Raw genomic sequence first — 109377 nt, 5'->3', positions numbered from 1 at the left:
ACCCGAAGGTCTTGCCAGTGCCGGTCTTGGCCTGTCCGATGATGTCCTGCCCCGGAAGCCCGAGGGGGATCGTCTGCTCCTGGATGGGGAACGCGTCGACGATGCCCTTTGCAGAGAGTGCGTCGACGATGTCCTGATCGACGCCGAGATCGGCGAAGGTCGTCACGATGTGTGCCTGTCCGGCAGTGGGATGCTGCCTGGTTTCGTGCCCGGGCGCTGGAACCGGCCTTCTCGAGGCCGTCCGCGCGGGCGGAAGTGCGATCCACGCCCTTCTTTCCCACAGGCGCGGGCGCCCCGATCCGACGCCGGGGCCGAGACCACGATACCGGAGGACGCCCGGACGAGCACTTAGGCTTCGTACATGGTCAAGTGGTTCTGGCAGCGCCGCGGCGCGGAGCGCAAGCTCCAGCTGCGCTCGCGCGGCGACCTCGGCGGCGCCGACCGCGTCGACTTCGAGGAGCTCGCTCCCGACATCGACACGTTCCTCGGTCAGGCCGCGTACCTGCAGCTCGGCTACTTCGAGACCCTCACGGAGCTCATCCAGACCCTGCCGGAGCTCGCCGAGAAGGAGGCGGTGGCCCGGGCCGCCGGCGCGGCGCTGACCAAGCACGAGGCGCTCGTGGCCCTTATCCGCGAGCGCGGCGACGACCCGACCGAGCTGATGCGGCCGTTCCGCGAGCCGCTGGACGCGTTCCGCGTGGCGACCCACGGCGTGCGGCCGCAGGAGACGATGCTCTCGGTGCACATCACGGCGGGCATGCTGGACGACTTCTACCTCGCGCTGTCGGCCAGCTACGCCGAGACCGGGCGACGGGTCGCGCGCATCCTCCAGGCGGACTCGGACCGTCAGGCGATCGTCGAGATCCTCGCCGACACCATCGCGAGCGATCCGGAATGGAAGTCGCTGCTCGCGCTGTGGGGACGCCGCCTCGTCGGAGACACCCTCCTCATCGCACGCGCTGCGCTGCGCCCCATGACGGTGGGCTCCGCCGTCGAGGCGAAGGTCGAGCCCGTCTTCACCGAGCTGATGGCCGCGCACTCGCGCCGCATGGACGCCATGGCCCTGGCCGCCTGAGACGAAGAGATCCGGGATGCCGCGGCTCGCGGCATCCCGGATCTGTGTCGTTCGCGGGCGTCTCAGCCGATGCCGAGGCGCGCCTTCTCGCGGGCGTCATGGGCGACGCGCACGCGCGACGTGATGAGGATTGCCGGGTAGGTGACGACCGCGGGGACGATGAGGGCGGCCAGCCAGGGCCACGGCGTGTCGATGCCGACGCCGAGCCACGTGAGCAGCGTCCACGCGGCGCCGGCCGAGACGGCGCCGATCATGGGCGCCAGCGCGACGCCGCGTGTGAGCCGCTGGTGCAGCTGGAAGTGGATGCCGATGCCGACGACCGCGCCGACGATGAACGCGATGAGGATCTGCATGGCTGCGGATCAGGCGACGAAGCCGACGCGGCGCGACTCTTCGGAGCCGAGCTCGACGTACGCGAGGCCTGCGGTCGGGACGATGTACGAGTTGCCCTTGGCGTCGGCGAACGTCACGTGCGTGGCTCCGGCGTCGAGGGCGGCGGCGATGGACTTCTTGACGTCGGCAGCGGGCTCGTTCGTCTCGAAGTTGAGCTCGCGGCCGGTGTTCGCGATGCCGATGCGGATCTCCACGTGACTGACCTCCTGCGCGGGGCGATGGTTGCTCGGTGCGAGGCTGAGGCTCCCCGGACGCATGGCAACTCTACGACACCGCGGAGGGGCGGCCGCCCGTCGCCGGAACGCTCTGGGCGAACGGCCGATGTCGTCTGCTCGCGCTAGCTTCGAAGGGTGACCCCGGGGAGCCAGACCACCGTGCCGTTCGTGCCGGATCCGCACCAGCGTGCGGTGATCGCGCTGCCGGCCGACGCGTCGGGCGTCGTCGTCGGCGCTCCCGGCTCCGGCAAGACGGCGACCCTGGTCGCGCGCGTCGCCGCCCTCGTCGAGGCCGGGGCCGACGCCGACTCGGTGCTGGTGCTGACGCCGTCCCGCCAGACAGCCACCGTGCTGCGCGACCGCCTCGGACTCGCGGTGGGCGTCGCGACGGCGGGCCCGCTGGCCCGCTCGGTGGCCTCTTACGCGTTCCAGCTGGTGCGGGCGCACACGGTGGCGGTCGACGCCGACCCGCCGCAGCTGCTCACCGGCGGCGACGAGGATCAGATCATCCGCGACCTGCTCGACGGCGACGCCGAGGACGAGGCGCACGGTCCGTCGCGGTGGCCGGAGTGGCTCGGCCCCGCGATCCGCTCGACGGCGGGCTTCCGCACCGAGGTGCGCACCTTCCTCGCCGAGTGCACGACGCTGGGCATCGAACCCCCGCGCCTGCGCGAGCTCGGCGAACGACTCGGGCTGCCGGCCTGGACGTCGCTCGCCTCGTTCGCCGACGAGTACCTCCAGGTGCGTGCGGCGATGCGCGGCGCGCACCGCGACGCCGCGGGGCTCGTGCGCGAGGCCGTCGGGCTGCTGCGCGCGCGACCTGTCGCCGGGGTCCCCGCGATCGACCGCGTCCGGTTCGTGCTCGTCGACGACGCGCAGGAGCTGACGCTCGGTGGCGTCGAGCTGATCGAGGCGGTGCGGGGGCACGGCGCGGCGGTGCTGGCCTTCGGCGACCCCGACGTCGGATCGGGGTCGTTCCGCGGCGCGACGCCCGAGAACTTCGCCCGCCTGGCCGCGTCGCTGGGCACCGTGCACGTCCTGGCCGAGGGGCACCGCGGAACCGCGTGGCAGCGCGAGCTGGTCGGACGCGTGACGCAGCGGATCGGCGCGGTCGGTGTGGTCGCGCACCGCGCAGCCGCAGCGGGCGCCGAGCCGGACGACTCCGTGCGCGTGCTGACGCTGCGATCGCCGGCCGAGGAGTACGACGCTGTCGCCCGCGTCCTGCGCGAGCGGCACGTGCACGACGGGGTGCCCTGGCACGCGTGCGCCGTCATCGCCCACGACACACGGCAGGTCGCCGCGCTGGAGGCCGAGCTGTCGGCGCGCGAGGTGCCCGCACGGTCGAGCGGTCCGGGCCTCGCCCTCGGCACGCTGCGGCCCGTCGCCGACCTGCTGCGACTGGTCGAGCTCGCCTCGCGCGAGGACTGGACGTTCGACGACGTGCAGGCGGCGCTCGTGGGCACCTACGGCAGGCTCGACGTGATCGAGCTCCGCCGCCTGCGCTCGGCATTGCGGCACGCGGAGCTACGCCGCGCGCTCTCGGCTGCGGGCGACGACGGCGCGCCGGACGGCGAGGGGACGCGGATGCCGGGTGTCGAGCGGTCCGGGCGCGACCTCGTGCTGTCGGCCATGGCGCAGCCGCTCGAGTTCGACCTCGTCGACACGCGCGAGGCCCGGCGGGCGGGCGCGCTCGCGCGGACTCTCGCGGTGCTGCGCGACGACCTCGCGCGCGGCGCGACCGCGCACGAGCTGCTGTGGACGGCGTGGGAGCGCAGCGGTCTCGAACGGACCTGGTCCGAGCTCGCACGCGGCAACGGCCCTCTCGCCGAGCAGGCGAACCGCGACCTGGACGCGCTCGTGGCGCTGTTCCAGGCGGCCAAGCGGTTCGTCGAGCGCTCCCTCGACGCCGATCCTCGGGTGTTCGTGCGGTCGATCCTCGACAGCGGCGTCGCCGAGGACCGTCTGGACGCCCCGGCGCGCGACGACAGCGTGCGCGTGCTCACCCCCGCAGGTGCGCTGGGCCTGGAGTTCGACACCGTGGTGGTGGCCGGCATGCAGGACGCCGTGTGGCCCAACACCCGCCTGCGGGGCAGCCTGCTCGAGACCTGGCGACTCGCGGATGCCGCCACCCGGGCCGACGGCGAGTCCCTCGGTGCCTTCGACCGGCGCCGGGCCGCCATGCACGACGAGCTGCGGCTGCTCGCGCGCGCGCTGTCGCGCGCGACGACGCAGGTGGTCGTGACGGCCGTGGACGACGACGACACCGGCCCGAGCGTGTTCTTCGAGATGCTTCCCGATCCCGAGCCGTTCGAGCTCGACCACCCGGTCTCGCTGCGCGGACTGGTGGCGCGCCACCGCCGCACGCTGACCGCGACGGCGCCGCGCCCCGGCGCGGGCGAGCGGGACCTCTCACCGTCCGGTCGCACCGCCGCGCAGCAGCTCGTGTTGCTGGCGGAGGCGGGGGTGCCCGGAGCCGCTCCCGCCGAATGGTTCGGCATCGCAGCGCCCACCTCGACAGGGCCGCTGCGGGATCTGTCGAAGGAGGACGTGCGCGTCTCGCCGTCGCGGCTGCACGCGCTGGAGGAGTGCGAGCTCAACTGGGTCATCGGCGATCTCGGCGGTGATCCCGGCGGCACGACGGCGGGCCTCGGCACGATCATCCACGCCGCGCTCGAGCACGCCGCGGGCCACGACGAGGCGGCCCTGTGGGCGGAGGTCGAGTCCCGCTGGGGCGAGCTGACGTTCGAAGCCGACTGGCGCGACCGGGCCGAGCAGACCCGTGCGCGAGACCTGGTGCGCCGACTGCACCTGTACCTGCGGCGCTTCGACGACGCCGGCGGCAGGCTCATCGGCGCCGAACCCCACTTCGAGGTCGTCATCCCACTGGATGACCCGGCCGGCGGCGGCGAACCGGTGCCCAGCGGCGCAGACGGTCCCGGCGATGAGCACCGCGTGATCCTGTCGGGCTACATCGATCGCGTCGAGCTCGCGCCGGACGGCACCGTCGTCATCATGGACCTCAAGACGGGCAAGCGCGAGCCGCAGACCGACGCCAAGGTGCTCGACAATCCACAGCTCGCCGCCTACCAGCTGGCGTTCGAGGCGGGCGCGATCCCCGAGGCAGCCGGCTACGCGCCGGGCGGCGCGAAGCTCCTCGTGCTGCGGCCCACGGCCGCGCGCGCGGACTACGCGACGCCGTGGCAGCCACCGTTCGACGACGAGCGCCGCGCCGCCTTCGTCGGCCGCATCCGCACCGCCGTCTCGGTCATGCGGGGCACATCGTTCACCGCACCGTACGAGGAGCACTGCCGTGACGAGCATTCCTACGGCCTGTGCCGCATCCACACGATCGGCGCGGTGAGCGCCTCGTGACCATCGTCCAGAACACCGCCCGGGTGGAGGCGTCCCCGACGCCCCCGGTGCTGCCGGCGCGCGTCATCGCCGCCGCCCTCGGCCAGTTCCCGCCGACGGCCGAGCAGACCGAGGTCATCGAAGCACCGCTGTCGCCCGCCCTCGTCGTCGCCGGCGCGGGCAGCGGCAAGACCGAGACGATGTCGGCACGGGTGGTGTGGCTCGTGGCGAACGGCATCGTGCGCCGCGACGAGGTGCTCGGGCTCACCTTCACCCGCAAGGCGGCGGGAGAGCTGGCCGAGCGGATCCAGAAGCGGCTCGGCCGCCTGGCCGAGTTCGAGCGCCGGGGACTGCTGCCCGCGCTGCCCGCGCTCGCCGAGGCCGGGCGCCTCGACGTCTTCGGCGAGCTCGAGCGGTCCGGCGCCGACGGTGCGCGATCCACCGCCGAGCGCCACCGGCTGCTGGACGCGCTGGCGGCGGAGGTCGGCGCCGTCGCGCAGGAGTCCTCCGACGACGCGCTGCTGCACCGGCCGACGGTGTCCACGTACAACAGCTTCGCCGACCAGATCGTCCGCGAGCACGCGCTGCGGATCGGACGCGATGCCGAGGCCGCCGTGCTCTCGGAGTCCGCCGCATGGCTGCTCATGCGCCGCGTCGTGTTCGCCTCCGACGACCCCCGCCTCGAGACGCGGGGCGAGGCCGTGCGCAGCATCGTGGACGCCGCGCTGCGGATCGCGCGCGACGGCGTCGACAACCTCGTGGACTTCGACGCGCTCGCCGCGTTCCCGGAGCGGTTCCGCGCCGTGCGGGACCTCCCGTCGACGAACCGGCGCACGACCGTCTACGCCGAGGTGGCCGAGGCAGTCGACAAGGTCGACGCGCTCGCGATGCTGACGTCCCTCGCCCGCGAGTACGACGCCGAGAAGCGGCGGCTGGGCGTCATCGACTTCTCCGACCAGGTCGCCGGGGCCTTCGAGGTGGTCAGCAGCCATCGCGCCGTGGCCGACGAACTGCGCGACCGGTATCGCGTTGTGCTGCTCGACGAGTACCAGGACACCTCGGTCGTCCAGACCGACCTGCTGGCCACGCTGTTCGCGGGCACCGGCGTCATGGCGGTCGGCGACCCGCACCAGGCGATCTACGGCTGGCGCGGCGCCAGCGCGGGCAACCTCGGCGGGTTCGCCGACGCCTTCGCGCCCGACGGCGACTGCGCCCGATTCGCCCTGCTGACCTCGTGGCGCAACAGCGCCTCGGTCCTGACGGCGGCGAACGCCGTGCTCGCGCCTCTGGCGGAGTCCGCCGCGGTGCGTGTGCAGGAGCTGCGGGCCCGGCCGGGTGCCCCCGCCGGACTGGTCGAGCTCGGATTCGACAGCGACCTCGACACCGAGGCCGACCGGGTCGCGGAGTGGTTCGCGCGCGTGCGGGCCGAGCGCCGCGCCGAGGGACGCACCACGACCGGCGCGATCCTGTTCCGCAGCAAGAAGCACATGGTGCGCTTCGGCGACGCCCTCGGCCGGCGCGGCATCCCGCACCGCATCCTCGGGCTCGGCGGACTGCTGTCGACGCCGGAGGTGGTGGATGTCGTGTGCGCGCTGCGGGTCATCAGCGACCCGTCGGCCGGCTCAGCGCTCATCCGCCTGCTCGCCGGGCCGCGCTGGGCGATCGGGCTGCCGGATCTGCGCGAGCTCGCGGCACTGGCCCGCCGGCTCGCGCGACACGACGCCGCCCTCCAGCCGCTGGCTCCCGAGGTCGTCGAGCGGATCCGCGGCAGCGCCGGCGACGACGACGGCTCGCTCGTCGACGCGCTCGACTTCGTACTGCGCCAGAAGCCCGACCACGGCTGGCTCGAGGGGTTCACTCCGGCCGCGCGCGAACGGCTCCGCGAGGCGGCATCCGTGTTCGCGGGGCTCCGGCAGGCGAGCGGGATGCCGATCCCCGAGCTCGTGCGTCTGATCGAGCTCGAGCTGCGCCTCGACATCGAGCTCGCCGCCAACGAGTCGCGCGGCCCGGCACGCGTGGCGTCGGCGCAGCTGCGCGCGTTCGTGGACGAGGTGCACGCGTTCCTCGCCGCCGACGAGTCGGGTTCGCTGTCGAGCCTGCTCGCGTGGCTCGATCACGCCGAGCAGCTCGACGAGTTCGCTCCGCGCACCGAGCCGCCTGAGGACGACGTCGTGCAGCTGCTCACGATCCACGGCTCGAAGGGTCTCGAGTGGGACGCCGTCGCGGTCGTCCGCCTCGTCAAGGACGAACTGCCCAGTGCGCCGCGCGACACCAAGGCGTGGCTGGGCTTCGGCGTGCTGCCCTACGCGTTCCGCGGGGATTCGGCGTGGCTGCCCGCGCTCGCGTGGCAGTCCGCGCAGACGCAGCAGGAGCTCAAGGCGGCGCTCGATGCGTTCGTCGAGGCCAATCGGGCCCGGCAGCTGGAGGAGGACCGTCGCCTGGCGTACGTGGCCGTCACGCGCGCCCGCGATCACCTGCTGCTCACCGGCGCCTCGTGGTCGGGCACCAAGCGGCCCCGCAGCCGCAGCGTGTTCTACGCCGAGATCGCGGAAGCGCTCGGCGTGCCGCTTCCCGACGACGAGGCCGGCGATGACCCGTACCAGGGCGAGCGCCGCGTCCTGCAGTGGCCGATCGACCCGCTCGGTTCGCGGCGTACGGCCGTGCAGCATGCCGCGGCGGCCGTCGCATCGGCGGCCGCCGGGCCGCGCGGAGAACTCGACCCGCAGGCCGCGCTGCTGCTCGCCGAGCGCGACGCGCGCCGCACGCGGCCGGCGCACACGGCTCCGACCCGCATTCCGGCGTCGCGGTACAAGGAGTACGCGGCAGATCTCGAAGGCACACTCGCCCGCATCGCCCGCCCGCTGCCCGAGAAGCCGTTCCGGCAGACGCGCCTCGGCACCCTGTTCCACGCGTGGGTCGAGCAGCGATCGGGACGCGCGGGACTGGGCGGCTCGCTCGACGACTCGCTGTGGGAGCTCGACGACGACGCGTCCGGCACCGACGCCTCGGTCGAGGATGCCGCCGCGCTGGCAGTGCTGCGCGAGAAGTTCCTCGCGTCGGAGTGGGCGCAGCTGCAGCCGATCGAGGTCGAGACCGAGATCGACTTCACGACGACGGGGCCGGACGGCCTGCCGCACATCGTCATCTGCAAGCTCGACGCCGTGTACCGGCGCGAGGACCGTGGCGGGCGCATCGAGATCGTCGACTGGAAGACGGGCGCCGCTCCGCGCACCCCGGCCGAGAAGGACGAGCGCATGCTGCAGCTGGAGCTGTACCGCCAGGCGTACCACGCGAAGCACGGCGTCCCGCTCGACCAGATCGACGTCGCGCTGTACTACGTCGCCGCGGACCTCGTCCTGCGCAACTGACGTCGCCCCTCGCGGCTCGCTACGGACAGCTCAGTCGCTCAGCCAGCGGCGCAGCGCCGCCTCGGAGGCGCGTTCGGCCTCCGCTGCGGCATCCCCGCCGTCGTCGGGGCGTGCCGACGTCGCACCAGGAAGGGGGATCGGCGCCGTCGACAGGTCGTCGCCTGCGCGCGGTGCGGCCGGTGCAGGTTCGTCCTGAGGCAGGGACGACGCGAGCTCGGCGAGGTCGTCGGCCGACAGCTCCTGGGTGTCGCCGGGATCGGCCGCGCGCACCGCGCCCGACATGGCGCCGGTGTCACCCCGCGCGTCCTCCTCGGCGACCCAGCGCGCGAGCTCGTCGGGGTCGTAGGCGTCCGTGTGCATCGACGTGTCGATGACCGCGGATGCTCCGGCCGGGTCTGATCCGGGCATCCGCTCGAGCAGGGCGATGGCATCGTCGACGTCGAGCGGGTCGTCGGCGACGAGTGCGTCGCCGGTCACGCCGGCCGCGAGCGACTCCAGCAGCTCGACCGCGTCGGCGACGATGTCGTCGCGCGCCTCGTCGTGGCCGTGGATCAGCCACTTCGCGAACTCCAGCTCGGCGTACAGCCGTGCCCGTTCCCCCACACGCCCGTCGGGCGCGCGCCCGCTCTCGGCGAGGTACGCGGCGAACACGTCGGGGGCGGCGTCCGGCGCCGAGGCGAGCCATTGCAGATCGGTGGCGGGGTCTCCGATCGACAGGCCGTGCCAGTCCAGCAGGCCCGTGACGGTCGGCACGCCGTCGAGATCGTCGAAGACGAACGCCCCGGTGCCGATGCCGTCCAGCACCACGGCGGACTCGAACCGCCACAGCTCGTCGGCATCGACCGCGTGACGCCACCGGTCCTGCAGGGCCTTCGGCAGCCGGCGCGTGGCGGTCGCGCGATCGACGATGCGCGACACGTCGGTGCGCACCTGCGCAGGCGTACGCGCGGGGAGCCCCTCGGCCTTGACGACGGAATGCGGCAGCGCGTGCACGGCCGCGAGCGCGGCGCCGAGCGAGGTGGCCGCGCCCCGCCCCGCGGGCAGGTGGGCGGCATCCACGCGGTAGCCGGGGAGGAAGTCCACCACGACGGCACGGTCGTCGCCGATTCCCGTCTCGCCGAGCAGCTCGGGGGCGCGGAAGGGCAGCAGGCTGCGCACGCCGGGGGTGAGGGCGCGCAGCGCCCGCACTTCGGCGGCCAGGTCGGCGGCGGCATCCTCGTCTGCAGGGACGCGGACGACGACGCGACGGCCGTCGTCGAGATCCGCCACAGCGGAGTCGTAGCGGCCGTTCGCGCCCTCGGTCAGCACGCCGACCCCGACCACCCCTGTCCTCGGCAGAGCCGAGGTGACGGACGCGGCTAGAGTGAGGGGTGAGCGTGCCATGTGCCCAGGGTAGGTCGGGCACGCGCGACAGTCCCCGCGCCACGCCCGGCCCTATCGACGAAGCGGAGCATCCTCGATGACGGCCCTCGACAGCACCGCGGAACCGCCGCTGGCACGGACCGGCTTCGACCGGGCGGCTGAGGAGCGCGCGACCCCCGGGCTCATCGATGCGGCGCGGAGGGATGCCGCGACCCGCGTGCTCGTGGTCCACGGCGATGCCGCAGCGCTCGCCGAACCGGGCCGGCTTGCCTGGACGACCGCCGCCGATGTGCCGGAGGGAGCCGAGTGGGCGCTGCTCGGACGAGACGACGCCGGCGCGCTGCTGCTGACCGCCGTGTTCCCCTCCGGCGAGGACGAGCCGATGCCCGCCCCGGCGGGCTGGGCCGGCCTCCGCACCGTCGGAGGGACGCTCGACGCGTTCGACTCGGGCGCGTTCGTCGAGGCGTTGAGCCTGGGCCGCTGGCTGCTCGACTCGCGCTTCTGCCCGGCGTGCGGCTCGCTCACCGACCTCGTCGACGCCGGCTGGTCGCGTCGCTGCCCGTCGTGCGGGCGCCAGCACTTCCCGCGCACGGATCCGGCGGTCATCGTCGCGATCACGAGTGCAGCCGATCCTGACGTGCTGCTGCTCGGGTCGAACGCGCTGTGGGGCGCGGATCGCTTCTCGTGCTTCGCGGGGTTCGTCGAGGCGGGCGAATCGCTGGAGGCCGCGGTGCGGCGCGAGGTCGCCGAGGAGTCGGGCATCGAGGTCGGCGAGGTCTCGTACCGCGGCTCGCAGGCGTGGCCGTATCCGCGTTCCCTCATGCTCGGGTTCTTCGCCGAGGCCCGCGATGACGCCGCCGCGCGAGCCGACGGAGACGAGATCGCGGCGGTGCGCTGGTTCACGCGCGCCGAGATCGGCCGTGCCCTCGCGGGGGAGTCCGATGTCGTGCTGCCGGGGCGGGCGTCGATCGCGCACCGGCTGATCGCAGACTGGCATGGGGGGCGACCGTGAGCGGTGGAGCGCTCGCCGGGCTCGACGAGCATCAGCTCGAGGCCGTGCGCGCGCTGCGCGGCCCGGTCGTCGTGCTCGCCGGCGCGGGGACCGGAAAGACCCGCGTGATCACGCACCGCATCGCTCACGGCGTCGACACCGGCGCGTACTCGCCCGGCCGCGTCATGGCCGTCACGTTCACGGCGAAGGCCGCGGGCGAGATGCGCGGGCGGCTGCGCGCGCTCGGCGTCGGCGGGGTGTCGGCTCGCACCTTCCATGCGGCCGCGCTCGCGCAGCTCAACTTCTTCTGGCCGACGCTCGCCGGCGACTCGGCACCCGGCATCGTCGACAACAAGGTGAGGCTGCTCGCCCACGCCGCGGACGGCGTCGGCCTCGCTCCGGACGTCGCGACGCTCCGCGACGTCGCGTCCGAGATCGAGTGGCGCAAGGTCTCGATGCTGAGCATCGACGAGTACGCCCGCGTGCGACCGAACGGCGTCGGAAGGCTGGGACTCGACCGCGTCGTCGCGCTGCAGCACGCGTACGAGAAGCTCAAGGACGAGCGTCGGCAGCTCGACTTCGAAGACGTCCTGCTGGCGTGCGCGGGCATGCTCGAGGCCGAACCGCAGGTCGCGAAGGCGGTCCGCGAGCAGTACCGTCACTTCACCGTCGACGAGTTCCAGGACGTGTCGCCGTTGCAGAACCGTCTGCTGGAGCTGTGGCTCGGAGATCGTCGCGACCTCTGCGTCGTGGGCGACGCCAGCCAGACGATCTACTCGTTCGCCGGTGCCGACTCGCGTTTTCTGCTGGAGTTCGACAAGAGGTTCGAGGGCGCGCGCATGGTGCGCCTGGAGACGAACTACCGATCGGATGCCGGCGTCCTCGCTGTCGCGAACGAACTCATGCGGGGGCGCCCGGGCGCTCTGCACCTCTCGCCCGCGCCGTCCCGTGAGGCCGCGGCCGACGACAGTGTGCCGACTGTCACGGCCTTCGACGACGATCGCGATGAGGCGCGCACCGTCGCCGCCCGCATCGCAGCGCAGATCGCGGACGGCGTGGATCCGCGCCACATCGCGGTGCTCTACCGCGCGCACGCGCAGTCCGCCGAGATCGTCGCAGCCCTCTCGGACGCCGGGATCGCCACCACCGTTCTGGGCGGGCGCCGCTTCTTCGACATGCCCGAGGTGCGCCAGGCTGTCATGGAACTCCGCGCCGCCGCCGTCGCCCCGCTCGAGAGCGGCCTTGTCGACACCGTGCGCGACATCCTGCGCTCGCGTGGCCTGACCGACGATCCTCCCGAGGCCGGCGGCGCCCTGCGCGACGCGTGGGAGGCACGCGCGGCCCTGCTGCGGCTGGCCGAGGAAGCACCCGCGGGCACCACCCTCCGCTCGTTCACGGACGAGCTGACGGCGCGCGCGAAGGTGCACGACGAGCCGGCTCTGCGCACCGTCACCCTGGCGACGCTGCACGCGGCGAAGGGCCTGGAGTGGGACCACGTGCACCTGGTCGGCGTGGCCGAGGGGCTGCTGCCGATCTCGTATGCGACCACGTTCGAGCAGGTGGACGAGGAACGCCGGCTGGCGTACGTCGGCATCACGCGGGCCGGGCGAACGCTGTCGGTGACGTGGGCGCGAGGGGTACGGGAGCGGCAGCCGTCGCGCTTCCTGCGAGAGATCGGCAGCGGCACTCTGCGTGCGGTCGGTGCGTCCGGACGTCCCGGTGCAGCGACCCGGCGCGCAGCGCGACCGAGCGCGTCCGGTCGAGACGCCGCCGAGCACGCTCGTCGATGAGCCGGCCCGCCACCATCCCCGCCTCCCACAGCACGGCAGGTTCGACGTCGACGGCGCGCCCGATGAGCTGAGCGGCGACAGCGGGCCACGCGGGGTCCGCGTCGCGGCGATGCGCGGCGACGCACGCGAGGCACGCGGTGTCGCCCGGCTGCACGAACGGGCCGATGTCGGCGCCGGGGCCGGTGAGAACGACCGGCAGGTGGGGGATGTCGGACGCCATGAGCGCTGCCGCGGCTCCGGGTGGGACCACACGCGGCACGATGAACACGACGGCCGCGGCACCGCCTTCGGGCTGGTCGATCGGATCGAACGGATGCCGCACCACGGCGTCGAATCCGGCTGCGGCGAGGCCCCGCGCGACGAGATCGGCCTGGGCCTCGGTCACCGCCTCGTCGCGGTGGAGCGACACCACGCGGCGGCTCGCCGGACCCGTCGTGAGGGCGCGACGCAGGCGCGCCAGCAGACGTGTCGCCGCGTCGTCGGACGGCGCGCCGAAGGCGCGGGCGAACGGCACGAACGACGCGTCCGGCACGCCGCGCTCGAGCTCGCGCACCATGCGCAGCTGCCAGGGCTGCGGGTCGTCCAGCACCGCGACCGGTTCGGCGCCGAACTGCAGCGCCGACGCGGACCGCCAGACCGCCGGGAACGAAGGGTCGAGGCTCAGCATGCCCCGATCCTGCCCGAGCGGCGATCGGCGCGGGCGGTTATCCACAACAGGATGCCGCGCGGTCGCCGGGCGCCAGGGCTGGGGAGGAGCCCCGCCGGATCAGACCGGACGGTGGTCGTCGGGCGCGGCGCCGCCCTCGTCCTCGTCGGACTCCCCGGGCGCCTCCGCCGCGCCCGGCTCAGCCGGGTCGGGCTGGCCGCCCTCCGCGCCGGCCGCGGAGAACTCCCCGGCGAGCAGGCGCGCCAGCGCGTCGTCCAGTTCGTCCGGCGCCGGCTCCTCGCCGCGGGCGCGCGCCTCGAGGCGGGCGACGAGGGCTGCCGGATCGTCGATGTCGGCGGGGGCGGGCATCAGGTCGGGGTAGTCCCACAGCGCATCGCGCGCGGCCGGGCCGACGGCATCCGTCACCGCGCGCCACATGGCAGCGGCCTCCCGCATGCGACGGGGGCGGATCTCCAGGCCGACGAGCGACGCGAGCGCACGCTCGGCCGGTCCGCCCACGGCGCGGCGACGGCGGACCGCCTCGGCGATGCGGGGCGCGGAGGGGAGCCGCGACGTCGCGTCCTCGGTGACGACCTCGACCCATCCCTCGATCGTCGCGAGGAGGTTCTCCAGACGCGCGAGAGCGGCGTTCTGCGCGTCCGAGCGCGGCGGCAGCAGCGCTCCGCTCTCGAGGGCCGCACGCAGCTCCTCGGGCTGGGACGGATCGAACCGCGAAGCCATGTCCTCGAGCATCTCGGTGTCGACGTGGACGCCGCGTGCGAAGTCGGTGACCTGCGAGATGACGTGCAGGCGCAGCCAGCGGGCATGCCGGAACAGACGCGCGTGAGCGAGTTCGCGCGTCGCGATGTACAGCGCCAGCTGGTCCTCGGGCACCTCGAGGTCGCGGCCGAAATCGGCGAAGTTCTGCGGCAGGATGGCCGCCTGCCCGTCCGGCATGATCGGGATGCCGACGTCGCCGCCGCTCACGACCTCCTTCGACAGGCCCCCGATGACCTGGCCGAGCTGCGTTGCGAACAGCGAGCCGCCGATCGTGCGCATGAGGCGTCCGGCCCCCTGCACGAGCTCCTGCATGTCTTCGGGCGACTGCTCGCTGAGGGCCGTGGTGAGCGCGTCGGCGATGCTGGTCGCGACGGGCTCGGCCAGCTCCTGCCAGACCGGCAGCGTCGCCTCGACCCACGCGCCGCGCGTGATCGTGGTGGGCGGGGCCGACAGCTCCGAGATCCCGGTCGCCTCGCTCAGCCACAGCGTCGCGAGCGCGAACGCCTGGTCGAGGTCGGTGCGCTGGCCCGCCGTCACGCCCAGGCCGTCCTGGTTGGCGATGTGCAGCGCCTGGCGCTTGGCCATGTCCCACGACACGCCGCTGTCGCCGGCGTTCGCGAACACGCCCTGCAGCTGCCGCATGATCTGCTGCATCATCGCCGGGTCGATGTCCATGCCCGACATGCGCGAGAGCTGCTCGGGGTCGATGCCGCCCGCGCCGCCTCCGAAGAGCTGCCGCATGAGCTCCTGGAAGTCGTCCTCGGGACTGCGGTCGTCGTCTGCCACTTCAGCCGCCTTTCAGCCGGTCGATGACGTTGCGCTCTACGCTAGTCGCAGCATCCGTCGCACTCCCCGGCCGGGACCTTGAACCCTTACGCCGGTCGCGAACGACCAGGCACTCACACCCCCGGCACGGAAGAGAGGTCCCGCGTGGCCCTGTTCGACGAGAACACCACCATCGAGCCCGCGCCGCGACAGCGCATGTCGCGGCGCTCCGTCGCCGGCGTGTGGGCGCTCGCGGTCGCGATGGTGGTGCTGCTCGTCATCACGTTCCTTCCGACGTCGTACGTGATCCAACAGCCCGGACCCGTGTACAACACGCTGGGCTCGGCGACGAACGCCGACGGCGACGAGGTGCCGCTCATCTCCGTCGAAGGGGCGCAGACGTACCCGACGGACGGGTCGCTCGACCTGCTCACCGTCCAGGTGCAGGGCAACCGGGAGCACACACCGTCGTGGTTCGAGCTGGCGATGGCGTGGTTCGACCCGAGCAAGGCGGTCCTGCCCATCGATGCCGTCTTCCCTGCCGGGCAGACGACCGAGCAGCGCAACGAAGAGAGCGCGGCGATGATGGTCGACTCGCAGCACGAGGCGACGGCCGCCGCGCTCACCGAGGTCGGCTACGACGTGGGGGCGACGCTCTCGGTGCACTCGGTCGTCGAGGGCGGGGCCGCCGAGGGCACGCTCGAGGAGGGCGACCTCATCCTGACGGCCGACGGCGAGGCCGTCACCGACGCGACGGCCCTGCGCAAGGTCATCAACGACGGAGCCGGAGCACCGGTCGAGCTCGTCATCGAGCGCGACGGCGCCCAGCAGACGGTCTCGATCACCCCGAAGGAGTCGACCGCCGACGGCGAGACCGTGTGGTTCATCGGCGTGACGCTCATCACCGACTACGACTTCCCGATCGATGTGACGATCCAGCTCAACAACGTCGGCGGTCCCAGCGCCGGCATGATGTTCGCGCTCGGCATCATCGACACGCTCACCCCGGGCGAGCTCAACGGCGGCGAGCAGGTCGCCGGCACCGGCACGATCACCGCGGACGGCACGGTGGGCCCGATCGGCGGCATCCGTCAGAAGATGTGGGGAGCGGTGGACGCCGGAGCCGACTGGTTCCTCGCCCCCGACGCGAACTGCGACGAGGTGGTGGGCCACATCCCGGGCGGCCTGCGGGTGTTCTCGGTCAAGACGCTCGACGATTCGCTCAAGGTGCTGGACACCCTGGCCGACGGGGGAGACCTCGACGCCCTGCCTACCTGCAGCGCCCGCTGACGCCGCGCGCACCGCGGAATTCTGGGGGTTCGCCCAGCGCGGACAAAGCATCCGCCATGTGCGGCCCGCCTAGGATGGGACGGTGACCACGACCTCTGCGCCGACCCCGGCCACACCGTCCCGCATCCGACGCGTCATCGCCATCACCCTCGTGGTCATCGCCGCGCTCGTGGTGGCCTTCTTCGTGTTCGCGAGCCTGTACGCCGACTGGCTCTGGTTCGATCAGCTCGGCTTCCAGTCCGTGCTGACGACGCAGTGGATCGCGCGCGTCGTGATGTTCGTGGTCGGATTCCTCGGCATGGCCGTGCCGGTGTGGCTCTCGATCCAGCTCGCATACCGGCTGCGCCCCGTCTACGCGCGGCTGAGCTCGCAGCTGGACCGCTACCAGGAGGTCGTCGAGCCGCTGCGCCGCCTCGCGATGTGGGGCATCCCGGTATTCTTCGGCTTCTTCGCCGGCTTCGCGGCGTCCGCGCAGTGGGAGACCACGTGGCTGTGGTTCAACGGTGTCGCGACCGACACGACCGACCCGCAGTTCCACCTCGACACGGGCTTCTACATGTTCGCTCTGCCGTTCTGGAGCTCGCTGGTCGGCTTCGTCTCGGCGGTGCTGCTGGTGTGCCTGCTCGTGACCGCACTCGTCTCGTACCTGTACGGCTCGGTGAGGGTGGGCCAGCGCGAGCTGCGCATCTCGAAGTCCGCGCGCATCCAGCTCGCCGTGATCGCCGGCCTCTACCTGCTGGTGCAGGGCGCGAGCCTCTGGCTCGACCGGTACAAGACGCTGACCGAGCCCGGTGATCGCATCACCGGCCCGGGCTACACCGGGGTCAATGCGATCATCCCCGGTCAGACGATCCTCGCCTTCGCCGCCGTCATCGTGGCGATCCTGTTCTTCGTCACCGCCATCGTCGGCCGCTGGCGCTACCCGCTGGTGGCCACGGCTCTCCTCGTGGTCTCGGCCATCGTGCTGGGCGTCGGCTACCCGTGGGTCGTCACGACGTTCCAGGTGCAGCCGAACCGTCTCTCGCTGGAGCAGGAGTACTACCAGCGCAACGTCGACATGACGAAGACCGCGTACGGCATCGACGGGCTCGACAAGCAGGACTTCGAGGCCGTGACGGACGTCGAGGCGGGCCAGCTGCGCGAGGACGCGGGCACGACAGCGCAGATCCGCGTGATGGACCCCGCGATCGTGTCGCCGACGGTGCGCCAGCTCGAGCAGTACCGCTCGTACTACCAGTTCGCCGACCCGCTGGACGTCGACCGCTACGACATCGACGGCGTCTCGCAGGACACGGTGGTCTCGGTGCGAGAGCTCAACCTCGAGCAGCTGGGCAACGCGAACGACTGGCAGAACAGCGCCGTCGTCTACACCCACGGCTACGGCATCGTCGCGGCCAAGGGCAACGACCGCACCGTCGACGGCAACCCCGTGTTCCTCGAGCGGGGGATCCCGGCGGCGGGCTTCCTGTCCGACGAGGAGAACTTCCAGCCCCGCGTGTACTTCGGCGAGTACTCGCCGACCTACTCCATCGTGGGCGCTCCGGAGGACTCGGAGCCCATCGAGCTCGATTACCCGTCGGGAGAGGACGACTCGTCCAACGAGACGAAGACGACCTTCGAGGGCGACGGCGGCCCGAGCCTCGGCAATGTCTTCAACCGCCTCATCTACGCGCTGAAGTTCCAGGCCGAGCAGATCCTGTTCTCGGACTACGTCAACGAGGACTCGCAGATCCTGTACGACCGCGATCCTCGTGTCCGCGTCCAGAAGGTGGCGCCCTACCTGACGCTCGACAACGACCCCTACCCCTCGGTGGTCGACGGCCGCATCGTGTGGATCGTCGACGGCTACACCCTGAGCGCGAACTACCCGTACTCCTCGACGGTGAGCCTGACCTCGGCGATCTCGGACTCGAGCAACCCCGCTCCGCGGTTCGCGCTCGACGACATCAACTACATCCGCAACTCGGTCAAGGCCACCGTCGACGCGTACGACGGCAAGGTCACGCTGTACGCGTGGGACGACGAGGACCCGGTGCTGAAGTCGTGGCAGAAGGTCTACCCGTCGACCGTCAAGCCGATCAGCGAGATGTCGGGCGAGCTCATGAGCCACGTGCGCTACCCGACCGACCTCTTCAAGGTCCAGCGCACGATCCTCGGCGTCTACCACGTCGACGACGCGCGCTCGTTCTACCAGAGCGACAACCGCTGGAAGACGCCGAACGACCCGCAGGCCGACACCCAGCTGCAGCCGCCGTACTACCTGACGATGCAGATGCCCGGCCAGGACGCGCCGACCTACTCGATGTTCACGTCGTTCATCCCCTCCGGTGAGGGCAGGAACGTGCTGATGGGCTACCTCGCCGTCGACTCGAACGCGGGAAGCGAACCCGGCAAGAAGAGCGCCGACTACGGCAAGCTCAGGATGCTGGAGATCAGCGCCGACACCACCGTGCCCGGTCCCGGACAGGTGCAGAACAACTTCGACGCGCAGCCCGAGGTGTCGTCGTTCGTCAACCTGCTCAAGCAGGGCGACTCGGACGTCCTCAAGGGCAACCTGCTGACCCTGCCTGTCGGCGGCGGTCTGCTGTACGTGCAGCCGGTGTTCGTGCAGTCGTCCGGTGCGACGAGCTTCCCGTCGCTGCAGAAGGTGCTGGTCTCGTTCGGCAACGAGGTCGCGTTCGAAGACACGCTGAACGAGGCGCTCGACGTCCTGTTCGGCGGCGATTCGGGAGCGGATGCCGGTGATACCGACGTCCCGACCGATCCGAACACGCCGACGCCGGAGCCGTCGCCGGAGCCCACACCCGGTCCGACGCCGACGGAGCCGACCGACGACTACCAGCAGGCGCTGCAGGAGGCGCAGCAGGCGATGCTCGACCGCCAGGCGGCGCTGGAGAAGGGCGACTGGGCCGCGTACGGCGAGGCCGATGAGCGTCTGACCGCAGCCGTCGAGAAGCTCATCGAGCTCGGCGAGCAGTGACCCCGTAGACGCCAGAGGGCCGCTCGTCTTCGGACGGGCGGCCCTCCGCGTCGACGGGTCGCCGCGTCCTCAGGCGGTGAGCGCGGCGTACCAGATGAGCAGCAGGGTGACCGCGAACCCCGTGAACTGGTTGAGCCACAGGAACCGCCGCCACCCGGCCGTCGCCTCGGCGGCGTCGGCGTCGGCGAGGCGCCGATAAGGCCAGACCGTCACGACGTAGGGCAGCGCCAGCAGCGCGGCCAGCGGGCCCGGCCACGCCGTCAGGAGCATCGCGAGCCCCGCCGCCGCGTAGCAGCACAGCGCGAACCGCACGGTCCAGCGCGCGCCCCGGACCGTGGCGATCGACGCGATGCCGGCGTCACGGTCGGCGACGACGTCCTGCACGGCGCCGAAGGCGTGTGACGCGACGCCCCACAGCGCGAACGCGGCGACGAGTGCCGCGAGCGGCCACGTCCATGTCGCCTCCGCGAGCACCAGCCCGTACACGGCGGGTGAGAAGAAGTGGATGCTGCTGGTGATGGAGTCGAGGAACGGCCGCTCCTTGAGGCGCAGCGGGGGAGCACTGTAGAACACGACGAAGAAGAGGCTGGCGGCGAGCACCGCCCAGGATGCGGGTGACCCGACCACGGCGAGGAACACGACGAACGGCAGGCACAGCACGGCGGCCGCCGTGAGGGTCGCGCGGTGCAGTCGCCGGTCGAGGACGGCCCCGTGTGCGCCGCCCTTGCGCGGGTTGCGCAGATCGGACTCGTAGTCGAAGACGTCGTTGATCCCGTACATCGCGAGGTTGTACGGAATCAGGAAGAAGAGCGTGCCGACGATCAGCACGACATCGATCTGCCGCGTCGTCATGACGTACGCGGCCGCGAACGGGAAGGCGGTGTTGATCCAGCTGACCGGACGCGACGACACGAGCAGCCGCTGCGCGACGGCGCCCGCCCGCAGCGGTCCGGCGACGGTCACGCTCCCACCTCCGTGGGGTCTGTGCGCGCCGGTGCGAGCAGCGTGTGCACGGCGGGCACGAGGAACGCCGCGCACAGCGGGTATGCGAAGTCCTCGATCGGCGCGAGCCCGACGCGCACGCCCGAGATGAGCTCATCGGGGTAGCCGAAGAGTCCGATCGCGATCATGAGGTTGTCGAAGACCGCGGTGAGGAGGATCAGGATGCCGGCAGCCGCGCCCGACGCTGCCATCCGGCTCCCGAACCCGGCGCGGCGCGCCGTGAGCGCGACGACGGCCGCGGTCGCGAAGACGAACGGCGTGAGGACGAGCAGGTACGTCATCGGCGTGCCTCCTGCCGCGGCGTGACGGCATCCTTCCCCCCACGAGGGAGCAGACGCAGCGCGCCCGCCCACGACACGAGCGCGAGGTAGCAGAGGAACGCGAGGAACACCGGCTCTTCCACGGGCAGATGCGGCGCGAGGTCGACGCCGAGCAGCAGCGGGCTGTCGCCCTTCACGAAGACGCCGGCGGCGATGCCCACGAGGTCGCACGCGATGAAGAACGCCGTGCCGACTCCGGCGGCGGCCGCGCTGCGGCCGGGGCTCGCCCACATGGCCAGTCGCAGGCGCCGGTCCACGAGAGCGACCCCCGCGGCGCTCACGAGGATGGCGAGCAGGTACAGGCCCGGCATGTCACACCCTCACCGTCTCGGGCAGCGGGCCCGGCGTGCGGTCGCCGCGCAGGCGCTTGACGACGAGCTCCGCCGAGATGAGGCACATCGGCAGACCGATGCCGGGGAGGGTCGAGGCGCCGACGTAGGCGAGGCCCTCGACGCGGCGCGACGCGTTGCGCGGCCGGAACATGGCGCTCTGCCCGAGGGTGTGCGCGAGACCCAGCGCGTTTCCGCGCCAGGCACCCAGGTCCGCCGCGAAATCGCCCGGCGCGACGGTGCGGCGCACGACGATCCGGTCCGCCAGGTCGGCGATGCCGCACCACGCCGACAGCTGCGCGATCACGCGATCGGCCGCGGCCTCGACGGCGGCGTCGCCGCGGCCGTCGACCCCGCCGCGGCCGAGGCCCGGGTCGGCGGGCACCGGCACCAGGACGAACAGGTTCTCATGGCCGGGCGGCGCGACGCCGGCATCGGTGGCGCTGGGACGGCAGACATACAGCGAGGCGGGATCCGGGATGCGGCGATGCCGCCCGAAGATGTCGCGGAAGTTCCCGCGCCACTCGCGCGCGAAGAGCAGGGTGTGATGCGCCAGCTGCGGGAGGGCGCCCTCCACGCCCAGCATGAGCAGCAGGGCTCCGGGGCTGGGTGTGCGCGAGCGCCACCAGCTCTCGGGATACGTCTGCAGCTCGCGGGGGAGGAGGGTCGTCTCGGTGGCGTGCAGGTCGGCCCCCGAGACCACGAGGTCCGCGACGATGCGCCGCCCGCCGGCGAGCTCGACACCGGTCGCCCGGCCCGCCTCGGTGAGGATCCTCGTCACGCGTGAGCCGGTCTCGACGCGGACTCCGGATGCCTCGGCCAGACGCGCGACGGCGCGGACGACCTCGGTGAACCCGCCGCGCGGGTACAGTACGTGCTCGTCGAGGTCGAGGTGGCTCATCAGGTGGTACAGGCTGGGCACCCCGTAGGGCGATCCGCCGAGGAAGACCGCGGGGTACTCCAGGATCTGCCGCAGTCGCGGATCGGCGAATCTGCTCTCGACGTGCCGTGCGAGGCTGCGCGTCAGCAGCGGCGCCAGGCGCGGCACGCGCCGCAGCAGAGCCGGGTCGCGCAGTCCGGACGTCGTCTCGTACGTGTCGTAGAGGAACCGCGTGACCGCGAGGTCGTACGCGTCCGCGGCCGAGTCGAGGTACGAGCCGAGGCGCGCGCCCGCGCCGGGTTCGACGCTCTCGAACAGCGCCGCGGCGTTCGCACGCCCCGACCGCACGTCGAGCGGCGGCAGTCTGGTCGTGGGGTCGGAGTACACGCGGTAGGCCGGATCGAGCGGCACGAGCTCGAGCTCGCGGTCGGCCGTGGTGCCGAGCAGCCGGAAGAAGTGGTCGAAGACCTCGGGCATGAGGTACCAGCTCGGACCGGTGTCGAAGCGGAAGCCGTCGCGCTCCCACGACCCGGCGCGCCCGCCGAGCTCGTCCCGCGCCTCGAGCACCGTGACGTCCCACTCGTCGCGGGCGAGCAAGGCGGCTGTGGCGAGCCCGGCGATGCCCCCGCCGACGACGACCGCGCGGCGCGCGCTCACGCGCCGGCTCCGCGGGGCGCGAACCCGAGCATCGCCCGCACCGCCAGGCGCGCCTTGACCGGATCGGGGACGCGCACGCGCGCGTCGTCGTCGGGCGCTGCCCGCAGCCGCGCGGCGAGCTCGGCGAACAGGTCGTGCGCCGCGGTGACGGCGCGCCGGCAGTCGGCGGGCAGGTCGGGGATCACGCGTGCCGCAGCGGCCAGGTCGCGATCGACGCGGTCGAGCACGACGGCGCGAGCACCCGGCGAGGCGAGCTCCAGGTACTCGCGGCCGAGGCGCGCGCGGTCGTCCCGCAGATCGCGCAGGAAGTTCACGTCCTGGAACGCGGCGCCCAGCCGGCGGGCGCCCTCGGCGAGTCCGGGCGGAGGAGTGCCGGGATGCCGCCCCCCGGCGTTCACGAAGACCTGCAGGCACATCAGCCCGATGACCTCGGCCGACCCGTACACGTAGGCGTCGTGCGACGCCGTGTCGTGGCGACGCACGTCGAGATCGACGCGCATCGAGGCGAAGAAGGGCTCGACCAGGTCCGAGCCGATGCCGCACTCGCGCGCCGTGCGCGCGAAAGCGTGCAGGATGAGGTTGCCGCTGAACCCCCGCGCGACGGCGGCGAGGCATTCCTCTTCGAGCCGGTCGAGCACGTCCGCGGCCTCGGCGGCCGACAAGCCGGCCTCGGTGGCCGGGCCGTCGACGATCTCGTCCGCCACACGGGCCAGCGCGTAGATGTTGCGCACGTGCGGGCGCGGCCGGGGCCCGAGAAGGCGGCACGCGAGGCCGAACGAGGTCGAGTACCGCGCGATGACGGCGGCTGCGGCATCCACCGCCGTCCGGTCGTACAGGGCGAGGGCGGGAGCGCCCTGCGAGGTCGCGGTGTTCACGGAGTCCTTCGTTCGATCTCGTCGGCGAGTCCGCGCAGCAGTCGCCCGGCGCGAGGAGGGAGGGCGTCGTCGCGCGATCCGGAGCGGACGGCGTCGAGGGTCTCGGCGATCAGCCCGGCGAGCCGCTCCCGCGCCCCGCTCTCGGCCAGGACGACCTGCGCTTCGCGGACGGCGACGGGGCCGGTCGCGGCGCGGGCCAGCGCCGCGACGACACCTGCTGCGGCATCCGACTCGCGAGCCAGCGCGATGAGCGGCGTGCGCTTGGTCTCGCGCAGATCGGGGCCGCTGTCGCGACCCGTCTGCTCCGCGGTCCCGAACGTGCCGATGAGGTCGTCGACGAGCTGGAACGCCAGTCCCAGCCGGCCGCCGAGGTCGCCGAGCACGCGCAGTGCCGCGCCGTCCGCGCCGGCCAGCACCGCGCCGGCCCGCAGCGGTGCGCGGAACGAGTACACGGCGGTCTTGCGGAAGGCGGTGTCGAGCGTGGCCTCCCGCGACGGGAACTGCGCAGACACGGCGTTCTCGACGTCGGCGAGCTCGCCGGCCGCCGACACGACGATCGCGTCGTCCACCAGCGCGAGGAGCCGGTCGGTCGTGGCGGCATCGGTCGGAGCCATCGCGACGAGCCGGAACGCCTCGTGCAGGAGGAGGTCGCCCGCGAGGATGGCCGCCGCGTCGCCGAGCGAGGCAGCCCCCGCGGCATCCGCGCCGGCGCTTCGCGCCCGCGCCCGGAACTCGCCGCCGATGTTGGGCACGCCCCGGCGCTCGGTGTCGTGGTCGATGACGTCGTCGTGCACGACGAATGCGGTGTGGAGCAGCTCGAACGCCGCCGCGACCGACAGGACCGCCGGTCGCGACGAGGCGTCTCCGTCGAACGCCTCGAACGCGGCGGTCACGAGCGCCGGCCGGACGCGCTTGCCGCCGTGGGCGGCGCGTCCGATCGACGCGGCGAGTGCGCCGAAGCCGTCGCCCAGTCCCTCGGCTCTCTCGCGGATGCGGGCGAGCGAGCCGTCGATCGCGGTGGCGACGGCGGGATCGCCCGCGATCACGACGCCCACCTGCGCGGCGCGGCGCGGTCGAACAGGTGCAGGTGCTCGGCCTGCAGCACGAGCCAGGGTGAGAACGCCCAGGGGGTCGCGGCCAGCGCCGTGGCGAGATCATCCGGGTCTACCCAGCGCGCCTCGATGGCCTCGAGCGGATTCAGTCTGGGCTCATCGTCGGTGTACGCCGTGTAGACGGGGCACACCTCGTGCTCGACGATCCCCGCGCTGTCTGTCGCGCGGTAGCGGAACAGCGGAAGCGCGAGTTCCAGATCGGCCAAGGTGATGTTCAGCTCGGTGTCGGCATGGCGTCGCACCGCCGCCGCGACGGGCTCGGCCGGACGCGGATGGCCGCAGAAGGAGTTGGTCCACACACCGGGCCACGTCCGCTTTCCGAGCGCCCTGCGGGTCACGAGAACCTGTCCCTCGCGGTTGAGGACGTGGCACGAGAACGCGAGATGCAGCGCCGTGTCGGCGCCGTGCACGGTCGACTTCGGGGCGGTGCCGATGGCGTTCCCGTCGTCGTCGAGCAGCACCACGTGGTCGGTGTCGGTCATGTCGCTCGCTCCTCCCGATCGCTAGTTTATCTAGCGAATCATTTGTGCGATGCTACAACGGTTGGGAGGGAACGTCCACGATGTCCGACCGTTGGCTGCCGCAGAACGAGCACGAACATGCCGTGATGCGCGTGCTCCTGTCCATCCGCGCGATGGGCGATGCCATGGACCGCATGCACAGCGGCATGAAGGACGACATGGACATGAACGCGACGGACGTCGCGGCCCTGCGGCTGCTCATCATCCGCGAGCAGCGGGGTGTGCTCGTGAGCCCACGCGACATCGCGCAGCACCTGCGCATCTCGACCGCCTCGACCACGAAGCTGCTCGACCGGCTGGAGGCATCCGGGCACCTCGAACGCCGTGCGCATCCCAGCGACCGTCGCGGCCGCGTCGTCGTGCTGACCGACGACGCGCGGCGGGCGTTCTTCCGCAACTTCGGCGAGCGACTGCGGGCCATGCGCGAGATGGCGCTGCGCTATGACGACGACGAGCTGGTCGTCATCGCCCGGTTCCTCGACGATCTGGCAAGGGCGATGGACCCCGTGGACTGAGCCGGGCGCCGCGCATCACGCCAGGACGAAAGTCACGAACCCGAGGCTGCGCCGACGACCCCGCAGCCACGAGGTCCATGCGCGATCCAGCTCCGCGCGCGGCAACCGAGAGGGTGCAGCGGTGGCATGACGAAGGCCCCTGATCAGATTTCCCTGATCAGGGGCCTTCTCTTGTTGCGGGGACAGGATTTGAACCTGCGACCTCTGGGTTATGAGCCCAGCGAGCTACCGAGCTGCTCCACCCCGCGGCACAAGGAATAGCTTAGCACGCGTTCGGAGTGCTCCGCGCCACGGGGCAGGTGGGTTGCCTCCGCCGCGGCGTCCACGTCAGGATGAACGCATGCCGGACGACCCGCGTCACAACCCCGACGACGACCGTATGGACGGACGCGACGAGAGCCCGGCGGAACGTGCCGATCGCAACTGGAACGAAGTGCTGCAAGAGCTCCGCGTGCTCCAGACGGGCACCCAGATCCTCACCGGCTTCCTGCTCGCGCTGGCCTTCCAGCCGGCGTTCGCGGACCTGACGGACGCGCAGCGCACGGGATATCTGGCGCTGGTGGTGCTGGCGGCGCTGAGCTCGATCGTGGCCCTCGCGCCCGTGGCGCTGCACCGCGCGGTGTTCCAGCACGGCGTCAAACCTGCCGTCGTCCGCTACGGGCACGTGGCTCTGGTGACGGCGCTCGTCACCGTCGCGGTGCTCATCGTCGGCGTCGTCGCGTTCGTGTTCGATGTGGTCGTCGGCGATTCGGCCTTCTGGTGGTCGATCGTGATGCTGGCCGCGATCCTCGTCACCCTGTGGCTGGTGGTGCCGGGCGTCATCCGCGCACGCGCGCGGGAGAGGGGAGGCGGACAGTGACCGACACCTACGCGATCGCCGTCGCGCAGTTCGCGCCCACGGCGGATGCCGAGGCCAACGTCGACGCCATCGAGCAGCTGGTGGCCACGGCATCCGGTCGGGGCGCGCGACTGGTCGTGCTGCCCGAGTACTCGAGCTACTTCGTCGACCCCTTCGACGACACGCTCGCCGAGAACGCCGAGGACCTCGACGGCCCGTTTGTGCGACGGATGACCGGGATCGCGCGACGGCACGACGTCGTCGTCGTCGCCGGCCTGCTCGAGCGCGCACGCGACGGTCGTCGCGTGCGCAACACCGTCGTCGCGGTCGACGGCGAAGGACTGCGCGCGCACTACCGCAAGCTGCACCTCTACGACGCCTTCGGCCAGCGGGAGTCCGACTGGGTCGAGCCGGGCGAGGTGGCCGAACCGCACACGTTCGAGTCCGGCGGGCTGAGGTTCGGGCTCATGACGTGCTACGACCTGCGGTTCCCCGAGGTCGGCCGGGTGCTCGTCGACGCGGGGGCCGACGTCCTGCTGGTGCCGGCGGAATGGGTGCGGGGACCGCTGAAGGAGCACCACTGGCGGACGCTGCTGCACGCGCGGGCCATCGAGAACACGGTCTTCGTCGCGGCGGCGGACCACCCGCCGCCGCTCGGCGTCGGCAACTCGCTCATCGTCGATCCGCAGGGTGTCGAGCTCGCCGCCGTCGGGACGGCGACCGACGTGGCGGTGGCGCACCTCGACGTGGGCGCCATCGCGCGCGTCCGACGCGTCAACCCCGCGCTGACTCTGCGCCGCTATCGCGTCGAGCCGCTCTGATCGGGTGGCTCAGCCCATGGCCGAGAGACGGGATGCCGCCTCCTCGAGCACCTCGACGCGCTTGCAGGCCGCGAACCTGACCAGAGTGGCGTAGTCCCCGCGCCGCGCGGGCGTCGTGAACGCCGTGAGGGGGATGGCCACGACGCCGGCGCGCTCGGGCAGCGAGCGACAGAAATCGGCGGCATCCACCGCTCCGAGGCCGCGCGCGTCGGCGACCGTGAAGTACGACCCCGACGGTGCGGACACGTCGAAGCCCGCTGCGCGCAGGCCGGCGCCGAGCAGGTCGCGCTTGGCGCGCAGCGTGTCGGCGATGCCGGCGAAGAACGCGTCGGGCAGTCGCAGACCCGTCGCGATGGCGGGCTGGAAGGCGCTGCCGTTGACGTAGGTGAGGAACTGCTTGACGGCGAGCACGGCGTCGACGAGGTCGGCGGGCCCGCTGATCCACCCGATCTTCCAGCCCGTCGTCGAGAACGTCTTGCCGCCGGACGAGATCGTGAGGGTCCGCTCCCAGGCGCCGGGGAGCGTCGCGATGGGCACGTGGGGTGCCTCGAAGACGAGGTGCTCATACACCTCGTCGGTGACGATGACGGCGTCGTGCCGGTGGGCGAGCCGCACCACCTCGTCGCGCACCTCGCGCGAGAAGACCGCGCCGGTGGGGTTGTGCGGGTCGTTCACGAGGATCACGCGAGTGCGGTCGGTGACCGCGGCGCCCAACTCGTCGAGGTCGGGCTGGAAGTCCGGCCAGCGCAGCGGGACCGTCACCAGCCGCGCGCCCGCCAGTGCGACCACCGCCGCATACGAGTCGTAGTACGGCTCGAACACCACGACCTCGTCATCGGGCCCGTCGATGAGCGCCAGCAGCGCCGCCGCGAGCGCCTCGGTCGCGCCGGCGGTGATCAGCACGTCGCGGCCCGGTTCGAGGTGCAATCCGTAGAACCGCAGCTGGTGCTCGGCGACGGCCGACAGCAGATCCGGGATGCCGCGACCCGGCGGGTACTGGTTGACACCGTCCGCGATGGCCGAGCGGGCGGCTTCGAGCACCTCGCCGGGTCCGTCCTCGTCGGGGAAGCCCTGACCGAGATTGATCGCGCCCGTCTTCGCCGCGAGCGCCGACATCTCGGCGAAGATGGTGGGGCGGATCGCTCCGTCGGCGCCGACGAGGCCGGCACCGGCCGCGGTGCGGTGCCATGCTCCGGGGATCTGTCGCATGGCATCACCGTATCGGGCGGGCTCATCCCCGTTGCATAGGCGAGTCCCACTCTCGACATAAGAAACACACAGCATCGGTCGGCACAGTGGTGAGTGCTTGGCAGAAGGAGCAACCATGAGCGACAACCAGGGCGACCGCCCGGAAGACCAGACCCCCGCCGTCCCGGCCGTTCCTGCGGCCGAGCCCGTCTCGCCGCCGGCGCCCTCGCAGCCCGCCGCCGAGGTCGCGGCTCCGCAGGACGCACCCACCCCGGCCGCCGCCGAGACCCCGGCCGCCGAGCCGGTGCAGCCGGCCGCGCCGGCCGCGCCCGCCGCGCCGGCCGCGCACACGGCTGCTCCGGTGCAGCCCGCGGCCCCCACGACGCCCGTCGCGCCCGCGCAGTTCACGGCGCCGGGCCAGCCCGCGCCGGCTCAGCCTGTCGCGCCGGCTCAGCCTGCTCCTCCGGCCGGCTACCCCGCCGGGGCCCACGCCTACGCCCGCCCCCAGGGCTACGCCGGCCAGCCGGCGCCGTACCCGCAGTCCTACGCCGGGCAGGCGCCCGCCGGCACGCCGGGTGCCTCGTTCGGCGCCGCCGCAGCCGACGCGCAGCCGACGCTCCCGCTGGGCGGTGCGACGGGAGCCGCACCGACCACCACCGCCACCCCCGCGGCCAAGAAGCCGACCGGCGCCGGCAAGGTCGTCGGCCTCATCGTGGCCGCCGCGATCGTCGGCGGCGCAGCGGGACTCGGGGGCGCGTACGCCGGCGTCAACTGGTTCGCGCCGGCGACCTCGTCGACGGCGTCCGCCAGCCCGCAGACGGTCGTGGTCAACGACTCCGACAAGGTGAACTCGACGACGGGCATCGCCGCGAAGGTCGTCCCGAGCGTCGTGACGATCGAGGCGACGGGCTCCTCCGGCGCCGGCACCGGCTCGGGCGTCGTCCTCACGAAGGACGGCTACATCGCCACCAACACGCACGTCGTGACCCTCGACGGCGCGACCGCCGACGCCGCCATCCGCGTCACCACGTCGGACGGCAAGGTATACGACGCCGAGGTGGTCGGCACCGACCCCACGTACGACCTCGCGGTCATCAAGGTGAAGGACGCCTCGGATCTCACGCCGATCGAGTTCGGGGACTCGAGCAAGCTCAACGTCGGCGACACGACCGTCGCCGTCGGCGCACCGCTGGGGCTTGCGAACTCGGTCACCGAGGGCATCGTGAGCGCGCTGAACCGATCGATCTCGATCGCGTCGTCGGCCGCCCCCGACAGCGGCGACCAGGACGAGTCGCAGCAGGACGAGAACGGCCAGGAGGCGCCCTTCCAGTTCGACTTCGGCCAGGGCCAGCAGCAGCAGTCGGGCGAGACCATCTCGATCGCGGTCATCCAGACCGACGCGGCGATCAACCCCGGCAACTCCGGCGGTGCGCTCGTGGACGGCGACGGCAAGCTGATCGGCATCAACGTCGCGATCGCGACCGCCGGGGGCTCGTCGACCGAGGGTTCCGGCTCGATCGGCGTCGGGTTCTCGATCCCGTCCGACATCGTCAAGCGCATCACAGACGAGATCATCGAGAACGGCGAGGCCACGCACGGCCTGCTCGGCGCGAGCGTGCGGGCGGCGGCATCCGTCGAGGGCTCGACGACCACCGGTGCGTACATCGCCGAGGTGACCGACGGCGGCGCGGCCGCCGCCGCGGGCCTGCAGAAGGGCGACGTCGTCACCGCCTTCAACGGTGTGCCGGTGACCGACGCCACCGACCTCACGGCGCAGGTGCGCGCGGCAGCGGCCGGCAGCAAGGCCGAGGTCACGTACGTCCGCGACGGCAAGGCGCAGACCGTCGACGTCACGCTCGGGACGCTGGAGCAGTAATCCACACCCCTCAGGGCGCCATCGTGCGAGCAGGATAGGCTCGCACGATGGCGTCCTTCTCGTTCGGCGCGGGAAATGCCCGAAAGCTCGCGGCGATCCCCCTGTACGCCGCCGGCCGCCTGCTGACGTTGATGGTGCCGCGGTCCCGCGACGAGTGGGTGTTCGGCTGCGCGGTCGGCATCGGCGACGGTGCGCTGGCGCTGTGGGAGGCCGCCTCGACCGGTCCTCACCGGGCCGTCTGGCTGGTGGCGTCCGAGCGTGAGGCTCGGGATGCCGCGGCCCGCGGCATCCCGACGGTCCGGAAGAACTCGTGGCAGGGGCTGTGGCGCACGGCGCGGGCGCGCGTGGTGGTCGTCACCCACGGCTTCGGGGATGTGAACCGGTATGCGGTCACCGGCGCTTTCGTGGTGCAGCTGTGGCACGGCATCCCGCTCAAGCGGATCGGCGTGGACTCGCCCGAGACGCTGCGCGTGCCCCGTCTCGTCGCCCGCACGCCGCTGGCGGCCCCGCTGCGAGGGCTGCTGCGCACGATGTACCGCGCGGCCGCCCGGCGCATCCGGGTCCTGCCCGCGGCATCCCATCTCGTCCGCGGGCGTCTCGAGTCCGCCTTCGCGGTCCCTGACACCGCGGTGCCCGTCACCGGCGAGCCGCGCGTGGACGTCTTGTCGCAGGGCACGCCGGATGATCGCCGGGTGACCGCGCGCGCAGCGATCGGCCACGCCGTGCCGCGTGTCGATCCGTCCACGCGATATGTGCTGTACGCCCCCACGTGGCGCGACGGCGCGGCCGATCCGGCGGTGCCCACGGACGACGAGTGGACGCGCATCGTCGAGGTGCTCACGCGCCACGACGCGACCCTGCTCGTGCGGTCGCACCCGCTGGGTGCGGGCGAGTACGCGCCGCCCTTCGCGACGGATCGCGTGCAGATGCTCGGCAGCGACCTCGTCGCCGATGTGACGCCGCTGCTGCCGGGCGTCGACGCGCTCGTCACGGACTACTCGTCGCTCGCGTTCGATGCCGCGCTCGTGCCGCTTCCGACGCTGTTCCTGGCCCCCGACGTCGAGGACTACGGGCGGCGCCGCGGGTTTTACGGCACCTACAGCGCCGTCGCCGGCGACGACTGGGCCCGGGACTGGACGCAGACGGCCGCACAGCTGGACGTCCTGCTGGGCGACGCCGCCGAGCGTGAGCGGCGCATCGCCCGCGCCCGCGACCTGAGCGCCCGGGTCCACGCCCACCGCGACGGCCGCAACGCCGAGAGGGTGTACCGTGCCATTCTGGCCGGGACCGCCGCTGACCGCCCGAGAGAAGGAACCCGATGACCGAGGCGCGCTTCACGACCGATGAGGGCCCGGCGCTGGTGCTCTCGGGCGAGGGGGAGCGGCCGTCGTCGGTCGACCTCGTCGGCGCCCGGGCACGGGTCTCTGCGCGCATCACCGGCCGCGGCAAGACGTGGCGAGCGGTCCTGCCGCTGCGCGCCGCACGCTGGGGCGGTCCGGAACTGCCGCTCCCGTCGGGCTCGTACGACCTGCGGATCGTGGATGCCGGCGGCCGCGGCATCCACTCGTCCGAGGTGCTGCCCCTCACGCAGCTGGGGACGCTGCGCGCCGCGCTGGAGGGCGCGCGGCTCGAGGTCGGGCCGCCGATCGACCCGGCCTACGACTCGGGGGAAGGGCAGGACGCGCTGGAGCGCCGGTACGCCACGCGCCCGGCGTCCGGGTTCGAGAACGCGGTGTTCTTCGAGAGCTTCTACGGGCGCAACGCCAGCTGCAACCCGCTCGCGATCGATCGCGAGCTCGCGCGCCTCGCGCCGCAGGTCACCCGCTACTGGAGCGTCGTCGACCTGTCGGTGGCGGTCCCCGAGGGCGCGATCCCGGTCGTCGAGGGCAGCCCGGACTGGTGGCGTGCGCGCGGCGCCGCGCGGCTCCTCGTCGTGAACGACTGGCTGCGCCGGCGGTTCTCGCGCAGGCGCGGGCAGATCGTGCTGCAGACGTGGCACGGCACGCCCCTCAAGCGGCTCGCACTGCACCGGCCGGGATTCGATCCGCGCCGGATGGTCGCCGTCGTGCGCGAATCCCGGCGCTGGAACGTGCTGCTGGCGCAGAACCCGTACGCGGCCCGCATCCTCGGCAAGGCGTACGCGTTCCTCACGCGGCCGGTGTGGGTGGAGGGGTATCCGCGCAACGACGTCCTGACCACCGGCGACGGTGCCGCGACGCGCGAGGCGCTCGGGATCCGCCCCGACGAGCGCGTGCTGCTGTACGCGCCCACGTGGCGGGACGACCGGGACCAGATCGTGGACTTCGTCGACCCTGCCGCGCTCGCCGCGGCCTCCGACGCCGTGGTGCTCGTGCGCGGACACTCCCGCACCCTGCTGCCCGGGCGCGACGCCGAGGGCCCGCGCGTCGTCGACGTCACGGGATTCCCCGACACGTCGCTGCTGCTGCTGGCGGCGGACGCGCTCATCACCGACTACTCGTCGGTGATGTTCGACTTCTCGGTCACCGGAAAGCCGATGTACTTCCTGGTGCCCGACATGGAGCACTACCGCGGCGAGCTCCGCGGCTTCTACTTCGATCTCGCCGCGCACGCTCCCGGCGCCATGGTGCGCTCGCAGGACGAGCTCATCGCCGCGCTCGCCGCCGACGACGCGGCGGAGCACGCCGAGCGCTACCGCGCGTGGCAGGCCAAGTTCAACGCGCGCGACGACGGCCACGCGGCCGAGCGGGTGGTCGCACGCATTCTCGATCAGGGGTTCATCCGCGCCTGACGCCCCGTGCGCCGGGTCGCGCGCCGACGGCGACGGCCGCGCTCAGGGGAGCGGCGTGTTGCGGCTGCCGAGCCGCGACGTGTCGACGGTGTCGCGGGCTCCGACGATGACGCCGCCGAGGAACCCCCAGCCCCACGACAGGTGCATCGTCGGCAGCACGGCCGCCGACCACAGCTTGTCGCGCCATCCTCGCCCACCGCCGGAGCCGAGCGCGACGCCGGCGATCAGCACGACGTATGCGATCACGGGCAGGTAGACGAGGGATGCCGCGACCGACCACCAGCCGGTCAGCACGCCGGTCGCCTGCAGCACGCCCACCACGACCGCGAGGATGATCGTCAGCACCAGGGCGGGCGGTGCGAAGAACCGCAGCGAGTTGCCGCGCCCGAATCGACGCACGAGCTCGCCGCGCCACCGTCCCGTCGCGGCGAACTGACGCACGAGCCGCGTCCAGCTCTCGCGCGGCCAGTACGTCACCGACAGCGACGGGTCGAACCACACCCGATACCCGGCACGGCGGATCCGGAGGTTGAGCTCCCAGTCCTCGCCGCGGCGGATGCTCTCGTCGAACAGCCCGACCTCTTCGAGGACGTCGCGGCGCATCACGCCGAGATAGGCGGACTCGGCCTCGCCCTCCTGCGTGCCGCCGTGGTAGGCGCCGCCGCCGAGCCCGATGGTGGAGTTGTAGGCACGGGCGACCGCGCGCTGGAAGGGCGTGCGCCCGTCCGCCTGCATGACGCCGCCGACGTTGGCCGCCCGCACGCGGTCGAGCGTCTGCAGCGCGCGGCGGGCGTACGACGGGTCGAGCTCGGAGTGGGCGTCGACGCGCACGACCGTCGGGTAGCGGCCGGCGCGGATCGCGAGATTCAGCCCGACGGGGATGTCGGCGGCCGGGTTGTCGACGAGCACGACGCGCGCATCGGCACGTGCCAGTTCGTGCGCGAGCTCGGTGGTGCCGTCGTTGGACGGGCCCAGCGCGAGGATGAGCTCGGTCGGCGCGGCGATGTCCTGCGCCAGCACCGTCTCGACGGCGCGCCGCAGATAGGCGCGCTCGTTCAGCACCGGCATGACGAAGCTCACACCGGCGCCGGGAGGGGGGATGGGAGCGTCCCTGCGTCCGTGTTGCTCGTCCTGCACTGGTCGATCATGTCATGCGCACCGCTCGATAGGCTGGACGCGTGGGTCTGGTCTCGGATGTGAAGAAGGCGGTCGCGCTCGTCCGCAAGGCCGTGCGCAATCGCTCAGCCGTGATCGACGTCCGTCGCACGCTGGCGGCCGGGCCGCAGCATCCCCCGTTCCACTACCGCGTCGCCGTGTACTTCGCCGACGGCGCGGTCAACATGTACCAGATGCGGCAGTGGTACAAGCCGCTCGCGGGCCTCGCGAAGAAGTGGCCCGTCGTCGTGCTGAGCCGTGCCGCGACCGGTGCCGAGGCGCTGCTGGCCGACGGTGCCCTGCCCGTCGCGTTCGTGCCCACCGTGCGCGACCTGGAGCGCTTCATCGCGCAGCAGGACATCCGCGTGGTGCTGTACGTCAACCAGAACACCCGCAACTTCCAGATGTTCCGCTACGGCCGCCGCTGGCACGTGTTCATCAACCACGGCGAGTCCGACAAGATGTACATGACCACCAACCAGTACAAGGCGTACGACTACGCGATGATCGCCGGCGACGCCGCGCGTGAGCGGCTCGAGCGCGTGCTGTGGGACTACGACATCGAGCGCCGCACGATCGAGATCGGGCGCCCGCAGGCCGACCACTACTCGGGCGTCCTGCCGTACACGCCCGACGAGCGCACCGTCGTGCTGTACGCGCCGACGTGGGAGGGCGACCGCCCGTCGGCCCACTACGGATCGATCGTCACGCACGGCGAGGCCCTCGTCCCGGCGCTGCTCGCCACCGGTCGGCATCGCGTGCTCTACCGTCCGCACCCCCGCTCGGGCGTCGTGAACCCCGAGTACGGCGCGGCGAACAAGCGCATCATCGCTGCGATCGCGGCAGCGAACGCCGCCGACCCCTCCGCCCGCCACGTCTTCGACGACGGTCCGGAGCTCGGCTGGCAGCTGGCCGCGGCAGACGTCGCGATCGTCGACATCTCGGCGATGGTGTACGACCGGCTCGCCGCCGACAAGCCGCTGCTCATCACGCGACCCGTCGATCCGGCCGCGGCGATCGACACTCACGGGTACCTGTCGGCCTGCGAGTGGCTGGATGCCGCCTCGGCGCCCGAGATCGTCGCCGAGACCGAGCGGGTGCTCGGCGATGCCGATGCCGTCACGCGGCTGGAGCAGTGGGTGAGGCACTACTTCGGCGACACCACGCCGGGCGCGGCGACGGCGCGCTTCGAAGGCGCCATCCAGCGACTCATGGACGACTGGGAGCGGTGGTACGCGCGTTCGGTCGCCGATGAGGACGACGACGAGCCCGATGACGAGGCCGAGCTCGACGACGAGTCCTGAGACGCCGCGTCTCAGACGACGGGTGCCGGACGCTCGACCAGGCGTGCGATGGCGCTGAGGGGGATCGCGACCCACGTGGGCCGGTTGCGGGCCTCGTAGATCGCCTCGTACACGGCCTTGTCGAGCTCCAGCGCGGCGAGCAGGGGATGCCGCGGGTCGAGGTCGCTCCCGGACGTGGCGGCGTAGCCGTCGACGAACGAGGCGCGTGCCGCCGCCGCCCACTCGCGCACCGCCTCGGGGGAGCGATCGGGGTCGTCCAGCCGCAGCGAGCCCGCGACGTAGTCGAACGACCGGAGCATCCCGGCGACGTCGCGCAGCGCGAGATCGGGTTGCACGCGCTCGCTCATAGGCCGCAGCGGCTCGCCCTCGAAATCCACCAGCACCCAGCCGCGGCCCGGGGCGTGCAGCACCTGCCCCAGGTGGAAGTCTCCGTGGATGCGCTGCAGCGGGGGCCACGGCACGTCCAGCGCCCGTCGGTAGACGGATTCGATCGCCTCTCGCTGCGGACCGAGTTCGGGCACCTCCGCGATCGCGATCGCGAGCCTGCGCCCCCACGCCGCCGCCGTGTCGCTGCGGTCGGCGTCGCCCGCCGCGTGCGTCGGGAAGCAGGCGGCGAGGCCGCGGTGCACATCGGCGGTGGCCGCGCCGAGCTCGTACGCCGGTCTGCGGAAGTCCTCACCGCGCGCGGCCGCATGAAGGGCCACGCGCCATGCGTCCTCGACGCCCGGGAGGAACTCCTGCGCGAACGCGAGGGATCCGTGCACGACGCCGTGCGCGGTCGACAGGTCGGGCCACGCGCCCTCGATCCAGCCGATGGGGGTCGGGACGCGGCCGGACCCGGCGGCGGCGAGCGACTCCTGCAGTTCGATGTCGGGATTGAGGCCCGCGTGCAGCTGGCGGTAGACCTTGCAGATGACGGGGACGCCGTCGCCCTCGTAGATCAGCGACGTATTGGACTGCTCGCCGCTCACGACGCGGGCGACGCGCCGCTGCCCCGTCGGAGCGGCCGCGGGCGCGGGGCGCCCGGTGGCGGTCGTCTGCGGTCCCACGGCGAGGCCGCCCTCCTCGACGAGCGCCAGCAGCGCGTGCGCGTAGGCATCGTCGAACGGGCCGTCGATGAAGGTGCTGCCGGGCTCCGGGCTCCCGATGACGTGCTCGGGATCGGCATCCACCGTCTCGGTCGCGCGCTCGACGACGGGGATCTGGTACAGCACCACCGGGAGTGCGCCCTCATCCGCCACGAGGTAGGTCCGGACGCGCGCGCCGCCGGGGTCGGGGCCGGAGGCGGCCGGCGGGAGGTCCCACCACGACACGAGGCGCAGGCTCGGCGGTCGACCCTTCGCGGCGTACCACCGCTGTCGCGGCATCCAGGCCGCGAGGCACGCCAGGGTGCTGTCCATACGTGCGAGCGTATGCCCCACGCCCGAGCCCTGTCGAGATACGACCTGTAAGCGCTTGCATTTCTATGGCATCCACGCACGATCGCGGCGCCGCCCGCGTCGAGCGGAGCGGTTCGTCGCCCCGCCCGCCGCGCTGTCGTCGGTCAGCTCGCGAAGGTCCCGGTCCAGCAGCCGGTGCGGGACCATCACGGCGAGTGTGTCGGCCCGCCCGGAGCAAGACTCCGAACAGCGTTCGACGCAGGCGTCTACTCGTCCTCGCCCGACTCCTGCGGCTGTGCGATCTCGATCACCGGGGCCACGGGGATCACGATCGACTCGACCGCGCCGGCAGCGCCGGGGTCGGCCAGGCCCAAGCCGCCGAGGTCCGTCGTGGGCGCCGCAGCGAGTCGTTCGGCCGCGGACTCGGCTCGTGCGGGTTCGGAGGGGAGCCCCGCCCACTCGACGGGCTCTTCGGGGAGCTTGCTGAACAGACCCATGACGGTATTGTCGCTCCGCCGAACCGTCGTCGCGACTCACATCCCGAACTTCCACAGGTACTCCTCACCGTCGTCGGGACGGAACCACGCGATGGTGACCGTCGTGTCGTCGTCGGCGTCGCACAGACACAGCTCGGCCGTGTCGCCGGGAGGCATCTGCCCCCAGTGCTCGGTCGCCGTCCGAGCGCCGAGATCCACGAACGCCCGGACGAAGTCCAGGGCGGCCGGCCCGACGTTGGTCACGAGGGGATGCCGGTCGTAGAGGCGATCGACGCGCCACGGCACGCGATATGCGAAGGGCGGAAGAGGATCGTCGGGATCGATGGCTCGCAGCATGGCGCCACGGTAGGAGCGGCGTCGGACGCCACGACGCGTTCGCCCGGCGGAAACGTCCCCCTCTGTGCAAACGCCGACGACGACGCCGCCTGGGGAGGAGGGTCAGTCCTCCGGAGCCTCCAGCTCGGGCCGACGCCGCCGCACGATGCCGGCCACGACCGCCGAGCCTCGGGTGACGCCGCCGATGACGGCCTCACCGGCGCGGCGCACGCCGCGTCCGGCCACGCGCTCGATGCGGTCCGCCCCCGGGCGGGGCTCGAGCTCCGCGGGAAGGTCGATCGGCGGCATCCCGAACGCGCGCCGTGAGCCGGTGAGCACGCGACGCCCGAGGATGTTGTTGCCCGCCCCGCCGACGGCGGCGCCGATGCCGAACGGCAGCGCCTTGCCGATCCACGAGGCCCCGCCGCGAGCGGCGAATTGGCGGATGAACGCGGACTTGAGGCGGTCGACCATGGGGCCGACAGCGGCGCGCGGCAGCGTCTTGGTGACGAGTTCGCCCCAGTAGGTGGAGCGGTTCGGGCCGCGCCCGGCCGCCTGGCCGGCGAGCTGGGCGACGAGGTCGACGCCCTCCTTGCCGAGCATGAGGGTCAGCACCAGCGCACGCGCGCGGTCGGGATCGGCGACCGGGATGCCGTGAACCTCGGCGACTGACTGCGCGAAGAGGGTCGTGGCCTCGAGGAACGCCACGGTCTCGACACCGCTGAGCGCCAGGGTCACGCCGGTCCCGATGCCCGGGACGACGGCTGTCGCACCGACTGCGGCACCGCCGGTGGTGACGGCCGCGAGGTAGCGACGCTCGAGGATGCGCACGATCTCTGCCGGTGTGGCGTGGGGATGCCGCAGCCGGATGCTGCGCAGATGCGCCAGCACCGCGGGGCGCTGGATCGCGAGCACGCGGTCGAGGGCGCGGATCGTGAGCGGATGCTCCGGCGACCCTGCAGGCGGCAGGCCACCCCGCCACGGCGCGTCGTCGGGGAGGGAGTGGATGCGGTGAACCTTCTCGGCCATCGACGTCAGCCTAAGACGAACCGCTGGGCGAATGCCGCGAACGGCATCCGACCAGCGGTTCGGCGTCTGATCAGACGAACAGGTTCGCGCGCTCGAGGTCCTCGGCGAAGTCGACCTCGACGGCGTACAGGTCAGAGATGTCGAGCGGCGCGAGCAGCACGCCGTCCTCGGCGATCGCGAGCTCGAGGCCGCGCTCGAAGTAATCCTGGTCGTCGACGCGCGAGAGGTGGCGCATGAACGACTTCTTGTCGGCGCTGGAGATGTAGTTGATGCCCACGGCCTCGCCGATGCCGCCCTTGACGGTCTTCGACAGCTCCTTGATGAAGCCCTCCGGCGTGACGGTGTACTTGACCTCTTCGTCGCTCACCTTGGAGGTGTTGACGGTGACGAACGACTGGTCGCGCTCGATGAGCTCGATCGCACGGCCGAGCACGCGCGGGTCGAAGACGACGTCGCCGTTCATCCAGAGCACGCCACCCCTGCCCGTCTTGGCGAGGGCGCGCAGCAGGCTCTTCGACGTGTTGGTCTGGTCGTACCGGTCGTTGTAGACGTAGTCGACGTGGGGGAATGCCTCGACGATGGTCTCGGCGCGGTAGCCGACGACGGTCGTGATCTTGGCGTCGCCGCCGAACGCAGCGCGGATGTTGTCGTGCTGCTGCTGCATGATGCTGCGGCCGTCGCTGAGCTCGGTGAGCGGCTTCGGAAGGCTGCGTCCGAGACGCGAGCCCATTCCGGCTGCGAGGATGACGGTCTGAAGGGTCAAAATCTGCTCCTGAAGTGCGTGATTCACTGCCGGTTCACCGGCGCGACACCCCTTCGTGCCGGAACCAGGGTATCGAAGGCGACTGAAAAGGTGCAGAATGGGCGGCCGCCGTTGCCGTTTCGTGACATAACGCGTATTAAGAGACTCGGCGACAGGATCTGCCACGCGATCAGGCCCGCTTGATACGTTGGAGCGGTGACAGCCTCCCTCCCGGTGCCGAACGACATCGATCCGGAAGAGCCGGACCGGCCGTCGAGCGCGCGCGTCGTGCGGATCTCGGACACGGTGGCGCAGCCGTCCGAGAAGCCGCGTCGCCCGGCTCGGGCTCCGCGTCAGGGCGGCAAGTCCGCACCGCGCAAGAAGCGCGCGGCCGCCGCTCCGGCGGATCCGGGGCCGCCGCCGCCCCTGCCGAGCGACCTGGAGATCGCCGCATCCGTGGCGGCCGCGATCGTCGTGCCGCCCAAACCCCCGCTTCCCGCCGCAGCGCAGCCCTCGACGGCCGAGACGGAAGCTCCTGCCGTCGAATCGCCCGCCGCAGAAGCAGAGGCGCCTGTCGCGGAGGCTGCAGCCCCGACCGCCGAGTCAGAGGCTCCCACCGCCGCACCCGCGCCCGAGGCACCCGAGGCCGAGTCCACGCCCGCTCCCGCGCCTTCCGCTGCGGAGCCGATCGCCGCACCCGTGGAGCAAGAGACCGACGCCGAGCCCGCGGCTGCGGCATCCACTCACGCGCCCGTCGTCGTGCCGACCCTGGGGGCCGCCGCCGGTGAGGCGCTCGTGCTCCGAGGCGTCACCAAGCGCTTCGGCAGCACGCACGCCGTCGACGGCATCGACCTCACCGTGCCGGTGGGCACGTTCTACGGCCTGGTCGGTCCGAACGGGGCCGGCAAGACCACGACCCTGTCGATGATCGCCGGGCTCCTCGAGCCCGATCGGGGAACCATCGAGGTGGGGGGCGTGGATGCCGCAGCCCACCCGCTCGCGGCGAAGAAGCTCATGGGCGTGCTGCCTGATCGCCTGCGCACGTTCGACCGGCTGACCGGTCGCCAGCTGCTCTACTACTACGGCGTGCTGCGGGGGCTGCCGCCGGCCGTCGTCGAGAGCCGCACCGCCGATCTGGCGCGGGCGTTCGACCTTCAGGACGCGCTCGGACGCAGCGTGTCGGACTACTCCGCGGGCATGCTCAAGAAGGTCATGCTCGCCGGCGCCATGATCCACTCGCCGCGCGTGCTCGTGCTCGACGAGCCGTTCGAGGCGGTCGACCCGGTGTCGAGCGCGATCATCCTCGACATCCTGTCGGCCTACGTCGCGCACGGCGGCACGGTCATCCTCTCCAGTCACGGCATGGAGCTCGTCGAGCGCGTCTGCTCGCGCGTCGCGGTCATCGTCGCGGGGCAGGTGCTCGCCGAGGGCACGGTCGACGAGGTCCGCGGCGAGCTCACGCTCGAGCAGAGGTTCGTCGAGCTCGCGGGCGGCCTCAGCGACGTGGAGGGCCTCGAGTGGCTGCACACGTTCTCAGGCTGAGGCTCGCGCTGCTGTTCGGCGCTCTGCGCGGACACGCCGGTCACGTCGTGCGTGTCGTGCTCGGGCTCGTCATCCTCGCCGCCGCGACGGCGGGTGCCTGCTGGGCGCTGCTGACGATGAGGGATGCCGCGCCGGACGCCGTGCGGACGGTCACGGTGCTGGGCGGCTCCGCGGTGACGCTCGGGTTCGCGCTCGCCCCGCTCATCGGCGCGCTCGACGACCCGCTGGATCCGCGGCGGTTCGCGCTCTTCGGCCTCCCGCGCGGACGACTCGCGGGCATCCTCGTGGTCGCAGGGCTCATCAGCGTGCCGATCCTCGCGCTCATCGCCATCGCGGTGTGTGCGGCCATCGTCTGGGCCGACCACGGCGTTCCCGTCGCGATCGGGGTCGTGAGCGTCGTGCTCGGCGTGCTCACCTGCTCGCTGTTCGCGCGCGTGTGCGGCGCGCTCGCGTCGCTGTTCCTGCGCGAACGGCGCTCCCGCGAGCTGTCGGGCGTCTTCGTCCTCGTCGTGCTGGTGGTGGTCGTGCCGGTCGGTGTCTTCCTCGCCTCGCTCGAATGGCGCGGAGCGGTGCCGCAGCAGCTGCTGCGAGCCGTCGACGCACTGGCGCTGACGCCGTTCGGCGCGGCGTGGGCGATTCCGGGTGCGCTCGCGGCGGGTCAGTCGGTCTGGCCGGCCGTGCTGGTGGCCGTCGCGACGATCGTCGCGCTGGGCCTGCTGTGGCTGTGGGCGGTCCGCCGGCTGCTGACGACGACCGAGCGGCCCGGCACGGGCCGTGAGCGTGCGGGACTCGGCTGGTTCGGCGTCGCCCCGGGCACTCCCGGCGGCGCCATCGCCGCGCGCAGCCTCGTGTACTGGTTCGGCGACCGCCGGTACGTCGTCAACGCGCTCGTCATCCCCGTCGCCGCCGCCATCACGACGGTGCCGCTCCTGGTCGCGGGGGTCCCTCCCGAGATCGTCGCCCTCGTGCCGGTGCCCTTTGCGGCACTGTTCCTCGGCTGGCTGCCGCACGACGACGTCGCGTACGACTCCACGGCGGTGTGGATGCACATCTCGGGGGGCGTGCGCGGTGTGTCTGACCGTGTCGGGCGCCTCGTGCCCGTGTTGCTGGTGGGGGTGCCCCTGCTGGCCGTCGCGGTGCCCGTGGCCACCTCGCTGCACGGACGATGGGCGATCCTTCCGGCGCTGACCGGGGTGTGCGCGGTGCTCTTCCTTTCGGGGCTCGGCCTGTCGAGCATCTCGTCGGTGGTGGCGCCGTACGCGGTGTCGCGGCCGGGTGAGAGCCCGTTCCAGCAGCCGCAGCGGACGAGCGCCGGCGGAGCCGTCGCGCAGGGCGTCGTGATGCTCGGCGTCCTCGTGCTGTCGGCGCCCGTCGTGTGGTGCGGCTGGCTTGCCCTGCAGGGGGACACCACCGCGGCGACCACGGCGCTGTGGGGCGGCCTGGCGATCGGCCTGGGCGTCCTGGTCGTCGGCGTCGTGATCGGGTCCGTGGTCTTCGAGCGCCGGGGAGGCCGCCTGATGGAGTTCGCCGAGTCCACGTGACTCGGGGGAACCAGCCCCGGGTCGGCCGGTCGCGACTACACTGGCAGACCATGAGCACGCCCCCTTACGCCTCTGATCGGGACGGCAGCCCGGACCAGGGCGGTATCGCGACCCTCGATCGCGAGCTCGAAGAGCTCCTCAAAGAAGAGCAGATCGAACCGGGCGACCATGAGCGCTTCTCGCACTACGTGAAGAAGGACAAGATCCTCGAGTCCGCGATCACGGGCAAGCCGGTGCGCGCGCTGTGCGGCAAGAAGTGGACGCCGGGCCGCGATCCCGAGAAGTTCCCCGTCTGCCCCACCTGCAAAGAGATCTACGAGTCGCTGCAGGGCTGACGTTCACACCGCTGCGGCGGCCGGCGTCGCGTCGACGTAGACGGTCGGGATCGCCGGGTCGGAGCGACTGAGCGCGAGCGCCTTCACCGGAAGCTCCTCGCGAACGCGCAGGTGGTGGGCGCGTGCGCTCTCGACGCCCTTCGGGCCCTCGTGTGCGGCATCCACCTCTCCGTCGACGACCAGCGCGACCTGCAGCGGCCGCGCGTCGGGGTGCGCGGCGGCCTGCTCGAGCGCCTCGAAGCCGTCCGAGACGACGATGAGCTCGCTCGTGGCCGTGCCGCCGTCGAGCGTGCGGAACGCCGCCTTGCGTCCGCCCTTCGACCCCTTGTCGGTGGACGCCTTCGCGACGCCGACCCACCCGCCCGCCGCGTCCTGGCGCGCCACGAGCTTGTAGACCATGCCGGCGGTGGGGGTGCCGGACCCCGTGACGACCGACGTCCCCACGCCGTACGCGTCGACCGGGGATGCCGCGAGCGCCGCGATCGCGTGTTCGTCGAGGTCGCTCGTCACGGTGATGCGCGTCTTCGTCGCGCCGAGCGCGTCGAGCTGCTCGCGCACCTGCGCGGCCACGGTCGGCAGGTCGCCGGAGTCGATGCGGACGCCGCCCAGCCCGGTGCCGGCGACGCGGATGGCCGTCTCGACCCCGGTGCGGATGTCGTAGGTGTCGACCAGCAGCGTTGTGTCGATGCCGAGTGCCGCGATCTGAGCGCGGAACGCGTCCTCTTCGGTGTCGTGCAGAAGCGTCCACGAGTGCGCCGCTGTCCCCATGGTCGGGATGCCCCACCGCCTGCCCGCCTCGAGGTTCGAGGTGGCGCCGAACCCGGCGATGTACGCCGCACGCGCCGCGGCGACAGCGGAGGACTCGCCGGCCCGCCGCGAGCCCATCTCGGCCAACGGCCGGTCACCGGCGGCGACGCTCATGCGCGCAGCGGCCGTGGCGACGGCGGAGTCGTGGTTGAGGACGCTGAGCGCGAGCGTCTCGAGCACGACCGCCTCGGCGAACGTGCCCTCGATCGTCAGCAGTGGGGACCCGGGGAAGTACAGTTCGCCCTCGCGGTACCCCGTCACCGAGCCGGTGAACCGGTAGCCCTCGAGGAAGGTCAGGGTGGCGGCATCCACCACCCGCTCGTCGCGGAGGAAGCGCAGCTCGTCGTCGCCGAAGCGGAAGTCGCGCAGCAGTGACAGCAGGCGGCCGGTGCCGGCCACGACGCCGAAGCGGCGTCCGCCCGACAGACGCCGGCCGAACAGCTCGAACACGCAGCGACGATGGGCGGTGCCGTCCCGGAGCGCGGCGTCGAGCATCGTGAGCTCGTAGCGGTCCGTCAGCAGAGCGGTCGATGGGCTCATGCGGGCCAGCCTAGTGAGCGCCTGGCGTAGGCTGGGGCATCGTGAACGACGCGCCGATCGGAATCTTCGACTCCGGAGTCGGCGGGCTCACCGTCGCGAGAGCCGTCTCGGCCCTGCTGCCGCGCGAGTCGATCCTGTACATCGGCGACACCGCGCGCTCGCCCTACGGCCCCAAGCCGATCGCCGACGTCCGCCGCTACTCGCTCGAGGTGCTCGACGACCTCGTGGCGCAGGGCGTCAAGATGCTCGTGATCGCGTGCAACACGGCGTCCTCGGCGATGCTGCGCGATGCCCGCGAGCGCTACGACGTGCCCGTGGTCGAGGTGATCAATCCCGCCGTGCGCACGGCGATGTCGACGACCCGCAACGGCCGCGTCGGCGTCATCGGCACGGCGGGCACGATCGGCTCGGGTGCGTACCAGGACATGCTCGGCGTCAACGAGCGGCTCACGGTGTTCGCGCAGGCCTGCCCGCGCTTCGTCGAGTTCGTCGAGGCGGGCGTCACCGACTCGCCGGAGGTGCTCGCCGTCGCCGAGGAGTACCTCGCGCCGCTGCGGCACGCCGGCGTCGACACGCTCGTGCTCGGCTGCACGCACTACCCGTTCCTCGAAGGCGCCATCAGCTACGTCATGGGACCGGACGTCTCGCTCGTCTCCAGCGACACCGAGACGGCGAAGGACGTCTATCGCCAGCTCGTGTCGCGCGACCTCCTCGCGGGGGCGGATGCCGCACCCCACCACGTCTACGAGGCCACCGGCGCCTCGGCCGACGAGTTCCTGCGTCTGGCCCACCGCCTGATGGGCCGCGAGGTGACGAACGTGCGCCTGGTGCAGACGGGCGCCATCGACCTTCCCCGCTTCGACGATCCCGCACGCCTCGGCTGAGGCATCCATGTCCCACCGACGTCCCTTCATGTCCCGAGATCTGCTGTTGCGGGCCCCCGCCGGCGGCGGATTCTGGGACACGCCCGGCTACCCAGGAGAGAAATGACCGAGATCACCCGCGCCGACGGCCGCGCCGTCGACCAGCTCCGCCCCGTCACGATCGAGCGCGGCTGGAGCGCGCAGGCCGAAGGGTCGGCGCTCGTGTCGTTCGGCGGCACCAAGGTGCTGTGCACGGCGTCGTTCACCAACGGCGTGCCGCGGTGGCTCACCGGCAAGGGCAAGGGGTGGGTGACCGCCGAGTACGCGATGCTGCCGCGCGCGACCAACAGCCGCAACGACCGCGAGAGCGTCAAGGGCAAGATCGGCGGGCGCACGCACGAGATCTCGCGCCTGATCGGCCGCGCGCTCCGCGCCGTCGTCGACACGAAGGCGCTCGGCGAGAACACGATCGTCATCGACTGCGACGTGCTGCAGGCCGACGGCGGCACGCGCACGGCGGCCATCACGGGCGCCTACGTCGCGCTCGCCGACGCGATCGAGTGGGGGCGCGGCAAGAAGTTCATCGGCCAGAAGGCGCAGGTGCTGTTCGACTCGGTGTCGGCGGTCTCGGTCGGCATCATCGACGGCGAGCCCATGCTCGACCTCGCCTACGTCGAGGACGTGCGCGCCGAGACCGACATGAACGTCGTCGTCACCGGCCGAGGGCTGTTCGTCGAGGTGCAGGGCACCGCCGAGGGCGCGCCGTTCGACAAGCGCGAGCTCGACGCGCTGCTGGAGCTCGGCGTCAACGGCTGCGCATCGCTGCGCGACATCCAGGCCGCCGTGCTCGCCCCGGCGGGGGAGTGAAGGATGCAGCGCCGCATCGTCCTGGCCACCCACAACCCGCACAAGGTGGAGGAGTTCCAGGCGATCGTCGCCGCGACGCGCCCCGACATCGAGGTCGTGGGCTATGACGGCCCGGAGCCCGTCGAGGACGGCGTCACGTTCGCCGAGAACGCGCTGATCAAGGCGCGTGCCGCCGCCGCCCACACCGGGCTGCCGGCGCTCGCCGACGACTCCGGCGTGTGCGTCGACGTGCTCGGCGGCTCGCCGGGCGTGTTCTCGGCGTACTGGGCCGGACACGCGAAGGATGCGACGGCGAACCTGAACCTCCTGCTCGACCAGATCTCCGACATCGCCGACCCGCGCCGCACCGCCCAGTTCGTCTCGACGATCGCGCTCGTGGTGCCCTCCGACGACGGCACGCCCGTCGAGCATGTGGTCGAGGGCGTGTGGCCGGGGCGGATCGCGACCGCGCCGTCCGGCAGCGGCGGCTTCGGCTACGACCCGGTGTTCGTGCCGGACGGGCAGGAGCCCGGCGCCGAGCGCAGCGTCGGCGAGTGGACGGCCGAAGAGAAGAACGCGGCATCCCATCGCTCCCGTGCGTTCGTCGCACTCGCACCGCTGCTGTCGTCGTTGTGACGCCCACGTCGCGGGCGCTGCGCTGCGACTGAGAATCACGATCATTCCCGACTAGCGCGAAGCGGGTTCGGCGGCCTGGGCGCGGGCTTAGCCTGGGCTCATGCACGATCACGCGCCCACCGGGATCCGGGGATCCGGCAACCGCCGGCTGCTCGCGATCTCGCTCGGGATCACCTCCACCGTCATGGTGGTGCAGGTGGTCGGCGCCGTGCTGTCGGGATCGCTCGCGCTGCTGGCGGACGCCGCGCACATGTTCACCGACGCCGCAGCCCTGGTCGTGGCGCTCATCGCGAGCACGGTGGCCGCGCGGCCGGCCAACGACCGCCGCACGTTCGGCTACCAGCGCGCCGAGGTGTTCGGGGCGCTCGTCAACGCGATCATCCTGATCCTGCTGTCGGCGTGGGTCGCGTTCGAGGGCGTGTCGCGCCTGCTCCACCCCACGGAGGCCGAGGTGCAGGGCGGGCTCATGCTCGTGGTCGCGATCATCGGCCTCGTCGCGAACGGAGTCGCGATGTGGCTGCTGAGCTCGGCCCAGCGCCGCAGCATCAACGTGCGCGGCGCGTACATCGAGGTGATGGGCGACCTCATCGGATCGGCGGCGGTGATCGTCGCGGCGATCGTGGTCGTCACGACGGGGTGGGACCAGGCCGACGCCATCGCCTCGCTGTTCATCGCCGCGATGATCGTGCCCCGCGCGTTCAGCCTGCTGCGCGAGGTGATGTCGGTGCTCTCGGAGTCCGTGCCTCAGGGCACGCACGTGCAGGACATCCGCGCGCACATCCTCGGCACCCCCGGCGTCGTCGACGTCCACGACGTGCACGTCTGGCAGCTCACCCGCGGCGCACTGGTGTTCACCGCCCATGTCGTCGTCGACGACGACGCCCTCGCCGACGGCCGGGCCGCGGGCATCCTGAGCGGACTGCAGAACTGCCTGTCGGAGCACTTCGACGTCGAGCACTCCACGTTCCAGCTCGAACCCGCCGGCCACGTGGAGCACGACGCGCACGCGTAGCCGTGTCAGCCCTCGCGGCGCACCTCGGTCGGGGACTTGTCGGGGCGCAGGCCACGCCATCGCGGGTGCCGAAGGATGCCCGCCGGGGTGAACTCGCCGTACTCGACCTCGCCGACGAGCTCCGGGCGCACCCACAGGGCATCCCGAGCGTCGGCGGGCGGCACGCCCACGAGAGGGTTCTCGTCGGTGCGCAACGGCGTGAGCCGGCGCATAAGGGTGGCGAGCATCGAGTCGCTGAAGCCCGTGCCCACGCGGCCCGCGTAGTGCAGGCCGTCCTCGGCGGGGATCCCCAGCAGCAGCGACCCGAAGGTGCCTGAGCGTGCCCCCTTGCCGGGGCGGATGCCGGCGATCACGACCTCCTGCGTGCTCGTGTGCTTGACCTTCAGCCACGCCTCGGACCGGCGTCCGCGCAGGTACGGCGAGCGCGGGTCCTTCACGACGATGCCCTCCAGCCGCAACTGGGCGCTGGTGTCGAGCGCGGCGTCGACGTCGTCGAACACCGGCGGGACGGCGATCGGATCGAGGGATGCCGCAGCCACCGCCTCGAGCACGTCGCGGCGTTCGCGCAGCGGCAGGTCGGCCAGGTCGTCGCCGTCATGGGAGAGGATGTCGAACAGGTAGTACCGCACCGGCGTGCGGCGCGCTTCGCGCGCGATGTCGCCGGCGCGTTCGAGGTTCATGCGTGTCTGCAGCAGCGGAAAGCTCGGTCTGCCGTCAGGCTCGAGTGCGACGAGTTCGCCGTCCACGACGCACGGCTGCGCGCCGAGTCCGGCGTCGACGTCGGTGAGCTCGGGGTAGCGGTGCGTGATGTCGTTGCCGCTGCGGGCGTACAGCCGCAGCCGTCGGCCGTCCCACGCGCCGACCGCGCGGATGCCGTCCCACTTCATCTCGACCCAGGCCGGATCGCCCCAGCGGCCGGCGGCGGTCCGCGCCTGATCCGGCGTCGCCGACGTCGCGAGCATGGGCGTCAGGTCGGCGGGCACCGGGGGAGCGGGGTCGGTCTTCCGGCTGTGGTCGCGGGCGCGCGGCCGTGCCGGGCGCGGCTCGTCGGCCTGGGGGCTCGGTTCGACGACGGCGCCGTCGGGCTGCAGCCGCCCGTCGGCGTCCGTCTTCATGCGGTGCAGCAGCCAGCTGGACTTCTCGCCCACACCTTCCGTCCGGATGAGGGCGAGGCGCACGCGCCCGAGCGGCCCTCCCGGACGGCCCTCCAGCGTGGCGATGATCTCGTCGTCGCGCCACTTCTCCAGCTCGTATCGTCCCTCGTCCCAGATCGTGACGGTCCCCCCGCCGTACTCGCCCGCAGGGATCGTGCCCTCGAACGTGGCGTACTCCATCGGATGATCCTCGGTCATCACCGCCAGGTTGTTGCGGCGGTACGAGTGCGGAACGCCGCGCGGCACCGCCCAGCTCACGAGGACGCCGTCGTGCTCGAGGCGGAAGTCCCAGTGGAGCCGCGTGGCATGGTGCTCCTGGATGACGAAGCGCGGCTTCTCGTCGGTCGGCGTCGCGCCGAGAGGATTGGCCGGCACGGGTTCGGGGGTCCGCTCGGCACTGCGTTTGGAGATGTACGTCGACAACGGCCCGGACTCCGCCTCGCGCCCCCCGGAGTGGAAGCCCAGCGGCGCCATCGGGTCGCCGATGGCGTCCATGCGCTCGAGCACCTCGGTGAAGTCGAGATGCCGCAGCTCCGGGTCGTCGAGCTCGTCCCACGTGCGCGGGGCGGCTACCGTCGGGTGCAGGCGACCGCGCAGCGAGTACGGCGCGATGGTGGTCTTCGAGCCGTTGTTCTGGCTCCAGTCGATGAGCACCTTGCCGTGGCGCTCGGTCTTCTTCATGCTGCTGACGACGAGGTCGGGGTGATCGGCCTCGATCGCCCGCGCGAGCTCGTTCGCGAGCGCCGACGCCTGCTCGGTCGACTGGCCGGGCGGCAGCGCGGTGTACAGATGGATGCCCTTGCTGCCGCTCGTGACCGGGTAGGGCTCCAGGCCCATGCCGAGCAGGATCGTGCGTGCCCAGCCCGCGACGACGGCGCACTCGGCCAGTCCGACGCCCGGTCCGGGATCGAGGTCCAGCACGAGCCGATCGGCGGGTCCACGGCCGCCGTCCGGAGCGAACCGCCACTGCGGCACGTGCAGCTCGAGGCTCGCCACCTGCGCCAGGTAGACCAGCGTCGGCACGTCGGCGACGAGCGGGTACTCCTTCGTGCCCGTCGAATGCGGGATCGGCATGCGGCGGACCCACGACGGCGCGCCCCGCTCCAGGTCCTTCGCGAAGAAGACCATGCCGGGGTCGTCCTCGGTGCCCACCCCGTCGGGCCACCGCTTGCGGGTGACCGGCCGACCCACGACGTGCGGGATGAGGAGGGGGGCGATGCGCGTGTAGTAGTCGATCACCTCGCCCTTGGTGGTGCCCGTCTCGGGGTACAGCACCTTCCCGAGGTTCGTCAGGCGCAGCCGACGGCCGTCGATCCGCACCAGCTGCTCGTCGCCCGCCATGGGGTCAGAGTATCGGCGGCCGGCGGCGCAAGGGGGTGGCTCGCTGTCGGCGCCCTGGTGTTCACTGGTGGGGTGAGAGCGATCTGGAAGGGTGCCCTGACGTTCGGCCTCGTGAACGTCCCGGTGAAGGTGTATGCCGCGACCGAGGACCACGACGTGTCGTTGCACCAGGTGCACAACAAGGACGGCGGCCGCATCCGCTATCAGCGCGTCTGCGAGATCGACGGCGAGGTCGTGCCGTACTCCGACATCGACAAGGCCTACGACGACGGCGAGAAGACGGTCATCCTGACGAAGGAGGACCTCGAGTCGCTGCCCGCCGAGCGCAGCCGCGAGATCGACGTCGTCGAGTTCGTCCCGAGCGAGCAGATCGACCTGCTCACGCTCGACCGCGCGTACTACCTCGAGCCCGACTCGAGCTCTCCCAAGGCCTACGTGCTGCTGCGCAAGACGCTGGAGCAGACCGACCGCACCGCCGTCGTCCGCTTCTCGCTGCGGCAGAAGACGCGGCTGGCCGCGCTCCGCGTCCGCGGCGACGTCCTGGTGCTGCAGACGCTCCTGTGGGCCGACGAGGTGCGCGAAGCGGCGTTCCCTGCGCTGGATGAGAGCGTCCGGATCTCGGCGAAGGAGCTCGAGCTGTCGGCGTCCCTCGTCGAGAGCTTCTCCAGCGACTTCGACCCGGAGGAGTTCACGGACGAGTACCAGGCCGAGTTGCGCACCCTCATCGAGGCGAAGCTCGAGAAGGGCGACGCGGTCGACACCTCCGAGACCTTCGGCGAGCAGGAGGAGCAGGAGGCCGGCGGCGAGGTCATCGACCTCATGGCTGCGCTCCGCGCGAGCGTAGAGAAGTCGCGTGCGGCTCGCGAGGGCGGCGGGGCTAAGGCAGACAAGTCAGACAAGTCAGACAAGAAGGATGCCTCGTCCCCTGCGAAGAGCAAGGGCGAGGCATCCACCAAGAAGCCGGCTGCGAAGAAGACGGCGAAGAAGAAGGCGTCCTGACGGCTGACCGTCAGGCCCGCGGCGCCTCGCCGTGCTCGGGTCCGCGCTCGAACACCTCGGGATCGAGGACGAGCGCCTCGGCCTCGGCCCGGTCGGTGACGACGTCCTTGCCGGCGGCGGCCTCCTTCTTGGCCTTGCTGCGCTCGCGCAGGTAGTGCCAGAGCGTCACGATCGCGGTGCCCCCGACGGCGGCGAGCAGGATGAGGTCGATGTAGTTCTCGACGAAGGTGGCCACGGGCGGGATGAACCCGATGAGGTAGCCGAACATGGTGAGCCCGAAGCCCCACAGCACCGCGCCGATGAAGTTGTAGAGCGTGTACATCCACTTGTTCATGTGGCCGATGCCGGCGGCGACCGGCGCGAACGTGCGGACGATGGGCACGAAGCGGGCGAGGATGACCGTGATGCCGCCGAAGCGCTCGAAGAACGCGTTGGTACGCTCGACGTTCTTGACGCTGAAGAGGCCGGACTCCTTGCGTTCGAAGACCGCCGGCCCGCCCTTGTGCCCGATGTAGTAGCCGACTTCGCCGCCGATGAAGGCCGCGAGGCCGATGAGCAGGGCGACCCACCAGACGCTGAGTCCGAAGATGCCGTGCGGCGCCTGCGGGGTCGCGTGCGACAGCAGGCCGGCGATCACCAGCAGCGTGTCGCCGGGCAGGAGGAAGCCGATGAGGAGGCCGGTCTCGGCGAAGACGATGAAGCACACGACGGCGAGGGCCCAGGGCCCTGCCCAGTCGATGATGGCGGCCGGATCCAGCCAGGGGATCAGGGCGGTGGGAACAGCGTGCACGGTTTATCCCGTCGTAGGTCGGCGGAGGATGCGAGAGCTCGCGTGCGGAAGGTGGGACTTGAACCCACACGCCCGAAGGCACAGGAACCTAAATCCTGCGTGTCTGCCGATTTCACCACTCCCGCGAGTGGGTCTCAGTCTACTGAGGCGCCTGACGATCGGCTGTGGGGCTGACCCCCGTATCACCGGCGGGCCGGCTCCGTTGCGTCAGCGACGGATGCCGAACAGGAAGTAGCTCGCGGGACCGATCCAGTTGACGAGGATCGCGGGGATCCAGGCGGCTTTCGGACCGCGGACCGCGTCCGCGTCGCGGTGCGCGAGATCCCAGAAGGCGAGGAACGCGAACGCCACCTGCACGATGCCGGCGAGGCCGAGGCCCGCCTTGGCTTGGGGGGAGATCTGTCTCTTCGCCTGCGTCATCATCGTCCTTCCGTCGGTGAGTCCATCCTGCTCCTGACCGGCGCTCGGCGCACGTCTGTGGATAACTTTCCGGCCGCATCTGCGTTTCTTGCGAGGATGCTCCCGTGACCTCCCCGACCGCCCCCGTCGCGACGCTCGTCGCGGAGCGGGTGCGGGAGCGGCTGCGCGCCGAGCGTTCGGACCCGACCCGCGATCCCGAGTTCGCGGCGCAGGTCGCACGCTTCGAGGTGCGTCGCCACAACGACTTCGCGCTCGCGAGAGGTCTCGAGACCGTCGACGACGAGGCTGCCTGCGTACGCGACGTGCTGGCCGTCGTCGCCGGCTACGGCCCCCTCCAGGCGTACCTCGACGATCCGACCGTCGAAGAGCTCTGGATCAATGCTCCCGACCGCATCTTCGTGGCGCGGGGCGGAGTGGCCGAGCGCACGCCGCTGACGCTGACCGACACGGCGGTGCGCGACCTCGTGGAGCGGATGCTGCAGTCCAGTGGTCGCCGCGTTGACCTCAGCCAGCCGTTCGTCGACGCCTCGCTGCCGGACGGGTCGCGCCTGCACGGTGTTGTGCGCTAACCGATGGGAGCCCACGTCGGCGTGATGACGACGCGCTCGCGCCACACGCCGGTGCCCTGACGGACTGGCTTCACGATCTCAACGCGCCGGACGATGGTACGCAGTAGCCGGCGCCGCTCGTCCACGGTCGCGTCCTCCCACCGTTGGTCGAGTTCGATGAGGATCTTCGTCGGGTCGACCTCGACTCGCTGCCGGGGAGTCGCCGCGCGGCGACGTTGCTCGTACGTCTCGAGGTCAGCGTCGAGCTGCGCGGTCGCGGCATCGTACGCGGCATCGGACATCTTCTGCGCGGACCAGCGGACGGCGAGCCGGCCGAGCTGCTGCTTGATGTCGGCGATCTTCTTGTCCAGCGTCTGAACGTTGTCGAGCTGAACGACGGTGCGCGCACGGTGCGCAGCGGCCACAGACGCGAGCTCGTCGACGTCGGCGGCGAGCTCGCTGACCCATTCGCGGACGCGCTGCTCGACAAGCGCTCTGGTCATGTACATACCCGGAACGTCTCGCTGCTGCGCTGCGCGTGAGCACTTGTAGTCTTTCAACCCCTGGTTGCCGACATGCATTGGTGCGCCGCAGTCGCCGCAGAAGATCAGGCCTGTGAGCATGTACTTGCCGGCGACGACGCGGGATGGCTCGGGGGCCTGCAGGCGGCGGCCGCGGTACTCAGTCCACTCAGCTTCGGTGATGACGGCGGGGTGTGCGCCGGGGTGGTAGGTCGCGGTTGCGATACGCCAGTCGCGCTTGCCGCCCTTCCCGACCTTGCGGTGGATGAGCAGCCCAGCGCCGAACCCGGAGTCCAGCAAGTGGGTGACGGTGACACGCGACCACGGCCGGTCGTTGCGGGTCAGGTGGCCGGACCTGTTGAGCCACGCAACGATCTTCGTGAACCCGTCGCCGGCGAGGTACCGGCGATACATCTGCGCGAGGAGCTGCGCCTCCTCGGGCTGCGGCAGGTAGGTGCCGTCCGGCTGCTTGATGTACCCGTAGCGGGGGCCGCCTTCCGCGGTGAGGCCGGCGCGGCGGCGGCGCATGTGGGTGTCCTTCCACGACTCCGACATCAGGTCGGCGTAGTAGGCGTTGAACTCGCCCGTCATTCCTCGGAACAGCTTCCCGGATGCTGTCGCCGCTTCGACCGGCTCGGTGACGGCGATCAGCTCACCGTCGGTGCTGTCGACTCGATCGAGCGCGATCGCCCACTTCAGCCGGTTCCTCGCAGTGCGGGAGAACTTCCACACCAGGATCAGGTCGACGTCGCCGGACTCCATGCGGTCGATCGAGTCGTCCAGCTTCGGCCACCACAGCGAGTCCTCACGGGATCCGGAGTACTTCCGCTCGTCGACTCCTTCGACCCACGCGACGACGTCGACGTCGTTCGCGTCAGCCCATGACTGGATCGCGTGGCGCTGGATCCCGGGCGAGGTGCCGCCATCCTTCTCCATCGACACGCGTACAAGTCCAAGCGCGCGACGCCGTGGCCGCAGTCGACTGATGGGCTGCGCGTTCATCACCCCACGCCCCGTGCGCGCGCCGGTGAAAATACGAGGAACCGCGACGCCAAGGGGAGATTCTTTCGCGTCTCTGAGGCGAACGCGCCCGCGCAGGCGATCATGCGGGAGCCTCTGCCCGGTACATCCACTGGCCGGCGCCCATCCGAGGCTTGACGTACGTCGCGTCACCCATGCGCTGCAACATCGCGCGGTAGACGGCCACCAGCTCAGGTGCCACGTCGAGGTCGTGCGCCATCGATCCGAGGTGGGCGTCACGGATCCGCTCGGACTCGATGTAGACGTCATGCCGTATCAGGTGCTGCGCAGCCCACTCGTTGGCCTGCCGCTCCTGACGGCTGCGGATTGGCCCGAAGTCGGTCGGACGATGCCCGAGCACGTGATGTCCGAGCTCGTGCGCGAGAACGGATCTTGCCGCCCTCCGTGGCATCCCTGGTGTGAGCCGGATGATGCGCTCGTCTGGTCGGTACCCGCTCGTATGCGGTGCTCGCTTCTCGATGACGGTGAGGCCCAGGTCCTCGGCCAGTTGGAGCAGTGACTGCATCCTTCCCCCTTGTTGTCTTGCTAGGCGTTGTCGAAGTCGGCGTCCGTCTCCTGAGGAGACTCGACGATCGACTCGTTCGCGACCTCGGCAAGATCCTGCGACGAACCCCCGACACCGAACGGAGCCTGGATTACCTCACCGGCCCTCGTCACGGCCTCGCCGATAGGAGCGTCGAAAAGTGGTGACAGCTCGACAACGCCGAGGCGCCGGCCGACCTCGAACACGATCTGCTCGTCGGAGGCGGCGCGCAACGCGGTGTCGATGTCGCCCACGCCTGCATCGCTCGCCGCGAGGTGCCCAGTCGCGATGAGGTCGGCGAGCACCGATCGACCGTACGCTCGCGCGATGTCGCGCACCGACTCGAACGTGAGCTGATCGAGATTGATCTGACGGCTGAGCGTCGCCTGATGCACTCGCGCTCGTCGCGCGACCTCGCGCAGCGAGTCGGTTCCTCGGACTTCGTCAATCCACTTCATGGCGAGGTTCATGCCTCAAGCATGAGGCATTGGCGATTCATCTGCAAGGCAAATGTTTTATGCGCTTGACAGAGTGAATCGTGTATCAGACGATCGACTCATGAGTCATTCACTTGATGCGGCAGCGAGCCAGCCGACGATTCGGATTCGCCCGAACCTGCTCGAGCGGCTCAAGGACAACGCCGGCATCCGCACGGACGACGCGTTCGCGCGCACCATCGGGATCAGCCGCGCGACGCTCGATCGGCTCCGCATGGGTGGGGAACCGAACCTGCGCACAGTGATCCAGATCGCGCAGACCTTCGGACTCGGCCTTGGAGAGGTCGTTGTCTCGGAGAATGCCGCGTCCGAGCACGTGGCCGTGGCGTCATGACGATCTCGCCGCGGGTGCAGGTCACGCGCGAGGAAGCGCTGATGGCCGCCGCCGAGGTCCTCGTCGACATCGCTGTACGGGTCGAGACAGAGAAGGCGCTCGCCGCCGCAGCCGTCGAGCCGACGGAGCGTGCCGCATGACCGCCACCCAGAACCCGACGTCGTTCCCCAGCGTCGTCGCAGCGGCACGGTTCCCCGACGCCGTCGCCGCACCGTCCGGGGCGCTCGCAGCGTCCCCCAGCGCTCCCGGTACGAGCGCCCCGGACGCACCCCACCGCTTCCTCGACAGCGTGGCGACGTGGCTCGTCGCGGCCGCGATCTTCGCAGGCCTCGAGCTCGGCATCCCCGCGCTGATCGGACTCACGATCGGAGCAGCACGATGACCATCACCTCGAAGGCAACCGACCGACCTGTCGTCAGCCTCGATGTCGCACGCGCGGTGCTCTGGCATTTCGGCGACACGAACCTCGGGCAGGAGCCCGGCCACTTCACCTCACGCCTACTGATGCTCGCGTCGGCCGCTGACGAGGACAACCTCGCGAAGCTGCGTGCCGAGTGGCCTGAGCTGATCTACGCGTGGGAGAGCGTCGCACGGAAGCCGTGGGGCCTGGACTGGCTGCGCGGGATCGCGAAGGACTACCTCGACGCCCGTGAGCTCGGGCTCGACTTCTTCATGGTGGAGGAGTCGTGAAGCGCCGGATGCGGATCCGGTCGGCCGCGCATCTCGACCGTCCGCGCCCGGTGCCTGCGCACCGCGCGGTCGGCGGCCCGATCCGTCTTGTGTTCGTCGACGACCGGCACGAGGTCATCGCGGCCGCCGCGGCGACGCTGACTGGCCTGATCGCGCTCGGCGCGCTCGCTTTCGGTGTGGCGGTACTCGCATGACCGTCGTACTCGGCATCGACCCGTCACTGACGTGCACGGGTGTCGCGATGCTGACGTGGCACGAGGGAACCGACTTCCCCGGCCCGAACTGGTCGACGTGGCGCGCCCGCTCGCAGGCGCTCCCGAAGGACTTCCCGGCGGCCGAGGTCGTGCCGGCCACGCGGCGCCGCATTCGCATTGTGCTGCGCGAGACCCTCGCGCTCGTGCCGGCGCGGGTCGACCTGGCCGTCATCGAGGGCCCGTCGCGCGGCTCGAAGGGCGGCATGAGCGACGAGCGCGCCGCTGTGCGGTGGTTCCTTGTGGACCAGCTGCTCGCCCGTGGTCCCGTCGTCGTGCTCACGCCGAAGCAGCGTGCACTCTTCGGGTCCGACGACGGCAATGCGGACAAGGCGAAGGTGCGCGAGGCGGTGCGGGCGCAGTTCCCCGACGTGCACGTGCCCGACGACAACGTGGCAGACGCCGTCGCGCTCGCCGCGGCGGGCGCGTACCGGCTGGGGTTCCCGGTCGAATACACGGCCCACCAGATCAAGGCGCACGCGAGGGTCGCGTGGCCGCAGGAGACAGCGGCCGCGTAGGCCGCTGGGAATGGATGAGAGAGATGGAAACGAAGCCGACGAGCTTCGCGCGGGGTGTTCCCGCGGAGCAACGCAACGGGTTCTACGGGATTGAGGACGAGCTGATCGCGGGTGCCCCGCAGGGTGAGCCCATCGTCGCGATCGCGGTGTACGCGGTCGACGAGGTCGTGTCGAAGGAGCTGGCGGGGGAGCAGTACCCGGTCGTGAAGATCGTGCACCTCGAGCCGCTGCGTGGCGCGAAGGACGTCACCGCGGCGCTGAAGCTGCGTGACGCGGCGTACAAGGCGCGCACGTCGCAGGACGCGCTCGACCTGGGCGACGTCGACGACGACACCCGCGGGGAGGGCGACGACTGATGGGCACGCGCACGCAGACCCAGCTCGCCGGTATCTCGGCGGGCCGCTTCCGTCGCCGCAACTACGGCCGCAACCACGGCTACCTGCTCGACGGGCAGAAGATCATCAGCGTCACGAAGGCGCTCAGCCTCGGGATGCCGAAGCCGGCGCTCATCAACTGGGCGGCATCCGAGGCAGCGCAGCTCGCGTGGGACAAGAAGGACGAGCTCGCGTCGGCACCGTACTCGGAGTTCATCGCGACGGTCGCTAAGGCGCACGAGCGGAAGCGGAACACCGCGGCCGTGAAGGGCACCGCGGTTCACAACTTCGGGCAGCGGCTCGTGCACGGCGAGAAGGTCGACGGGATCCCCGACGAGGTGGCCGCGAAGGTCGACCAGTACGTGCGATTCCTCAACGAGTGGCAGGTCGTGCCGCTCGCCGTCGAGCGCCCGATCTGCAACCTCGACGAGCCGTACGGCGGCACGTTCGACCTCGTCTTCACGTCGCCCCTTCTCCCGGGCCGGGTGTTCCTCGGCGACATCAAGACCGCGAAGGGCGTGTACGGCGACAACGCACTGCAGCTGGAGGCGTACAGCCGCGCCGACTTCTACATCGACAACGACGAGTCCGAGGTCGAGATGTCCACTCTCGGGATCACCGATCACGTCGTCATCCACCTGGAGGACGACCGGTACCACGTCGTCGAGATGGAGCACGGCGACGCGGTGTTCGAGTCGTTCCGAACCGCGGTCGCGATGGCTCGACTGTTCGACGGGCCGCGCGGTGAGACGGAGCTCGACGCGCTCGTCGTCGGCGAGATCTTCAAGCCGGGGGAGGCGTGGCTGTGACCGACACGCTCGAACTCGCGACGCTCCCTAAGACGGCCGACGCGACGAAGTGGACCGACGACGAGAAGGCGATGCTCGAGGCTGCGGGCCTCGTGATCCGCAAGGGCAACCAGCCCCCGGAGCCGGCGCCTCGCCCGACGGTGATCGCGTTCCTGCAGCACTGTCACCGCACCGGCCTCGACCCGATCGCTAAGCAGATCTACGCGATCAAGCGCGGGTCGACGTGGGGCATCCAGATCAGCATCGACGGGGCTCGCCTCGTTGCGCAGCGCTCCGGCCAGTACCAAGGCCAGACGCCGGTCCAGTGGACGGCGGACGGTGTGACCTGGACCGACGTGTGGCTCGGTGACGGATACCCCGCAGCGGCGCGCGTAGGCGTCCGTCGCTGGGGCTTCGAGGAGCCGCTGTACGCAGTCGCCCGCTGGTCGTCGTACGTCGTGATGGATGACGAGTGGGAGGGCACGTACCCGAACCGCCGCAAGACCGGCAAGCAGACCGTGTCGGCGATGTGGGCGCGCATGCCTGACGTGATGCTCGCGAAGGTCGCCGAGATGCTCGCGCTTCGAAAGGCGTTCCCGATGGAGCTGTCCGGCCTGTACTCGGCCGAGGAGATGGCTCAGGCGGACAACGGCGAGCCGACGGCGCCGCGCACGCCGCGCCAGTCGGCGCCGACGCTGCAGCCCGGCACCCGTTCGGCGCAGCGCGACGTCGCGTCGATTGACGAACCGGCCGAGGCGGTCATCGAGCCCGAGCTGTTCCAGTGTGCGCGCTGTGGCGAGCCCGATGTCGCCGCCGAGGAGGGCGCGATCTGTGACCAGTGTGAGGTCGAGGTGCAGCGAGAGATCCAGGAGTCGCAGTCATGACCCCGACACTGACCCGGTGCCGTGCGCGTGACGTGCGCATCGGCGACGAGGTGGAGCAGGTCGGCGAGATGGTCGACGTCACGAACGTGGTGTCGGGTGCGAACGGTCAGGTGTACGTGGTGACTGAGTCGAGGAACGGCACGATCGTCGTCGTCGAGCGGGACCCGGGCGAGCTCGTGAGCGTGTGGCGATGACGACGGTCGAGACGCAGGACGAGCTGCTCACCTGGCCGAACGGCGCTGTCGTCGACGTGGAGTCGATCCACGGGTACGCCGAGGACGCTCGCCGGGTCGCGATCTCGCCGCTCGACGACGGTGCGATCCGGACGCCGGACTGGGTGATCAGCGAACTGCAGGCCGTCTCTGAGCAGGCGGCGCGCATGGTGCACGTGATCCTGAAGGCGGAGGAGTTCAAGCGGAAGGCCGCGACCCGCCTTGAGCGGGCGCGTGCGACTGCACGGCGAGCGAACGCCGACCTCGTGGGCGCTCAGCAGTCAGCGGCTGTCGTGCTCGCGACGACGGCGGAGAAGGACGCGTACGACGACGCGGTGACCGCGTTCGAGTACGCGCGGCGTGCAGGGAACCTGCTGAAGGACTACACGGGCCGGGTGCAGTCGATCGGCAAGCAGGTCGAGCTGACGTACCGCAACGGGAGCCTGTGATGGGCGCCGGCGACTTCACCCCGCAGACCGTTCGTACGGCGTTCTTCGACCGCGAGAAGGAGCGGTGCTTCGTGTGCCGCACGCCGCTCCGGTGGGAGGACCGCGGCATCGGCTGGTCGGCGCACCACCGGAAGCCGCGCGGCGCCGGCGGCACGTCCGACCCGCGGATCGGGTCGATCGCCAACTGCCTGATCCTCTGCGGGTCCGGCACGACGGGATGCCACGGCCGCATCGAACGGAACCGTGAGGTCGCGAAGGCGGTCGGGCTGCTTATCCCCGGCAACACGACGACGGAGGAGTACGCACCCGCATCTGTGCGGGTGAGGCGGATGGACAAGACGTGGTGGCTGCTCACGGAGAGCGGCCGCGCCGTCGAGGTAGACGAAGGGATGGCGAGCTGATGGGAATCACTCGCGGACGGCTCGCGATCGACGAGCACTTCACGGCAGTGCCGAACGAGTGGGCGCGTGACGCGCGACTCTCGCGGCGTGCCCGTGGACTGCTGGTCGAGGTGATGTCGCACCGGGTGGGCTGGCACGTCACGATCCGGTCGCTCGCGAACGCTGGCAAGGAAGGTCGCGACGCGATCCAGTCGGCGCTGACAGAGCTGCTGGAGCACGGTTACGTGAAGCGCAGTCAGACCCGCGCGGGCGGGAAGTTCGCCGAGATCGAGTACGAGCTGTGCGACCCGCCCACCGTGGCCGGGTTTCCCGTACACGGTGAAACCGTGTCCGGTTTTCCCGTGTCCGGTGAATCCGCCACAAAGAAGAACATCTCTTCAGAAGACCATCTGTCAGAAGACCAGCCACAAGAGCTTTCCCTCATCGCGGCCGTCTCGTTCGAGGACTTCTGGGCGGTGTGGCCGAAGAAGGTCGCGAAGCCGGACGCCCTGCGCGCGTGGACGAAGGCGACGAAGAAGGTGGCGGGGGAGCGGATCGTCGAGGCCGCGATCGCGTACCGCGACAACCCGGGTATCCCGGACAGGCTGTTCATCCCGTACCCGGCGACGTGGCTCAACCGTGCTGGTTGGGATGACGAGCTTCCGCAGCCTCGTGGCGGTGGTGTCGCTGCACCGGATGCCCGGGTCCTCGACGGGATCGACCGTGGCCGGCGCCTGGCGGCGCTCGCCGAAGCACAGCAGGGAGAACTGACCGCATGAACATTCAGGAGACGAACCAGCTGCTCATCCGCATGCAGGTGATCGACAACCGGCAGATCGGTGACTCGACGGTGCTCGCGTGGCATGAGCTCGTCGCCGACCTCGACTACGCGACCGCGGTGGAAGCGGTCAAGCTGCACCAGCGGGAGTCGACGGCGTACCTGACGCCGGCCCACGTCCGCGCGAACGTCGAGCGGATCCTGCTCGCCGGCGTCGAGGGACGCGAGGACGAGTTCGGCAACGAGCTGGACGTCGACGAGCCCGCGCTCGCCGCCCACCGACGACTGACCTCGGCGCGAGCGATCGGGGTGACGTCGTGATCGTGATGACCGCGATGTTCGCGACGAAGTGCGACGCATGCGGCGGGATGATCCAGCCCGGTCAGAAGATCGGCGCGCTGCCGGACGGCGACTGGACGCACGTCGTGTGCCCGCCGGCGAAGTTCGACATCACCCGTGACGTGTGCCCGGAGTGCTTCACGGAGCGTTCGGTGACCGGCGCATGCATGTGCCCGGAGGTGGCGTGATGACGGTCGTCTACCAGGACGAGTGGGTCACTCTCCACCACGCGGACTACCGGGACGCGCTCGGCGAGCTGCGCGCGGACGCCGTGATCACCGACCCGCCCTATGGCGAGACTTCCCTCGCCTGGGACCGCTGGGCCGACGGGTGGTTGTCCGATGCCGCCCGAGTCACCGACACGCTCTGGTGCTGGGGATCGTTCCGCATGTTTCACGACCACGCGGCCGAGTTCGCTGCCGATTGGAAGCTCGCGCAGGACCGGGTGTGGGAGAAGCACAACGGTTCGTCGCTCGCCAACGACCGGTTCCGCCGTGTGCACGAGCTCGCGACGCACTGGTACCGCGGCGACTGGGCCGACATCCGTCACGAGGTGCCCACGACGCCGGACGCGACACCGCGCGCAGTGAAGCGTCGTGCGACAAAGGGTGAGCACCAGGGCGCGCGCGGCGCATCGTCGTACGTGACCGAGGTAGGCGGCCCACGGCTGATGCGCTCGGTGCAGTTCGCCCGCTCGGAGCACGGGCGAGCGATCCACCCGACGCAGAAGCCGCTCGCCGTCGTCACGCCGCTGATCGAGTACAGCGTCGCGCCGGGCGGCGTGGTCGTCGACCTGTTCGCGGGTTCGGCGTCCGTCGCCGTCGCAGCGCGCCAGGCGGGCCGCCGCTGTGTCGCCTTCGAAGTCCGCGCGGACTACGCCGAGCGTGCCGCGCAGCGCCTCGCATCCGAGCTCGTGTTCGAGGAGGCGGCGTCGTGAGCGACTTCGACGACGTGCCGCCCGAGGACCCGTACGTCACGGCCGTGAAGGTCGACCCGCTGACCACGGCCGAGCGGTACGTGATCGGCGCGATTCTCGCCGACCAGCGCGTCGCCCGCGATGTTCAGACGCGCCTGAGCCCGGGCGACTTCCACGACATGCGGCTCGGCGCGATCTACGCGGGCATGCTGCAGATGATTGGCGCCGGGCAGCCGGTCGACTTCCTCACCGTGTGGGATCAGCTCGCCGCGTGGGATGTGCGGGGCATCGAGGTACAGGACCTCAGCGAGTGGGTGTCGAGCGTCCCCACGGCGACGTCGGGCGCGTACTACGCAGGCATGGTCCGTGACGCGTCCACCCGCCGCCTGATCGCCGCTGTCGGTGCGAGGCTGCAGACGGCGACCGGCAACCCGGCGGCCGCGCTCGAAGCCGCCGTCGACGACCTCCGCCGGATCCGCGACGTCGACACCACCGAGGGCGACAAGGTCAGGTGGCTGCGGGACGTGCTCGACGTGCCCGAATCTGATGACGCGTACGACTGGGTCATCCCGAACGTTCTCGAACGGCAGGACCGGCTCATGCTGTCCGCGGGGGAGGGCGTCGGCAAGTCGACGCTGCTGCGGCAGTTCGCGGTGCTGTCGGCCGCCGGCATCCACCCGTTCGACTTCCGACCGATGGACCCGATCCGGGTGCTCGTCGTCGACGCGGAGAACAGCGAACGGCAGTGGCGGCGCGCGACCCGCACGCTCGCCGACCAGGCGACCCAGCGAGGCGCACGCGACCCGCGCGGCAACATCGGCCTCCACTGTGTCGGCGTCATGGACATCACGAAGTCCCGCGACCTCGGACGCATCCACAAGTGGATGGACGACGTCGACCCGCAGCTCGTCGTGCTTGGCCCGTTGTACCGCATGGTCGGCGGCAACCCGATGGACAAGGACACCGAGGTGTCGCCGGTGCTGGCCGCGCTCGAGTCCATCCGTGAGCGCGATGTCGCGATGCTCATCGAGGTACACGCCGGACACGCCCGGTCGACGTCGGGCGAACGCGAGCTGCGACCGCGCGGGTCGTCGGCGCTGCTCGGCTGGCCGGAGTTCGGCCTCGGCCTACGGCGCAACAAGGAGCGGCAGTGGAACCGCGCCACGTACAGCCTCGTGCGCTGGCGAGGCGACCGCGACCGCCGCGACTGGCCGACGCTCGTGCGCGGCTCCAGCTGGCCCTGGGAACCAACGATCACCACCGTCTGAGAGGACACGAAGCATGGCCACCACCACCAAACCGAAGACGCCGCGGATCGTCGATCTGCTCGCGGAGCTCGTCGCCGAGCTGCGCCTCGCGAACCGCATCCAGGCGCTGCAGCTCGGGACGACCGCGCTCGAGCACGACAAGGGCGCCCGCACGACGACCGGGGAGGCGCGAGCTCGGGTCGACCGTCGTAACGCGCTGCGCGCCGAGATCCGAGAGGGGCTGGGACTGTGAGCATCGAAGCATCGATCGTCGTGACCCTCGCCGAGGTCGAGGTCGACGACGAGTACCAGGTCGTACTGCGTACCCGGAAGAAACTCACGCAGCTGACGCCGGACGAGGCGGTGCGGCTCGCGGCCGAGCTGGTCGACGCGGCGAAGGAGTCGGAGTCGTCACTGCACGTCGACCTTGCTCGGTCGATCGTGAGGGCGCACGGGTTCGACGTCGCACCGATCTGTCGTGAGTGCTCGGAGGGGAAGCACACCGCGTGCACGGGCATCGCGCTCGTCGACCGCGACGACGTCGAGGAGCACGCATGCGGCTGTTCCCGCGCCGATCATCAGACCGACGTCATGCCGAAGGACCGGTGGTGAGCGTGTCCATCCACTTGGACGCGTCGAACGAGTCGGTCCACATTCCATGCACATCGGCCGGCATGTTTCGGACGAAGTCGCGCGTGCGCGCCTTCCCGCGCAGCCACTCATCCAGCCCGTTCTGCACGAAGAGTGCGGCCTTGGCGGCGATCACGTGCTGGCGAGTGGCCAGCGCACGGCCCATCATGATGATCGCCCACTTCGCGACGGGGAGATCGCGACTGGGCAAGTGCGCAGCAAAGATCAGACTCTGCTGGGCGAACGAAACAGAGGCTTCGCGAAACTCTGTTGCGTTGACAGGTGCCGTGGCAGCGAACCCAAGCCGCGTAACAGCTTCGATCATCGCGGCCGTCTCCGCTTGGATGCGCGACCTCACCGCAGAGCGGCGCTCGGCGCTGGCGATCCAAATCGCGAGAGCCGCGCTGACGAGAATGGCGACCCCGGGGACGACTACCGATCCCACGAAGTCGAACGGCTGGACGATCACGATCTCTGGCGGCATGTCCCGCACTCTAGCGGGCACCCATCTCTCGGCAGCCGAGGTGTTGTCGCCGTCCGAGCAGGACGAGGCGACTCGGTTTGGCATCCACGACCCGGAAGCGTTCGAGCAGATCCGTGAGCACTACGACGAGTCGGTGCCGTGCCTCGCCGACGGCTGCACGAACCCGGCGACCCTGCGGTCCGTGAAGACCTGCTGCGGCAAGGACGAGACGCTGTGCCTTTACCACCTTGAAGTTGGTCGGGCGATCATTGAGCGAAACCTCGTGCTCTGCGTCGCGATGGGCCACTTCCCGAGCTGCACCGAGTGTGGTCACGTCTTCCCGCTGACGGTGACGTTCGAGGACGCGTACCGGGTGGTGGAACTGTGAGCGCCGGGCCGATCCACCAGGACCGCCGCGGCCATGTCGCGCCGGCGGCGACGACCACGGCGAAGGACCGTGTGTGCGCCGATGGGCGAGGGCTGAACGCGACGCTCGGGCGGGCGTACTGCGGCCGGTCGTCGTCGAAGCGCACACCGTCCTGGGATGACGTGACGTGCTCGGAGTGCCACGCCGCCCGACGCGCTGACGAGGAGGCAGGACGATGAACGACGAGCCCGTGGGTGTCGAGCAGGCGGCCAAGGAAACGATGATCCAGGCCGACGCTCGGAAGCACACCTTCCCGTTCCCGGGCGGCCCGTGCGTGTTCTGCGGCGTCTTCCAGCAGAACGCCGAGTACGACGTGTGCCGCCTCGAACAGAGCGGGGCTGAGCGATGAACCCCAGGTGTGGGTGTCTGCCCGGGACGCCGGAGAACGGCTGGCACGAGGTCCGCTCGGCAGCGTGCCGCAACGCCGAGCGCGCAGCCTTCGCGCGAGCGATCGCTCGGGTGCCCGAGATCACCCAGCAACTGCCCGCGAAACAGGAGCAGCGATGAGCGCCGTCGACCGTCTGGAGGACGGCTACCCACACGGCACAGTCGAAGGCTTCGACAACGGATGCCGTGGCGGCTACTGCCCCGGCGAGGAGGAGCACGGCATCTCGTGCCGTCGCGCGAAGCACCTCGCCGCCGGCGACTGGCGATACAGCCGACTCGTCGCACAGGGCCTCACTCCGGCGCAGATCGCCGCCGAGCTCGGCGAGACACCGCACGAGCACCCCGCGCCCGAACCGCGGCGCACCGTCCCCGACGAAGAGGACGAAGACGTGCAGGTCGATGACCTGGACGAAGAACCGATCGAGGGAGAGGACCCGATCATGAACACCACCACCGCGCCGTCGCCGGCGACCATCATCAAGTCCCGCAAGCCGGAGCCGCAGGACGTGCCCGAGTGGCCCGAGGAGGCCAGTGAAAGTTCTGGCACATCGGATCAGGCGACCGCCGAGCCGGACGAACAGTCGGCCGAACTGGACCTGACGCCCGCGACGATCCGCGCCTGGGCCCGAGGCACGGGCATGCCGGTGAACGTGAAGGGCAGCGTACGCAGGGACGTCGTCGAGGCGTACAAGCTCGCGCACGGACACATCACGGTCGAGGTTCCCGCCGAGGCCAGCGAGACATGGCCAGGCAACGACGGCGACCGTGTCGATGCTGACCCGACCCACGGCCGCGTCGACAAGGACATCCAGGAGAAGGTCGACGCGATGCAGCCGAGCACGCTAGGCCAGCGTGTCGCGATGGAGCAGACGCTGCAGGACCAGCGCGATGAGCTCGCCGCGCTGAACGCGGAAGCGGACGGCGAGCCTGATCTGATTCCCACCGTCGAGGAGTATGGGTCGCGGCTGCGAGCCATCCAGCAGCGACAGGTCGAGAAGGGCTACACGCCCGAGCACGACGACGCCCACGGCGTCCGCCATCTCCTGAACTGGGCGATCGACTACGCCCGCCGAGGGCGCACTGATGATGCCGCAGGACTGGTGCTGTCAGCCCTCGGCAGCCTCGACCGTACGGAGGCGCACGTCGTCGTGCACGGCCCGGTCGCCGACATGGAGACTCGCGCGCAGCTGTTCAACGAGGGATGGGACGAAGCACGCCGCCAGTCCGTCGAGGTCACCATCGAGGCGCTCGCGGAGTCGCTGGAGTTCGCGCTCATGCAGTGGGCTGCGGCGATGGACCGCGCGCAGGATGCCGAGGCGCGCGCGGACGCCGCGGAGCAGCAGCTCGCCGCCCGCCGCCCGTGGTGGAAGCGGCTCTCCGCGTGAACGTCCTCGCCCTCGACCCCGACGCGCAGCACCACGAGTGGGTGCGGTCCTTCACCTGGCACCTCGACATCGTGCCGCCACTGATCGAGGCGATCATTTGGTCGACGATGCCCAGCATCAAGGCAGCTCAGACCGACAAGGTTGTCGTGTCAGGCGGCGGGTTCATCGACAACATGACCACCGCGCTCGCAGCGTTCGACCAGTCGTCGGACGGGCGCGGCATCTCTCCGTCCGGAGCGGTCGCCGACGCTGAGTTGCTGTGGTGGGGCTTCGTCGACTACGCCCGCGCGGTCACCGCATGGCTCAACGCCGACGTGCTCGCACCGTGGGCTCCGATCCTCCCACCCCTGAGCGCCCAGCAGTGGAGCGCGAAGCCGAAGCCCGACGCCGACCCGCTATCGGCACGCGGGGAGGCGCTCATCGTCGTCGGCTGGCTTGTAGACCACGCAGACGCCGTCGCACAGGTCCCGGAGCTCACGGAGGCCATGGACGCCATGTTCGCCGAGATCCGGCGTCTTCGCGGCCGGTACGGCGTCCACCCGCGGCCCCGAGCGCAGCTGGAGCTCTGCAGCACGTGTGGGGAACGTCAGGTCGGGTTCGCGTGGGTGTCGAACCCGAACGGGTCACCGAAACCGATCCGTGTCGGCCGGTGCCGGCGATGCGGCGAGACGTACGAAGTCGCGCCCGCGCCCGTCGCCGCCGAGCCCGCGGTCGTGCTGTCAGAGACGTGCGCGGATGCCGCGCACGACCGGTGCGAGTCGGTGCACTGCGAGTGCTCGTGCCACCAGCGAGAGGCGAAGGCAGCATGAGCACCTGCGACATGTGCGGCAAGGCCTCCGACCTGCTCGTGCCGATGCTCGTCGACCTCGGCGGATCACCGTTCGACCCGCCCGCCGAGGAGGAATGGTGCCCCGAGTGTGTCGCCGATCTCGTCGTCGACGAGTTCACCGGCCTCGACGAATCGGAGGCGGCATCGTGACGAAGTGGCTCCACGGCGAGGTCACCGCCACATGCCCGACCTGCGGAGTCGACTGCGCACCGTGGCGCCGCCCCGTCAACCTCGACTGGCGCGACGACACCGAGCGGGAAGCCGGGCACCAGGCGGTCGCGCTCATGGCGCACCGGTACGAGGCCCACCGCGTCGAGGTGCACGTCGGCGACCTAGTCCGCTACTGGTCGCCGTGGCGCGGCCTGATCCTCGGCAGCGAGGTCTATGAGGTCGCCACGATCCGCGAGAACGACCACCACGAGTACGCCCGATCGATGGGCCCCGACGTCGAGCCGATGCTCGGCCTCAGCTACTCCCTCGTCAACCCCGCGCGTCGGGACGACAGATGCTTCCCGTTCGTCGGCGACCCCGACCGCCCCATCACGTTCGAACTCGTCGCCGAGGCACCGCCCGTCGAGCTCGACCTGCTCGACCTGCTCGGATGGGAACCGGTCGACGCATGACGATGCTCACCTACCGTCAGGCCGCCACCCGTGTGCGCCGGTCGATCAAGACGATCAAGCGGTGGCGTCGCAACGGCATGCCGATGGGCTGGGAGCTGCAGCACGGGCAGCGGGTACGCGTGGTCGACGAGGAGGTGCTCCTCGGATGGTTCCGCGGACGCCTCCTCGCCGACCCCGTGCATCAAGCGAGACTGAAAGCTACGCGAGTGTCACTCGGCGTAGAGATCATCCCGGAGCGAAGCGAATAGCGGAACTCGACGATCCGCCGGTGGCTCGATCGGCTGATAGGCGGGGATCGTCACGTCCCGTGTGATGCCGTCGTACTTCACGTGCAGCGTGAGGCCGAGCGCCTCCTGCACCTCTGGGGGGAACTTCGCGTCGAGCGACGTGATCGCCGACCGGTTGACCAGCTCCCAGCGTGTGACGCGAGCGGCCTCAGTCCCGGATTCAGCCTTCTCAATCTCTACGGATAGTGCGAACCGCGTTGTGAGCACGAAAACCCAAAGCGACCGTGCCTCGGTGATGTCGTAGGCGTATCGCTCATCGGGCAGTTCGTTGTCCCACCCGTACTCGGCGTAGACGACTTCTTCACCGTCGAGCCATAGCAGCATGCGCTTGTGCAGCTTCTCGGCCCATGCCGGAAAGCCCCAGCGGCCTCGCAGGCCATGCCATGTGTACTCTCGGGCGTCGGTGAGCGGTGTGTCATCCCCAGGTAGTGCCATCAGATCTTCCCCATTCCCCAGCTGGTCGGCGCTGGAAGCCCTCACGATAAACGACGTCGACGACACGCGAGCTCCGGCGTCGCATGTCCGAGACGGCTCTACTGAATGGTGCGAGCAGCTCAGGAGTCCCGCACGATCTCGAGCTGATCAGCCAGGATGCGTAGCACGCGCAGCAGCTTCCGAGGGTCGACGTCATCGAAGTTCGCGACAGCGTGCTCTAGCTCGTCGAGGAGCCGCTTCGCCTGCACAAGTCCGTCCGGGTCGAAGTCGCTGGAGGCCATGGCGGGACTCTAGCCAGACCGCCTCCGCTCGTCGATACCGGAGTGTCCGCTAATTGTGCACAGGCATCGAGGCCGAGCAGATGTTCGACTCCAACTACAGCGCGAGCTACATCCACAGGGGTGGACCTCTGTTATCCCTGATCAGTGCTCGAAATGCCGACGGTTTCCGGATGGATTCAGCGCGTCATCCACACAGGTTCTACACAGCTAACCCGGCGTTTCGCACAGTCTTTCCACACAGTTATCCACAGGACGTGTTGCGTGTGACGGAGGCCCTCTTTAGCGTTAGTGCCCCGGTCATCGCCGGAAACGACGGAGCGGCTCCGAGACGCCAATCACGGGAGCCGCTCCACCACCCACACACCGAAGGACGACACATGGGCTCCGAAGAGCATAACGAGGCCGACGAAGCCGGGGAACTCCACGCGGAGATCGTGCGTATGAAGGCACGCGAGCTCCGCGCGGACCAGCGACGGATGGCCCTGATCTACGACGCGCGCGGCTGGACGACCGACCGCATCTGCCATGCGCTCGACATCGATCGCGACACCCTGGCGCAGATCCGCGCCGTCGACGGGCGTCTCGTCTGCACCGAGTGCGCGTTCCGCCGACACGACTACTGCGACCTGCACTACGCCGACGGCGTCCGTACGGTCCGGTGCGAGTGCCACTGCCGCTCCGGCGTGTGTAGTTGACAGCGTTCCGTTGGACCCCCTAACGTGAAAGTCGGCAAGGTGTCGCGAGAGGGCCTCTGAGAGCCCTGCGACCGATCAGCTGAGACCCCGTCCTCTCATCCGGGTGTCGTCGTGCAGATCGGTCACGCGGCACGGCTTCACGTGAATGGCAGTGGCCGGGTCTGTTGCGCGACCCGGCCACCGCCGCCACACAGACGGGGGCCGGCATGGACGCACCACCCCAGGACATCGTCGACCGCATCCGGCCAGCCACGGTCGTCGAGGTCGTAGACGACATCTGCCACGCATGCGGCCCCGGATCGAAGACCCGCGCCTACCTCTACGCGAAGCTGCCTAACGGGGAGACCCGCGCATACTGCGGCCACCACGGCACCGAGAAGCTCCCCAGCCTCAAGGAACAGCGCGCCACGATCATCGACCTCCGCGACCGGATCGAACCATGAAGGTCACCGCGGCCGCCGTGCTCGGCCTCGCCGCCGGCGCCTGGGCCGCCATGTACACACGGCGCTACTTCGGCGCGCTGGTCACGTGGGCGTTCGCCCGAGGAGACACACCACGGAGGCAGCGATGACGTGCCCACGCTGCGGTGAGAAGACGCTGCCTGGTCTCGTCTGCTGCGACGAGCTCGTGAACGACCTCGACGACGAGAAAGCCGACACCATCCTCGGCAGCGACTGATGCGACGGTATCTACCCGGCACCACGCGGTCTCCATAGGATCGTGACCATGCGCCGCCTCGCCCCACTGCTACTCGCCGGGCTCGCCCTCACGGGATGCGCCGGCCCAACACCAGCGCCCGCGGACACCGGGGACGCAGAAGCGATGCCAGCGGAGTGCGTGACGCCGACAGCCGGAGCCGTCGCGAAGCTGCAGGACGACATCGCCAGCGTGGTGCCCGACGCGGAGTTTGTCGCGAGCGGCGGGAAGGTCAACGACGACGGCGACTTCTGGTACCTCGGCATCACCTACGAGACCCCCGACCTTGGCAAGGTCACCGGCATCTGGGGATCCCTGCAGGACATCACAACAGACGAAGACCCGGCGTTCGTCGCCGTCACCGAGACAGCGGAAGTGTCGGGCACCTACAAGCAGCCGGTCGACTTCGACGGTGTCACCACGAGTGCCGTCGACATGGACGACTGCATCGTCGGCTGAACAGGGAGGCGGGTGACATGGGAGCCCGCACCAACACTCGACGGCAGCACAAGCAGCGCATCGAGTTCCGTGCCGAGTGCGAGGCGAACGACGAGCTCTGCTGGATCTGCGGGTTGCCCATCGACTACGACGCCGCGCACGACGACTACGCCAACGACGACCGCTTCCAGGAAGATCACTACTGGCCGGTGTCCACCCACCCACACCTGCAGGACGACCCGGACAACAAGCGTGCGTCCCACGCGGGCTGCAACCGGGAGCGCGGCAACGGCGCGCCCGTCGTCGACCTCGGCATCCCGTCCCGCCAATGGGCCTAGCGAGGAGCGCGAACGTAGTCCAACAGTCCCTGCCCGAACGGGGTTAGCCGCGGACGCATGGCGCCGCCGTTGTCGCCGGACTGACCCAGATCGCGTTGTTCGAGGTAGTCGGTTATGCGCCGCGCGTCGATCTCTGGAAGTCCGATCTGCTCCGCCAACCACGGGAACGACGCAATGGCCACGAGGTAGTCACCGGTCGCAGCGTCCCGCTGCATGGCTCGCTCCATAGCTGCCAGCGTGCGAATGTGGATCGGGAGAAGATCAGCCACGACGGCGGCGTACTCGGCCCGAAGGTCGTACGGCACCTGGGACCATGAGCCAGAGTTCGCCGCGGCCTGGCTCAGGATGTGTCGCTTCTCTTCGTCCGCGGTCTCGCTCGCCGCCCGATGCAGCCGAGTGAACAACGCGACGAACTCAGGGTCCTGGGCGTCCACGTGGATTCCCGCAGCCTCGAGCGCCGCGAGCCGAGCATTCGTCATCGCAGCCCAATCGAGAAACCGCTCGCTCTGCTTCGACTGGACTGCCTGGGCCAACATCGCGGCCGCGGTCGATCCGCCAGGCAGCTCACCCAACAGACCGTGGCCCAACGCGCGAACCCAGTCGCGCTTGCCGCCGTCTTCTGGGATGGGATTGTCGATCGTCACAGCGCGAGCATACGGCCAGGACGCTGGAGCGAACGGACACCGATGCAGCATGCAGACGCGACACCTCCGCCCGAGACCCGGGACAGCGAAGTGACAGACGTAGGCGTACCGCTCGACCGTCTCGGTCCCTACTGCCCGAGGTGTCAGGGTCACCACCCGTCAACCATGTTCCCTTGCCGGCGTGTGACGTCACTCGAACAGCTGCGGACCACCGCCACCGTCCTCCGCGGCGCCGCAACAGCATCCGACACCGACGACTGACCGCGAACGCCAGAAAATCCAGACATCGACCGGAGGGGCGGACCACCACGGGGGAGGTGTTCCTCTCCCCCCGGGCCTCTCGACCGATTCCACCCCTTCGGAGGTGCGCTGATGGCGTCTCGCGCGTGCCTGGTGGCGGTGAATCGGACGATTCGGGCGGGTGGTCTGGAGGAGGACGGCCCGCATGCGGCGCTGATCGATATGGCGCGGAATCTGGCGCGTCGGATGGACAAGGCAGGTCCGGATGAGGCTCCGCTGAATCTGCTGCGGATGTACGACTCGGCGGTGACGAAGCTCGAGCGCGCTGTGGCTCCGAAGCCTGCTCCGAGACCGCGTCGAGATGAGGGCGAAACGGCCGCGACGGCGGATGCCGTGCCGGCAGGTCCGCCTGACCTCAAGATCGTGGAGGAGTCGCCCCTTGACCGCATCCGGAGGCAGAAGCACCGCGCTGCTGGGTGACGAGTATGAGACCGCGGTGTTCGCGGATGCGAAGCGGTACGGGAAGCACGTCGGGTCGACGGAGCCGCGGATCGCGACCCCGCCGCTGCGTCGGCTGACACCGGAGACGTCGCACGGGTTCTCGGTGATCGACTTCGCGCTCACAGTGCTCGGGATCCGGCTGTACCCATGGCAGAAGGCTCTGCTGATCCGGGCGTTGGAGCTCAACGAGGACGGCACGTACCGGTTCCGCAAGATCTTCGTTCTCGTGGGCCGACAGAACGGCAAGACGACGCTGCTGACCGTGCTCGCGCTCTGGTGGCTGTTCGTCGACGCGGACAGCTTCCCCGAGCATCTGCCGGCGCGCGAGTTCCTGATCCTCGGCACGGCGCAGAACCTCGACATCGCCGAGGAGGCGTGGGATGCCGCACTGAAGCGGTGCGACCCGAACCCGGAGGAAGACGACGAGGAGTACGTCGTCGAGTGGTTGGCGACGGAGACACGGAAGCCGGTCAAGACGAACGGCAAGAAGTCTCTGCGGCTGCGGAACAACGCGAAGTACGAGCCTCGCGCGGCGTCGCGCATGGGCGGCCGCGGCAAGTCCGCGGCCCGCGTGATCATGGACGAGATGCGCGAGCAGCAGACGTGGGACGTCTGGGGCTCGGTGTCGAAGACGAAGAACGCGATCTTCAACTCGCAGCTGTGGGGCATCTCGTCGGCCGGTGACGCGAAGTCGGTGGTGCTGTCGACGCTCCGCGCCGGCGCGATCAAGACGATCCGCGAGTACGAGCAGTACGTCGAGACCGGCATCCAGACGCTCGAAGAGTTCGCGAACACGCACGATGTCGCGACGGCACTGTTCGAGTGGTCCGCGGAGCCGGGGAAGCCGCTGCTCGACATCGACGGGATCCTGCAGGCGAACCCGTCGGTCGGCTACAAGCCGATGTTCTTCGACTCGATCTGGTCAGACCTGCTCGGCGACGAGCCTGAGGCCACGAAGCGCACAGAGATCCTGTGCGACTGGGTCACGTCACGCGTCGAACCGTACCTGGACGGCGCCCGCTGGGCGGAAGCCGCCGACGCACCATCGCTGGACGACGACGGCGAGCTCGTCGACGTCGGGTCGACGATCGCTGACAGCTCGCGCATGGTCATGGGCATCGACGTGCACCGCGAGAAGCGGCTCACCCGGTCGACGATCGGTGTCGCCGGGTTCCGCGACGACGGTCGCGTGCACCTGGAGCTGATCGCGCAGCGCACGGGCATGACGTGGGTCGTGAAGCACGCGATCGCGGTCCGTGAGAAGACCGGCATCAACCAGATCGCAATCCAAACGAAGGGGTGCGACGCGGCCGACCTCGTGTCGCTGCTCGCGGACGCCAGGTTCGACATCGTCGACATCTCGGCGACGACCCTGCTGACCTCGGCGGGGCGGCTCGCCGACCGGCTCCGTGAGGACAAGATCCGGCACCGGTCGCAAGGCCCGCTGAACCTCGCGATCGCGAACGGCGTCACGAAGGCGCTCAGCGGCATGCCGGTGTGGGATCGCGACGCGTCGCCGGTCGACATCGCACCCGTGGTCGCCGTCACGAACGCGCTCGTCGGCTTGGAGTCGTTCGCGCCTAAGCCGAAGAAGCCGGCGCCGCCCCCGCCGGCACCAGCGGAGACGATCACACGCGACGAAGCCGTGTCCACCGAGGTGAACCTGGCGACCGTGCCCTTCTGAAGGAGGACCCATTGGCCCGCTTCTCGCTCTCTCGCCTGTTCTCGCCGCGAGCTGTACAGTCCGTGCACGCCGCGACGAGCGAGATCGGCTACCAGAATCCGGCGCTGCCGGGGTGGGGCGACTACTACGACGAGTTCGAGCAGAACCCCGATCTTCAGTGGCCGCTCGCGCTGAAGATTTACGACCGGATGCGCAACGAGGATCCGCAGGTCGGCTCGGTGCTGCGTGCCGTGACGTCGCCCATCCAGCAGTCGACGTGGTCGATCGACCCGGCCGGTGCGCGCGATGAGGCCGTCGAGCTCGTCGCCGACAGCCTGGGGCTGCCGATCAAGGGCCAGGAGCACGACGAGCCGCTGCGCACGCGCGACCGGTTCTCGTGGGACTCGCACCTGCAGCACGTGCTGCTGTCTCTGCCGCACGGGCACTCGTTCTTCGAGCAGGTGTACCGCATCGAGGGCGGCCGGGCGTACCTCCGCAAGCTCGCGTGGCGGCCACCGTCGACGATCTCGAAGATCGTGGTCGCTCGCGACGGCGGGCTCGTGGCGATCGAGCAGGACGGCCTGTCCGGGAGCGGGACCGTGCGCATCCCGGTCGACCGGCTCGTCGCCTACGTGCCCGAGCGTGAAGGTGCGAACTGGCGGGGCCGGTCCATCCTGCGCCTGGCGTACAAGATGTGGCTGCTGAAGGACTCGGGCCTGCGTGTGCAGGCGATGACGATCGAACGGAACGGGCTCGGCGTCCCGGTCTACACCGGCAAGGAGGCGCCCGACGAGGTCGAGGGTGAAGCCCGCACCAAGTGGGACGAGCAAGAGCGAGACTCGGGTCTGAAGCTCGCGAAGGGGCTTCGTGCAGGCGATACGGCCGGGGCATCGATCCCGGGTGGGGCGAAGCTCGAGCTCCTCGGTGTCAACGGGAGGCTGCCGGACACCGACAAGCCGATCCGGTACTACGACGAGCAGATCGGCCGCATCGCGCTGGCGAACTTCCTCAACCTCGGCGGCGACAATTCGACCGGCTCGTACGCCCTCGGCGACACGTTCGAGGACTTCTTCATCAAGTCGCTCAACCGTGAGGCCGAGTCGATCCGAAACATCACCCAGCAGCACGTCGTCGAGGACCTCGTCGACGTCAACTGGGGGCCGCAGGAGCGGGCGCCGAAGCTGACGGTCGCCCGCATCGGCGAGGACCAGGCAGCGACCGCCGAGGCGCTGAAGCTGCTCGTCGAGTCGGGCATCGTCCAACCCGACGAACGGCTGGAGTCGTGGGCACGAGCCCGCTACCGGATGCCGGTGAAGGACAAAAGCACTACGCGCGCCAGCTCGGCGCCGACCAAGTCGACCGAGGAGGCCGCATGAAGGGCATGCCGATCGCGTACGCGCAGGCACCGAAGGACTGGTTCCGCATCCAGGCGGCCGCGGTCGCCGAGGACGAGTCGACGTCCGCGGACGTCTACATCTACGACCAGATCGGGGAGACGTGGTGGGGCGGCGGTGTCTCGGCGAAGAAGTTCGCTGAGCAGATCAACGCGCTCGACGTCGACACGATCCGCCTGTTCCTGAACTCGCCCGGCGGGGCGGCGTGGGAAGGCGTGACGATCATGAACTCGCTGCGCCGGCACCGCGCGCGCGTCGAGGTCACGGTCGACGGCATGGCGGCGTCCGCGGCTTCGCTCATCGCGATGGCGGGCGACCACATCACCATGAACCGCGGTTCGATGCTGATGATCCACGACGCGTGGGGCTTCGCGATCGGCAACGCCACCGACATGCAGGAGACCGCCGCGATCCTCGACAAGCTGTCCGCGTCGTACGCCGACTCGTACGCCGCACGCGCAGGCAAGGACCGTGACCACTGGCGGGCCCTCATGAAGGCCGAGACGTGGTTCTCGGCCGAGGAAGCCGTGACGGCCGGGCTCGCTGACGAGTGGGTCGACGGTCCCGAAGACGCGTCGGACGCCGCTGCGCGATTCGACCTCTCGAAGTTCGGCTTCGCGTACGCGGGCCGTTCCCACGCCCCGGCGCCGCCGGTCGGCGCATCTCAGACCCCCGTCTCGTCCGAGCCGGGTGAACCCATCCGAAAGGAGAACGTCGTGGCATACGACGACCTGAAGGCTGGCCTCGCGAAGCGGCTCGGTGTCACCGACGCCGAGGCTTCGGACGACACGCTGCTCGCGGCGGTCGACCAGGCGCTCGCGGAGCAGGCCGAAACCCCCACCGAGACCGCGGCGCTGCCCGAGGGCGTCGTCGCGATCGACTCGGCCGTGCTCGCCGACCTGCAGGCGAAGGCCGCGCAGGGCGTCGAGGCGCTGAAGTCGCAGACCGAGACCCGTCGCGAGGGCATCCTCGCGAAGGCGCTCGAGGATGGCCGCATCGCCCCCGCGTCGAAGGACACCTGGGCGACGCTGCTCGAGCGCGACGAGGAGGGCACCGTGAAGGCGCTCGACTCGCTCGTGAAGAACGCGATCCCCGTCGAGGAGATCGGCCACGCGGACGTGAACGCGTCCGAAGACGAAGCCCTGGCCGCCGCGGCGGGCTGGGCCGACGACACGAAGGAGGCCTGAGATGGCTGACTACCTGCCGAAGATCGACGCGGGCAAGCCGTTCACGGCGATCGCGTCCGCCGCGATCACGGGCGGCCGCGTGCTGACCGTCTCCGGCGCTGACACTGTCGCCCACGCCGGAGCGGACGCCGTCGCCGCCTCGCTGATCGGCGTCGCCGGTTTCGACGCCGCGATCGGCGAGACGGTCACCGTGTACCCGCTCCGCGGCGTGCACAAGCTGACCGCGGGTGCCGCCATCGCGGCGGGCGCCACGGTCGGCACCCTCGCCGCCGGCAAGGTCGACGACGCCGGCACCAACCGATTCGGTATCGCGCTCACGGCCGCTGCGGCGGACGGTGACGTGGTCGAAGTGATCTGCTGACAAGGAGAAGCGCAGACATGGCCTCTTACACCTACCCGGTGGCGCGCCCCGAGGGCGCTCTCACCGCGCAGCAGATCCACCTTCTGCTGCAGAACCCGCGAGTCATCGCAAAGCGCCTCGCGGCTCTGGCGGATCAGAAGTTCATCGCGGACTTCATCCTCACGGGTCGCTACAACGCGGTCGGCGGTGGCATCTTCTACGAGACAGGCGAGCAGATCTTCGCCGCGGACGCGTCCGAGTCGGTCGCACCTGGCTCCGCGTACCCGAAGACCGTCCTCACGCAGGGCGAGCTCGCGGCCGCGAAGACAGACAAGCAGGGTCTCGCGACCGACATCACGGACGAGAAGATCTCGCGAGAGGGCATCTCGTTCGTGAACCGGGCGCTCACCCGACTCGCGAACACCGTGATCCGTGACGTCGACGCGCGCGCCATGGCGGTCATCACCTCCAAGGTGACGTCCACCGCGGCGGCGTCCGCGGCGTGGACCACGGCGGGCGCGATCCTGGAGTCGCTCGAGTCCATCTCCGGTTCCCGCGCCGACGGCACGGGCATCGACCTGGAGACGATCGTCCTCAAGCCGTCGAAGTACGCCAAGGTGATCGGCATCCTGGTCAACGCCGGCGTGCTGCCGCGCGAGCAGGGCAACATCATCCTGTCGGGCAACCTGCCGATGGACCTGCTCGGCTACACGTGGGCCACCTCGCCGCGGTACACGTCGGACAACCCGCTGTTCCTCGATCGCGAGCAGCTCGGCGGCATGGCCGACGAGGACCTCGCGAGCCCGGAGTTCGTCAAGGCGGGCACGTTCAACGTCGAGACCGCGACCGAGCGCGTCAAGGGCCACGACAAGTACGAGCTGCGCGCGCGCCGCGTCGTCGTTCCGGTCGTGACCGAGCCGAACGCGGGCGTGACCATCACGGGGACGAACCTCTGATGGCCGCGGAGGAGCCGACGGCGTTCCGCGTCGTCGGTCCCGTCGCGGTCGTCCGCAGCGGGAAGGCCGAGCGGTACGTGTACCGGAACGGCATCATCGTCGCGGACGACATCGACGAGGACAACGCCAAGCATCTGCAGGACGTCGGCCTCATCGAGGCGTTCGAGCTGCCCGAGGGTGCTCCCGAGCCTGAGCCGACCTTCTCGCAGGAGGACATCGACGCCGCGGTGAAGGCCGCGACCGAGGCCCTCACCGCCGAGCTGGAGCAGGCGAAGAAGGATGCCGCCGACGCGGCAGCCGAGCGCGACGCCGCGAAGGCCGAGCTCGACAAGAGCAAGACACCGGCACCGAAGGCCCCGGCACCCAAGCAGTCCTGACCGGACTGCACAGGGTCGACCCCCGTGTGATTCGTCACCGGGGGTCGACCCTCAACCATGCTTCCCCGACGCTGTGCGCCTCGCTCCCGCGTCGGATGCCGCCACGGGTCCAATGACCTCTGGCGATGACCATCGAGCCCTGTAGCGGGCTGCGCGAGCGAAGGGCAGGCCCATGCCGATCACCCACTCCGACATCGGTTCTGACGAGCAGCTCGCGCGCCGCATCCTGGTCCGTGCCCGTGACATCGCGCATTGTGTCGCGACGCTCGACAATGAGTCGGAGGACGGGAAGGACGCGATCGCGATCCTCAAGGGTGTCTATGCCCGCGCCTCCGATGTCGGCACCGGGGCCGTCGCGTCCCGCAGCCGCAACGGCACGAGCATCTCGCTCCGCGACATCAAGTCCGCGTTCACCGTCGAGGACGTGTCGAATCTCCGGTCGCTCTGCGACACCCCGTCGGCGCCCGCCGGGATGCCGCGTGGTTCGTTCCCCGCTGACCGACCTCTGTCGAAGCTCTGGGCCGAGGGGGAGTACTCGTGACCACGTGGGGGACGTTCTTCTACCCGCACACCGTGAGCATCCGGGCGCGGATCAGCGGCGGCAGCCTCGGCCCGCGCTACGCCGTCCCGCAACCGGCGTCGGCCGAGGTGCTCGACGAGGTGCAGCTGATCCGCAACATCGACGGCCAGGAGGTCGTGTCGTCGACGCAGGTCACCGTGCCGCTGGACACGACCGTTCCGGTCGGGTCGCTCGTGACCGTCTGGCCGGACACGCCCAACGCGCGAGAAGCCGAAGTGCTGCAGGTCAGCCGCGACGACAACGGCGACGACCTCCTCGACTCACACCTCGTGCTCCGACTGAAGTAGGGGAGGCCTGCCGTGGTGAAGATGCACACGCCGATCCTGTCGACGGCTGAGAAGGCCGCGCAGGAGGGCCTGCGGAAGGGCCTGAAGGTGCTGCTCGATCGTGCACGCGAGCTGTCGCCGACTGACACGGGCGACTCGGACAAGTCGGGGTTCGTCGCGATCGACGACCTCACCGGGCAGGTCGGGTTCGGGTCGTTCGTCTCGATGCTGCAGCACGAGCACATCGAGTGGCAGCATCTGGGCGGCGGGCAGGCGAAGTTCCTGGAGGCCGCGGCGGCAGAGGTCGACGTCAGCGAGTACGTGTTCGACGAGATCCGCGAGGCGTTCTCCTGATGGACGACGACGAGCTCACGTTCCGGCTCTGCGAGATCCTCGGCCGCATCCCCGGGTGGGTGTGGGACCCGACCCTCGACGCGTTCCCGCAGGACTCGACAGCGGTGTTCTACGGCGCCGTCCAGGACAAGCCCGATCGCGCCGTCGGCGTCCGCGTGTACGGCACCGAGGACCGGCTCACCGAGTTCGTCGCGGAGCGTCGCGCGCAGCTGTACTTCCGGGGAGGCCGCGGCGATCCCCGCGGTGCGAACAAGCTCGCGGCGCCCGCGTTCACGCTGCTCCAAGGTCTCTCCCGCGTGGGGGGAATCAGCGACATCCGTCGCATGTCCATGGCCCCCTTGGGTGCCGACACCAACGGCCGCGAGGAGCGGACCGACAACTACATCATCACCCTCGACAATCTGGAGGCTTCAACATGAACAGGGTTCCGCTCCCGGCCGACATCACGCTGGGCAAGTCCTACGAGTACGGGCTCGACGTCAACCTGGGGTCGTTCGCCGTCCCGCAGTGGCAGTCGTGCCGCCGCATCTCAGGGTGGGCGCCGACGTTCCCGAAGGTCACGAACGACGTGCAGTCGTACGACGACCAGGGCGCACCGAACGAGGACGTCACGGGCCGCGGGTTCGCGGGCGCGTTCACGATCCAGGCGAACCGGTCGCTCACGTCGGGGCTGTACCTGCCCGAGATCGAGGCGCTGCTCAACGCGAGCCGCGCGAAGGCGGAGGCCGCCGTCCTCGACGTGCGGTTCTACCACAAGCCCGCGATCGGCACCCCGCACCCGACCGACGCCGGTCGTGCGCTCGTCACCGTTGAGATCACGCGGCAGAACACCGGCAACGCGGAGAACGAGGTGTTCGCCGTCACGCTCACCGGCAAGGGCGAGTACACGCCGATCGCGAACCCGTGGACCGGGTGGGGCTCGACCGCACCGACGATCATCGGCATCACGCCCGCCGACGCCGGCAGCGGCGACCTCGTCACCATCACCGGCTCCGGGTTCCTCACGGCGACCGCGGTCACCTTCGACACGCTGCCCGCCGAGTTCGTCCCGGCCAACGACGGATCGATCATCGCGCAGCTGCCGACCGACACGGCCGGCACCGTCCCGGTGGTCATCACGAACCCGGCCGGCTCGTCGGTCGCGTTCTCGTACGAGCGCGGGGCCTAACCGGTGGGTGCCGTCGACTTCGAACAGTGGGCGGTGCCGGACCTCACGCTGACGTTCAGGGGCGAGACGTACACCGTCTCGCCCCCGTCCGTCGACGAGGCCGCGATGATCCTCGCGTCGGCGGTGCTCGCCGAGGTGAAGTTCGGGCTCGCCGAGGGACCCGTCCCGCCCGAGGTTCAGTCCGTGATCGACAGCATCGGGACCAAGCACCCCGCGCTCGGCCAGGCGGTGTACGACCGCATGGTCGCCGACGGTGTCCCGGCGGCGACGATCGACCGGTTCGCCGTGTACGCGATGTTCTACTGGGCGCGCGGCCAGGGGTTCGCGGACTGGATCGCCGCTGTCCTGTGGACGCCGCGTGAGACCGAGGAACCGAAGGCGGGTGGTACGGCCCCAAAAGGCTCGTCACGGCCGAAGACTGGGCGCCGTACGGCATCGGGGAACCGGACGCCGATGGCTGGTACCCGGACTACCGGCCGGTCCCGGAAGACCTGAAGCCTGAGACGGTCACGGCGGCGCCGACGACAGAGCCCGAGCTCGACTACTCGCTGCTCGCGCTCGTCACGCACTGGCAGCTCGTCGTCGCCGAGCTCGCGAAGGAGTACGGGGTCGACCTGTACGACCCCGCGGTCCGGCGGCGCCCGTGGCCGGGGATCCGCACCATGATCTTCAGCCTCTACGACTCGCCTTCTCGCCTGCGGGCGGTACTCACCCGGAGGTGACCGATGCCGCTGCGCGCAGCCGAGATCGAAGTCCTCGTCACCGTCAACGACGACCAGGTCGCCAAGGCGGAGAAGGACATCAAGTCGACCGGGCAGCGGATCGAGAAGAACCCTCTGAAGGTCGACGCGGACGCGAAGGGCGCGATCGCCAGCCTCGACCGTGTCGAGGCGCAGGCGAAGCGGATCGTCACCGCGAAGACGATGGCGACCGTCGACGCCAATATCGACCGCGCCGAGAAGTCGTTCATGCGCGTGTACGAACGGCTCGACTACCTCAAGTCTGTGCGCACCGAGCTCGACGTCGAGGCCGACATCAAGCGCGCCGAGGCGAACCTGCAGAAGGTGCAGCGGAACCTCGACGGGCTCCGGGCGGCGAAGGCAGTCATGGAGGTCGACGCCGACACCTCGGGCGCGGAGGCCGCGCTCGACGACGTCGCCGACAAGGCTGAGGGTGCGGGTAAGGACGGCGGCGCACGCGGCGGCAAGGCGATCGTCGGCGGCATCGTCGCCGGTCTCGCCACCATCCCGATCGCTGGGGCTGTCGCGAAGATCGCTGAGACGGCCGCGAACGCCGTCGTCGAGGGCTTCCAGAACGGCCTGGGTGTCGAGGTTCGCTTCGACAAGCTCGCCGCGCTGGCGGGCCTCGACCCCGAGCAGGCGACCCGCATCGGCCGCGCCGCCGGCGAGGCCTACTCGCAGGTGTTCGGCGAGTCGATCGAAGCGAACATGGACACCGCTCGCCTGGCGGTCCAGTTCGACCTGATCGACGAGAACGCCACGACGCGCGACGCTCAGAAGGTCATCGAAGGGCTCGCCGGCATCGCGAGCGTCCTCGACGAGGACGTGGCGCCGGTCGCCCGCACAGTGACGACGTTGCTGCAGAGCGGCATCGCGAAGTCTGCCGACGAGGCGTTCGACCTCCTCGCCGCCGGCGCCCGCGAGGGCGTCAACCGGGCCGAGGACCTGCTCGACACCTTCACCGAGTATCCGGCGCTGTTCAAGCGTCTCGGCCTCACTGGGCCGGAGGCGCTCGGCCTCATCAACCAGGGGCTGAAGGCGGGCGCCCGGAACAGCGACCTCGCCGCGGACGCCCTGAAGGAGTTCCAGATCCGTGCGACGGACGGCTCGAAGCTGTCGGCGCAGGGGTTCGAGGCGCTCGGCCTGTCGGCTGAGGAGATGACAGCGAAGATCGCGGCCGGTGGTGACTCGGCCCGCGACGGACTTGACATCGTCCTCGACCGGCTGCGCGCGATGGAGGACCCGGTGGCGCGCAACGCCGCGGCGGTCGCTCTCTTCGGCACCCAGGCTGAGGATCTCGGCGACGCGCTGTTCGCGATGGACCTGTCGTCGGCCGTCGACGAGCTCGACGGCGTCACGGGCGCCGCGCAGCGGATGTTCGACACCCTGTCGGACAACGACGCGACCAAGATGGAGCAGGCGAAGCGCAACATCGAGGTCGCCCTGGACGGCATCCAGGGTGCACTCGCGACGGCGTTCTCGGACCCGCTCGGCGACTTCGCTGACTGGGTGTCGCAGAACCGTGGCCCGCTGCTGCAGTTCTTCCAGGACCTCATCAACGGTGCGTTCGACTTCGCCGTGGCCGCCACGGAGGGCTTCGGCACGTTCGTGTCCGGGCCGCTCGCGGAGATGGTCGACGGGCTCGCTGCCGTCATCGACATGTTCAACGGGTTCGAGGGGAAGCCGAAGGAGCTCACCGATCTCGCGGAGAGCATGCGCGGGTTCGACGACGTCACGGACTCCGCGGTCGACTCGCTCGAGGGCATGCGGGACCAGTTCAACGGCTTCGCCGATGGGCAGGTCGCGCTCGGCTTCCTCAACGATGCTGCGATGCGTGTCGCGGACTCGATCGGTCAGGTCGGCTCGGAGCACGGCACCATGGAGTCGCAGGTGCGGGCTGCGATCGCCGCGATCAGCGACGAGGTGGCCGCGGCCGAGGCTGCGGGGGAGTCGCAGGCGAACCTCACCGACCGGTACAACACGTCGACGCAGGCGCTGTTCGCGCAGATGATGCAGACCGGGATGACGCGTGAGGAAGCTCAGGCGCTCATCGACACCGTGCTGCAGACGCCGACCAGCGCGGCGACGACGTTCAGCTCGAACGCACCGTCCGAGCAGGGCAAGGTGCAGTCTCTCGCGGACCGCATCGTCACGCTGCCTGACGGGTCGGTGATCATCACGGCCGACACGACGCCGGCGCGGAACGGGTTCGAGGGCTTCATCCAGTCCGCGACCGGGCGGCGCATCAAGGTGTACGTCGACGCGTACGGCGGCCAGTCGTACCAGAACGCCGGGTCGAGCATCCGTTACCAGGCGAACGGTGCACTGCTGGAGTTCATGGCCGACGGTGGCCTGCGCGGGCTGAGCCCGATGCAGTCGATCGCGCAGATGGTCCCGGCGAACACGTTCCGTGTCGTCGGTGACCGTGGCGACGTGCCGGAGCTGTACGCACCGCTGGACGGGTCGGCGCGGTCGTGGGCGCTGCTGCTGGAGGGTCTCAGGCGGATGCCGGGCTCGCCAGGTGGCGCCGGGGCGCCGGCGCCGTCGCGGGCGGGTGCCGCGGTGCCGCCGATCCAGGTCATCCACAACGGCGACAACTACGCCGTCGATCCGGCCGAGATCGTGCGCGAGGAGCGGCAGCAGCTCACGCGCGCGCTCGACGCGCACTCGATCACGACGTAGGAGGTCTCGATGCCGATTGTCCTGGCGGCTCCTGCGAGCACCTCCGGTGCCGGCTCGTCCGCGTTCTCGCCTCGCGCGATGACGTGGACGGGCTGGGACGGGAGTCTCTGGCCGCTCGTGGGGTCGACAGCGAGGAACCCCCGCATGGCGCCGGGTGTGCAGGGCCTCCACATGCCGCCGATGGTGATCCACAAGTCGTCGTCGCCGCTGGTCGCCGGCGAAGACCTGCTCGGCTACTCGCTGCCCGCCCGCCCGGTCTATTGGCCGATGCTGTTCCGCGCGGCATCCGCGGCGCAGTGGGAGGAAGATCACGGCGCGTTCTTCGACTCGTTCCACCCGATCATCCCCGGCACGTGGACGGTCGGCATCGGCGACAAGGCGCGCTCGCTGCCGCTGACAGGCGTGTTCGACGGGTCGTACTCGTTCGAGCGCGACCCGTTCGTGACGGGTCGGGCGCTGATCGGTGTCGAGCTGTCGGCGCCGCGGCCGCTGTGGAGGGGGAAGCGGATCTCGCGTCCGTTCTACGCGGCCGAGGGCGTCGACTTCATCGACGCCGACGGGGCGCCCACGTTCCATGTCTCCGGCGCGGCGACGTTCCAGGAGGCGCGGATCCCGAACCCGGGCGACGAGCCCGCGTACCTCGTGTGGACGGCAGTCGGGCCGCTGGAGAACGTGCAGCTCGGCGTCGGCGATGCGGTCATCGACGTGCCATTTCCCATCGCGGACGGCGAGGTGCTGCAGATCGACACCGACCCGGCAGGTCTGTTCGCGACGCTCGACGGCGCGGACGTCACCCGTGACCTCGGGTTCCAGATGTTCGCGCCCGTCCCGGCGCGCGGCGAGACCCGGCTCGTGATCATCGCGGCCGGCGCTGGCGCGGTGACCGCGGAACTCGTGCCCCTGTACTGGCGGGCGTTCTGATGGTCGCGCGGAAGTACCTGCAGGCTCAGTTCTTCGACTCGGGCTCGTCGTTCATCCGCCAGGTGATCCCCTCCAAGACCGTCGCGACGCTCCGCTGGAACGTCGCATCCTCCGCGTACCTCACACTGCGCGACGACCACCCCATCGTCTCCACGCTCGTGGGCGAGGAGGGCGTCCGCTGCGCCGTGTGGATGGTCACCGAGGACGGAGCGACCCACAACGCTCGCCGGCTCCTCGAGGGCCGTGTCGGGGCGCCAGCCGGCGCCGATGCACCGAACGGCACAGTGACCGTCCCGGTGCTGGACGACTTCCAGGAGCTCGCGACGATCCTCGGCTGGCAGGTGCCGGGCGCGCTCATCGGCGGGCAGGGCGCCTCGGAGTACTGGCGCGCCGCCGGGACGTCGGAAGCGAACGCGAAGGCCGCGATCGCGGCGAACGTGACCCGGCTCGGACTCCCGTGGGACGTCGCGCCGTCGCTGGGGCGAGGACTCTCGCGACCGATCGAGCTGCGAATGGATCCGCTGGCGTCGACGATCGTGCCTCCGCTGGTGCAGGACAGGCTGCAGCTCGTCATCGAACGCAACGAGGACACAGGCAGGTGGCTCGTCGACGTCCGCGAGGGTGAGACATTCTCGCGCCCGATCACACCGCAGTCGGGGGTGCTGTCGAACTGGTCGTGGGTGAAGCAGCCCGCCACCGCGACGCGTGCTGTCGTCGGCGGCCGAGGTGACGGGGTGGCCCGCGAGTTCGCGCTCGTCGTCGACGCGGCGCTCGAGGCAGAACTGGGCACCGTGCTCGAAGTGTTCGTCGACGCGCGGAACGCCGAGGAAGGCGCGAGCCTCGTCCCCTATGGTGAGGCGGCACTCGCAGACCGGGCCGCGAAGGCGGGCCTGACCGCTGAGCTGCGGGAGACGTCGTGGTTCCGATTCCCGGATGCCTACGACGTTGGCACGAAGGTGCTCGTGCAGATCGGGGCGCTGTCCGTCGAGGACGTCATCTCGCAGATCACCGTGACCCACGACGTCCAGTCCGGGTTCTCCGTCGTGCCGACGGTGGGTCTCGCATCCGAGGACCCGCAGGCGCGTCTCGTCGGCTTCATCAACAACGTGGCGACCGCGGTGCGCGGTCTCGAGAGGCGGTAACCGTGACCATCACGTCGAAGGGGTACGAGGGCTCGGTCGACTACGCGACGTGGGCGCTCGTGGCTTCCCACGCAGGAGCCGAGTACGGCGTCGTCGGACTCCCGTCGTTCGCGCTGTCGGCCGGGCCCGGCGACCGTGAGGTGCGGGTCGCTGCCGGGCGTGCAGTGGGGCAGGGCATCGTCGACGACTCCGACGCTGTCACGTCGCTCGTCGGCACACCGGTCACCGCGGGCAACCGTTGGGACCTCGTGTGTCTCCGTCGTGACTGGCTGACCGGCACATCGACGCTGGTCCTACTGCCAGGTCTGGCGTCCGGCGACAAGGTGATCCCGATCGCTCAGATGGAACGCGACCCTGGGGTGACCGACGATCAGCCGATCGGGCTTGTGCGGTTCGCGGCGGGCCAGTCGGCGGCGCAGGAATTCGAGGACCTCCGGGTCTGGTACGGCTCGGGCGGCACCGCGGCGAAGTCGCTGCTGGTCCGACAGTTCCTCGACCGCATCGGCTCGCGCGTATGGATCCAGGGCATCACCTGGGTTCGCGGATTCGCCTCCGACGGCACCGACAGGTGGGTGCCTGACTCGGTGTACGTCGGCACGACCGCCCCGCCCTACGCCGACAACCTGCTCTGGGTGAGGCCGTAATGGCCTTCGTCGACAAGGCGACCGGTCAGGCTGGCGCACTCCGGATCGACTTCGACGGCACGACGGTTCGGTTCTACGTCTACGGCGGGTACTCGACGACCAACTCCGGCGGGCTCGGATGGAGCGGCGTCGTCAACGGCGTCGGTGTCGGTGGCTCGCAGCCGTGGTCGACGGGGACGAAGCCAGCGCCCGGCCTCCTGTTCGGCGCGTGGACAGCGAACTACGGCACGCAGACGGTGTCGTTCACACTCAACGCGACGGGCACGAGCGGACTCGGTGGGCCGACCACGCTCACGATGACGATCACCCGGCAGGCGCCACCTCCACCGGCGACACCGCCTGCCGCGCCGCACAGTCTGTCGGTGAGCGACATCACGCTGACCTCGTTCCGGGTGACCTACAGCCGAGGTGCCAACAACGGCGCGGCGATCGACCAGGATCACGCCGAGTGGTCCCGCGTCTCCGACGGCGTCGTGGTGTGGGACGACGCCCCGTTCGGTGTTGGCCCTGCTGGCAACCCAAACGGCGCGTCCATGCCTGCCGGAGTCGGCCTCGCGCTGGCATCGGGCGTCGAGTACCGGGTACGCATCCGCTCTCACAACAGCGCTGGATGGGGTCCGTTCTCCGGCTACGTGTCGGCGCGCACTCTGTCCGGCATCCGCGCAGGCAAGGCCGGGGCATTCCCGGTCGCCGAACTGAACGTTGGCAAGGGCAACGCGTTCAGCGTCCCTCAGCTCAGCGTCGGCAAGGCAGGTTCGTTCGGGCCTCCGACCTGATCTCGTACGCATCACGCTCATCTGGCCCCGCCTGTCGGGGGCTTCGTCGTTCTCGGAGGGACTCATCATGACCCGCTGGCCGAATGGCTCATCCACCCAGCCGCGCGTCTCGTCGCCGTACGGGCCGCGCGACCCCAGGGTCGGGATCTCGAACTTCCACCACGGTGTCGACTTCACCGGGTACTCGACCATCTGCGCGGTGCTGCCAGGCCGCGTGTCGTGGGCGGGGCGGTACAACGACGCCGCCGGAAACGCGGTCTGCATTCGACCTGACGGGTTCAACGACACCGTGGAGATCCTCGACTTCCACGTCGCGTCGTGGAAGGTGTCGAAGGGGCAGCGGGTCTCCGAAGGCCAGGCGCTGGCGGTGCCCGGGCGCACGGGCAACGCTTCCGGCGTCTGCGACCACTTCGAGATCCGGGTGAACGGCACTGCCGTGGACCCGATCGCGTGGATGCGTGCGCACGGCGCCGGGGCTGGCTCTGCTGCGGGCGCGTCTGGTGCCTCGAGCTGGTCGGACGCGCAGAAGCAGACGTTCCTCGTCTCCATCGGCCTGGACACCGGCGGCATCGGCAACGGGTGGGGACCGAAGTCCATCGCCGCGACGAAGACGTTCCAGCAGCTCGTCGGCCTCACCGACGACGGCGTATTCGGACCGAACACGACCGGTGTCGCCCTGGTCATCAGCGCCGGCGCCAACCTCACCGCCCGTCCCGTCGCCGACATCCAGCGCGTCATCGGCGCCGCGGCCGACGGCATCTGGGGCAACAAGACATCGCTCGCGGTGTTCCGCTGGCAGAAGGCGAACGCCCTCACCGCGGACTCGAAGTGGGGTCCGCTGTCGGATGCGAAGGCATTCCCGCCCGCGCCGCCAGTCGTGGTGCCGCCGTCGACGCAGTGGCCAACGAACGGCCGCAACGCGACGTCGCGCCCGACCGCCGAGATCCAGCGCCTCGTCGGCGTGAAGGACGACGGCGAGTACGGGCCCGCGACGTCGCAGGCGGTCGCCGCCTGGCAGTCCGCGCACTGGCTGGAGGCCGACGGCATCTGGGGCCAGGCGTCGGACGGCACCGGGTTCCCACCCGCCGGGTCGATCCACGGCATCGACTACTCGTTCGCACGCCCCGACGTCGCCACGCTCGCGCAGCGCGGCGTGAAGCTCGCCGGCCGCTACCTGTGGTCGCCGACCTACGCCGACGGCCGCACGAACAAGGGCATCAGCAAGGGCGAGCTCGCAGCGCTCAACGGCGCCAGCATCGACGTGTTCTTCATCTACGAAGAGGACGGCAAGGAACTGCTCGGCGGCCGTGACGCCGGCGTGCGCGTCGCGACCGCGGCAGAGGGCTTCCTCACCGCGCTCGGCAAGCAGGGGCACCCGATCTACTTCAACGTCGACTACGACGCGCCCGCGGCGGACCTCCCGAAGATCCTCGAATCGCTCGACGGCATCGCGTCCGTGATCGGCGTGGAGCGGGTCGGCCTGTACGCCGGCTACGGCCCGCTGAAGGCCGCGTTCGACGCGGGGAAGATCCGGTGGGGCTTCCAGACGTACGCGTGGTCCGGTGGCAAGTGGGACGCCCGCGCCCAGCTCCAGCAGTGGTCGAACGGCCAGTGGGGCGGCTCTGTCGACTTCACCCGCGCCATGGTCGCCGAGTACGGCCAGCACCCCGTCACCGTCACGCCGCCGCCCGACCCCGAACCGGACACGGTTCCTGTGGACCGGTCGTGGCTCCAGTCGGTGTTCGACAAGCTCAAGCAACTCCTCGGAGGTGGGAAGTGACCCGTCGCACGAACGTCCAGCACGGGCAGAAGCGGTCCCGGCCACTGCCGATGTGGCTGATCGCCCTCGGAGTCATCGGGGGAGCGCTCGCCGTCGGCTGCCTGCTCGGCGCGCCGAGCGTGGTGGGAGGGTGACCATGGACAAGCACCCGATTCCGCCCCGCCGCCGGCGCCTGTACGAGGCGCTGATCCGGGCGGTCGACCTCGTGGTCTACGCCGCCGTGTTCGCGGGCGGCTGCTACGCGATGTTCGCCACACCGTCCACGGTCGTCGACGAGCTCGGCGACGCGAACTGGCTGATCGTGTTCTGGGCGGTCATGCTGCTCGCCGGCGGATCGGTCGGGTTCGCGGGGCGCGCCTTCCGTCGGTGGATGGTCGAGACGCCGGCGACCGTCGCATCGTTCACGGGAATCCTCGTCTACGTGATCGTGCTCGGCCGGTACGCGTTCACCAGCATCACCGCGGCTGTCGCTGTAGCGCTCACGATCGTCGCCGCGCTGACGATGGCGCGGAGGTGGCTTGAGCTGCAGATCTTCGCGACCGAGCCCGGCCTCAACATGCGCGGCCGGCTCCTCGCAGCGCTCGGGAGGCGAACAGCGAACACCGTCCCGCGCGACCAGTAGGAGGCCGCCGTGGAGAACCCGATCGCGATCATCGTGACCGTCGTCACGTCCGTCGGTTTCGGCGCCGCGGTGAAGGCGATCGTCGACGGCATCCTGATGGCCCGCAAGGGCATCTCCGGCCGCGAGGACCGACGCAAGAGCGACATCATCGCGCAGCGTGATCATGCGCTCGCCCTGCAGCTTGCGGCCGAGGAGGGCGAGCGCGCCGCCGACGCTCGCGCGGACGCCGCTGAGGCCGCGCGTGACCGAGAGCGCGACAAGCGGCGCATCGCGCAGGAGTCGCTCATGGAGGCCCGCTTCCAGCTCCGGGAGCGCGGCATCGATCCGGGCCCGTGGCCCGACTTCGAGAACACCGAGAACCCGAACCGACCGTAGGAGGTCAACGACCATGAAGAGCAACCTCACGAACCCGCTGTGGTGGCGGGACGCCGCACTGCGTGGCCTGTACACGGCGCTCGCGATCGCTCTGCCGTACCTCGGCGGCGCGCTGGTCACGGCGGTGCCGTGGCTGACGATCCTGCTCGCCGGTGGGCTCGGGTTCGTCACCTCGCTGGCGACGTCGCTCGCTGGCCTTCCCGAGGTGGCCGGAGTGAACCTGCCGTGGTGGCTCGCCGCTGTCGAGCGCGTGGTCAAGACGTTCGCGCAGGCGCTCCTGTCCGGCTTCATCGGCGCGACCCTGCTCACCGACGTGCCGTGGACCACCGTGCTGCAGGCAGCGTTCCTCGCTGCTCTCGCGTCACTGGTCCGGCTGATCCTCGCCACTCTCCCCGCCGACCCGACTCGCGCGGTCCCGCAGAACGTGGTCGTGCAAGAGCTGCTGCCCGACCAGACCCAGCGCCACGTCTGACCCACCACCCTGAAAGGAGGCCCGCCCGTGCCCATCCAGGACTACTTCGGCGGATTCCCGGTCGCATACAACCCCGACACGGGGGAGCTCGTGCGCGAGGCCACCTTCCAGGTGTTCGCACCCGACGACCTCGCGTTCGCGACGCCGCTGGCGATCACGGACCCAGCGTCGGGCGCTCCGATCACGAGCCTGCAGTCCACCTCGGACGGAGTCCTCCGCGACTTCAGGGTCGCGGGGGACCCGCCGCAGGTCGTGATCAAGTCGGGGTCGTTCGTAACGAAGCTGACGTCGCTGTACGGCGTGCTCAGGGAGGCCGGGTTCGACCCGGAGACCGTTGCCGCGGCGGCAGCATCTGTGCCCGAGGCGACGGCCGCGCGGGATGCGGCGATCGCGGCCCGCGACGCTGCTCTTGCGGTCCCGACGTCGAACGACGGCATCGTGGAGGCGCTCGTGTCCGACCCGGCGTCGGAGACTGGCGTCGCACTCTCGGCCGCGATTGTCGGGTCTGCATTCCCGGCTGTCTCCGCGCTGAAGTACGGGGACCCCGAGGACAGCACGACCGACCAGACGGCGGCGGTCCAGCAGGTCATCGATGAGGTCGCAGCGGCCGGAGGCGGCGTCATCTCCTGGCCGGCACGGCTCATCGTCGCTGACATCATCCTCAGAACGAACGTCCGGATCATCGGTCAGGGATTCGGACGCAGCGTCATCAAGGCGCCCGCCGGGTCGACGCGCAAGGGCATCGTCACGATCGATCAGTCGGGCGGGCCGGTGCGCCGCGTGTACCTGTCGGACGTATCGATCTCCGGTAACGGCAACCCGAACCAGTGGGGGATCTTCTTCAAGGGTGTCGCGGGCTCGATCGCTCCCTTCGATGGCGGCCTCTGGTACTCCGACTTCGAGCGCCTCCGCATCTCGAACACGCTGCCCGGCGGCATCCTCATGCAGGGCGGTCCGGTATCCAGCCTGCTGCCGCAGCAGTTCCTGAACTTCCGGTCCGTCCACATCCAGCTGACCAGCGGTACGTATCCGAACTGGGTCGGGATCCGCATTGCGGGGCAGGTCGGGCAGGTGCATTTCGATCAGGTTGAGGCCTCCTACCGTGGGACGAACTTCGAGCTCGGAACGAACTACGGCGCCGCAGGCCTCTACGTGTCCCGCGAGATCGACGACAGCGGCGCGATCATCTCCGATAGGTACCCGTACGCGCTGAAGTTCACGACATGCACGTTCCAGGGCTGCGTTGTGGGCGCACGGCTCGACCGGGTCCAGGGTTGCACTCTCGAATCGCCCTGGTTCGAAGACAACCAGTCGGGCATCCTGTTCGAGCAGTCATGTTCGTCGTGCTCCGTGGTGGACGGCACCTTCGCCGACTCGGGGTCGAACGGTGCGGGTACCGGCTACATCGCTCAGGCGACCGGTACTGCGTATGGGGAGATCGACAACCCGACGGTTCTCGGTGCGTACGATCGCACCTGGGTGAACTCGACAGGCCAGGGCCACCTGCGTGTGTGGAACGCCGGCAACGGCTCCGCGAGCATCGCCAACTTCCCGAAGCAGTTCGCTGCTGCCGGGACACTGGTTACCGCTCGCGAGCGGTACATCTCCATCACTGGGGCGACCACCGTGACGAGCTTCACCTCGTATCTGGATCCGGATGAGGTGCTGTACGTCCGCCTCCTCAGCGACGTCACGATCAACGGCTCGTCGGGGAACATCCGTTTCCCGACAGGCGTGAACAACACGACGCTGACGTTCCGTGCCGGCGCGAGGCTGGCGTTCAAGTTCGACAAGAACGGCAACCTGTTCACCCTGATGAGCATGAGTGACCGCGTGCTCGTGAACGCGGCGTTCCGAATCGAGGGCGACAGCGGCAACGGGTACTTCGATTACCGGTCGCAGTCGGCGGATCCGGCTGCACCGACGAGTGGATACGCGCGTCTGTTCATGCGAACCAATGGCAGCGGCAAGGGCGAGCTGTGTGTGCGATTCGCGACCGGCGCTGTGCAGGTGCTGGCGACCGAGCCGTAACGTCACGAGACCGTAACGGTGGTCCTCTAGGGTGGCAGGCGTGACCACGCAGCAGGACACCGACCACCTGACCGAGGTCCGTTGGAAGACGGAGTCGATCCTCCGGCGCCATTCTGGCCTCGAGCAGGATGTCGCGCTGCTAGATGCCCCTGCGCTGATCAACGTCGGCGACTCGATGATCTGGCAAGGCCAGGTCGAGTACATGAACCGCCTCGGGCACCGCATCCGCTACGCGGCCGACATGCAGTCCTACGACGCGCGTCGACTGAAGCGGTCGATGCCTGACGGTGGGATCGTCATGCTCCGCGGCGGCGGGAACTTCGGAGACCTGTGGGTTGGGCACCAGAACTTCCGCGAGCGAGTGGCGCAGGAACTCCGCAACTGCGAGATCGTGCAGCTCACCCAGTCAGTGATGTTCCGGGACCCGGCACGGGCGGCTCAGGCGAACAAGGTCCTGAGCGCGCACCCGTCGTTCACGCTGCTCGTCCGGGATGACCTGTCGATGGAGCGCGCACGCGAGCAGCTGCCTGACGTGAAGATCGAGCGCGCCTACGACATGGCCCTGGGGTGGACGCCGCGACGCACAGCGGAGCCCACCCCGGGTCGGGTAGTGGTCATCGCCCGGAGGGACCGTGAGGCGTCATCGGGTCTCGCGGAGGCCTCGGAGGCGTGGCGGACACCGTACGACGTGCATGTGACGGACTGGGGCAGCCATGCTCGCTACCCGTCGCGGTGGGGTGCCACCCGCAAGCTGCTGAAGCAGAATGGGAAGCTCGTCTATCGACAGTGGCCCTCACTGCCGCAGCCCACGATCGAGCGCAGCCTCCGGTATCTCAACCGGTGGAACCTCGACTCCGCCGTCGACCTGTTCAGCCAGGCGCAAGCCATGGTCGTCGACCGACTCCACGCCCACGTGATCGCCTCGCTGCTCGGCATACCGCACGTGGTGCTCGACAATGACCACGGCAAGATCAGTTCCGTGTTCCACTCATACACGGGCCAGTTCTCAACGGCGCACTACACGACGTCGACCGACGAGGCCCGCGCAATTCTCGACGAGCTCATGTCGCGCTGAGCCAGAGCCGCAGTCCCAGAACGAGCAAGGACACCACCCCCAGAACGAGACCGGCCGCGGACATCAGTCGGTTTCCGCGGAGCCCTCCTCGCGCATGCACGAGGCCAATCACTCCGACGATGACCGCCGCCGCGGCCAAGATGAGCGTCAAGCCCACGAGGCTCGCGTCGCCTAGGGCGAAGATCAGACCGAAGGGGCCTGCCAAGAGCGAAGCGATGGAGGCGGCGTGGATCCTCTCGGCGTCTGACGGAGGGGGCGGTTCGTCTTGGCTCACCTCGCCGAGCGTAGTCCGGCCTGACCGCATGTACTGATTCACCTATCGCACGCACTACTCCCGAGTTACCGCCCTTCTGGCTTCGGCCGGGAGGGTGGTTCTGTCGTTCCCACTGCGCGTCGTGCTGGATGATCTTCGCGCCGAGCTCATCCTCCACTGGAGGCTCTGGAGGGTTGGGCGCGTTCGTCATGTAGGCAGAAGGCCAGGTAAAGTGCCCATCTGTGGTGGGGGACAACGGGGACGACTCGTCGCGGTCGATAGCCGAGGCGTTGCATGCGGGGCTCGACTGGTGCTTCAACAAGCTCGCGTGGCTGCCTGTCACCCTCGTCATCGTCCTGAATGGCCTAGGCGGTCTATTCGCGATCCTCGCGGGATTCGCACCGGTCAAGGACCGCCCCGTCAATGTCGCGATCGCTGTCGCAGCTGTCGTTCTCGCAGGTATCCTGTCAGCCCTGATCGAGCGCGAGCGCCGGCATTCTGAATCAGTGCGCACCCGAGAGGGCGCGACAGCCCAGCTCGCCGTAACCGAGGCGGTGCTCCCGGTTCTGGCCCTCGTGGGAAAGATGGCCTCCGAACCCTCCAACCGGCGCGCAGTGCCGTTCGAGAAGACTGTCAGCCACGTCCTGCAGTCCAAGGCTGTTCTCTTCCCCGGCGTCAAGGATGTCCGAATGGTCGTGTACCGCGTCGAGATAGACGGACCGAGGAAGCGGTTGGTCGTCGAGGACTCAGCGGGTCGCCGCCGCGACAAGCCCGAGCCGTTCGTGGCTGGGGACGGCGGTCGGGGCGATGCGGCGTTCGAGTGGCTGTCAGGCGGGAAGCCGAAGTTCGTCCCCAACACGGCGGCGGAGTACGACAAGGCGTGGAAGGGGTCCGGCCGGGGGTACCGCACCTATATATCTGTGCCTATCCTGGTGAAGGATGAGGCCTTCGGAATGCTCACCGTCGACGCGCCGACACCCGGCGATCTCGACGAGACAGACGTCCCGCTAGTTGAGGTCCTCGCAGGGTTGCTCGCCGTCGGATACCGATTGAGGTCGAGATGAATCAGCGTCGTGTCTACCGGGCGATGTCACACGCTGTCCGTACACTCCGAACTAGGCGACGTGGGGAGAAGCCGATGGCAGATCGAATCAAGGTAACGCCTAGCCAGCAGAGCCGGACCGGGCGTTTCGACGAACAAGCCCTGCAAGCGCGCCGCGCGAATGCGGAGCGGCTTGTGCGAGACGAAGAGTCTCGCCGTCGTACGCGACGGTTCAACGCACGCACGACGTGAAAAAGCAGCCCCTCTCGCACCGCGGTGTGAGAGGGGCAATTTCGTGTCCGCGGCTGGTCAGAGCGCGCGGACGCTCAGCAGCCGCCACCCCTGGGGCACCTTGGCCTCGAGCGCGGCCATGTCGTCGGCCTCGATCTCCTGCACACCGTCCATGCGCGTGATCGTGGCTGTCGACGTGAGTAGGTGCGACCCCTTCGGCATGGCGGCCGGCACGTTGGTCGCCGCCCACCCGTCGGGGAGCTGCGCGTCGACGGCCGCCTGCAGTGCGGCGAGGGAGTCGCCCTCCACCTCGATGGTGCGGGTCTCCAGGGGACGGATGCGGCCGATCAGCATGCGTCGATCCTACGAGCGGCGGGTGACGGCGTTCCGCCACACCATAGTCTCGGTGGTGCCGCGGGGACCGTTCCACTCGACGTTCACGACCCGGTCGTTCCACCCGCGTGCGAACGCCGCAATGCGTTCGGCGGGGCGGTCGGGCCATGACACCCACGCCCACACGGCAGGCTTGGACTCGCTTCGTGGAACCCAGTGGATCGGGTTCGGGCCGAACGCCTGCTGCGGCAGGGTGGTTGGGCGGGGCGAGGCCTCTGCGATCGCCTTGTCGTTCAGGGCGTCGTAGTAAGCCTCGTAGCGTCGGTTCTTGGTCACGGGTGGGCCGGGATTCCTTCCTCCGGCCGAGGCTTCAAGAATAGCGGTGAGGGTCGTCTGACACCGGGCGCCCGTTCGTCGCGGACTGGTTCCGATGATTCCCCAGCGCGCCTCCCAGACACGTCCGGGAGGCGCGCGGCGATTTAGTTCAGCGCAATTTTCACGGAGTTCGCGAAATAGCCATTCCATCCAGCGTTGAGTGCACCCGTCTTGACGACGACACTGCCCCCGCTGCGAACGGCGATCCGGTTCCCAGACAGGGCGAAGTCGCTCGCGGAGGGTGCCACGTTCTCCCAGCCTTCAAACAGATTCCCCGCCTTGATGTCCAGGCTCGACCCGTTGAGAAGTCCCACGCGGTCGCTTGTCAGCTCGATCCGCTGGGCGCCCGCCATTGGTACCCAGCCGTCGAAGAGATTGCCCTCCTTGACGTAAGCAGCGCCCCCTGAGACCACGCCGATACGGTTCCCATGCAAGGCGAAGTCGGTAACCCCGCCGTATTGGTTTGTCCATTCAGCAAAGAGGGTGCCCTCCTTCACTTTGAGGAGGCCGCCGGCGACAACTCCGATGCGACCATTGGCCGCGTCGATTTGGCTGACGCCTCCGATTTGCGGGACCCAGGTGCTGGAGAAGAGCCCGTCCTTCGCCATGACGTTCCCGTCCTTGTGGAGGACGACGAACCGGTCGCCATCGACTGCGACATCCTGAGCGTTGCTCGCTAGACCGACCCAACCAGTGTCAAAACCTCCTCGCAGCACCCACGCGCCGCCCCAGATGTCGACCGCTGCCACAGTCAACCCGTCGGCCGACACCGCAGCGATGTTCTCGCGCAATGGCACCACTGGCGCGAGCGCGGATTCCTTTCCCTCGAGCGTCCCGGCGGTGTTGATGGAGAAGGAACGTTCGGCGACAGGCGTTGGAGCTGGCTCGCCGACGGCAGGCGAGTTGCTGAGCCATACTTCAGGACTCTGATACTGAGTGCCGTTGTTGACGCAGACCTCAAGATGCAGGTGAGCAGCGCCTGCGCCCCGGGAGCCGACGTACCCGATCAGCGTCCCCGCAGCGACGCTGTCCCCGATGTTCAGGGCGCTCGGGACATCCATGTGCAGGTAACGGCTGAATACCCCGTCGCCGTGATCGATGCCGATGTAGTAACCCATGGCCGACGCATCGCCCTTTGCCACGACTCTGCCCGGCCCGATCGAGTAGAACTCGCGACCTCGGATGCCGTCGTAGTTGTAGTCGGTGCCGACATGCGGGTTTGAACACTGACAGGTGCGGTAGGACCGGTAGGGCGAGGAGATCCGTGGTATCGGAGCGGTGAACGGCTGGACGAATCCCGGTGGGGCGACCCGATCGACGGCGGCGTAGTCGGACGCATCCGGCGGCCAGCCCGCTGGCCAAGCATTTGCCCGTGTCGGTCGCTCGAGCCCGACCAAGGCCGCCCCGGCCAGTAACGAGCCCGTGGTCAACAGTGCTCGTCTGCTCAGCTGTGGCCGCTGTCTATTTTCGCTCATGCGAGGAAGCTAGCAAGAGCCTTCGGCCGACGACGGGCTAATCATCACGATGTGGATAACTGACCTGACTGCCGACCGTGGAGCTTCACCAGCCCCTGAGGCTCGGCCCGTCGAACTTCTGCGGGATCCGGATCGGCATCGTCGGCGTGATCGTATGGCCGCATTCGGGACACTCCCACCCGCCGGCGATGTCGCGCATGAGGATGCCGTCGTTCGGGCACCGCAGCTGCGCGCCGTCGTCGAGCGGATCCGTCATGTAGTCGAGCGTACGCCGATGTCGGAACCCTGCTGCAGGATGCCCTCGTGCCTGAAGACAACCTCGTCGACCGAGCCCGCACCCTCGGCGGCGACCACGCCGAAGCCCAGCAGATGGGCAAGCTCCACCACCGTCTGTACTCCGGCCGTGACGTCGCGCGTGCCCTGGGTGTCGTCGATCAGCTCGACGGAGACCAGTACGTCGCGCTGCGCGAGGCGTACGACGACGGCTGGAGCTTCTTCTGGTGAGGCCGGCCGGGCTGCTCGACTAGCGGCGGTCCTTCGCCGCAGTCTCGTTCTTTGATCCGGAGTCGGCGTCGCGGAACTTGCCGTTCTTCCCCTGGATGCGTACGTCGCCGCGGCCGCGGCCTGTGTTCTCGACGATCTCCCGTGCGCGGTCGATCGCTTCGGCCTGGGTGTCGAAGTGAGCGGACGCGCGCTTCGCGTGCTCCTTGATCACATCCCACCCGCCACGCTCCTTGTTCGGGACGACGTACCTGTCCTCATCGTTGTTCGCCATGGCGCACAAGGTAGCGGCGGCCATGACGACGCGGAAGAGGGTTGATCGCGGGGGATCAGGTGAGGCTGAGAATCGCCACGAGGATGACGGCGACCAGGCCGGCGACGGATCCGGCGTACGCGAGCCACCCGCCTCCGGTGCCCCGCCGTGAGTTCACCACGGCGACGATGCCGAGGATGATCGCGGCGGCGCCGAGGATCAGCGCGATGGGGTAGGTGCCAGCGGCGACCGGGATGAGGACGAGTGCGGCGAGCCCGAGAATGAGAGCCGTCACGGCGGCGGCGCTGACGGGCTTCGCGGTCGCGGGAGCGTCGTCGCTGTTCATGCGGCTCAGGCTATCGGGCGGATGTCGGTGGTTCTAGGCATCATGGTTCCCCATGGGGACTGGGGATCAGAGCCGCGCGCAGCAGGATGACGTCTGGCGGCGGAACCGCGACAGCGTTGAGGTCGTCGTCGAGGACGTGTTCGAGATGGACGGTGAGTGCCTCGTCGGGTGGGGCGAGATCGACTCACCGCACGAGAACATCTGCACGGAGCGGTACTTCGTTCGGGCGTACACGCTCGTCGAGCGTCCGGTGTGACACCGGGGGAGTTGCTCGAGTTCGAGCGTGCATGGCCGCGCCACACGGGTGCGAAGGAAGAAGCGATCATCCGCCAGTTCGACATGAAGCCAGCCCGGTACTACCAATTGCTTCACCGCGCCGCGGGGTCCCTCGAGGGACTCGCGCATGACCCATTCACCGCGAGACGCGTTCTGCGCAGCGCTGCCTGACGATCACATCCCCTCTCACCGCATGGTGGGAGGGGATGTGCTGTTGTCGGTTGGCGCACAACAGGGCACGTCGTGATCCCCGATACTGGTGGAGTTGCATATTCCGAAGTGGAGTATTCGGGGTGGTCGCTCCTCGGGCGCCGTCCGGCGGCCGGGCGAGGACGTTCCGGCTGGTGCACCGAGGTCTCGGTCGGGGTGTCCCAGAAGTCGCCTGCGCAGTACCTTGGACCCTACGGCGACTCCGTCCTGGGTGGAGGTGGCGGCAGCGCCCGTAGAGCCGCGCTGCCTGGGACTCGAACACCGCCAGCCCATGGTCGGAAGGCGTGGTGAGCGGGTTCTCGCGATCCGACGCTAATGGCCGTTAGAGCGATGCGGCGTTCGCCCCGATCGGCGACTGACTCAAAGAAGAAGCGACTCGCATGTATGTATGTCAATGCATGAAGCCTCGGTAGGCTGGGGCGCAAGGACGCGACCACAATGACCGAGACCGCTGACACCGCTGCGGAGCTTCGCGAGCTCGTGAATCTGCGGCGGCTCCCCGGTGTCCTCGAGGAGGCGATCAACGAGCGCCTGCTGGCTCTCCGCTTCGGCAACGGCGTTCGGCTGCAGGAGCTCGGCGCCTCGCTGGGCAAGAGCGAGGAGAGGGGCTGGAAATGAACGTCGTCGTGCCGACCGACAAGCCGGTGGCCGCGACAGCCATGGAGCTCGTGCGTCAGGCCCAGCGCGGCGAGATCTCGCACGAGCAGTTCGTCGAGGCACTCAAGCACTGGAACTACGACCCGCAGTACAAGACTCAGAGCGAAGCGGACGACGGGGAGGTCGTGAACAACAGCTTCGACGCCGTCTACCACGCCTATGTGGGGCTAGACCTGCTCTCCGATGAGGAGTATGACGAGATCGAAAGAGCACTCGCTTGACGGACTCCGACCACTTCAAGCACCTGTCTGATCCGCGACCGGCAGGTGTTGGCGATGGCCGACCCTCCCGGCGCAGGCAAGGGCCCCGGGCGACGCAAACACGGAGCGAGGCGAAGCGCTGACGGTTCATCGACCCGGACTATTTCAAGACGCGGCTGCTGCGCGGGCTGCGCACCTTGGGTGAGGACGACGAGATCGTAGTAGCGGTGGTGAAGTCCGGGATGGGCGGGCTTGAGCGGTTGGTCGCGAAGATCGGCCCATCACCGGGCTACCTATCCAAGGCACGTCGTCTATCGGTCACTGGAAGTGAGCCGACGCCGATATGACGTGTCCGATGGCATCGCTTCGTGTCCGACAGGAGGCGACGTATCCCGCACAGTCCCGAGGAAGCGGGTGAGATCTCGCGGCCTTCGGAGTGCACTCGAGCGTCCTCGGCTGCAGCCGTCCTTGTCGAGCGCTGCCCGGCGGCGTTGCGATGGCTGCCGGAATGACGGACCCAGCGGGAACCCCACCGATCCTTCTCGTGATCATGCAGTCGCCCGAGGAGCGTCGCCGCTGCCTGCGCTAACCTCCTCGGCCCGCCAAGATTTCACGTGACGCCAGGGCATGTTCTCCCACCATGGTCCCTGCCAGTCGGCCCGGAACTGGAAGAGGCTGTACCAGCGGGCTTCGAAGGATGATGGCGCGCTGATGGGAAGTTCAGCGAGGTATCCGCCGACTTCAACGGAGAGTCTTGGGTCGACGATCAGCTCGAAGCTGGCCAACCCGATGTGGCCGGCGAAGGTGTAGTCCGCGACGTTTGGTGCGAACCGATCGTTGTGAGGCACGTGGAGCGGCAGCAGGGCGCTCTTCACGCGGGCGGCGATTTCATTCAGTGGTTGGTTCGGTTCCGCGCCGGCGGCATCGAGGTTGACGTCGTACCAGTAGTTGCCGCGCGGCGCTCGTTCGATGCCGGAGTTGTACACCGGGTAGGGGCGTACTCCGGCGAACACGCGGTCGAGGGTAGTGATCAGCTCAGCCTCCGATACTGACGATTGGAAGTTGCCGATCAGGGTGGCGTGAGGGGCGAACGCCGCGGCTGCCACGAACCCGTACTGCTGCTTCAACGCGAGCGTGGTCTGGGTGACCGCCCAGCACGTGGCGGGGTCGGGGCGGAGGAAGATGCCGTAGCGGATGTCGTTTCTCATGAGTCCTCCAGTTGCTTAGCCGCGAAGTGCGCCGTTGACGAGCCCGGATACGTAGTAGCGCTGCAGGAACAGGTAGAGCAGCAGCACGGGGACGATCGCGATGACGACACCAGCCTGCAGGGCCCCATAGTCCACTTCGCCGTACTGTCCGCTGCTGAGATTCACGAGCATGATCGGCAGTGTGTAGGAGTTCTCGCCGCTGAGGAAGATCAGAGGTGCGAGGAACTCGTTCCAGGAGGCGATGAACCCGAACAGGGCCACGGTGACGATGCCCGGCGTGACCAAGGGGAGGGAGATGTGCCAGAACGCCTGGAGGGTGCCGCAGCCGTCGACGAGTGCGGCTTCCTCGAGTTCTTTCGGGATGCTCTCGAAGCTGTTGCGCATGAGGAAGACGCCGAAGGGGAGATGGAACATGATCTGGACTAGTGCGAGGCCGATGATCGTGTTTGTCAGCCCCAGCCAGCTCATCACCATGAACAGGGGGATGAGGATCGTTGCGTACGGGACCATGAGGATGAGCAGTGTCGCTCCGAACAGGAGGCTCTTCCCCCGGAACTTGTACCGGGCGAAGCCGTAGCCGGCCAGGACGGTGACAACGACGGTTCCCGCTACGACGAGGAGCGACAGTACGAGGCTGTTCCAGACGTAGACGCCGATACCGCTGCCGTAGTCGGCCAGTTTGGAGTAGTTCTCGAGAGACCACTCTTGGGGGATCCAGGTTGGCGGGCTTTGGTTGGCTTCGCGTGTCGTCTTGAACGAGTTGAGGGTGACCCACACGATGGGGACGAGGAATGCCAGCGCGAGGGTTCCACTGAACAGGTGGTAGCCGGTACCGGTGACGGCGCGTCCGACCCGGTGACGCTGGTGCGGTGCGGTGAGCGCGGTCATCAGTCTTCCTTTCGCCGCAGCACGAGCATCTGGATGCCGTTGAGCACGACCAGCGCGATCAACAGGACGATGGACAGCGCCGCGGCGTTGCCGAGGCTGAACTGCCGGAAGGCGGTGTCGTAGATCGCCATCACCAGGGTGACGGTGCTGCGGTCGGGGCCGCCCTTGGTGAGCACCTGGAACTGATCGAATGCGAGCAGCGAGCCAGTTATTGAGAGGATGAGCAGCAGACCAAGGGTGGGCCGCAGGAACGGCAGGGTGATGTACCTCAGGCGTTGCCAGGCTCTGGCTCCGTCCATCCGCGCTGCCTCGTAGAGCTCAGCCGGGACGGACTGCAGGCCGACCAGCAGCACGATGACCTGGAAGCCGATGAACTTCCACACCACCAGAGTGAGTGTGGTCAACAGCGCCTTCTCGGGAGTGCTGAGGAATCCCCATGGCCCATCGGTGAACCCGAGCACCTCGAGGAGGTGGTTGGCGATGCCATTCGTGTCGTTGACTGCGGCCAACCAGATCAGTGCTGCGGCGGCGGTGCCGACGACGTATGGCAGGAAGAACGCGGTGCGGTAGAACTTTGAACCGCGGCGTGGCGTGTTCGAGATGGCGACGAGGATGAAGGAGACCCCGAAGATGAGGATCGTGGTGAGAACGGTGTAGACCAGCGTGAAAGCGATCGCACCGAGGAAGAGTTGGTTGTCGGCGATTGCAACGAAGTTGTCGATCCCGTTCGACGTGGGACGCCCCAGGAGCGGCCAGCTTTGGGTGGACATGAAGAACAGGATTGCCAGCGGCGCCAGGAACAGGACGATCACGATGATCGCGAGGGGCAGCACGAACAGCTGGCCGACATACTGCCAGCCGGTGCGTTGTGTCGATCGCCTCTTCGCGGGGTCTGTGGCGACGGTGGGGGCGGCTGTAGCGGCGGTCATTCGCACACCTCCCAGGAGTGGATGTGGCGGGACGTCATTGCGCGCCACCATTCCCCGCGCCAGTCCGCGTGGAATTCGAACAGGCTGAGCCAGTGAAGAGTGAACGAGGATGGCGCCACGATCGGAAGCCCCGCGATGTAGTCATGGACCTCTTCGGTTAGTCGCGGCTCGACGTCCAGGTCGAAACCGGCAAGCGTCAGGTGTGCTGCGAACCGGTACTCCTGCACATTCGGGGCGAGGAAGTCATCGTGGCGGACGTGCAGCGGAAGAACCGCCGTACGGACTGCTTCCGCCATGGCTTGAAGCGGAGCATTGTCATGCTCACCGGTTTCGTCACGATTGATGTCGTATCGGATGGACCGGCCGGACCGGTGGACACCGTGGTTGAAGACCTGAATCGGCCGTGTGCGTTCAAAGATCGGAGTGAGCGTGGTCACCAGGTTCTCGAGTGGTGTGTCGATCTGCAGGTTGCCGATCAACGTCGCGTGAGGGGCGAACGCTGCGGCTGCCACGATCCCGAACTGCTGCTTGAGCGCAAGGGTGATCTGGGTGACCGCCCAGCAGGTCGCGGGGTCGGGGCGGAGGAAGATCCCGTATCGGGTGTTTGTCATTGGTCGGGTCGTCTCTGGTTGTGGAGAAGAGCTCGGGGAGGAGGGGCCGCGCGAAGCCCCTCCTCCCCGGGGCGATTATTGGGTTTCGTCGATGGCCGCTTGGATAGCGTCTTGCCCCTCGCGGATAGCATCGGCGTTGTCACTGAAGATGTAATCGCGGATCATCTTCAGCCAGGGGCCATTGGGGTTGTTGATCGCGTTGCCGTAACCGGGCGTGGCGGGCGTGTATCCGTTGACCTGGCCCTCGATGGCCTGCACGAGTCGGGGGTCAGCGGAGCTGTACTCGTTGTTCGCGAGGTCAACGCGGGAGGGCAGGCTTCCGTTCTGGGCGACAACGTCGACCTGGTTTTCTTCGCTGAGTGACCACTCGATGAAGTTCCAGGCCTGCTCGGGGTGCTCGGAAGTGCTCGTTACACCGACGACATCGCCACCGATGAAACCGGACGTGCTGCTGCCGTCGGGCGCGGGAAGGGGTGCAACGCCCCACTCGAAAGGGGCATCCTTCAAGTTGACGAAGTTCCCGGTTCCTCGCGGGAGGATCCCGACCTTGCCTTCGTTGAACAGTGTGTTCCAGTTCACGCCATCCTCTGTCTCGGCGGAAGGCGCTACCAGTCCTTCGTCCCACAGCTGCTTGTACAGATCGAGTGTTTCCTGCATCGCCGGAGTGTCGAAGTTGGCGGTCGCCCCGTCGTCGAGGAACGGCAGGTCTCCGGCCGCGGCGAGGTAACCGAACATGGTGTACGCGTTGCAGCCCGGGCAGTTCCCCCCGAAGTAGAAGCCGTATACGTCGCCGCCCACGTCCTGGCGGATCGCGCGCGAGTACTCGAGGATTTCGTCGAAGTCGGTTGGGGGTGCTTCGGGATCGAGGCCGGCCTGTTCGAAGAGGGTCTTGTTGTAGAGGATGAGCGAACTGTCGACGATGAAGGGCGCTCCGTAGTTCCTGTCCTCGAACGTGGCCGCGTCGATGTGCGCCTTGCCCAGCTCGTCGTAGAACGGCAGCGCTTCCAAGCGGCCGGTGATGTCGAGATATAGACCCTGCTGGGTGTAGTTGGGAGAGTAGACGACGTCGGACGCGAGGATGTCCGGCAGCCCTCCCGAGGCCGCTGCCGCGGCGACTTTCTGCTGGATCGACTCGTTCGGGATGATCGTGAGGTCGATCTGATTCTCGTGGGTGGCGTTGTACTCGTCCACGATGAGCTGCGCGAGATTGTTGCTTGTGTTTCGCGCCCACATCGTCAGCGTTGTGCCGTCATCCGGCTCACCACTGGCGTCGGGCGTCGCTGCTCCTGCGGCACAGCCGGTCACGAGCGCCACGGAAGCGACAACGGCGGCGAAACCCGCCCCCCGTCGCTGAATCGTTCCTGTCATTGTGTTCTCCCTTGATGCAAACGACGGGTACTACTCTGCTGCGAGCAGAAAAACCGGGAGCGTTCCCGGCGTTCGCCGATGACGTTAGCAGAGTACTTGTGGGGACTACAAGGGTGATCAATCAGGTCTAGAGACCGTGTCGCGGACTTTCTCCCATGTTTGTCGTTGCGTGTTTGCTCATCGTCCAGCTACCGTTTACCGGGAGCGTTCCCGGCTCGTACCGCCGTGGCGCGTGCCGCCTTGACCTCCGGAAAGGACGCCCACCATGATTGACGGTTTGCTCCTGCTGGATCTGACCATCCGCGTGCTCATTGCGATTGGGTTGGGCGCGGCGATCGGGCTCGAGCGGCAATGGCGTCTGCGGACCGCCGGCATCCGTACGAACGCACTGGTTGCGGTCGGCTCGGCACTGTTCGTCGTTGTCGGGGCGGTCGGCCTCGGCGATGGTCCGATGACGGACCCGACACGAGTGGCTGCGCAGGTCGTGTCGGGTATCGGATTCCTGGGCGCGGGTGTCATCCTTCGCGATGGACTCAACATCCGGGGTCTCACCACGGCCGCCACTTTGTGGTGCGCCGCCGCCATCGGCTCACTCGCCGGAGCTGGAATGGAACTGATGGCTCTGATCGGCGCGGGAGCGATCATCGCCACGAACACGCTGCTTCGGCCCTTCAGCAGATTCGTCAACCGTCGTACCGGCAATGACCGGATCGCGGCTGCGGCCCTCGAAGACGAGCCTGGCTCGAGCGACTACATCTTCGAAGTGACCACCACAGAAAAGAACGAGCCGCGCGTGCGTGCGCTCGTCCTGCAATCCATCGACCGACCAGAGTTGACGCTGCGCTCGCTCGATATCCGGCAGGGAAAGTCCTCGCAGATGCGGGTGGTCGCAGGGGTATCCAGCGAGGACTCGGCGACCGCCGGCTTGGAGGCAGCACTCCAACGGATGAGCCTCGACCCGAAAGTCATCGCCACGCGATGGTGGCCGGTCGAATCCGAAGACTGACCCTTCTCCTCATCTTCCCTATCGAACGGAAATTCATGAGCATCAGCATCCCGGGCAAGATCATCGCCTTCGACTACGGCGAGGTCATCTCCATCGAGCCCTCTACGGCAGATCGGGCCGAGATCCTTCGCGTCGCTGGCGCCCAGGACGAACCCGAGCGGTTCTGGAATATCTACTGGCTGCATCGATTTGCGCTGGACCAGGGGACCATCGGGCCCAAGGAGTACTGGCGCCGAATCGAACACGACCTTGGTGCGCAGTGGGATACCGCCCAGCACCACGAGCTTTGGTTGCGGGACTTCAGAAGCTGGCTGGCGATCGAAGAAGGCACCCTCGCCGTCCTCATCGATCTGCAACGCGGCGGCACTCGCATGGCTCTGCTCTCCAACGCCGGCCTCGATTTCACGTCGTACTACCGTCATGGAATGCTCGGCGACTTCTTCGAAGAAGTCGTGGTCAGCGGCGAACTCGGCCTACTCAAACCAGAACCGGCCATCTACCACGAACTCATCGAACGTGTAGGCGTCCCGCCAGCCGACATTGTCTTCATCGACAACAGAGCCGAGAACATCGCTGGTGCGGCAGCTCTCGGAATCGCGGGTCACGTCTACGAAGGCCCCGGCGAGTTGCGCGCCTTCCTGACGGGCCTGGCCGAATCCGTCAAGGCCTCTTCCGCCGTGCCTCCACACGTCGTCCTGTAGTTTTTGCACGACACGCTCACCGAAAGGATGGTCATGGCACGGACGCGGACACCGACGATCGTCGACATCGCGGCCTACGCCGGTGTATCCAAGTCGGCAGTCTCTCGGGCGCTCTCCGGACAGGGCGAGGTGCACCCAGAGACCCGCCGGAAGATCGTGGAGGCCGCTGACCGACTGGGGTATGTCGCCAACGTGATGGCGCGGAACCTGGTCAGCTCCCGGACAAAGACGCTGGGTGTGGTGCTGCGCGACGTCCGCAAGCCGTACTACGCGTTTCTGCAAGCCGCGATGCAATCACAGGCCGAAGAGCGCGGCTACCGGATTGTGGCAACCACAAACGCTGGCCAACTGGAAGTAGAAGAAGCACTTCACGAGATCAAGAACCTCATCTCGCTGCAGGTCGATGGCATCATCGTCGCGCCCGCCCGGCTCCCTACTTCTAAGTTCAAGAAGTTCCTCGACCGGGTTCCGCTGGTTGTAGCCGGTCGGCAGGAGATTACGCCCGGCATCAGCAGCGTTGCCTGCGATGACTCCGACGGTGGAAGGGCACTCGTTCGCCACCTGCTCGATCTCGGCCACCGTCAGATCGCCGTCGTGCTTGTGGACCCTCAGTACTCGCAGCGCTACTACACGAGAGGCGCCGCGATGATCGATGAGATCCGGGCCAACGGTGCCGACCCGATCGTGCTTACCGCCGGCACCGACCTGGCCACTGCAGAAGTCGTAAGCCAGCACCTCAGGAACCTCGACGCCACCGCGATCATGTGCCCGACCGACCCAGCGGCCATGGATCTACTCGAAGTACTGCGCGTCGAGGGATCATCAGCGCTGACGCGGTATTCGGTAACCGGGTATGACGGGTATGGGCCACTCGCATCCCCGTTCCTGGGGCTGACCACCTTCCGCATCCCGCAGGAGGAGATAGGCCGCACCGCCGTCGATCTCCTCGTCGACCGACTTGAGGGACGCTCCGAGAACGACCGATTCGTATCCCTCAGAGGCTCCGTCGTACCCGGTCGCACCGCCCGCCCGATCATGCCTGCTTAGGCAACTCACTCGGGCTTCAGGGTTGTCGCACGATGCGGTCGACCATCCTCCGGGGCGGTCGAGACTTCGACGGTGAGGGGGAGTGCGCCTCGAGCTCGTCGTGGTCGCACTGCGCGTACGACATCACAATGACGATGTCACGTCCCCTCATCCGTGTGCACGAGACGGGCAGAGGCTCCGTTCACTTGCACCGTCCCAGATCCCCGTTGACCCTCAATCGTGTATGTCTCGAAACGGGGACCGTTGCTCGCGTCGATCACATGAACATCGGCGCCGCCATGTGGCTACTTCTCGAAGTACCTGTCTTTGATGGTCACTCAACGTGAGCCGACGCCGATATTGCATGTCTGATGTCTGCTCTGTGTGTCCGACAAGAGCGTGATGGCGGATAACGTGGAGGCATGAGCGCAAGGAGAAGCATCGATCTATCCCGTTCGGCTCGAGAAGGATTGACCGAATGAACCTCACCGCGGGCGGGGTTCTGATGATGGCGGTGTCTCCGTTCAGTCCGAGTGGAGTCCCAGATTTGGAGCGCCTGAAGGCGCTCGGCAGTGATGCCGCGGGCAACGGCTTCACGGGCCTAGTGGTAGCTGGCGGCGCCGGCGAGCTTGCAGCCCTCACTGATGGTGAGATCGTCGACATGGTCGCAGCCGCAGCCCCCAGTATCGGCGGGCAATGCGCTTTGATTGCGGGAATCTATGCTCGCCCGGAGTCCACTCGGATGGTCAATGAGCTCGCCGCAGCCGGAGCGGATGCTCTGCTCTGTTTCGCCGATCCCACGCCTGATTCGGATGCTGACGCCGGACTTGCGGACCTGCTGGCAGAGAATGCCAGGGGGTCGAACTTGGGGGTCGTTGTGGACCATGACGGCGGCAGATTCACAGTTGCAGGACTGCAGACAGTCTCACAGCGCTATGGCAATCTCGTTCTGAAGTGGGGAACGCCTGACTTGCGCGCGTGGGGGGATCTTCGATCTCAACTTCCGGGCGTTGCAGCGTGGTACTGCGGCGGTGGGGACGACGTCGCTCCCGGGTTCGCAGCTCAGGGCGCGGATGGGTTCACCTCGACTGCCGCCAACGTCGCTCCCACTGCAATAGCGGCGCTCCAACGCCTCATCGCTGAAGGGAGTCTGCGCGAGGCGGGCGATTGGGTCGCGTCTCACCTTCAACCCCTTGCATCTCTGCGCTCGGCGCGCCCCGGCTACGTGCCCGCGGTGACGAAAGCTGCAATGGCGAACGCAGGCCGCGGAGCCGGGGAGCCGCGAAGCAGGGATGCACGCTTCCGCGAAACGGATGCGCATGCCCTCGCGATCGCCGTTGCTGCGCTTGAGGCGGCCATCTGACCAATGACCCGAACACGCAGCTCTGCGACACCAC

The 109377-nt window shown here is 69.6% G+C and carries 131 protein-coding genes and 2 tRNA genes (1 of these 133 only partly in view); 89 read left to right on the top strand and 44 right to left on the bottom strand.

Going from position 1 to position 109377, the window contains the following annotated elements; translation table 11 throughout:
• On the bottom strand, positions 1-166 hold the start of the coding sequence (locus tag JNB62_RS05845) for a DEAD/DEAH box helicase (RefSeq protein ID WP_220299917.1). Its footprint begins 1352 nt before the window's first position; only the first 166 of its 1518 coding nucleotides appear in the window; the start codon lies at positions 164-166; its stop codon lies beyond the left edge, outside the window.
• A 195-nt stretch (positions 167-361) separates the two neighbouring features.
• On the opposite strand from JNB62_RS05845, the gene JNB62_RS05840 reads away from it, so the two are divergent.
• Positions 362-1075 (top strand): ferritin-like fold-containing protein, encoded by a 714-nt coding sequence (locus JNB62_RS05840; protein ID WP_220299916.1) that lies wholly within the window; start codon positions 362-364, stop codon positions 1073-1075.
• A gap of 62 nt (positions 1076-1137) precedes the next feature.
• Here the strand turns inward: JNB62_RS05840 and JNB62_RS05835 are convergent, their stop codons facing one another.
• Together JNB62_RS05835 and JNB62_RS05830 are read right to left on the bottom strand one after the other, a co-directional pair.
• Positions 1138-1428 (bottom strand): hypothetical protein, encoded by a 291-nt coding sequence (locus tag JNB62_RS05835; RefSeq protein WP_220299915.1) that lies wholly within the window; start codon positions 1426-1428, stop codon positions 1138-1140.
• A 9-nt stretch (positions 1429-1437) separates the two neighbouring features.
• Positions 1438-1662: a DUF3107 domain-containing protein gene (locus JNB62_RS05830; RefSeq protein WP_018171265.1), complete on the bottom strand. Its 225-nt coding sequence runs from the start codon at positions 1660-1662 to the stop codon at positions 1438-1440.
• Positions 1663-1818: 156 nt separating this feature from the next.
• Between JNB62_RS05830 and JNB62_RS19545 the strand changes: the two genes are divergently transcribed.
• Both JNB62_RS19545 and JNB62_RS05820 read left to right on the top strand, forming a co-directional pair.
• On the top strand, positions 1819-5055 hold the full coding sequence (locus tag JNB62_RS19545; protein ID WP_220299914.1) for an ATP-dependent helicase: 3237 nt from the start codon (positions 1819-1821) through the stop codon (positions 5053-5055).
• Positions 5052-8402 (top strand): ATP-dependent DNA helicase, encoded by a 3351-nt coding sequence (locus tag JNB62_RS05820; protein WP_374450427.1) that lies wholly within the window; start codon positions 5052-5054, stop codon positions 8400-8402. The genes JNB62_RS19545 and JNB62_RS05820 overlap by 4 nt, the downstream gene beginning before the upstream one ends.
• Before the next feature lie 30 nt (positions 8403-8432).
• Here the strand turns inward: JNB62_RS05820 and JNB62_RS05815 are convergent, their stop codons facing one another.
• On the bottom strand, positions 8433-9785 hold the full coding sequence (locus JNB62_RS05815) for a phosphotransferase (RefSeq protein ID WP_220299913.1): 1353 nt from the start codon (positions 9783-9785) through the stop codon (positions 8433-8435).
• 76 nt (positions 9786-9861) lie between these two features.
• On the opposite strand from JNB62_RS05815, the gene nudC reads away from it, so the two are divergent.
• Together nudC and JNB62_RS05805 are read left to right on the top strand one after the other, a co-directional pair.
• Positions 9862-10776, top strand: a complete 915-nt coding sequence (gene nudC, locus JNB62_RS05810; protein WP_220299912.1) for an NAD(+) diphosphatase — start codon at positions 9862-9864, stop codon at positions 10774-10776.
• Positions 10773-12545, top strand: a complete 1773-nt coding sequence (locus JNB62_RS05805) for an ATP-dependent helicase (RefSeq protein ID WP_220299911.1) — start codon at positions 10773-10775, stop codon at positions 12543-12545. Before nudC ends, JNB62_RS05805 begins: the two co-directional genes overlap by 4 nt.
• 766 nt (positions 12546-13311) lie before the next feature.
• Here JNB62_RS05805 and JNB62_RS05800 read toward each other — a convergent pair.
• Positions 13312-14757, bottom strand: a complete 1446-nt coding sequence (locus JNB62_RS05800) for a zinc-dependent metalloprotease (protein WP_220299910.1) — start codon at positions 14755-14757, stop codon at positions 13312-13314.
• 144 nt (positions 14758-14901) lie between these two features.
• On the opposite strand from JNB62_RS05800, the gene JNB62_RS05795 reads away from it, so the two are divergent.
• Together JNB62_RS05795 and JNB62_RS05790 are read left to right on the top strand one after the other, a co-directional pair.
• Positions 14902-16026, top strand: coding sequence for a YlbL family protein (locus tag JNB62_RS05795; RefSeq protein WP_220299909.1), 1125 nt, complete (start codon positions 14902-14904; stop codon positions 16024-16026).
• A gap of 82 nt (positions 16027-16108) precedes the next feature.
• Entirely contained in the window at positions 16109-19006 is a 2898-nt protein-coding gene (locus tag JNB62_RS05790) for a UPF0182 family membrane protein (protein WP_220299908.1), read from the top strand.
• Between the two features lie 69 nt (positions 19007-19075).
• Here the strand turns inward: JNB62_RS05790 and JNB62_RS05785 are convergent, their stop codons facing one another.
• From JNB62_RS05785 to idi, 7 genes are read right to left on the bottom strand one after another with little or no spacing between them, the layout of a single operon-like run.
• Positions 19076-19969, bottom strand: coding sequence for a prenyltransferase (locus JNB62_RS05785; RefSeq protein ID WP_308291732.1), 894 nt, complete (start codon positions 19967-19969; stop codon positions 19076-19078).
• Positions 19966-20289: a lycopene cyclase domain-containing protein gene (locus JNB62_RS05780; RefSeq protein ID WP_220299907.1), complete on the bottom strand. Its 324-nt coding sequence runs from the start codon at positions 20287-20289 to the stop codon at positions 19966-19968. Before JNB62_RS05780 ends, JNB62_RS05785 begins: the two co-directional genes overlap by 4 nt.
• Entirely contained in the window at positions 20286-20639 is a 354-nt protein-coding gene (locus JNB62_RS05775) for a lycopene cyclase domain-containing protein (protein WP_220299906.1), read from the bottom strand. Before JNB62_RS05775 ends, JNB62_RS05780 begins: the two co-directional genes overlap by 4 nt.
• A gap of 1 nt (position 20640) precedes the next feature.
• Positions 20641-22194 carry a phytoene desaturase family protein gene (gene crtI, locus JNB62_RS05770; RefSeq protein ID WP_220299905.1) on the bottom strand — a complete coding sequence of 518 codons (1554 nt, stop codon included), beginning with the start codon at positions 22192-22194 and terminating at the stop codon, positions 20641-20643.
• The gene (locus JNB62_RS05765; protein WP_220299904.1) at positions 22191-23069 is read right to left on the bottom strand and encodes a phytoene/squalene synthase family protein; all 879 of its coding nucleotides are present in this window, start codon (positions 23067-23069) and stop codon (positions 22191-22193) included. The genes crtI and JNB62_RS05765 overlap by 4 nt, the downstream gene beginning before the upstream one ends.
• Complete coding sequence (locus JNB62_RS05760; protein WP_308291731.1) at positions 23066-24115, bottom strand: polyprenyl synthetase family protein; 1050 nt, start codon at positions 24113-24115, stop codon at positions 23066-23068. Before JNB62_RS05760 ends, JNB62_RS05765 begins: the two co-directional genes overlap by 4 nt.
• Positions 24112-24663, bottom strand: coding sequence for an isopentenyl-diphosphate Delta-isomerase (idi, locus tag JNB62_RS05755; protein WP_220299902.1), 552 nt, complete (start codon positions 24661-24663; stop codon positions 24112-24114). The genes JNB62_RS05760 and idi overlap by 4 nt, the downstream gene beginning before the upstream one ends.
• Positions 24664-24743: 80 nt before the next feature.
• Between idi and JNB62_RS05750 the strand changes: the two genes are divergently transcribed.
• Positions 24744-25217: a MarR family winged helix-turn-helix transcriptional regulator gene (locus JNB62_RS05750; protein ID WP_220299901.1), complete on the top strand. Its 474-nt coding sequence runs from the start codon at positions 24744-24746 to the stop codon at positions 25215-25217.
• 174 nt (positions 25218-25391) lie between these two features.
• Here JNB62_RS05750 and JNB62_RS05745 read toward each other — a convergent pair.
• A tRNA-Met gene (locus tag JNB62_RS05745) sits at positions 25392-25465 on the bottom strand.
• 92 nt (positions 25466-25557) lie between these two features.
• On the opposite strand from JNB62_RS05745, the gene JNB62_RS05740 reads away from it, so the two are divergent.
• On the top strand, positions 25558-26076 hold the full coding sequence (locus JNB62_RS05740) for a DUF6328 family protein (RefSeq protein WP_220299900.1): 519 nt from the start codon (positions 25558-25560) through the stop codon (positions 26074-26076).
• Complete coding sequence (locus JNB62_RS05735; protein ID WP_220299899.1) at positions 26073-26876, top strand: carbon-nitrogen hydrolase family protein; 804 nt, start codon at positions 26073-26075, stop codon at positions 26874-26876. Before JNB62_RS05740 ends, JNB62_RS05735 begins: the two co-directional genes overlap by 4 nt.
• 9 nt (positions 26877-26885) lie before the next feature.
• Here JNB62_RS05735 and JNB62_RS05730 read toward each other — a convergent pair whose 3' ends face one another.
• The gene (locus JNB62_RS05730) at positions 26886-28085 is read right to left on the bottom strand and encodes an aminotransferase class I/II-fold pyridoxal phosphate-dependent enzyme (RefSeq protein WP_220299898.1); all 1200 of its coding nucleotides are present in this window, start codon (positions 28083-28085) and stop codon (positions 26886-26888) included.
• 115 nt (positions 28086-28200) lie between these two features.
• Between JNB62_RS05730 and JNB62_RS05725 the strand changes: the two genes are divergently transcribed.
• Genes JNB62_RS05725 through JNB62_RS05715 form a run of 3 tightly spaced genes read left to right on the top strand, consistent with a single transcriptional unit; the run spans position 28201 to position 32710 of the window.
• Positions 28201-29940 (top strand): S1C family serine protease, encoded by a 1740-nt coding sequence (locus tag JNB62_RS05725; RefSeq protein ID WP_220299897.1) that lies wholly within the window; start codon positions 28201-28203, stop codon positions 29938-29940.
• A gap of 47 nt (positions 29941-29987) precedes the next feature.
• A complete protein-coding gene (locus JNB62_RS05720; RefSeq protein ID WP_220299896.1) occupies positions 29988-31262 on the top strand; it encodes a CDP-glycerol glycerophosphotransferase family protein in 1275 nt (424 codons plus the stop codon).
• The gene (locus tag JNB62_RS05715; RefSeq protein ID WP_220299895.1) at positions 31259-32710 is read left to right on the top strand and encodes a CDP-glycerol glycerophosphotransferase family protein; all 1452 of its coding nucleotides are present in this window, start codon (positions 31259-31261) and stop codon (positions 32708-32710) included. The genes JNB62_RS05720 and JNB62_RS05715 overlap by 4 nt, the downstream gene beginning before the upstream one ends.
• 42 nt (positions 32711-32752) lie before the next feature.
• Here JNB62_RS05715 and JNB62_RS05710 read toward each other — a convergent pair whose 3' ends face one another.
• Entirely contained in the window at positions 32753-33790 is a 1038-nt protein-coding gene (locus JNB62_RS05710) for a glycosyltransferase (protein WP_220299894.1), read from the bottom strand.
• 98 nt (positions 33791-33888) lie between these two features.
• On the opposite strand from JNB62_RS05710, the gene JNB62_RS05705 reads away from it, so the two are divergent.
• A complete protein-coding gene (locus JNB62_RS05705; RefSeq protein ID WP_220299893.1) occupies positions 33889-35169 on the top strand; it encodes a CDP-glycerol glycerophosphotransferase family protein in 1281 nt (426 codons plus the stop codon).
• 11 nt (positions 35170-35180) lie between these two features.
• Here JNB62_RS05705 and JNB62_RS05700 read toward each other — a convergent pair whose 3' ends face one another.
• The 5 genes from JNB62_RS05700 to JNB62_RS05680 form a co-directional block, all read right to left on the bottom strand.
• Positions 35181-36569, bottom strand: coding sequence for a maltokinase N-terminal cap-like domain-containing protein (locus JNB62_RS05700; protein ID WP_220299892.1), 1389 nt, complete (start codon positions 36567-36569; stop codon positions 35181-35183).
• Positions 36570-36814: 245 nt separating this feature from the next.
• Positions 36815-37045, bottom strand: a complete 231-nt coding sequence (locus JNB62_RS05695) for a hypothetical protein (protein ID WP_220299891.1) — start codon at positions 37043-37045, stop codon at positions 36815-36817.
• Between the two features lie 36 nt (positions 37046-37081).
• Positions 37082-37381, bottom strand: coding sequence for a hypothetical protein (locus JNB62_RS05690; protein WP_220299890.1), 300 nt, complete (start codon positions 37379-37381; stop codon positions 37082-37084).
• A gap of 102 nt (positions 37382-37483) precedes the next feature.
• Positions 37484-38389, bottom strand: coding sequence for a hypothetical protein (locus JNB62_RS05685; RefSeq protein ID WP_220299889.1), 906 nt, complete (start codon positions 38387-38389; stop codon positions 37484-37486).
• Between the two features lie 70 nt (positions 38390-38459).
• On the bottom strand, positions 38460-39152 hold the full coding sequence (locus JNB62_RS05680) for a phosphocholine cytidylyltransferase family protein (RefSeq protein WP_220299888.1): 693 nt from the start codon (positions 39150-39152) through the stop codon (positions 38460-38462).
• Between the two features lie 195 nt (positions 39153-39347).
• Between JNB62_RS05680 and JNB62_RS05675 the strand changes: the two genes are divergently transcribed.
• The 3 genes from JNB62_RS05675 to JNB62_RS05665 are packed head-to-tail and all read left to right on the top strand — an operon-like array spanning position 39348 to position 42549.
• The gene (locus tag JNB62_RS05675) at positions 39348-40673 is read left to right on the top strand and encodes an ABC transporter ATP-binding protein (RefSeq protein WP_374450409.1); all 1326 of its coding nucleotides are present in this window, start codon (positions 39348-39350) and stop codon (positions 40671-40673) included.
• Positions 40649-42214: a hypothetical protein gene (locus JNB62_RS05670; RefSeq protein ID WP_220299887.1), complete on the top strand. Its 1566-nt coding sequence runs from the start codon at positions 40649-40651 to the stop codon at positions 42212-42214. Before JNB62_RS05675 ends, JNB62_RS05670 begins: the two co-directional genes overlap by 25 nt.
• 50 nt (positions 42215-42264) lie before the next feature.
• Positions 42265-42549 (top strand): DUF3039 domain-containing protein, encoded by a 285-nt coding sequence (locus JNB62_RS05665; RefSeq protein ID WP_220299886.1) that lies wholly within the window; start codon positions 42265-42267, stop codon positions 42547-42549.
• A gap of 3 nt (positions 42550-42552) precedes the next feature.
• Here the strand turns inward: JNB62_RS05665 and JNB62_RS05660 are convergent, their stop codons facing one another.
• Positions 42553-43896 carry a nicotinate phosphoribosyltransferase gene (locus JNB62_RS05660; protein ID WP_220299885.1) on the bottom strand — a complete coding sequence of 448 codons (1344 nt, stop codon included), beginning with the start codon at positions 43894-43896 and terminating at the stop codon, positions 42553-42555.
• A 41-nt stretch (positions 43897-43937) separates the two neighbouring features.
• On the opposite strand from JNB62_RS05660, the gene murI reads away from it, so the two are divergent.
• From murI to JNB62_RS05640, 4 genes are all read left to right on the top strand, one after another.
• Positions 43938-44780: a glutamate racemase gene (gene murI, locus JNB62_RS05655; protein WP_220299884.1), complete on the top strand. Its 843-nt coding sequence runs from the start codon at positions 43938-43940 to the stop codon at positions 44778-44780.
• 102 nt (positions 44781-44882) lie between these two features.
• Positions 44883-45626: a ribonuclease PH gene (rph, locus tag JNB62_RS05650; protein WP_220299883.1), complete on the top strand. Its 744-nt coding sequence runs from the start codon at positions 44883-44885 to the stop codon at positions 45624-45626.
• Between the two features lie 3 nt (positions 45627-45629).
• Positions 45630-46241: an RdgB/HAM1 family non-canonical purine NTP pyrophosphatase gene (gene rdgB, locus JNB62_RS05645; RefSeq protein ID WP_220299882.1), complete on the top strand. Its 612-nt coding sequence runs from the start codon at positions 45630-45632 to the stop codon at positions 46239-46241.
• Between the two features lie 100 nt (positions 46242-46341).
• On the top strand, positions 46342-47253 hold the full coding sequence (locus JNB62_RS05640) for a cation diffusion facilitator family transporter (protein WP_220299881.1): 912 nt from the start codon (positions 46342-46344) through the stop codon (positions 47251-47253).
• Positions 47254-47258: 5 nt separating this feature from the next.
• Here JNB62_RS05640 and JNB62_RS05635 read toward each other — a convergent pair whose 3' ends face one another.
• Positions 47259-49748, bottom strand: a complete 2490-nt coding sequence (locus JNB62_RS05635) for an ATP-dependent DNA ligase (protein ID WP_220299880.1) — start codon at positions 49746-49748, stop codon at positions 47259-47261.
• A gap of 72 nt (positions 49749-49820) precedes the next feature.
• On the opposite strand from JNB62_RS05635, the gene ku reads away from it, so the two are divergent.
• Positions 49821-50747 carry a non-homologous end joining protein Ku gene (gene ku / locus JNB62_RS05630; protein WP_220299879.1) on the top strand — a complete coding sequence of 309 codons (927 nt, stop codon included), beginning with the start codon at positions 49821-49823 and terminating at the stop codon, positions 50745-50747.
• A 10-nt stretch (positions 50748-50757) separates the two neighbouring features.
• On the opposite strand, the gene JNB62_RS05625 is transcribed toward ku, so the two are convergent.
• The 3 genes from JNB62_RS05625 to JNB62_RS05615 all read right to left on the bottom strand — a co-directional run bounded on the left by JNB62_RS05625 (position 50758) and on the right by JNB62_RS05615 (position 51960).
• Positions 50758-51537: a DedA family protein gene (locus JNB62_RS05625; protein ID WP_220299878.1), complete on the bottom strand. Its 780-nt coding sequence runs from the start codon at positions 51535-51537 to the stop codon at positions 50758-50760.
• Positions 51538-51580: 43 nt separating this feature from the next.
• Positions 51581-51662: transfer RNA gene (locus JNB62_RS05620), tRNA-Leu, on the bottom strand.
• An 82-nt stretch (positions 51663-51744) separates the two neighbouring features.
• Positions 51745-51960, bottom strand: coding sequence for a PLDc N-terminal domain-containing protein (locus JNB62_RS05615; RefSeq protein WP_220299877.1), 216 nt, complete (start codon positions 51958-51960; stop codon positions 51745-51747).
• 101 nt (positions 51961-52061) lie between these two features.
• On the opposite strand from JNB62_RS05615, the gene JNB62_RS05610 reads away from it, so the two are divergent.
• A complete protein-coding gene (locus JNB62_RS05610) occupies positions 52062-52526 on the top strand; it encodes a hypothetical protein (protein ID WP_220299876.1) in 465 nt (154 codons plus the stop codon).
• On the opposite strand, the gene JNB62_RS05605 is transcribed toward JNB62_RS05610, so the two are convergent.
• From JNB62_RS05605 to JNB62_RS05595, 3 genes are all read right to left on the bottom strand, one after another.
• Positions 52523-54028 (bottom strand): recombinase family protein, encoded by a 1506-nt coding sequence (locus tag JNB62_RS05605; RefSeq protein ID WP_223230951.1) that lies wholly within the window; start codon positions 54026-54028, stop codon positions 52523-52525. The genes JNB62_RS05610 and JNB62_RS05605 overlap by 4 nt on opposite strands.
• A gap of 100 nt (positions 54029-54128) precedes the next feature.
• Positions 54129-54572: an ImmA/IrrE family metallo-endopeptidase gene (locus tag JNB62_RS05600; RefSeq protein WP_220299874.1), complete on the bottom strand. Its 444-nt coding sequence runs from the start codon at positions 54570-54572 to the stop codon at positions 54129-54131.
• A 20-nt stretch (positions 54573-54592) separates the two neighbouring features.
• Positions 54593-54895: a hypothetical protein gene (locus JNB62_RS05595; protein ID WP_220299873.1), complete on the bottom strand. Its 303-nt coding sequence runs from the start codon at positions 54893-54895 to the stop codon at positions 54593-54595.
• 253 nt (positions 54896-55148) lie between these two features.
• Here JNB62_RS05595 and JNB62_RS05590 point away from each other — a divergent pair, with 253 nt between their 5' ends.
• Genes JNB62_RS05590 through JNB62_RS05500 form a run of 19 tightly spaced genes read left to right on the top strand, consistent with a single transcriptional unit; the run spans position 55149 to position 63859 of the window.
• On the top strand, positions 55149-55421 hold the full coding sequence (locus JNB62_RS05590; protein WP_220299872.1) for a helix-turn-helix domain-containing protein: 273 nt from the start codon (positions 55149-55151) through the stop codon (positions 55419-55421).
• On the top strand, positions 55418-55561 hold the full coding sequence (locus tag JNB62_RS05585) for a hypothetical protein (protein WP_220299871.1): 144 nt from the start codon (positions 55418-55420) through the stop codon (positions 55559-55561). Before JNB62_RS05590 ends, JNB62_RS05585 begins: the two co-directional genes overlap by 4 nt.
• The gene (locus tag JNB62_RS05580) at positions 55558-55803 is read left to right on the top strand and encodes a hypothetical protein (protein WP_220299870.1); all 246 of its coding nucleotides are present in this window, start codon (positions 55558-55560) and stop codon (positions 55801-55803) included. Before JNB62_RS05585 ends, JNB62_RS05580 begins: the two co-directional genes overlap by 4 nt.
• A complete protein-coding gene (locus JNB62_RS05575; RefSeq protein WP_220299869.1) occupies positions 55800-56111 on the top strand; it encodes a hypothetical protein in 312 nt (103 codons plus the stop codon). Before JNB62_RS05580 ends, JNB62_RS05575 begins: the two co-directional genes overlap by 4 nt.
• Positions 56108-56305, top strand: a complete 198-nt coding sequence (locus tag JNB62_RS05570) for a hypothetical protein (protein WP_220299868.1) — start codon at positions 56108-56110, stop codon at positions 56303-56305. Before JNB62_RS05575 ends, JNB62_RS05570 begins: the two co-directional genes overlap by 4 nt.
• On the top strand, positions 56302-56880 hold the full coding sequence (locus JNB62_RS05565) for a hypothetical protein (RefSeq protein ID WP_220299867.1): 579 nt from the start codon (positions 56302-56304) through the stop codon (positions 56878-56880). Before JNB62_RS05570 ends, JNB62_RS05565 begins: the two co-directional genes overlap by 4 nt.
• Positions 56881-56903: 23 nt before the next feature.
• Positions 56904-57236, top strand: a complete 333-nt coding sequence (locus JNB62_RS05560; protein ID WP_220299866.1) for a hypothetical protein — start codon at positions 56904-56906, stop codon at positions 57234-57236.
• The gene (locus JNB62_RS05555) at positions 57236-58063 is read left to right on the top strand and encodes a hypothetical protein (protein WP_220299865.1); all 828 of its coding nucleotides are present in this window, start codon (positions 57236-57238) and stop codon (positions 58061-58063) included. Before JNB62_RS05560 ends, JNB62_RS05555 begins: the two co-directional genes overlap by 1 nt.
• On the top strand, positions 58060-58926 hold the full coding sequence (gene bet, locus JNB62_RS05550; protein ID WP_220299864.1) for a phage recombination protein Bet: 867 nt from the start codon (positions 58060-58062) through the stop codon (positions 58924-58926). The genes JNB62_RS05555 and bet overlap by 4 nt, the downstream gene beginning before the upstream one ends.
• Positions 58923-59120 carry a hypothetical protein gene (locus JNB62_RS05545; protein WP_220299863.1) on the top strand — a complete coding sequence of 66 codons (198 nt, stop codon included), beginning with the start codon at positions 58923-58925 and terminating at the stop codon, positions 59118-59120. The genes bet and JNB62_RS05545 overlap by 4 nt, the downstream gene beginning before the upstream one ends.
• Positions 59117-59587, top strand: coding sequence for a hypothetical protein (locus tag JNB62_RS05540; RefSeq protein WP_220299862.1), 471 nt, complete (start codon positions 59117-59119; stop codon positions 59585-59587). The genes JNB62_RS05545 and JNB62_RS05540 overlap by 4 nt, the downstream gene beginning before the upstream one ends.
• Positions 59587-59988 (top strand): hypothetical protein, encoded by a 402-nt coding sequence (locus JNB62_RS05535; protein ID WP_220299861.1) that lies wholly within the window; start codon positions 59587-59589, stop codon positions 59986-59988. The genes JNB62_RS05540 and JNB62_RS05535 overlap by 1 nt, the downstream gene beginning before the upstream one ends.
• Complete coding sequence (locus tag JNB62_RS05530; RefSeq protein WP_220299860.1) at positions 59988-60746, top strand: helix-turn-helix domain-containing protein; 759 nt, start codon at positions 59988-59990, stop codon at positions 60744-60746. The genes JNB62_RS05535 and JNB62_RS05530 overlap by 1 nt, the downstream gene beginning before the upstream one ends.
• Positions 60743-61066: a hypothetical protein gene (locus tag JNB62_RS05525; RefSeq protein ID WP_220299859.1), complete on the top strand. Its 324-nt coding sequence runs from the start codon at positions 60743-60745 to the stop codon at positions 61064-61066. The genes JNB62_RS05530 and JNB62_RS05525 overlap by 4 nt, the downstream gene beginning before the upstream one ends.
• Entirely contained in the window at positions 61063-61272 is a 210-nt protein-coding gene (locus JNB62_RS05520; RefSeq protein ID WP_220299858.1) for a hypothetical protein, read from the top strand. The genes JNB62_RS05525 and JNB62_RS05520 overlap by 4 nt, the downstream gene beginning before the upstream one ends.
• On the top strand, positions 61272-62021 hold the full coding sequence (locus JNB62_RS05515) for a site-specific DNA-methyltransferase (RefSeq protein WP_220299857.1): 750 nt from the start codon (positions 61272-61274) through the stop codon (positions 62019-62021). Before JNB62_RS05520 ends, JNB62_RS05515 begins: the two co-directional genes overlap by 1 nt.
• Positions 62018-63268, top strand: coding sequence for an AAA family ATPase (locus JNB62_RS05510; protein WP_220299856.1), 1251 nt, complete (start codon positions 62018-62020; stop codon positions 63266-63268). The genes JNB62_RS05515 and JNB62_RS05510 overlap by 4 nt, the downstream gene beginning before the upstream one ends.
• 13 nt (positions 63269-63281) lie before the next feature.
• The gene (locus JNB62_RS05505) at positions 63282-63500 is read left to right on the top strand and encodes a hypothetical protein (protein WP_220299855.1); all 219 of its coding nucleotides are present in this window, start codon (positions 63282-63284) and stop codon (positions 63498-63500) included.
• The gene (locus tag JNB62_RS05500; RefSeq protein WP_220299854.1) at positions 63497-63859 is read left to right on the top strand and encodes a hypothetical protein; all 363 of its coding nucleotides are present in this window, start codon (positions 63497-63499) and stop codon (positions 63857-63859) included. The genes JNB62_RS05505 and JNB62_RS05500 overlap by 4 nt, the downstream gene beginning before the upstream one ends.
• Here the strand turns inward: JNB62_RS05500 and JNB62_RS05495 are convergent.
• Complete coding sequence (locus tag JNB62_RS05495) at positions 63837-64361, bottom strand: hypothetical protein (RefSeq protein WP_220299853.1); 525 nt, start codon at positions 64359-64361, stop codon at positions 63837-63839. The two genes, JNB62_RS05500 and JNB62_RS05495, sit on opposite strands and share 23 nt — an antisense overlap.
• Between JNB62_RS05495 and JNB62_RS05490 the strand changes: the two genes are divergently transcribed.
• From JNB62_RS05490 to JNB62_RS05460, 7 genes are all read left to right on the top strand, one after another.
• Positions 64360-64728 carry a hypothetical protein gene (locus JNB62_RS05490; RefSeq protein ID WP_220299852.1) on the top strand — a complete coding sequence of 123 codons (369 nt, stop codon included), beginning with the start codon at positions 64360-64362 and terminating at the stop codon, positions 64726-64728. The two genes, JNB62_RS05495 and JNB62_RS05490, sit on opposite strands and share 2 nt — an antisense overlap.
• Positions 64729-64942: 214 nt before the next feature.
• Complete coding sequence (locus JNB62_RS05485) at positions 64943-65116, top strand: hypothetical protein (protein ID WP_220299851.1); 174 nt, start codon at positions 64943-64945, stop codon at positions 65114-65116.
• A gap of 154 nt (positions 65117-65270) precedes the next feature.
• A complete protein-coding gene (locus JNB62_RS05480) occupies positions 65271-66539 on the top strand; it encodes an Lsr2 family protein (RefSeq protein WP_220299850.1) in 1269 nt (422 codons plus the stop codon).
• Positions 66536-67348 (top strand): hypothetical protein, encoded by an 813-nt coding sequence (locus tag JNB62_RS05475; RefSeq protein ID WP_220299849.1) that lies wholly within the window; start codon positions 66536-66538, stop codon positions 67346-67348. The genes JNB62_RS05480 and JNB62_RS05475 overlap by 4 nt, the downstream gene beginning before the upstream one ends.
• On the top strand, positions 67345-67518 hold the full coding sequence (locus JNB62_RS05470) for a hypothetical protein (RefSeq protein WP_220299848.1): 174 nt from the start codon (positions 67345-67347) through the stop codon (positions 67516-67518). Before JNB62_RS05475 ends, JNB62_RS05470 begins: the two co-directional genes overlap by 4 nt.
• Complete coding sequence (locus JNB62_RS05465) at positions 67515-67991, top strand: hypothetical protein (RefSeq protein ID WP_220299847.1); 477 nt, start codon at positions 67515-67517, stop codon at positions 67989-67991. The genes JNB62_RS05470 and JNB62_RS05465 overlap by 4 nt, the downstream gene beginning before the upstream one ends.
• Positions 67988-68239: a hypothetical protein gene (locus JNB62_RS05460; RefSeq protein WP_220299846.1), complete on the top strand. Its 252-nt coding sequence runs from the start codon at positions 67988-67990 to the stop codon at positions 68237-68239. The genes JNB62_RS05465 and JNB62_RS05460 overlap by 4 nt, the downstream gene beginning before the upstream one ends.
• Here JNB62_RS05460 and JNB62_RS05455 read toward each other — a convergent pair.
• Both JNB62_RS05455 and JNB62_RS05450 read right to left on the bottom strand, forming a co-directional pair.
• Entirely contained in the window at positions 68201-68779 is a 579-nt protein-coding gene (locus tag JNB62_RS05455) for a hypothetical protein (RefSeq protein ID WP_220299845.1), read from the bottom strand. The two genes, JNB62_RS05460 and JNB62_RS05455, sit on opposite strands and share 39 nt — an antisense overlap.
• Before the next feature lie 53 nt (positions 68780-68832).
• Positions 68833-68994, bottom strand: a complete 162-nt coding sequence (locus JNB62_RS05450) for a hypothetical protein (protein WP_220299844.1) — start codon at positions 68992-68994, stop codon at positions 68833-68835.
• A gap of 377 nt (positions 68995-69371) precedes the next feature.
• Between JNB62_RS05450 and JNB62_RS05445 the strand changes: the two genes are divergently transcribed.
• From JNB62_RS05445 to JNB62_RS05430, 5 genes are all read left to right on the top strand, one after another.
• Positions 69372-69689, top strand: a complete 318-nt coding sequence (locus JNB62_RS05445; protein ID WP_220299843.1) for a hypothetical protein — start codon at positions 69372-69374, stop codon at positions 69687-69689.
• 206 nt (positions 69690-69895) lie between these two features.
• Complete coding sequence (locus JNB62_RS05440) at positions 69896-70132, top strand: DUF7455 domain-containing protein (protein ID WP_220299842.1); 237 nt, start codon at positions 69896-69898, stop codon at positions 70130-70132.
• A complete protein-coding gene (locus tag JNB62_RS19370) occupies positions 70129-70260 on the top strand; it encodes a hypothetical protein (RefSeq protein ID WP_262985905.1) in 132 nt (43 codons plus the stop codon). The genes JNB62_RS05440 and JNB62_RS19370 overlap by 4 nt, the downstream gene beginning before the upstream one ends.
• A gap of 266 nt (positions 70261-70526) precedes the next feature.
• Positions 70527-70844, top strand: coding sequence for a hypothetical protein (locus JNB62_RS05435; protein WP_220299841.1), 318 nt, complete (start codon positions 70527-70529; stop codon positions 70842-70844).
• A gap of 17 nt (positions 70845-70861) precedes the next feature.
• Positions 70862-71161, top strand: a complete 300-nt coding sequence (locus tag JNB62_RS05430; RefSeq protein ID WP_220299840.1) for a hypothetical protein — start codon at positions 70862-70864, stop codon at positions 71159-71161.
• On the opposite strand, the gene JNB62_RS05425 is transcribed toward JNB62_RS05430, so the two are convergent.
• Complete coding sequence (locus tag JNB62_RS05425) at positions 71158-71805, bottom strand: hypothetical protein (protein WP_220299839.1); 648 nt, start codon at positions 71803-71805, stop codon at positions 71158-71160. The two genes, JNB62_RS05430 and JNB62_RS05425, sit on opposite strands and share 4 nt — an antisense overlap.
• Positions 71806-72177: 372 nt before the next feature.
• Here JNB62_RS05425 and JNB62_RS05420 point away from each other — a divergent pair, with 372 nt between their 5' ends.
• The 26 genes from JNB62_RS05420 to JNB62_RS19540 all read left to right on the top strand — a co-directional run bounded on the left by JNB62_RS05420 (position 72178) and on the right by JNB62_RS19540 (position 95408).
• The gene (locus JNB62_RS05420; protein WP_220299838.1) at positions 72178-72525 is read left to right on the top strand and encodes a hypothetical protein; all 348 of its coding nucleotides are present in this window, start codon (positions 72178-72180) and stop codon (positions 72523-72525) included.
• Positions 72485-74230 (top strand): hypothetical protein, encoded by a 1746-nt coding sequence (locus tag JNB62_RS05415; RefSeq protein WP_220299837.1) that lies wholly within the window; start codon positions 72485-72487, stop codon positions 74228-74230. Before JNB62_RS05420 ends, JNB62_RS05415 begins: the two co-directional genes overlap by 41 nt.
• 11 nt (positions 74231-74241) lie before the next feature.
• The gene (locus JNB62_RS05410; protein WP_220299836.1) at positions 74242-75585 is read left to right on the top strand and encodes a phage portal protein family protein; all 1344 of its coding nucleotides are present in this window, start codon (positions 74242-74244) and stop codon (positions 75583-75585) included.
• Positions 75582-76790 (top strand): head maturation protease, ClpP-related, encoded by a 1209-nt coding sequence (locus JNB62_RS05405; RefSeq protein ID WP_220299835.1) that lies wholly within the window; start codon positions 75582-75584, stop codon positions 76788-76790. Before JNB62_RS05410 ends, JNB62_RS05405 begins: the two co-directional genes overlap by 4 nt.
• 1 nt (position 76791) lies before the next feature.
• Positions 76792-77151 carry a capsid cement protein gene (locus tag JNB62_RS05400; protein ID WP_220299834.1) on the top strand — a complete coding sequence of 120 codons (360 nt, stop codon included), beginning with the start codon at positions 76792-76794 and terminating at the stop codon, positions 77149-77151.
• A 17-nt stretch (positions 77152-77168) separates the two neighbouring features.
• Positions 77169-78086, top strand: a complete 918-nt coding sequence (locus JNB62_RS05395) for a phage major capsid protein (RefSeq protein WP_220299833.1) — start codon at positions 77169-77171, stop codon at positions 78084-78086.
• The gene (locus JNB62_RS05390) at positions 78086-78463 is read left to right on the top strand and encodes a hypothetical protein (RefSeq protein WP_220299832.1); all 378 of its coding nucleotides are present in this window, start codon (positions 78086-78088) and stop codon (positions 78461-78463) included. Before JNB62_RS05395 ends, JNB62_RS05390 begins: the two co-directional genes overlap by 1 nt.
• A gap of 172 nt (positions 78464-78635) precedes the next feature.
• Positions 78636-79004 (top strand): hypothetical protein, encoded by a 369-nt coding sequence (locus tag JNB62_RS05385; RefSeq protein ID WP_220299831.1) that lies wholly within the window; start codon positions 78636-78638, stop codon positions 79002-79004.
• On the top strand, positions 79001-79330 hold the full coding sequence (locus tag JNB62_RS05380; RefSeq protein ID WP_220299830.1) for a hypothetical protein: 330 nt from the start codon (positions 79001-79003) through the stop codon (positions 79328-79330). The genes JNB62_RS05385 and JNB62_RS05380 overlap by 4 nt, the downstream gene beginning before the upstream one ends.
• 12 nt (positions 79331-79342) lie before the next feature.
• Complete coding sequence (locus tag JNB62_RS05375) at positions 79343-79663, top strand: hypothetical protein (protein ID WP_220299829.1); 321 nt, start codon at positions 79343-79345, stop codon at positions 79661-79663.
• Positions 79663-80082 (top strand): minor capsid protein, encoded by a 420-nt coding sequence (locus JNB62_RS05370; protein WP_220299828.1) that lies wholly within the window; start codon positions 79663-79665, stop codon positions 80080-80082. Before JNB62_RS05375 ends, JNB62_RS05370 begins: the two co-directional genes overlap by 1 nt.
• Positions 80079-80831 (top strand): phage tail tube protein, encoded by a 753-nt coding sequence (locus JNB62_RS05365; RefSeq protein WP_220299827.1) that lies wholly within the window; start codon positions 80079-80081, stop codon positions 80829-80831. The genes JNB62_RS05370 and JNB62_RS05365 overlap by 4 nt, the downstream gene beginning before the upstream one ends.
• 3 nt (positions 80832-80834) lie before the next feature.
• On the top strand, positions 80835-81326 hold the full coding sequence (locus JNB62_RS05360; protein WP_220299826.1) for a DUF7426 family protein: 492 nt from the start codon (positions 80835-80837) through the stop codon (positions 81324-81326).
• Positions 81327-81556: 230 nt separating this feature from the next.
• Positions 81557-84253 (top strand): phage tail tape measure protein, encoded by a 2697-nt coding sequence (locus JNB62_RS05355; RefSeq protein WP_220299825.1) that lies wholly within the window; start codon positions 81557-81559, stop codon positions 84251-84253.
• Positions 84254-84262: 9 nt separating this feature from the next.
• Positions 84263-85174, top strand: a complete 912-nt coding sequence (locus JNB62_RS05350; RefSeq protein WP_220299824.1) for a hypothetical protein — start codon at positions 84263-84265, stop codon at positions 85172-85174.
• Entirely contained in the window at positions 85174-86316 is a 1143-nt protein-coding gene (locus JNB62_RS05345; protein WP_220299823.1) for a siphovirus ReqiPepy6 Gp37-like family protein, read from the top strand. Before JNB62_RS05350 ends, JNB62_RS05345 begins: the two co-directional genes overlap by 1 nt.
• Positions 86317-86318: 2 nt before the next feature.
• On the top strand, positions 86319-86960 hold the full coding sequence (locus tag JNB62_RS05340) for a hypothetical protein (protein ID WP_220299822.1): 642 nt from the start codon (positions 86319-86321) through the stop codon (positions 86958-86960).
• The gene (locus JNB62_RS05335; RefSeq protein WP_220299821.1) at positions 86960-87736 is read left to right on the top strand and encodes a fibronectin type III domain-containing protein; all 777 of its coding nucleotides are present in this window, start codon (positions 86960-86962) and stop codon (positions 87734-87736) included. Before JNB62_RS05340 ends, JNB62_RS05335 begins: the two co-directional genes overlap by 1 nt.
• A gap of 67 nt (positions 87737-87803) precedes the next feature.
• Positions 87804-89516: a peptidoglycan-binding protein gene (locus JNB62_RS05330; RefSeq protein ID WP_220299820.1), complete on the top strand. Its 1713-nt coding sequence runs from the start codon at positions 87804-87806 to the stop codon at positions 89514-89516.
• Positions 89513-89650 (top strand): hypothetical protein, encoded by a 138-nt coding sequence (locus JNB62_RS05325; RefSeq protein ID WP_220299819.1) that lies wholly within the window; start codon positions 89513-89515, stop codon positions 89648-89650. Before JNB62_RS05330 ends, JNB62_RS05325 begins: the two co-directional genes overlap by 4 nt.
• Positions 89651-89652: 2 nt before the next feature.
• Positions 89653-90138 (top strand): hypothetical protein, encoded by a 486-nt coding sequence (locus JNB62_RS05320; RefSeq protein WP_220299818.1) that lies wholly within the window; start codon positions 89653-89655, stop codon positions 90136-90138.
• A 9-nt stretch (positions 90139-90147) separates the two neighbouring features.
• On the top strand, positions 90148-90513 hold the full coding sequence (locus JNB62_RS05315) for a hypothetical protein (RefSeq protein ID WP_220299817.1): 366 nt from the start codon (positions 90148-90150) through the stop codon (positions 90511-90513).
• Positions 90514-90526: 13 nt separating this feature from the next.
• Positions 90527-90985, top strand: coding sequence for a holin (locus JNB62_RS05310; RefSeq protein WP_220299816.1), 459 nt, complete (start codon positions 90527-90529; stop codon positions 90983-90985).
• A gap of 438 nt (positions 90986-91423) precedes the next feature.
• Complete coding sequence (locus JNB62_RS05305; protein WP_220299815.1) at positions 91424-93016, top strand: glycoside hydrolase family 55 protein; 1593 nt, start codon at positions 91424-91426, stop codon at positions 93014-93016.
• A 40-nt stretch (positions 93017-93056) separates the two neighbouring features.
• Positions 93057-94091, top strand: a complete 1035-nt coding sequence (locus JNB62_RS05300; RefSeq protein WP_220299814.1) for a polysaccharide pyruvyl transferase family protein — start codon at positions 93057-93059, stop codon at positions 94089-94091.
• Positions 94092-94586: 495 nt separating this feature from the next.
• The gene (locus JNB62_RS19540; protein WP_220299813.1) at positions 94587-95408 is read left to right on the top strand and encodes a GAF domain-containing protein; all 822 of its coding nucleotides are present in this window, start codon (positions 94587-94589) and stop codon (positions 95406-95408) included.
• 287 nt (positions 95409-95695) lie between these two features.
• Here the strand turns inward: JNB62_RS19540 and JNB62_RS05290 are convergent, their stop codons facing one another.
• From JNB62_RS05290 to JNB62_RS05275, 4 genes are all read right to left on the bottom strand, one after another.
• The gene (locus tag JNB62_RS05290) at positions 95696-95971 is read right to left on the bottom strand and encodes a hypothetical protein (protein ID WP_220299812.1); all 276 of its coding nucleotides are present in this window, start codon (positions 95969-95971) and stop codon (positions 95696-95698) included.
• A 9-nt stretch (positions 95972-95980) separates the two neighbouring features.
• The gene (locus JNB62_RS05285) at positions 95981-96286 is read right to left on the bottom strand and encodes a hypothetical protein (protein ID WP_220299811.1); all 306 of its coding nucleotides are present in this window, start codon (positions 96284-96286) and stop codon (positions 95981-95983) included.
• A gap of 143 nt (positions 96287-96429) precedes the next feature.
• Positions 96430-97800, bottom strand: coding sequence for a M23 family metallopeptidase (locus JNB62_RS05280; protein WP_220299810.1), 1371 nt, complete (start codon positions 97798-97800; stop codon positions 96430-96432).
• Between the two features lie 85 nt (positions 97801-97885).
• Positions 97886-98056 (bottom strand): hypothetical protein, encoded by a 171-nt coding sequence (locus tag JNB62_RS05275; RefSeq protein WP_220299809.1) that lies wholly within the window; start codon positions 98054-98056, stop codon positions 97886-97888.
• A gap of 47 nt (positions 98057-98103) precedes the next feature.
• Here JNB62_RS05275 and JNB62_RS05270 point away from each other — a divergent pair, with 47 nt between their 5' ends.
• The gene (locus JNB62_RS05270) at positions 98104-98304 is read left to right on the top strand and encodes a hypothetical protein (protein ID WP_220299808.1); all 201 of its coding nucleotides are present in this window, start codon (positions 98104-98106) and stop codon (positions 98302-98304) included.
• A gap of 19 nt (positions 98305-98323) precedes the next feature.
• On the opposite strand, the gene JNB62_RS05265 is transcribed toward JNB62_RS05270, so the two are convergent.
• Entirely contained in the window at positions 98324-98599 is a 276-nt protein-coding gene (locus JNB62_RS05265) for a DUF2188 domain-containing protein (protein WP_220299807.1), read from the bottom strand.
• A 31-nt stretch (positions 98600-98630) separates the two neighbouring features.
• Entirely contained in the window at positions 98631-98900 is a 270-nt protein-coding gene (locus JNB62_RS05260) for a hypothetical protein (RefSeq protein WP_220299806.1), read from the bottom strand.
• Between the two features lie 52 nt (positions 98901-98952).
• Between JNB62_RS05260 and JNB62_RS05255 the strand changes: the two genes are divergently transcribed.
• From JNB62_RS05255 to JNB62_RS05240, 4 genes are all read left to right on the top strand, one after another.
• Positions 98953-99156, top strand: coding sequence for a hypothetical protein (locus JNB62_RS05255; RefSeq protein WP_220299805.1), 204 nt, complete (start codon positions 98953-98955; stop codon positions 99154-99156).
• Positions 99069-99347 (top strand): DUF3263 domain-containing protein, encoded by a 279-nt coding sequence (locus JNB62_RS19535; protein WP_308291730.1) that lies wholly within the window; start codon positions 99069-99071, stop codon positions 99345-99347. Before JNB62_RS05255 ends, JNB62_RS19535 begins: the two co-directional genes overlap by 88 nt.
• Positions 99348-99824: 477 nt before the next feature.
• Positions 99825-100004, top strand: coding sequence for a hypothetical protein (locus JNB62_RS05245; protein WP_220299803.1), 180 nt, complete (start codon positions 99825-99827; stop codon positions 100002-100004).
• On the top strand, positions 100001-100264 hold the full coding sequence (locus JNB62_RS05240) for a hypothetical protein (RefSeq protein WP_220299802.1): 264 nt from the start codon (positions 100001-100003) through the stop codon (positions 100262-100264). The genes JNB62_RS05245 and JNB62_RS05240 overlap by 4 nt, the downstream gene beginning before the upstream one ends.
• A 527-nt stretch (positions 100265-100791) precedes the next feature.
• Here the strand turns inward: JNB62_RS05240 and JNB62_RS05235 are convergent.
• From JNB62_RS05235 to JNB62_RS05215, 5 genes are all read right to left on the bottom strand, one after another.
• Positions 100792-101451 (bottom strand): hypothetical protein, encoded by a 660-nt coding sequence (locus JNB62_RS05235; protein WP_220299801.1) that lies wholly within the window; start codon positions 101449-101451, stop codon positions 100792-100794.
• A gap of 15 nt (positions 101452-101466) precedes the next feature.
• Complete coding sequence (locus tag JNB62_RS05230; RefSeq protein ID WP_220299800.1) at positions 101467-102339, bottom strand: carbohydrate ABC transporter permease; 873 nt, start codon at positions 102337-102339, stop codon at positions 101467-101469.
• A complete protein-coding gene (locus JNB62_RS05225; protein ID WP_220299799.1) occupies positions 102339-103268 on the bottom strand; it encodes a carbohydrate ABC transporter permease in 930 nt (309 codons plus the stop codon). Before JNB62_RS05225 ends, JNB62_RS05230 begins: the two co-directional genes overlap by 1 nt.
• Positions 103265-103879 carry a hypothetical protein gene (locus JNB62_RS05220; RefSeq protein WP_220299798.1) on the bottom strand — a complete coding sequence of 205 codons (615 nt, stop codon included), beginning with the start codon at positions 103877-103879 and terminating at the stop codon, positions 103265-103267. The genes JNB62_RS05225 and JNB62_RS05220 overlap by 4 nt, the downstream gene beginning before the upstream one ends.
• Positions 103880-103954: 75 nt before the next feature.
• Positions 103955-105247, bottom strand: coding sequence for an ABC transporter substrate-binding protein (locus tag JNB62_RS05215; RefSeq protein WP_220299797.1), 1293 nt, complete (start codon positions 105245-105247; stop codon positions 103955-103957).
• A 265-nt stretch (positions 105248-105512) separates the two neighbouring features.
• On the opposite strand from JNB62_RS05215, the gene JNB62_RS05210 reads away from it, so the two are divergent.
• The 3 genes from JNB62_RS05210 to JNB62_RS05200 are packed head-to-tail and all read left to right on the top strand — an operon-like array spanning position 105513 to position 108001.
• Entirely contained in the window at positions 105513-106253 is a 741-nt protein-coding gene (locus tag JNB62_RS05210) for an MgtC/SapB family protein (protein WP_220299796.1), read from the top strand.
• Positions 106254-106288: 35 nt separating this feature from the next.
• Positions 106289-106954, top strand: a complete 666-nt coding sequence (locus tag JNB62_RS05205; protein WP_220299795.1) for an HAD-IA family hydrolase — start codon at positions 106289-106291, stop codon at positions 106952-106954.
• 33 nt (positions 106955-106987) lie between these two features.
• A complete protein-coding gene (locus JNB62_RS05200; RefSeq protein ID WP_220299794.1) occupies positions 106988-108001 on the top strand; it encodes a LacI family DNA-binding transcriptional regulator in 1014 nt (337 codons plus the stop codon).
• A 137-nt stretch (positions 108002-108138) separates the two neighbouring features.
• Here the strand turns inward: JNB62_RS05200 and JNB62_RS19655 are convergent, their stop codons facing one another.
• Entirely contained in the window at positions 108139-108261 is a 123-nt protein-coding gene (locus tag JNB62_RS19655; protein ID WP_220299793.1) for an aspartate 1-decarboxylase, read from the bottom strand.
• Between the two features lie 197 nt (positions 108262-108458).
• On the opposite strand from JNB62_RS19655, the gene JNB62_RS05190 reads away from it, so the two are divergent.
• The gene (locus tag JNB62_RS05190; protein ID WP_220299792.1) at positions 108459-109343 is read left to right on the top strand and encodes a dihydrodipicolinate synthase family protein; all 885 of its coding nucleotides are present in this window, start codon (positions 108459-108461) and stop codon (positions 109341-109343) included.
• Positions 109344-109377: the final 34 nt, after the last annotated feature.

The organism is Microbacterium jejuense (assembly GCF_019511665.1).
GTDB lineage: Bacteria > Actinomycetota > Actinomycetes > Actinomycetales > Microbacteriaceae > Microbacterium > Microbacterium jejuense_A.
The sequence above is the reverse complement of the archived record's forward strand: the minus strand, read 5'-3'. Positions and strand labels throughout refer to the sequence as shown.

What these genes read in the sequence shown, in the direction of transcription:
- JNB62_RS05840 (WP_220299916.1), top strand. Translation starts at nt 362, where the DNA reads ATGGTCAAGTGGTTCTGGCAGCGCCGCGGCGCGGAGCGCAAGCTCCAG.
- JNB62_RS05835 (WP_220299915.1), bottom strand. Translation starts at nt 1,428, where the DNA reads ATGCAGATCCTCATCGCGTTCATCGTCGGCGCGGTCGTCGGCATCGGC.
- JNB62_RS05815 (WP_220299913.1), bottom strand. Translation starts at nt 9,785, where the DNA reads ATGGCACGCTCACCCCTCACTCTAGCCGCGTCCGTCACCTCGGCTCTG.
- nudC (WP_220299912.1), top strand. Translation starts at nt 9,862, where the DNA reads ATGACGGCCCTCGACAGCACCGCGGAACCGCCGCTGGCACGGACCGGC.
- JNB62_RS05780 (WP_220299907.1), bottom strand. Translation starts at nt 20,289, where the DNA reads ATGACGTACCTGCTCGTCCTCACGCCGTTCGTCTTCGCGACCGCGGCC.
- JNB62_RS05775 (WP_220299906.1), bottom strand. Translation starts at nt 20,639, where the DNA reads ATGCCGGGCCTGTACCTGCTCGCCATCCTCGTGAGCGCCGCGGGGGTC.
- idi (WP_220299902.1), bottom strand. Translation starts at nt 24,663, where the DNA reads ATGACCGACACCGACCACGTGGTGCTGCTCGACGACGACGGGAACGCC.
- JNB62_RS05750 (WP_220299901.1), top strand. Translation starts at nt 24,744, where the DNA reads ATGTCCGACCGTTGGCTGCCGCAGAACGAGCACGAACATGCCGTGATG.
- JNB62_RS05740 (WP_220299900.1), top strand. Translation starts at nt 25,558, where the DNA reads ATGCCGGACGACCCGCGTCACAACCCCGACGACGACCGTATGGACGGA.
- JNB62_RS05730 (WP_220299898.1), bottom strand. Translation starts at nt 28,085, where the DNA reads ATGCGACAGATCCCCGGAGCATGGCACCGCACCGCGGCCGGTGCCGGC.
- JNB62_RS05725 (WP_220299897.1), top strand. Translation starts at nt 28,201, where the DNA reads ATGAGCGACAACCAGGGCGACCGCCCGGAAGACCAGACCCCCGCCGTC.
- JNB62_RS05720 (WP_220299896.1), top strand. Translation starts at nt 29,988, where the DNA reads ATGGCGTCCTTCTCGTTCGGCGCGGGAAATGCCCGAAAGCTCGCGGCG.
- JNB62_RS05715 (WP_220299895.1), top strand. Translation starts at nt 31,259, where the DNA reads ATGACCGAGGCGCGCTTCACGACCGATGAGGGCCCGGCGCTGGTGCTC.
- JNB62_RS05700 (WP_220299892.1), bottom strand. Translation starts at nt 36,569, where the DNA reads ATGGACAGCACCCTGGCGTGCCTCGCGGCCTGGATGCCGCGACAGCGG.
- JNB62_RS05695 (WP_220299891.1), bottom strand. Translation starts at nt 37,045, where the DNA reads ATGGGTCTGTTCAGCAAGCTCCCCGAAGAGCCCGTCGAGTGGGCGGGG.
- JNB62_RS05690 (WP_220299890.1), bottom strand. Translation starts at nt 37,381, where the DNA reads ATGCTGCGAGCCATCGATCCCGACGATCCTCTTCCGCCCTTCGCATAT.
- JNB62_RS05685 (WP_220299889.1), bottom strand. Translation starts at nt 38,389, where the DNA reads ATGGCCGAGAAGGTTCACCGCATCCACTCCCTCCCCGACGACGCGCCG.
- JNB62_RS05665 (WP_220299886.1), top strand. Translation starts at nt 42,265, where the DNA reads ATGAGCACGCCCCCTTACGCCTCTGATCGGGACGGCAGCCCGGACCAG.
- JNB62_RS05660 (WP_220299885.1), bottom strand. Translation starts at nt 43,896, where the DNA reads ATGAGCCCATCGACCGCTCTGCTGACGGACCGCTACGAGCTCACGATG.
- rph (WP_220299883.1), top strand. Translation starts at nt 44,883, where the DNA reads ATGACCGAGATCACCCGCGCCGACGGCCGCGCCGTCGACCAGCTCCGC.
- rdgB (WP_220299882.1), top strand. Translation starts at nt 45,630, where the DNA reads ATGCAGCGCCGCATCGTCCTGGCCACCCACAACCCGCACAAGGTGGAG.
- JNB62_RS05640 (WP_220299881.1), top strand. Translation starts at nt 46,342, where the DNA reads ATGCACGATCACGCGCCCACCGGGATCCGGGGATCCGGCAACCGCCGG.
- JNB62_RS05635 (WP_220299880.1), bottom strand. Translation starts at nt 49,748, where the DNA reads ATGGCGGGCGACGAGCAGCTGGTGCGGATCGACGGCCGTCGGCTGCGC.
- JNB62_RS05615 (WP_220299877.1), bottom strand. Translation starts at nt 51,960, where the DNA reads ATGATGACGCAGGCGAAGAGACAGATCTCCCCCCAAGCCAAGGCGGGC.
- JNB62_RS05605 (WP_223230951.1), bottom strand. Translation starts at nt 54,028, where the DNA reads ATGAACGCGCAGCCCATCAGTCGACTGCGGCCACGGCGTCGCGCGCTT.
- JNB62_RS05600 (WP_220299874.1), bottom strand. Translation starts at nt 54,572, where the DNA reads ATGCAGTCACTGCTCCAACTGGCCGAGGACCTGGGCCTCACCGTCATC.
- JNB62_RS05590 (WP_220299872.1), top strand. Translation starts at nt 55,149, where the DNA reads ATGAGTCATTCACTTGATGCGGCAGCGAGCCAGCCGACGATTCGGATT.
- JNB62_RS05585 (WP_220299871.1), top strand. Translation starts at nt 55,418, where the DNA reads ATGACGATCTCGCCGCGGGTGCAGGTCACGCGCGAGGAAGCGCTGATG.
- JNB62_RS05580 (WP_220299870.1), top strand. Translation starts at nt 55,558, where the DNA reads ATGACCGCCACCCAGAACCCGACGTCGTTCCCCAGCGTCGTCGCAGCG.
- JNB62_RS05575 (WP_220299869.1), top strand. Translation starts at nt 55,800, where the DNA reads ATGACCATCACCTCGAAGGCAACCGACCGACCTGTCGTCAGCCTCGAT.
- JNB62_RS05565 (WP_220299867.1), top strand. Translation starts at nt 56,302, where the DNA reads ATGACCGTCGTACTCGGCATCGACCCGTCACTGACGTGCACGGGTGTC.
- JNB62_RS05560 (WP_220299866.1), top strand. Translation starts at nt 56,904, where the DNA reads ATGGAAACGAAGCCGACGAGCTTCGCGCGGGGTGTTCCCGCGGAGCAA.
- JNB62_RS05555 (WP_220299865.1), top strand. Translation starts at nt 57,236, where the DNA reads ATGGGCACGCGCACGCAGACCCAGCTCGCCGGTATCTCGGCGGGCCGC.
- JNB62_RS05545 (WP_220299863.1), top strand. Translation starts at nt 58,923, where the DNA reads ATGACCCCGACACTGACCCGGTGCCGTGCGCGTGACGTGCGCATCGGC.
- JNB62_RS05540 (WP_220299862.1), top strand. Translation starts at nt 59,117, where the DNA reads ATGACGACGGTCGAGACGCAGGACGAGCTGCTCACCTGGCCGAACGGC.
- JNB62_RS05535 (WP_220299861.1), top strand. Translation starts at nt 59,587, where the DNA reads ATGGGCGCCGGCGACTTCACCCCGCAGACCGTTCGTACGGCGTTCTTC.
- JNB62_RS05530 (WP_220299860.1), top strand. Translation starts at nt 59,988, where the DNA reads ATGGGAATCACTCGCGGACGGCTCGCGATCGACGAGCACTTCACGGCA.
- JNB62_RS05525 (WP_220299859.1), top strand. Translation starts at nt 60,743, where the DNA reads ATGAACATTCAGGAGACGAACCAGCTGCTCATCCGCATGCAGGTGATC.
- JNB62_RS05515 (WP_220299857.1), top strand. Translation starts at nt 61,272, where the DNA reads ATGACGGTCGTCTACCAGGACGAGTGGGTCACTCTCCACCACGCGGAC.
- JNB62_RS05505 (WP_220299855.1), top strand. Translation starts at nt 63,282, where the DNA reads ATGGCCACCACCACCAAACCGAAGACGCCGCGGATCGTCGATCTGCTC.
- JNB62_RS05490 (WP_220299852.1), top strand. Translation starts at nt 64,360, where the DNA reads ATGTCCCGCACTCTAGCGGGCACCCATCTCTCGGCAGCCGAGGTGTTG.
- JNB62_RS05495 (WP_220299853.1), bottom strand. Translation starts at nt 64,361, where the DNA reads ATGCCGCCAGAGATCGTGATCGTCCAGCCGTTCGACTTCGTGGGATCG.
- JNB62_RS05485 (WP_220299851.1), top strand. Translation starts at nt 64,943, where the DNA reads ATGAACGACGAGCCCGTGGGTGTCGAGCAGGCGGCCAAGGAAACGATG.
- JNB62_RS05480 (WP_220299850.1), top strand. Translation starts at nt 65,271, where the DNA reads ATGAGCGCCGTCGACCGTCTGGAGGACGGCTACCCACACGGCACAGTC.
- JNB62_RS05470 (WP_220299848.1), top strand. Translation starts at nt 67,345, where the DNA reads ATGAGCACCTGCGACATGTGCGGCAAGGCCTCCGACCTGCTCGTGCCG.
- JNB62_RS05460 (WP_220299846.1), top strand. Translation starts at nt 67,988, where the DNA reads ATGACGATGCTCACCTACCGTCAGGCCGCCACCCGTGTGCGCCGGTCG.
- JNB62_RS05450 (WP_220299844.1), bottom strand. Translation starts at nt 68,994, where the DNA reads ATGGCCTCCAGCGACTTCGACCCGGACGGACTTGTGCAGGCGAAGCGG.
- JNB62_RS05445 (WP_220299843.1), top strand. Translation starts at nt 69,372, where the DNA reads ATGGGCTCCGAAGAGCATAACGAGGCCGACGAAGCCGGGGAACTCCAC.
- JNB62_RS05440 (WP_220299842.1), top strand. Translation starts at nt 69,896, where the DNA reads ATGGACGCACCACCCCAGGACATCGTCGACCGCATCCGGCCAGCCACG.
- JNB62_RS19370 (WP_262985905.1), top strand. Translation starts at nt 70,129, where the DNA reads ATGAAGGTCACCGCGGCCGCCGTGCTCGGCCTCGCCGCCGGCGCCTGG.
- JNB62_RS05430 (WP_220299840.1), top strand. Translation starts at nt 70,862, where the DNA reads ATGGGAGCCCGCACCAACACTCGACGGCAGCACAAGCAGCGCATCGAG.
- JNB62_RS05420 (WP_220299838.1), top strand. Translation starts at nt 72,178, where the DNA reads ATGGCGTCTCGCGCGTGCCTGGTGGCGGTGAATCGGACGATTCGGGCG.
- JNB62_RS05405 (WP_220299835.1), top strand. Translation starts at nt 75,582, where the DNA reads ATGAAGGGCATGCCGATCGCGTACGCGCAGGCACCGAAGGACTGGTTC.
- JNB62_RS05400 (WP_220299834.1), top strand. Translation starts at nt 76,792, where the DNA reads ATGGCTGACTACCTGCCGAAGATCGACGCGGGCAAGCCGTTCACGGCG.
- JNB62_RS05395 (WP_220299833.1), top strand. Translation starts at nt 77,169, where the DNA reads ATGGCCTCTTACACCTACCCGGTGGCGCGCCCCGAGGGCGCTCTCACC.
- JNB62_RS05390 (WP_220299832.1), top strand. Translation starts at nt 78,086, where the DNA reads ATGGCCGCGGAGGAGCCGACGGCGTTCCGCGTCGTCGGTCCCGTCGCG.
- JNB62_RS05385 (WP_220299831.1), top strand. Translation starts at nt 78,636, where the DNA reads ATGCCGATCACCCACTCCGACATCGGTTCTGACGAGCAGCTCGCGCGC.
- JNB62_RS05370 (WP_220299828.1), top strand. Translation starts at nt 79,663, where the DNA reads ATGGACGACGACGAGCTCACGTTCCGGCTCTGCGAGATCCTCGGCCGC.
- JNB62_RS05365 (WP_220299827.1), top strand. Translation starts at nt 80,079, where the DNA reads ATGAACAGGGTTCCGCTCCCGGCCGACATCACGCTGGGCAAGTCCTAC.
- JNB62_RS05355 (WP_220299825.1), top strand. Translation starts at nt 81,557, where the DNA reads ATGCCGCTGCGCGCAGCCGAGATCGAAGTCCTCGTCACCGTCAACGAC.
- JNB62_RS05350 (WP_220299824.1), top strand. Translation starts at nt 84,263, where the DNA reads ATGCCGATTGTCCTGGCGGCTCCTGCGAGCACCTCCGGTGCCGGCTCG.
- JNB62_RS05345 (WP_220299823.1), top strand. Translation starts at nt 85,174, where the DNA reads ATGGTCGCGCGGAAGTACCTGCAGGCTCAGTTCTTCGACTCGGGCTCG.
- JNB62_RS05335 (WP_220299821.1), top strand. Translation starts at nt 86,960, where the DNA reads ATGGCCTTCGTCGACAAGGCGACCGGTCAGGCTGGCGCACTCCGGATC.
- JNB62_RS05330 (WP_220299820.1), top strand. Translation starts at nt 87,804, where the DNA reads ATGACCCGCTGGCCGAATGGCTCATCCACCCAGCCGCGCGTCTCGTCG.
- JNB62_RS05320 (WP_220299818.1), top strand. Translation starts at nt 89,653, where the DNA reads ATGGACAAGCACCCGATTCCGCCCCGCCGCCGGCGCCTGTACGAGGCG.
- JNB62_RS05310 (WP_220299816.1), top strand. Translation starts at nt 90,527, where the DNA reads ATGAAGAGCAACCTCACGAACCCGCTGTGGTGGCGGGACGCCGCACTG.
- JNB62_RS05290 (WP_220299812.1), bottom strand. Translation starts at nt 95,971, where the DNA reads ATGCTGATCGGCCGCATCCGTCCCCTGGAGACCCGCACCATCGAGGTG.
- JNB62_RS05280 (WP_220299810.1), bottom strand. Translation starts at nt 97,800, where the DNA reads ATGAGCGAAAATAGACAGCGGCCACAGCTGAGCAGACGAGCACTGTTG.
- JNB62_RS05275 (WP_220299809.1), bottom strand. Translation starts at nt 98,056, where the DNA reads ATGACGGATCCGCTCGACGACGGCGCGCAGCTGCGGTGCCCGAACGAC.
- JNB62_RS05265 (WP_220299807.1), bottom strand. Translation starts at nt 98,599, where the DNA reads ATGGCCGCCGCTACCTTGTGCGCCATGGCGAACAACGATGAGGACAGG.
- JNB62_RS05260 (WP_220299806.1), bottom strand. Translation starts at nt 98,900, where the DNA reads ATGAACAGCGACGACGCTCCCGCGACCGCGAAGCCCGTCAGCGCCGCC.
- JNB62_RS05255 (WP_220299805.1), top strand. Translation starts at nt 98,953, where the DNA reads ATGGGGACTGGGGATCAGAGCCGCGCGCAGCAGGATGACGTCTGGCGG.
- JNB62_RS05245 (WP_220299803.1), top strand. Translation starts at nt 99,825, where the DNA reads ATGACCGAGACCGCTGACACCGCTGCGGAGCTTCGCGAGCTCGTGAAT.
- JNB62_RS05240 (WP_220299802.1), top strand. Translation starts at nt 100,001, where the DNA reads ATGAACGTCGTCGTGCCGACCGACAAGCCGGTGGCCGCGACAGCCATG.
- JNB62_RS05235 (WP_220299801.1), bottom strand. Translation starts at nt 101,451, where the DNA reads ATGAGAAACGACATCCGCTACGGCATCTTCCTCCGCCCCGACCCCGCC.
- JNB62_RS05230 (WP_220299800.1), bottom strand. Translation starts at nt 102,339, where the DNA reads ATGACCGCGCTCACCGCACCGCACCAGCGTCACCGGGTCGGACGCGCC.
- JNB62_RS05225 (WP_220299799.1), bottom strand. Translation starts at nt 103,268, where the DNA reads ATGACCGCCGCTACAGCCGCCCCCACCGTCGCCACAGACCCCGCGAAG.
- JNB62_RS05220 (WP_220299798.1), bottom strand. Translation starts at nt 103,879, where the DNA reads ATGACAAACACCCGATACGGGATCTTCCTCCGCCCCGACCCCGCGACC.
- JNB62_RS05215 (WP_220299797.1), bottom strand. Translation starts at nt 105,247, where the DNA reads ATGACAGGAACGATTCAGCGACGGGGGGCGGGTTTCGCCGCCGTTGTC.
- JNB62_RS05210 (WP_220299796.1), top strand. Translation starts at nt 105,513, where the DNA reads ATGATTGACGGTTTGCTCCTGCTGGATCTGACCATCCGCGTGCTCATT.
- JNB62_RS05205 (WP_220299795.1), top strand. Translation starts at nt 106,289, where the DNA reads ATGAGCATCAGCATCCCGGGCAAGATCATCGCCTTCGACTACGGCGAG.
- JNB62_RS05200 (WP_220299794.1), top strand. Translation starts at nt 106,988, where the DNA reads ATGGCACGGACGCGGACACCGACGATCGTCGACATCGCGGCCTACGCC.
- JNB62_RS05190 (WP_220299792.1), top strand. Translation starts at nt 108,459, where the DNA reads ATGAACCTCACCGCGGGCGGGGTTCTGATGATGGCGGTGTCTCCGTTC.